Annotated in this window: 99 protein-coding genes and 1 riboswitch (1 of these 100 cut by a window edge); of the genes, 39 read left to right on the forward strand and 60 right to left on the reverse strand. The window is 44.3% G+C overall.

What is annotated here, in order from left to right; all coding sequences use genetic code 11:
- The 4 genes from dsbG to QQL60_RS11810 form a co-directional block, all read right to left on the reverse strand.
- Window positions 1-78 carry the start of a thiol:disulfide interchange protein DsbG gene (dsbG, locus tag QQL60_RS11795; protein WP_284723414.1) on the reverse strand. 699 nt of this gene lie to the left of the window's left edge, so 78 of the gene's 777 nt are visible here — the first part of the coding sequence; its start codon is at window positions 76-78; its stop codon lies beyond the left edge, outside the window.
- Window positions 79-230: 152 nt separating this feature from the next.
- Window positions 231-647 carry a plastocyanin/azurin family copper-binding protein gene (locus QQL60_RS11800; RefSeq protein ID WP_273180945.1) on the reverse strand — a complete coding sequence of 139 codons (417 nt, stop codon included), beginning with the start codon at window positions 645-647 and terminating at the stop codon, window positions 231-233.
- A 118-nt stretch (window positions 648-765) separates the two neighbouring features.
- The gene (locus QQL60_RS15255) at window positions 766-1,767 is read right to left on the reverse strand and encodes a methyl-accepting chemotaxis protein (protein WP_379007041.1); all 1,002 of its coding nucleotides are present in this window, start codon (window positions 1,765-1,767) and stop codon (window positions 766-768) included.
- A 38-nt stretch (window positions 1,768-1,805) separates the two neighbouring features.
- The gene (locus tag QQL60_RS11810; RefSeq protein ID WP_284723415.1) at window positions 1,806-4,130 is read right to left on the reverse strand and encodes a DUF1989 domain-containing protein; all 2,325 of its coding nucleotides are present in this window, start codon (window positions 4,128-4,130) and stop codon (window positions 1,806-1,808) included.
- A 300-nt stretch (window positions 4,131-4,430) separates the two neighbouring features.
- Here QQL60_RS11810 and QQL60_RS11815 point away from each other — a divergent pair, with 300 nt between their 5' ends.
- From QQL60_RS11815 to QQL60_RS11840, 6 genes are all read left to right on the forward strand, one after another.
- The gene (locus QQL60_RS11815; protein ID WP_284723416.1) at window positions 4,431-5,600 is read left to right on the forward strand and encodes a sensor histidine kinase; all 1,170 of its coding nucleotides are present in this window, start codon (window positions 4,431-4,433) and stop codon (window positions 5,598-5,600) included.
- Window positions 5,597-6,277: a response regulator gene (locus QQL60_RS11820; protein ID WP_273180935.1), complete on the forward strand. Its 681-nt coding sequence runs from the start codon at window positions 5,597-5,599 to the stop codon at window positions 6,275-6,277. Before QQL60_RS11815 ends, QQL60_RS11820 begins: the two co-directional genes overlap by 4 nt.
- Before the next feature lie 2 nt (window positions 6,278-6,279).
- Complete coding sequence (locus QQL60_RS11825; RefSeq protein ID WP_273180932.1) at window positions 6,280-7,062, forward strand: PAS domain-containing protein; 783 nt, start codon at window positions 6,280-6,282, stop codon at window positions 7,060-7,062.
- Between the two features lie 167 nt (window positions 7,063-7,229).
- Entirely contained in the window at window positions 7,230-8,600 is a 1,371-nt protein-coding gene (locus QQL60_RS11830; RefSeq protein ID WP_007144064.1) for a trimethylamine monooxygenase, read from the forward strand.
- Between the two features lie 27 nt (window positions 8,601-8,627).
- Window positions 8,628-8,975, forward strand: coding sequence for a cupin domain-containing protein (locus QQL60_RS11835; protein WP_284723417.1), 348 nt, complete (start codon window positions 8,628-8,630; stop codon window positions 8,973-8,975).
- 77 nt (window positions 8,976-9,052) lie between these two features.
- Window positions 9,053-9,505, forward strand: coding sequence for an MOSC domain-containing protein (locus QQL60_RS11840; protein ID WP_139031816.1), 453 nt, complete (start codon window positions 9,053-9,055; stop codon window positions 9,503-9,505).
- A gap of 37 nt (window positions 9,506-9,542) precedes the next feature.
- Here QQL60_RS11840 and QQL60_RS11845 read toward each other — a convergent pair whose 3' ends face one another.
- The 7 genes from QQL60_RS11845 to QQL60_RS11875 all read right to left on the reverse strand — a co-directional run bounded on the left by QQL60_RS11845 (window position 9,543) and on the right by QQL60_RS11875 (window position 14,528).
- Window positions 9,543-10,217 (reverse strand): type 1 glutamine amidotransferase, encoded by a 675-nt coding sequence (locus tag QQL60_RS11845; RefSeq protein WP_007144067.1) that lies wholly within the window; start codon window positions 10,215-10,217, stop codon window positions 9,543-9,545.
- A 196-nt stretch (window positions 10,218-10,413) separates the two neighbouring features.
- On the reverse strand, window positions 10,414-11,592 hold the full coding sequence (locus QQL60_RS11850; protein WP_007144068.1) for an acetylornithine transaminase: 1,179 nt from the start codon (window positions 11,590-11,592) through the stop codon (window positions 10,414-10,416).
- Window positions 11,593-11,595: 3 nt separating this feature from the next.
- On the reverse strand, window positions 11,596-11,835 hold the full coding sequence (locus tag QQL60_RS11855) for a hypothetical protein (RefSeq protein WP_040576107.1): 240 nt from the start codon (window positions 11,833-11,835) through the stop codon (window positions 11,596-11,598).
- Window positions 11,832-12,545 (reverse strand): MOSC domain-containing protein, encoded by a 714-nt coding sequence (locus QQL60_RS11860; protein ID WP_284723418.1) that lies wholly within the window; start codon window positions 12,543-12,545, stop codon window positions 11,832-11,834. The genes QQL60_RS11855 and QQL60_RS11860 overlap by 4 nt, the downstream gene beginning before the upstream one ends.
- Window positions 12,542-13,246, reverse strand: a complete 705-nt coding sequence (locus QQL60_RS11865; protein ID WP_284723419.1) for a glutamine amidotransferase — start codon at window positions 13,244-13,246, stop codon at window positions 12,542-12,544. Before QQL60_RS11865 ends, QQL60_RS11860 begins: the two co-directional genes overlap by 4 nt.
- Before the next feature lie 8 nt (window positions 13,247-13,254).
- Window positions 13,255-13,875, reverse strand: a complete 621-nt coding sequence (locus QQL60_RS11870) for a response regulator (protein ID WP_284723420.1) — start codon at window positions 13,873-13,875, stop codon at window positions 13,255-13,257.
- 5 nt (window positions 13,876-13,880) lie between these two features.
- Window positions 13,881-14,528, reverse strand: coding sequence for a sensor histidine kinase (locus tag QQL60_RS11875; RefSeq protein WP_284723421.1), 648 nt, complete (start codon window positions 14,526-14,528; stop codon window positions 13,881-13,883).
- Between the two features lie 142 nt (window positions 14,529-14,670).
- On the opposite strand from QQL60_RS11875, the gene QQL60_RS11880 reads away from it, so the two are divergent.
- Window positions 14,671-15,558 carry a LysR family transcriptional regulator gene (locus QQL60_RS11880; protein WP_284723422.1) on the forward strand — a complete coding sequence of 296 codons (888 nt, stop codon included), beginning with the start codon at window positions 14,671-14,673 and terminating at the stop codon, window positions 15,556-15,558.
- Between the two features lie 59 nt (window positions 15,559-15,617).
- On the opposite strand, the gene QQL60_RS11885 is transcribed toward QQL60_RS11880, so the two are convergent.
- The 4 genes from QQL60_RS11885 to QQL60_RS11900 form a co-directional block, all read right to left on the reverse strand.
- Entirely contained in the window at window positions 15,618-17,393 is a 1,776-nt protein-coding gene (locus tag QQL60_RS11885) for a methanol/ethanol family PQQ-dependent dehydrogenase (RefSeq protein WP_284723423.1), read from the reverse strand.
- A gap of 181 nt (window positions 17,394-17,574) precedes the next feature.
- Window positions 17,575-18,180, reverse strand: a complete 606-nt coding sequence (locus QQL60_RS11890; RefSeq protein WP_273180900.1) for a LysE family translocator — start codon at window positions 18,178-18,180, stop codon at window positions 17,575-17,577.
- Entirely contained in the window at window positions 18,177-18,692 is a 516-nt protein-coding gene (locus QQL60_RS11895; RefSeq protein ID WP_284723424.1) for a DinB family protein, read from the reverse strand. Before QQL60_RS11895 ends, QQL60_RS11890 begins: the two co-directional genes overlap by 4 nt.
- Window positions 18,693-18,998: 306 nt before the next feature.
- A complete protein-coding gene (locus QQL60_RS11900) occupies window positions 18,999-19,835 on the reverse strand; it encodes a 23S rRNA (adenine(2030)-N(6))-methyltransferase RlmJ (protein WP_284723425.1) in 837 nt (278 codons plus the stop codon).
- A 273-nt stretch (window positions 19,836-20,108) separates the two neighbouring features.
- Window positions 20,109-20,189, forward strand: a riboswitch (cyclic di-GMP riboswitch).
- A gap of 16 nt (window positions 20,190-20,205) precedes the next feature.
- On the opposite strand from QQL60_RS11900, the gene QQL60_RS11905 reads away from it, so the two are divergent.
- Window positions 20,206-20,820 (forward strand): DUF642 domain-containing protein, encoded by a 615-nt coding sequence (locus QQL60_RS11905; protein WP_284723426.1) that lies wholly within the window; start codon window positions 20,206-20,208, stop codon window positions 20,818-20,820.
- 205 nt (window positions 20,821-21,025) lie between these two features.
- Here the strand turns inward: QQL60_RS11905 and QQL60_RS11910 are convergent, their stop codons facing one another.
- Window positions 21,026-22,519 carry a diguanylate cyclase domain-containing protein gene (locus QQL60_RS11910; RefSeq protein ID WP_284723427.1) on the reverse strand — a complete coding sequence of 498 codons (1,494 nt, stop codon included), beginning with the start codon at window positions 22,517-22,519 and terminating at the stop codon, window positions 21,026-21,028.
- Between the two features lie 374 nt (window positions 22,520-22,893).
- Between QQL60_RS11910 and QQL60_RS11915 the strand changes: the two genes are divergently transcribed.
- A complete protein-coding gene (locus tag QQL60_RS11915) occupies window positions 22,894-23,112 on the forward strand; it encodes a hypothetical protein (protein ID WP_284723428.1) in 219 nt (72 codons plus the stop codon).
- Window positions 23,113-23,331: 219 nt separating this feature from the next.
- Here the strand turns inward: QQL60_RS11915 and QQL60_RS11920 are convergent, their stop codons facing one another.
- The 6 genes from QQL60_RS11920 to QQL60_RS11945 form a co-directional block, all read right to left on the reverse strand.
- The gene (locus QQL60_RS11920; protein ID WP_284723429.1) at window positions 23,332-23,925 is read right to left on the reverse strand and encodes a hypothetical protein; all 594 of its coding nucleotides are present in this window, start codon (window positions 23,923-23,925) and stop codon (window positions 23,332-23,334) included.
- A 712-nt stretch (window positions 23,926-24,637) separates the two neighbouring features.
- Window positions 24,638-24,871 (reverse strand): hypothetical protein, encoded by a 234-nt coding sequence (locus QQL60_RS11925; RefSeq protein ID WP_284723430.1) that lies wholly within the window; start codon window positions 24,869-24,871, stop codon window positions 24,638-24,640.
- Window positions 24,872-25,117: 246 nt separating this feature from the next.
- Window positions 25,118-25,552 (reverse strand): hypothetical protein, encoded by a 435-nt coding sequence (locus tag QQL60_RS11930; protein WP_284723431.1) that lies wholly within the window; start codon window positions 25,550-25,552, stop codon window positions 25,118-25,120.
- Between the two features lies 1 nt (window position 25,553).
- On the reverse strand, window positions 25,554-26,450 hold the full coding sequence (locus QQL60_RS11935) for a lipid kinase (RefSeq protein WP_284723432.1): 897 nt from the start codon (window positions 26,448-26,450) through the stop codon (window positions 25,554-25,556).
- Between the two features lie 24 nt (window positions 26,451-26,474).
- On the reverse strand, window positions 26,475-27,260 hold the full coding sequence (locus QQL60_RS11940; protein WP_284723433.1) for a DUF1206 domain-containing protein: 786 nt from the start codon (window positions 27,258-27,260) through the stop codon (window positions 26,475-26,477).
- Window positions 27,261-27,266: 6 nt separating this feature from the next.
- Window positions 27,267-27,968, reverse strand: coding sequence for a phosphatase PAP2 family protein (locus QQL60_RS11945; RefSeq protein WP_284723434.1), 702 nt, complete (start codon window positions 27,966-27,968; stop codon window positions 27,267-27,269).
- A 191-nt stretch (window positions 27,969-28,159) separates the two neighbouring features.
- Between QQL60_RS11945 and QQL60_RS11950 the strand changes: the two genes are divergently transcribed.
- On the forward strand, window positions 28,160-31,228 hold the full coding sequence (locus QQL60_RS11950; RefSeq protein WP_284723435.1) for an autotransporter outer membrane beta-barrel domain-containing protein: 3,069 nt from the start codon (window positions 28,160-28,162) through the stop codon (window positions 31,226-31,228).
- A 144-nt stretch (window positions 31,229-31,372) separates the two neighbouring features.
- On the opposite strand, the gene QQL60_RS11955 is transcribed toward QQL60_RS11950, so the two are convergent.
- Entirely contained in the window at window positions 31,373-32,464 is a 1,092-nt protein-coding gene (locus QQL60_RS11955; RefSeq protein ID WP_284723436.1) for a M23 family metallopeptidase, read from the reverse strand.
- Between the two features lie 178 nt (window positions 32,465-32,642).
- A complete protein-coding gene (locus tag QQL60_RS11960; RefSeq protein ID WP_284723437.1) occupies window positions 32,643-33,365 on the reverse strand; it encodes a hypothetical protein in 723 nt (240 codons plus the stop codon).
- A 231-nt stretch (window positions 33,366-33,596) separates the two neighbouring features.
- Here QQL60_RS11960 and QQL60_RS11965 point away from each other — a divergent pair, with 231 nt between their 5' ends.
- Entirely contained in the window at window positions 33,597-34,229 is a 633-nt protein-coding gene (locus QQL60_RS11965) for an SDR family oxidoreductase (protein ID WP_284723438.1), read from the forward strand.
- A 30-nt stretch (window positions 34,230-34,259) separates the two neighbouring features.
- Here the strand turns inward: QQL60_RS11965 and QQL60_RS11970 are convergent, their stop codons facing one another.
- Window positions 34,260-36,533, reverse strand: a complete 2,274-nt coding sequence (locus QQL60_RS11970) for a bifunctional diguanylate cyclase/phosphodiesterase (RefSeq protein ID WP_284723439.1) — start codon at window positions 36,531-36,533, stop codon at window positions 34,260-34,262.
- A gap of 196 nt (window positions 36,534-36,729) precedes the next feature.
- Here QQL60_RS11970 and QQL60_RS11975 point away from each other — a divergent pair, with 196 nt between their 5' ends.
- Window positions 36,730-37,185 carry a hypothetical protein gene (locus tag QQL60_RS11975; RefSeq protein ID WP_284723440.1) on the forward strand — a complete coding sequence of 152 codons (456 nt, stop codon included), beginning with the start codon at window positions 36,730-36,732 and terminating at the stop codon, window positions 37,183-37,185.
- Between the two features lie 56 nt (window positions 37,186-37,241).
- On the opposite strand, the gene QQL60_RS11980 is transcribed toward QQL60_RS11975, so the two are convergent.
- From QQL60_RS11980 to QQL60_RS11995, 4 genes are all read right to left on the reverse strand, one after another.
- Window positions 37,242-37,676: a DUF2214 family protein gene (locus QQL60_RS11980; RefSeq protein ID WP_284723441.1), complete on the reverse strand. Its 435-nt coding sequence runs from the start codon at window positions 37,674-37,676 to the stop codon at window positions 37,242-37,244.
- Window positions 37,677-38,010: 334 nt separating this feature from the next.
- The gene (locus QQL60_RS11985) at window positions 38,011-38,463 is read right to left on the reverse strand and encodes a GNAT family N-acetyltransferase (protein WP_284723442.1); all 453 of its coding nucleotides are present in this window, start codon (window positions 38,461-38,463) and stop codon (window positions 38,011-38,013) included.
- A 93-nt stretch (window positions 38,464-38,556) separates the two neighbouring features.
- A complete protein-coding gene (locus QQL60_RS11990; protein WP_284723443.1) occupies window positions 38,557-38,994 on the reverse strand; it encodes a DUF6647 family protein in 438 nt (145 codons plus the stop codon).
- A 17-nt stretch (window positions 38,995-39,011) separates the two neighbouring features.
- Window positions 39,012-39,548, reverse strand: coding sequence for a hypothetical protein (locus tag QQL60_RS11995; RefSeq protein ID WP_284723444.1), 537 nt, complete (start codon window positions 39,546-39,548; stop codon window positions 39,012-39,014).
- 354 nt (window positions 39,549-39,902) lie between these two features.
- Between QQL60_RS11995 and QQL60_RS12000 the strand changes: the two genes are divergently transcribed.
- Window positions 39,903-40,559, forward strand: coding sequence for a LysE family translocator (locus tag QQL60_RS12000; RefSeq protein ID WP_284723445.1), 657 nt, complete (start codon window positions 39,903-39,905; stop codon window positions 40,557-40,559).
- Window positions 40,560-40,590: 31 nt separating this feature from the next.
- On the opposite strand, the gene QQL60_RS12005 is transcribed toward QQL60_RS12000, so the two are convergent.
- Window positions 40,591-40,989 (reverse strand): helix-turn-helix domain-containing protein, encoded by a 399-nt coding sequence (locus tag QQL60_RS12005; protein WP_284723446.1) that lies wholly within the window; start codon window positions 40,987-40,989, stop codon window positions 40,591-40,593.
- A gap of 75 nt (window positions 40,990-41,064) precedes the next feature.
- Between QQL60_RS12005 and QQL60_RS12010 the strand changes: the two genes are divergently transcribed.
- Together QQL60_RS12010 and QQL60_RS12015 are read left to right on the forward strand one after the other, a co-directional pair.
- On the forward strand, window positions 41,065-41,673 hold the full coding sequence (locus QQL60_RS12010; RefSeq protein WP_284723447.1) for a class I SAM-dependent methyltransferase: 609 nt from the start codon (window positions 41,065-41,067) through the stop codon (window positions 41,671-41,673).
- 156 nt (window positions 41,674-41,829) lie between these two features.
- On the forward strand, window positions 41,830-42,114 hold the full coding sequence (locus QQL60_RS12015) for a DUF3144 domain-containing protein (RefSeq protein ID WP_284723448.1): 285 nt from the start codon (window positions 41,830-41,832) through the stop codon (window positions 42,112-42,114).
- Window positions 42,115-42,194: 80 nt separating this feature from the next.
- On the opposite strand, the gene QQL60_RS12020 is transcribed toward QQL60_RS12015, so the two are convergent.
- The 5 genes from QQL60_RS12020 to QQL60_RS12040 all read right to left on the reverse strand — a co-directional run bounded on the left by QQL60_RS12020 (window position 42,195) and on the right by QQL60_RS12040 (window position 49,276).
- On the reverse strand, window positions 42,195-42,404 hold the full coding sequence (locus tag QQL60_RS12020) for a cold-shock protein (protein ID WP_284723449.1): 210 nt from the start codon (window positions 42,402-42,404) through the stop codon (window positions 42,195-42,197).
- A 291-nt stretch (window positions 42,405-42,695) separates the two neighbouring features.
- The gene (locus QQL60_RS12025; protein ID WP_284723450.1) at window positions 42,696-43,097 is read right to left on the reverse strand and encodes a hypothetical protein; all 402 of its coding nucleotides are present in this window, start codon (window positions 43,095-43,097) and stop codon (window positions 42,696-42,698) included.
- Window positions 43,098-43,130: 33 nt separating this feature from the next.
- Entirely contained in the window at window positions 43,131-45,590 is a 2,460-nt protein-coding gene (locus QQL60_RS12030) for an AAA family ATPase (RefSeq protein ID WP_284723451.1), read from the reverse strand.
- 441 nt (window positions 45,591-46,031) lie between these two features.
- Window positions 46,032-46,874: an alpha/beta hydrolase gene (locus QQL60_RS12035; protein WP_284723452.1), complete on the reverse strand. Its 843-nt coding sequence runs from the start codon at window positions 46,872-46,874 to the stop codon at window positions 46,032-46,034.
- Window positions 46,875-46,879: 5 nt separating this feature from the next.
- On the reverse strand, window positions 46,880-49,276 hold the full coding sequence (locus QQL60_RS12040; RefSeq protein WP_284723453.1) for a TonB-dependent siderophore receptor: 2,397 nt from the start codon (window positions 49,274-49,276) through the stop codon (window positions 46,880-46,882).
- Window positions 49,277-49,533: 257 nt separating this feature from the next.
- Between QQL60_RS12040 and QQL60_RS12045 the strand changes: the two genes are divergently transcribed.
- From QQL60_RS12045 to QQL60_RS12085, 9 genes are all read left to right on the forward strand, one after another.
- The gene (locus QQL60_RS12045) at window positions 49,534-50,034 is read left to right on the forward strand and encodes a sigma-70 family RNA polymerase sigma factor (RefSeq protein WP_284723454.1); all 501 of its coding nucleotides are present in this window, start codon (window positions 49,534-49,536) and stop codon (window positions 50,032-50,034) included.
- On the forward strand, window positions 50,031-50,996 hold the full coding sequence (locus QQL60_RS12050; RefSeq protein ID WP_284723455.1) for a FecR domain-containing protein: 966 nt from the start codon (window positions 50,031-50,033) through the stop codon (window positions 50,994-50,996). The genes QQL60_RS12045 and QQL60_RS12050 overlap by 4 nt, the downstream gene beginning before the upstream one ends.
- Window positions 50,993-51,943: a FecR domain-containing protein gene (locus QQL60_RS12055; protein ID WP_284723456.1), complete on the forward strand. Its 951-nt coding sequence runs from the start codon at window positions 50,993-50,995 to the stop codon at window positions 51,941-51,943. Before QQL60_RS12050 ends, QQL60_RS12055 begins: the two co-directional genes overlap by 4 nt.
- Before the next feature lie 199 nt (window positions 51,944-52,142).
- On the forward strand, window positions 52,143-55,181 hold the full coding sequence (locus QQL60_RS12060; RefSeq protein WP_284723457.1) for a TonB-dependent receptor: 3,039 nt from the start codon (window positions 52,143-52,145) through the stop codon (window positions 55,179-55,181).
- 82 nt (window positions 55,182-55,263) lie between these two features.
- Entirely contained in the window at window positions 55,264-55,992 is a 729-nt protein-coding gene (locus QQL60_RS12065; protein WP_284723458.1) for a Slam-dependent surface lipoprotein, read from the forward strand.
- A 75-nt stretch (window positions 55,993-56,067) separates the two neighbouring features.
- On the forward strand, window positions 56,068-57,576 hold the full coding sequence (locus QQL60_RS12070) for a surface lipoprotein assembly modifier (protein WP_284723459.1): 1,509 nt from the start codon (window positions 56,068-56,070) through the stop codon (window positions 57,574-57,576).
- A gap of 12 nt (window positions 57,577-57,588) precedes the next feature.
- Window positions 57,589-58,890, forward strand: a complete 1,302-nt coding sequence (locus tag QQL60_RS12075) for a tetratricopeptide repeat protein (protein WP_284723460.1) — start codon at window positions 57,589-57,591, stop codon at window positions 58,888-58,890.
- Window positions 58,891-58,973: 83 nt separating this feature from the next.
- Window positions 58,974-59,582: a biliverdin-producing heme oxygenase gene (locus QQL60_RS12080; RefSeq protein ID WP_284723461.1), complete on the forward strand. Its 609-nt coding sequence runs from the start codon at window positions 58,974-58,976 to the stop codon at window positions 59,580-59,582.
- Window positions 59,583-59,585: 3 nt separating this feature from the next.
- Window positions 59,586-59,984 (forward strand): YbaN family protein, encoded by a 399-nt coding sequence (locus tag QQL60_RS12085; protein WP_284723462.1) that lies wholly within the window; start codon window positions 59,586-59,588, stop codon window positions 59,982-59,984.
- On the opposite strand, the gene QQL60_RS12090 is transcribed toward QQL60_RS12085, so the two are convergent.
- Both QQL60_RS12090 and QQL60_RS12095 read right to left on the reverse strand, forming a co-directional pair.
- Complete coding sequence (locus QQL60_RS12090) at window positions 59,959-60,465, reverse strand: sigma-70 family RNA polymerase sigma factor (protein ID WP_284723463.1); 507 nt, start codon at window positions 60,463-60,465, stop codon at window positions 59,959-59,961. The two genes, QQL60_RS12085 and QQL60_RS12090, sit on opposite strands and share 26 nt — an antisense overlap.
- A 219-nt stretch (window positions 60,466-60,684) precedes the next feature.
- On the reverse strand, window positions 60,685-61,794 hold the full coding sequence (locus QQL60_RS12095; protein WP_284723464.1) for a helix-turn-helix transcriptional regulator: 1,110 nt from the start codon (window positions 61,792-61,794) through the stop codon (window positions 60,685-60,687).
- A 105-nt stretch (window positions 61,795-61,899) separates the two neighbouring features.
- Between QQL60_RS12095 and QQL60_RS12100 the strand changes: the two genes are divergently transcribed.
- From QQL60_RS12100 to QQL60_RS12120, 5 genes are all read left to right on the forward strand, one after another.
- On the forward strand, window positions 61,900-63,957 hold the full coding sequence (locus QQL60_RS12100; protein ID WP_284723465.1) for a TonB-dependent receptor: 2,058 nt from the start codon (window positions 61,900-61,902) through the stop codon (window positions 63,955-63,957).
- A gap of 348 nt (window positions 63,958-64,305) precedes the next feature.
- Window positions 64,306-64,587, forward strand: a complete 282-nt coding sequence (locus tag QQL60_RS12105) for a hypothetical protein (RefSeq protein WP_284723466.1) — start codon at window positions 64,306-64,308, stop codon at window positions 64,585-64,587.
- Window positions 64,588-64,599: 12 nt separating this feature from the next.
- Window positions 64,600-66,234, forward strand: a complete 1,635-nt coding sequence (locus QQL60_RS12110; protein WP_284723467.1) for a PepSY-associated TM helix domain-containing protein — start codon at window positions 64,600-64,602, stop codon at window positions 66,232-66,234.
- Window positions 66,235-66,343: 109 nt separating this feature from the next.
- A complete protein-coding gene (locus tag QQL60_RS12115) occupies window positions 66,344-67,009 on the forward strand; it encodes a pyridoxamine 5'-phosphate oxidase family protein (RefSeq protein WP_284723468.1) in 666 nt (221 codons plus the stop codon).
- Window positions 67,010-67,046: 37 nt separating this feature from the next.
- A complete protein-coding gene (locus QQL60_RS12120; RefSeq protein ID WP_284723469.1) occupies window positions 67,047-67,484 on the forward strand; it encodes a hypothetical protein in 438 nt (145 codons plus the stop codon).
- A gap of 79 nt (window positions 67,485-67,563) precedes the next feature.
- Here QQL60_RS12120 and QQL60_RS12125 read toward each other — a convergent pair whose 3' ends face one another.
- The 6 genes from QQL60_RS12125 to QQL60_RS12150 all read right to left on the reverse strand — a co-directional run bounded on the left by QQL60_RS12125 (window position 67,564) and on the right by QQL60_RS12150 (window position 74,361).
- Window positions 67,564-69,999, reverse strand: coding sequence for a TonB-dependent receptor (locus QQL60_RS12125; protein WP_284723470.1), 2,436 nt, complete (start codon window positions 69,997-69,999; stop codon window positions 67,564-67,566).
- A gap of 106 nt (window positions 70,000-70,105) precedes the next feature.
- Window positions 70,106-71,044 (reverse strand): FecR domain-containing protein, encoded by a 939-nt coding sequence (locus tag QQL60_RS12130; protein WP_284723471.1) that lies wholly within the window; start codon window positions 71,042-71,044, stop codon window positions 70,106-70,108.
- 3 nt (window positions 71,045-71,047) lie between these two features.
- Window positions 71,048-71,539, reverse strand: a complete 492-nt coding sequence (locus tag QQL60_RS12135) for a sigma-70 family RNA polymerase sigma factor (protein WP_284723472.1) — start codon at window positions 71,537-71,539, stop codon at window positions 71,048-71,050.
- Window positions 71,540-71,674: 135 nt separating this feature from the next.
- Entirely contained in the window at window positions 71,675-72,136 is a 462-nt protein-coding gene (locus QQL60_RS12140; RefSeq protein WP_284723473.1) for a tellurite resistance TerB family protein, read from the reverse strand.
- A gap of 46 nt (window positions 72,137-72,182) precedes the next feature.
- A complete protein-coding gene (locus QQL60_RS12145; RefSeq protein ID WP_284723474.1) occupies window positions 72,183-73,310 on the reverse strand; it encodes a GNAT family N-acetyltransferase/peptidase C39 family protein in 1,128 nt (375 codons plus the stop codon).
- Window positions 73,288-74,361 carry a DUF2817 domain-containing protein gene (locus QQL60_RS12150; protein ID WP_284723475.1) on the reverse strand — a complete coding sequence of 358 codons (1,074 nt, stop codon included), beginning with the start codon at window positions 74,359-74,361 and terminating at the stop codon, window positions 73,288-73,290. The genes QQL60_RS12145 and QQL60_RS12150 overlap by 23 nt, the downstream gene beginning before the upstream one ends.
- Window positions 74,362-74,526: 165 nt before the next feature.
- Here QQL60_RS12150 and QQL60_RS12155 point away from each other — a divergent pair, with 165 nt between their 5' ends.
- Window positions 74,527-76,002, forward strand: coding sequence for a RimK family alpha-L-glutamate ligase (locus QQL60_RS12155; RefSeq protein WP_007144126.1), 1,476 nt, complete (start codon window positions 74,527-74,529; stop codon window positions 76,000-76,002).
- Between the two features lie 67 nt (window positions 76,003-76,069).
- Here QQL60_RS12155 and QQL60_RS12160 read toward each other — a convergent pair whose 3' ends face one another.
- Window positions 76,070-78,139, reverse strand: coding sequence for a TonB-dependent receptor (locus QQL60_RS12160; protein ID WP_284723476.1), 2,070 nt, complete (start codon window positions 78,137-78,139; stop codon window positions 76,070-76,072).
- Between the two features lie 163 nt (window positions 78,140-78,302).
- On the opposite strand from QQL60_RS12160, the gene QQL60_RS12165 reads away from it, so the two are divergent.
- On the forward strand, window positions 78,303-79,193 hold the full coding sequence (locus QQL60_RS12165; RefSeq protein WP_284723477.1) for a DnaJ C-terminal domain-containing protein: 891 nt from the start codon (window positions 78,303-78,305) through the stop codon (window positions 79,191-79,193).
- 18 nt (window positions 79,194-79,211) lie between these two features.
- Entirely contained in the window at window positions 79,212-80,591 is a 1,380-nt protein-coding gene (locus tag QQL60_RS12170; RefSeq protein WP_273179385.1) for a DegQ family serine endoprotease, read from the forward strand.
- Window positions 80,592-80,632: 41 nt separating this feature from the next.
- Here QQL60_RS12170 and QQL60_RS12175 read toward each other — a convergent pair whose 3' ends face one another.
- Window positions 80,633-81,220, reverse strand: coding sequence for a hypothetical protein (locus QQL60_RS12175; protein WP_284723478.1), 588 nt, complete (start codon window positions 81,218-81,220; stop codon window positions 80,633-80,635).
- A gap of 213 nt (window positions 81,221-81,433) precedes the next feature.
- On the opposite strand from QQL60_RS12175, the gene gdhA reads away from it, so the two are divergent.
- Window positions 81,434-82,759, forward strand: coding sequence for an NADP-specific glutamate dehydrogenase (gdhA, locus tag QQL60_RS12180; RefSeq protein ID WP_284451449.1), 1,326 nt, complete (start codon window positions 81,434-81,436; stop codon window positions 82,757-82,759).
- Window positions 82,760-82,796: 37 nt separating this feature from the next.
- On the opposite strand, the gene QQL60_RS12185 is transcribed toward gdhA, so the two are convergent.
- The 3 genes from QQL60_RS12185 to QQL60_RS12195 all read right to left on the reverse strand — a co-directional run bounded on the left by QQL60_RS12185 (window position 82,797) and on the right by QQL60_RS12195 (window position 85,275).
- Window positions 82,797-83,717, reverse strand: coding sequence for a DUF808 domain-containing protein (locus QQL60_RS12185; RefSeq protein WP_284723479.1), 921 nt, complete (start codon window positions 83,715-83,717; stop codon window positions 82,797-82,799).
- Between the two features lie 130 nt (window positions 83,718-83,847).
- Window positions 83,848-84,171: a hypothetical protein gene (locus tag QQL60_RS12190; protein ID WP_284723480.1), complete on the reverse strand. Its 324-nt coding sequence runs from the start codon at window positions 84,169-84,171 to the stop codon at window positions 83,848-83,850.
- A gap of 234 nt (window positions 84,172-84,405) precedes the next feature.
- Window positions 84,406-85,275, reverse strand: coding sequence for a LysR family transcriptional regulator (locus QQL60_RS12195; protein ID WP_007144134.1), 870 nt, complete (start codon window positions 85,273-85,275; stop codon window positions 84,406-84,408).
- Window positions 85,276-85,376: 101 nt separating this feature from the next.
- Between QQL60_RS12195 and QQL60_RS12200 the strand changes: the two genes are divergently transcribed.
- Window positions 85,377-86,555 (forward strand): MFS transporter, encoded by a 1,179-nt coding sequence (locus tag QQL60_RS12200; RefSeq protein WP_007144135.1) that lies wholly within the window; start codon window positions 85,377-85,379, stop codon window positions 86,553-86,555.
- A gap of 30 nt (window positions 86,556-86,585) precedes the next feature.
- Here QQL60_RS12200 and QQL60_RS12205 read toward each other — a convergent pair whose 3' ends face one another.
- The 6 genes from QQL60_RS12205 to QQL60_RS12230 form a co-directional block, all read right to left on the reverse strand.
- A complete protein-coding gene (locus QQL60_RS12205; protein WP_284723481.1) occupies window positions 86,586-87,386 on the reverse strand; it encodes a DODA-type extradiol aromatic ring-opening family dioxygenase in 801 nt (266 codons plus the stop codon).
- A complete protein-coding gene (locus QQL60_RS12210; RefSeq protein ID WP_284723482.1) occupies window positions 87,386-87,811 on the reverse strand; it encodes a hypothetical protein in 426 nt (141 codons plus the stop codon). The genes QQL60_RS12205 and QQL60_RS12210 overlap by 1 nt, the downstream gene beginning before the upstream one ends.
- Window positions 87,812-87,823: 12 nt before the next feature.
- The gene (locus QQL60_RS12215) at window positions 87,824-88,186 is read right to left on the reverse strand and encodes a nuclear transport factor 2 family protein (protein ID WP_284723483.1); all 363 of its coding nucleotides are present in this window, start codon (window positions 88,184-88,186) and stop codon (window positions 87,824-87,826) included.
- A gap of 104 nt (window positions 88,187-88,290) precedes the next feature.
- Window positions 88,291-88,629 (reverse strand): zinc ribbon domain-containing protein YjdM, encoded by a 339-nt coding sequence (locus QQL60_RS12220; RefSeq protein ID WP_007144140.1) that lies wholly within the window; start codon window positions 88,627-88,629, stop codon window positions 88,291-88,293.
- Window positions 88,630-88,740: 111 nt separating this feature from the next.
- Window positions 88,741-90,657, reverse strand: a complete 1,917-nt coding sequence (locus tag QQL60_RS12225; protein ID WP_284723484.1) for a TonB-dependent siderophore receptor — start codon at window positions 90,655-90,657, stop codon at window positions 88,741-88,743.
- 5 nt (window positions 90,658-90,662) lie between these two features.
- Entirely contained in the window at window positions 90,663-90,842 is a 180-nt protein-coding gene (locus tag QQL60_RS12230; protein WP_284723485.1) for a hypothetical protein, read from the reverse strand.
- Window positions 90,843-91,197: 355 nt separating this feature from the next.
- Here QQL60_RS12230 and QQL60_RS12235 point away from each other — a divergent pair, with 355 nt between their 5' ends.
- The 4 genes from QQL60_RS12235 (at window position 91,198) to QQL60_RS12250 (ending at window position 95,382) form a co-directional block, all read left to right on the forward strand.
- Window positions 91,198-91,713 carry a sigma-70 family RNA polymerase sigma factor gene (locus tag QQL60_RS12235; protein ID WP_284723486.1) on the forward strand — a complete coding sequence of 172 codons (516 nt, stop codon included), beginning with the start codon at window positions 91,198-91,200 and terminating at the stop codon, window positions 91,711-91,713.
- Window positions 91,714-91,719: 6 nt separating this feature from the next.
- The gene (locus QQL60_RS12240; protein WP_284723487.1) at window positions 91,720-92,712 is read left to right on the forward strand and encodes a FecR family protein; all 993 of its coding nucleotides are present in this window, start codon (window positions 91,720-91,722) and stop codon (window positions 92,710-92,712) included.
- A 72-nt stretch (window positions 92,713-92,784) separates the two neighbouring features.
- Window positions 92,785-93,150, forward strand: coding sequence for an STN domain-containing protein (locus QQL60_RS12245; RefSeq protein WP_284723488.1), 366 nt, complete (start codon window positions 92,785-92,787; stop codon window positions 93,148-93,150).
- A 39-nt stretch (window positions 93,151-93,189) separates the two neighbouring features.
- Window positions 93,190-95,382 (forward strand): TonB-dependent siderophore receptor, encoded by a 2,193-nt coding sequence (locus QQL60_RS12250; protein WP_284723489.1) that lies wholly within the window; start codon window positions 93,190-93,192, stop codon window positions 95,380-95,382.
- Window positions 95,383-95,496: 114 nt separating this feature from the next.
- Here the strand turns inward: QQL60_RS12250 and QQL60_RS12255 are convergent, their stop codons facing one another.
- From QQL60_RS12255 to QQL60_RS12270, 4 genes are all read right to left on the reverse strand, one after another.
- Window positions 95,497-96,141: a hypothetical protein gene (locus tag QQL60_RS12255; protein ID WP_284723490.1), complete on the reverse strand. Its 645-nt coding sequence runs from the start codon at window positions 96,139-96,141 to the stop codon at window positions 95,497-95,499.
- A 57-nt stretch (window positions 96,142-96,198) separates the two neighbouring features.
- The gene (locus QQL60_RS12260; protein ID WP_284451436.1) at window positions 96,199-96,558 is read right to left on the reverse strand and encodes a glutaredoxin family protein; all 360 of its coding nucleotides are present in this window, start codon (window positions 96,556-96,558) and stop codon (window positions 96,199-96,201) included.
- Window positions 96,555-97,550, reverse strand: a complete 996-nt coding sequence (locus tag QQL60_RS12265) for a hypothetical protein (RefSeq protein WP_007144147.1) — start codon at window positions 97,548-97,550, stop codon at window positions 96,555-96,557. Before QQL60_RS12265 ends, QQL60_RS12260 begins: the two co-directional genes overlap by 4 nt.
- A 62-nt stretch (window positions 97,551-97,612) precedes the next feature.
- The gene (locus tag QQL60_RS12270) at window positions 97,613-97,978 is read right to left on the reverse strand and encodes a winged helix-turn-helix transcriptional regulator (protein ID WP_007144148.1); all 366 of its coding nucleotides are present in this window, start codon (window positions 97,976-97,978) and stop codon (window positions 97,613-97,615) included.
- 190 nt (window positions 97,979-98,168) lie between these two features.
- On the opposite strand from QQL60_RS12270, the gene QQL60_RS12275 reads away from it, so the two are divergent.
- Window positions 98,169-98,582, forward strand: a complete 414-nt coding sequence (locus tag QQL60_RS12275; RefSeq protein WP_284723491.1) for an ester cyclase — start codon at window positions 98,169-98,171, stop codon at window positions 98,580-98,582.
- A gap of 71 nt (window positions 98,583-98,653) precedes the next feature.
- Here QQL60_RS12275 and QQL60_RS12280 read toward each other — a convergent pair whose 3' ends face one another.
- Both QQL60_RS12280 and lspA read right to left on the reverse strand, forming a co-directional pair.
- A complete protein-coding gene (locus QQL60_RS12280) occupies window positions 98,654-99,943 on the reverse strand; it encodes an ISL3-like element ISPpu12 family transposase (RefSeq protein WP_284723492.1) in 1,290 nt (429 codons plus the stop codon).
- Window positions 99,944-99,964: 21 nt separating this feature from the next.
- On the reverse strand, window positions 99,965-100,358 hold a 394-nt coding region (lspA, locus tag QQL60_RS12285), incomplete at its 5' end, for a signal peptidase II (protein WP_284723493.1).

Genomic DNA, 100,358 nt, shown 5'->3' on the forward strand with positions numbered 1-100,358 from the left:
GCCATGTTTCGTAAAAAAGTAAATGCCGCCAGTAACCACGACGATTGCCAGTAACAAGCCGATAAGCATTTTTTTCATCAGAGCATCCTAATCCGCTGTTGAGTTTTTATCTGTGTAAGTCAGTTAAAAGGTGAATTAGTTTACTCGGCGCAGAACATTAACGCTCAGAATACAAAAAGGCGCTCCATTGAGCGCCTTTTTCGAGACAGACTTTTTAGAAGGTATGGTGATTATTTAGACTCAGCTTTAATCACTTTATGAGCAATCATGCCAAGTCCACCGTGTAATTTGGTTGATTTCAATGTATCCAGATTACTGGGTTTACCTACGACAACAGCACCGCCCATACCTAAACCGATATGAGGATCACATTGGTAAACATAAATACCTTCTTTAGTAAATTCTCGCGAGGTGTTCTGACCTATTTCAGACTTAAAGTCTTTGGCACCATCTGGCTGGAACATAAAGTGAACATTGTGGATGTCCATATTAGTCCAATAAACTGTGTCACCTGGATCGACATTGACGATCAGTGGATCAAACTTGGTTCCTTCTGCCTGAACAGTCACATCTTTAGCAAACACTAAACTACTGGAAAATAAGGTAGCCAGGGTTAAGACAGTAAGTGATTTTTTTAATGTACTCATTTTTTCTCCTTTTTATTATTAATTCCAAACACTACAGCGACAAACTCATAAGTACGGCATGACAATGTCACTGATGGTTCAAGGAGATCATGTAAAGTTATGTAAAACACTGAGATCGTTAGTGCTCAGTCTGAGCCATTGTCCGAATTTTGTCATTGGCTTCTTCAGTTCGATAAACCAGCTTACGCACCTCATCTGCTACCACTGCAAAGCCTCTACCCGCTTCACCTGCACGGGCTGCCTCAATCGCCGCGTTCAAAGCCAGCAAATTCGTCTGTTGGGTTATTTCGGTGATCACATCAGCGACGGTGAGGATTTCCGTCATACGGGTTTCTGCCCGCTGCATTTCTAAATTATGCAGCTCACGTGCACTGTGCTCATGGCTGATATTACGAATTGCACCAGCTGATTTGACGGCAATACCTTCTTCGTTACGTATGGTGGCAGCACGTTCGCGAAACCAGACATACTCACCAGAGGCCATTTTTAAGCGGTATTCAGCCACATAAGGTGTGCTGCCAGTTTTATCGTTAATATGTTTGGTGAAGGCATCCAAGGTCACATCCATATCTTCCGGATGAATTGCTTTTAACCAACTGTCCCAACCATTTGGAAAGTCTTCCTGACGCTTATGCCCTAGTAATTGGCGGAATTGCTCTGACCAGATAATCACACTCTTTTCATCATCAGGATCACCATTCACCAGGGTTAACATCCAGACGCCCTCTGTCAGTGCCGACTTTGCCAGATTGTTATCATCCAACTCGCTCGACAGACGCCGATTTTCACTCTGCAAATGATCCATTTCTGAATAGACAGAAGACAGTGTCTGGTTCAACGAATCTGTTTGCTGGCGAAGCTCATTCAATTCTCGCTCAAACGCTTCGTGCTGTTGTGCCAAATGTTGTTGATGGGAATGATTCAGTCGTTCGAGTTCCGCCTGATGCTCTTTTTGCAGGGATGACAGATAATCACCAATCCGTTCTATCGGAGCGCGTAAATAACCGTGCATCCAAATTGGCACACGGTTATATGGCGACTCAATCGTTTTATCGACGACTGATAAAATTGACTCAGAGACATACTGTAAACGCCCAGTATTAAATAGCTTCCACCCCATACAAGGTTTCCTTTTTTAAAGGTGATGAATACTGGAAGTTATGAAAGTAATCGCGCTCGCTTAGGATCATAAAACGGCAGTTTTACTACTGTGCCACCTAAACGTTTCTGAATACCGTCAAGCTTACCGACTTCCAGCTTTGTATCTTGTTTTGCAAACTCCGGGGCTACACGAATCATCGCAATTTGTTTACCTAACAAAGGCGAAAGAATGGCACTTGTCACAATGCCTACTGGAAATCGACCTTGATATACCAAATCACCATGAGCTGCAGATTCTCCACCATCAAGAATCAGGCCAACTAATTTGTGTCGACTCTCCGGATTCTCCCGAGCCAGTGCTTCACGGCCAATAAAGTCCTCCTCTTTTGTACTTAAAGGCACACTAAATCCGGTGCCCGCTTCAAAGGGAGTCACATCAGGACCGAACTCATATTCGGCCATGCTCAGACCAGCTTCGACACGCAGCATATCCAACGCATCAAAGCCCATAGGCGCGATATCAAATGCTTGCCCGGCTTGCCAAATTGCATCCCATACCGCTTCAGCTGCATCCGGATGACACCAGACTTCATAACCCAGCTCACCGGTGTAGCCGGTTCTGGACACCATCAATGGCACACCATCCGGCCCACCTAAGCGGCCAATGGTGAAGTGAAACCATTTGAGTTTTTCCACACTGGTCTGGCTTTCTGACGTCCAGATAATCTGGCTGAGTAAGTCACGGCTATTTGGTCCTTGTACCGCCAGATTATGAATCTGCTCCGTGGCATTACGAATACTGACTTTAAAGCCTTTTTCTTCTGCTTTTTCCGCCATCCACACCATGGTGTAACTATCACCACAGAACCAGCGAAAAGCCTGATCAGCCATACGGAAAATGGTGCCATCATCAATCATGCCGCCCGTTTCCAGACAAATGGCTGAGTGAGCAATTTCACCTACCGCCATACGCCGCACATTTTGTGTCAATACATACTGTAAAAAGGCCACCGCATCAGGACCGGTAATATCAATTTTACGAAGCGGAGTTAAATCCAGTACTGCCACTCTTTCACGACAGGCCAGATATTCGGCATTGGCGCCCCAGCCTTCATATTCAGCCGCCACCCAATAGCCGGCATATTCAATAAATTTCTTGGTTAATGCAGATGTACGGTTATAAAAACCGGATGTTTTGGTCATACGAGGGTGCTCCTCAGCTGTAATTCGGTGGGCAATGGAACGAGGAAAATGGTGTTCAGCCCCATAGATGCGGACGTGAATATCTGTTGGGATCCAGCCATTCGCCGGATCAATATCATCAGGACAGGCCGATGACGCACAGATCAAATCTTTATCTGCCCGCATCAATACATAGTCGCCAGGGCGAGACCAGGGCTCATCCATAAACACCGTGCCACAAGGCTCAATGCCGGTATTAAAAAACAAGTTTATTGCAGGCCAGCCTGCACGTGGTTTGATGCCATAAGGCTTAAGCACATTATTGAAGTTTTCAGTACAACTGATATGACCAAAATAACCACTGTCTTCGTAATATTTGGCAGTACAGGCGAACAGGAAACTATCATGACGGCCTACGGTGTCCTGCACGACTTCCACCATTGACATCATATCCGGTCCCAGAAACCGCGAGTGCAAACCAGGCACAGGATTGCTTAACCCCATCACCGTACGTGTTGCGGTGGAATCCAGACCCACTTCGTTGCCCTGCTCCAGCGCCTGTTTATCAAACACGATAAAGTCAGAGCATTGCTTACCTGATACATCGATGATCTGGATCCATTCGCCTTTTTTCACTTCATAAGTGCGGGCAGATGCTCGGGGAATACGTATTTCTGCTTTGACCTCCGCCAGCGGCTCTGGCAGAACTTCATCAATGGGTTCAGCATATTTCACCACCACTTTTAATTCGGTGGGCGGTGTATGCGCTTCAATAGACATGCTGGGTCCTGCAGCGACAATCACCACCGTCAGATCGGCATAGGCTACGAATGAGGTTAACTCATCACCCTGCACACGTAATACCGTCTGATAATCCTTAGCGTGAATCTGCCAGCTCTCGAACTGCTTAGCTAGGGCCTTGGCTGCTGAGCCTTTTTCCTGCAACTGTTGTTGAATATTGTCGCCCGTCACCGGTAGACGGCTATCTAGTAGCTGTGGCGCGGCATGGCCATCCATATCCAGCACAATTAATTCAGCCGCCTGCTCGCCATCAACACTGATGATTTCAAGTACATCACCTACGTGTAAACGCAGCCTGATCGCCTGCTGTCCTTCAACACGGAATTGTTGGCTATCAATTGGCGATTGCAGATTCAAAAATCTGTCTTCTTCCGATTCTTCTTTAATCATTTCTAGCATGATTCACCTTGTTTTCCAGCCAAAAGCTGAAGTGATTTTGTTCATATCTGGTGCAGACCCATGAGATTTTGAACCAGAAAAGTGCACCTCATTTCGCTTCATCTCTGTTACAAAAATAAATTTCTCTGGGTTTAACAATATTTACCTTCAGGAAACATAAATCAATCCTCCTGATGGGTTACCTCATTGGTTATAAACCAGCAAAATTCGAATGAAATGGCACAAAATCTGCTGTTGTAGAACAAACATATGTAATACAGACCACCTCCTGCTGACGTGGATGTTACAAAGGTAGTAAAGATGCTCAATATCAAACTCAAAACTTGGATAGATGGACAATCCTGGTTTGGTGAAACAGTGCGTGCTGTCACTAAAAAAAAGGAATTACCGTCTCTCGACTTCAACGATTTGGCTTTTAAACTGGCTACGGCTGAAAATATCAGCGAAACACTGCCTGCCGTACTTAAATCTTTGCAATGGCTGATAAACGATTTGTTTTCACCTGCACAACAGCCAGAGCTGCTTGTTTTATTCAGCAACCCATCTACCTCAGAAACGTTTATGCACCATGGCCTGGAGCAGGCTCCATCAGCAAAACTGATGCAGTCTCTGCATCATCTATTCACCGTGGGTAAAGCCCCTGATACTGACGAGATGATGAAGGTGGATGGCCTGACGATCGCCCCCAGCCGTTTATTTGATCACGACAACCTAACCGTCTGGTCATTATTTCTATTCCGTGATGCCGCGCCCAGTGCCAAACAACTAAAGTGGAAAACATCCAGTATTGAAAATACCTTATATAAAGGCTTACAAGCCTGGTATCACAATGAAAGCAAATTAAAAAAAGCGCTGGAATCCGAGCGCGCCATGTATGCCGCTGAGCTACATGACTCACTGGCACAAGTCTTGGGTTACTTACGTTTGAAAAGCCTGAAGCTGGATAAACTCTGTCAGCAGGATGAGTTCAGTTCTCTAAAACCCATTACTGAAGATTTAGCTTCCTACACACAGTGTGCTTATCACCAAACCCGTGAACTCATTACATCTTCACGTCTGACCATGCAAAGTGACAATCTGTCACAAGGTGTGATCAATTCTATTAAAGAGTTTGAACATCAATCCGCCATCGTGTTTGAGCTGGATAATCGTCTGCCGTTGAATATGTTGTCACCGCAGCAGTCGATGCAAATGCTGTATATCGTGCGTGAAAGCCTCAGTAATATCGTCCGTCACTCTCATGCCACCCATGCACGTGTGGTGTTGCTGCTCAAGACCAGTTCACTGATACATATTCATATCGAAGATAACGGTACCGGCATTGACCCCGAAGCGGCTCGCAGTGACAGCTTCGGTTTACAAATCATGAAGGAACGTGCTGATCGCATCGGTGCATCATTAGTCATTAACAATCGTCCGGAAGGCGGCACCCGGGTTGATCTCAGCCTGGATCTGGAGGCGAATGAATGAGTGACACCCCTATTACTGTGGTGGTTGTCGATGATCACCCTTTATTTCGTCGTGGCGTAGTCGAATTGCTAAATGATAGTGAGCAGATGACGGTTATTGCTGAGTATGACAATGCAGAGGCCTTACTCGACAATATCGAAAACACCTATCCGGATATCTTATTGCTTGATATGCAAATGCCCGGTAAGTCAGGTCTCGGCGTATTAAAACAGTTACGCGAACATGATAATCAATTAAAAATCATCATTATCACTGCCTGTAACGAACAGGATAAATTGCTCGAAGCCTTACGTTATGGTGCCAATGGTTATCTACAAAAAGACACCCCGCCCGATGAAATTTTGTCGCAGTTGATGTCGGTATTGCATGGCAATGTGGCGATGAACGCTGGGGCAGTCACCTCATTAGCCAGTCATCTTCGTGATAATAAGGAGGATGAAAACAGTCCATCCAATGCCATTCTGGCTCATATGACGGAGCGCGAACGAGAAACCTTGTTTTATATCGCTAAAGGGCTGAATAACAAATTGATCGCGCGTGAACTGGGCATCAGTGACGGCACCGTCAAAGTCTATGTAAAAAGTCTGCTGCGTAAGGTTAATTTACACTCACGACTGGAACTCGCCGCCTGGGCACATCGCAACCTCTCCGCTGAGTTGCTGGATAAGGAAGTGTAACCATGACACTGTTGAAGTGGCCTCGCCGTCATTCACAGGCTCAGGAAGAAGAGTCACAATTACTGCAACTGTTTAATAGTCTGAATGAAGTCGTGTTATTACTCGACAAACAGCATCAGGTGCAATTTGTTAATCAATACTGGGAAGTCATCACCGGGATTCCGGTTGAACAAACGCTGGGCCGCATGTTCTCCGATTTTCTGCATCCGGAAGAAATCCCCAGCTGGTCACAACTATTAAATAAAATCACACCTCGCCAACATGAAAACATCTGGTTTCGTTTGATCAGTGCCAGTGGCGAGCTACGTTGGTGTGAAATGCGTATTCAGTCGGTGAATAAAGATCAACCGTATCCTCTGTCTGCCACCTTATGCGATATCACGCCACAAGTACGTAATGAAGAAGTCCGCCATGCCAGTCATCGCAGCTTACAAAGTCTGGTTGATCGTTTGCCTGCCATGCTTTATCGGTCAAGAAACAATGCCAGTTGGAGTATGGAATACGTCAGTGAAGGCTGCGAGCTCATCACTGGTTACAGCGCAGAGAGCATGTTAAATCAGTCGCAAGTGTCGCTCGGTTCCATTATTCATCCGGATGATGCTACGCGTGTCTGGGATGATGTGCAGCAGGCACTGGAAACTATTTCACCGTTTGATATTCACTACCGTTTAACCAGAGCAGATGGCACTGAAGTCAGTGTTCAGGACAAAGGTCGTGGCCTGTATTCGGGAAGTGGTATGGTGCTTGGCGTTGAAGGGATTCTACTACTGACAGGAAAATCATAAGAAGCTGATTAAACTTACTTTTTTCAGGCTGATCTACCCCCATTTTTACCCTTTTGGGATACCCACTCAAGAGGATTTCTCCCGCTAAAAAAGCGAGCTATTTTGGTTATTAAGCGCTGACGATTTTCGCAGCATGATTGACTAAAAATACTGATGGAGAGAACTTTATGGCAACTCGTATTGCGATACTTGGTGCAGGACCAAGTGGTATGGCACAACTCAGAGCATTCCAATCCGCCCAGGAAAAAGGTGCTGAGATCCCTGAACTCGTTTGTTTTGAAAAACAAGCTGATTGGGGCGGCCAATGGAATTACACCTGGCGCACGGGTTTAGATGAAAATGGCGAGCCTGTTCACAGCAGTATGTACCGCTATCTGTGGTCAAACGGCCCGAAAGAATGTCTTGAATTTGCTGATTACACGTTTGACGAACACTTTGGTAAGCCCATCGCCTCTTACCCACCCCGTGAAGTGTTGTGGGACTACATCAAAGGCCGCGTTGAAAAAGCTGGCGTCAGAAAATATATCCGTTTTAATACCGCAGTTCGTCATGTTGAATTCAACGAAGACAGCCAAACTTTTACCGTCACCGTGCAGGACCATACTACTGACACGATTTATTCTGAAGAGTTTGACTATGTTGTCTGTTGTACCGGTCACTTCTCAACACCATACGTGCCTGAATTTGAAGGCTTTGAAAAATTTGGTGGCCGCATTCTGCATGCGCATGACTTCCGTGACGCATTAGAATTTAAAGACAAAACCGTATTACTGGTCGGCAGCAGTTACTCAGCTGAAGATATCGGCTCACAATGTTATAAATACGGCGCGAAAAAACTGATCAGCTGCTACCGTACCGCACCGATGGGCTATAAATGGCCTGAAAACTGGGATGAAAGACCCAACCTGGTTCGTGTTGATACTGAAAACGCTTATTTTGCCGATGGTTCATCAGAAAAAGTCGATGCAATTATTCTGTGTACCGGTTATATCCATCACTTCCCCTTCCTCAATGACGATCTGCGTCTGGTCACCAATAACCGTTTATGGCCGCTCAACCTTTATAAAGGCGTGGTGTGGGAAGATAATCCAAAATTCTTCTACATTGGCATGCAGGATCAATGGTACAGCTTCAATATGTTTGATGCGCAAGCCTGGTATGCCCGTGATGTAATTATGGGTCGACTGCCATTGCCATCAAAAGAAGAGATGAAAGCCGACAGCATGGCCTGGCGTGAAAAAGAACTGACGCTGGTTACGGCTGAAGAAATGTACACCTACCAGGGTGACTACATTCAGAATCTGATTGATATGACTGACTATCCGTCATTTGATATTCCGGCAACCAACAAAACCTTCCTGGAATGGAAACATCACAAAAAAGAAAACATCATGACCTTCCGTGACCATTCCTACCGTTCACTGATGACTGGCACGATGGCACCGAAACATCACACGCCATGGATAGATGCACTGGATGACTCACTGGAAGCTTATCTCTCAGATAAGAGCGAAATTCCTGTAGCAAAAGAAGCTTAAAACAACATATTCAAACTGGAGAATATCATGACAAGCGTCACCAAGATTATTGATAAAACCGTCGAACCGATTGAATCGGATTTGGATGGCTGGGTAAAACAGGTGGGTAACCCCACTATGAAAACCTGGATTGAGTATAAAAGTGAAGATGGCAGCATTTTATCAGGACGCTGGGAAGCGACTGAAGGCACCTATCATGCCACCTATGCTGGCTGGGAATTTGTGCACATTATGGCGGGTAAAGCCATTGTGACCGCTGAAGGCGGTGAGCCTCTCAGCCTGAGTGCAGGCGAATCAATGATCTTCGAAAAAACCTTTGTCGGTACTTGGGAAATTATTGAACCGATTACCAAACATTTTGTGCTGAAACTCTAGTTGAAGGCATTTAAACGATCTGTTCCTTGGAGTGAATGTCTTTGGCGTTCACTCCTTTTTTTATGCAGGAGCTTACCTTGATTCATACGATTTTTATTGCTGAGAACAGTCTTGGAGAGCAGGTTCAGGTCAAGAAAATTGATCTGATCACAGCTAAAGGTATCGTCGGTGACCGTAACTTTGATCGTGCTCAATGGCCAGGTCAGAACATTACTTTTATTGAAATAGAAGAAATCGAAGCCTTTAACAATAACTACCAGCAACGTATTCAACTCGCTGATACCCGGCGGAATGTTATCACCCAGGGTATTCGCCTCAATGATCTGGTTGGTAAGGAGTTCTTGATAGGTGATGTACGTTTCAAAGGTGTCGAGCTATGTGAGCCTTGTGCGACACTCGGTAAATTACTAAGTAATGAGACTTTAGCCAAAAAAGAGGTCGTGAAAGCCTTTGTGCATAAAAGTGGCTTACGTGCCGATGTGCTTTCAGATGGTGATATCCACGCCGGCATGACGTTTGACGTTATATAAACGGTGTAGCGACCTAAGCCGTCGCTACACCCCTGATTTAATCATTCATCTGATGCAGTAACGCAAAAATCGCTTCACGGCTTTGTTGCAGATAAGGCGTGTCATCAAATAACTCGGCTTCACTCTGTACATATTCCCCATCAGGTAATGACTTTTCAACAGCATAAAACGCATCAACCGTCCCATGCTCAGCTTCTAAGTGAAACTGTAATGCCCAGACGTATTTGCCCAAATGAAAGCCCTGATAGGGGGTAATCAAACTACTGGCAAAAGGAATCGCATTGACTGGCAATTCAAAACACTCACCATGCCAGCTTAATGGCTCAAACGAATCCGGCATCCAGGTAGCGGTATCATCCGTCTTAGTCACCGTATGCCAGCCAATTTCCTGCTGCTCATTCTGGTAAACCTTAGCCCCCATTGCACAGGCAATCAGTTGTCCACCCAAGCAAATGCCCAGTACTTTTTTACCGGCTTCAATCGCGTCTTTAATCAGCTTTTTCTCAGCAGGTAACCACGGATAAGTGTCTTCATCATTCACACTCATCGGGCCCCCCATAATCAATAACCAGTCAAAGGTATCAATCGTCGGTAATGCTTCATTAAAATCAAGACGATAGGTCTGTAACTCAAATTCTTTATCCGCAAACCAACCCTGCATTGAGCCAATCCATTCACCCTCTGCATGCTGCAAAATGGCTACTTTCTGCACTGTAAATACTCCGTAAACTTTTTCTTTCAGAGACGCTGATTCAGTTAATACCTGTCAGCCATCCCATGGATTAATGATCGTATCGATCACGCTAAATAACTGTTATGGCTAGAATAGTTCAAGACAGAACCGAAAGAAACAGTGCATTATGATCTTTGCCGAAATCCGATATGTTTAGCTGATATATTCCCTATCGTTAACGGTTGAGCACCTGTTGCAACATAATATCTTCCATCAGCCCAATTTCATCTTCGCTGATCAGTAATGATGGCATAAATCGTATAACATCCGCCTGCGTCGCATTAATCAATAAACCCGCCTGAAACGCTCGTTTCATCAGCTCTTTGGCTACCGGACGATGAAAACAAATCGCTTGTAATAAGCCCTGACCTCTGACTGACTTGATAAGCCCATACCTGTCATGCTGCTGAAGTGTTTTTAAACTACGACTGAGCTGCTGACTTTTTTCATTCACCGCGTCCATAAAACCGGGACGTATTAACTCAGTTAATACCGCCAGCCCAGCAGCTGTGGCTAAGGGGTTACCATTAAAGGTACCGCCCTGATCACCAAAGTCAAAACAGGCCACCTGATCGGTGACTAAAAGTGCAGAGAGGGGAAAGCCCCCGCCCAGACCTTTACCCAGGGTCATCATATCGGGTTGTATATCTGCATGTTGATGGGCGAATAACTGTCCTGTCCGCCCCATGCCTGTTTGCACCTCATCGACGATCAGTAACAAGTCCTGCTTTTTGGTCACTTCCCGTAGCTGTCTGAGAAAAAGCGGATCAGCAGCGATGACCCCGGCTTCACCCTGCACCGGTTCCAACATCACCGCCACCGTGTTCTTATTAATGGCTGCTAAAACGGCATTGATATCGTTCAATGGCACATGCTTAAAACCCGCTAATTTTGGAGTAAATAACTCGGCCCACTCGGGCTTGCCTGAGGCAGACATGGTCGCCAGAGTTCGACCATGAAACGCACGCTCAAAACAAATAATTTCATAAGCGCCGTTTTTGTATTTGCTCCCCCATTTTCTTGCCAGTTTGATTGCCCCTTCATTTGCTTCCGCACCACTATTGGCAAAAAAGACCTGATCAAAGCCGCTGTGTTTGACTAATAACTGACTCAAGGCAATCATCGGTTCGTTATAAAACGCCGGACTGGGATTTATGAGTTTGCCAGCTTGCTCTGAGATTGCCTCAACAATCGCCGGATGGCTGTGCCCTAAACAATTCACTGCCCAGCCCTGAAGGAAATCCAAATAACGCTTCCCCTGATTATCGGTCAACCAGGAACCCTCTCCGGCCACCATCACAATATCTGGCCGTTCGGCAATGTTCATGACTGCGTCCACGTTCCACTGTGTCATGTGTTATTCCCTCTCTACCGCCGTCATTTCGTATTCTACGGCCAGGGTTTTCAAGCCACTGTGGCTGGTTTCGAGAATGCGGCGAGACTCATAAGCCTGATATATTTCAATAGAAAACCCTTCCGTTTTCGGATAGCGAACCACCAGATCCGCCAGCACATCTTCTGCCCATGTGCTGTCAATATTCATCTGACACCAAAGTTTGTGCTGTTTTTGAATGTTGATATGGTAACGCGACTTCATGATTGTTTATCCGGTGTTGTTAAACGATGCTGCCATGATTCAACCTGCCCGGAATCAATACGCTTTTGAGCCATATCACGCCATGTTTGCGCCAGATAAGGAATATCTACCATGGCTTTTAACGCCGTCAGGTTCAAAGTATCTTCAAACAAATAGCTTAATAATCTGGCAATAGACCAATCGGGGTAAGGCCGTTGCAGTAGCACCAATGAATCGCCGGCCTGAAGGTAACCAGGGGTAATAACACGATAATACCAACCGATCGTTTTCAGGCTTTGTACCTGTTTTGCCATCTCTGGATAGTCATAACGTGCATTGAGTTTCCAACATGGCTGCCGGCCTTGTGACACCTGAATAATGGCTTCACCCAACTGGAAAATATCACCAATACAGACATCCGATTCGATTAAGCCTGTGGTACTGATATTCTCACCAAATCGACCGACACTAAACGCGCCATCGGTATACTTTTTCAGGTGCTTTTGCAGTGTGGAATAATGCTCCGCGGGAAAATGATGCAGCGCTTTCTCCACGCCGCCGTGATGACGCCTGTCAGCTTGTTCATCTCCCAACAAACCTTCCGTTCCCAAATACACACGGTCCTGAATAATGTGTTTGTTCATCGCACTCGGCTCACCATTAAGGCCTAATGGTGCTGATTTGCCTATCAGGACGGCATCCACCGTGACTATCGGTAATAACAATTTCATAATCCAATGCTCTCGAGCCAGTCTGTAAAAAATAAGTGGGCTTGTTGTTCCAGTTGCGGTCCGTAATGTGTGCTCGCCTCCCGTAATGCCATAACAGAGATGCCTGACTTGGAAAGCTCACAGATATGACCCACAAACCAATGCTCTAATGAAGCAGTGAAAACTTCAGGGTGACATTGCACTGCCATCACCTTTTCGCCCCATGAAAATATCTGGTTTTCATACCTGTCAGATGAAGCAAGTAAGGTCGCCCCAGCAGGTAAATCAAAGGTTTCGCCATGCCAATGAAACATCGTGGTCATCGCCGACGAAAGATGCTTAACGGGAGAGTGCTGAGCGAATGAGCTAAGACGTAAGGGATACCAGCCAATTTCAGCTTGCTTGCCAGGGTATATGTTTGCTCCCAGGGCTTTTGCGATCAGCTGTGCGCCTAAACATAGGCCGAGTGTGGGCAGACCCAGCTCAAGACGCTGTTGTACCAACGCCAGCTCTGAGGCAATAAATGGAAACAAGGCTCCATCATTAACGCTGATCGGCCCACCCAATATCAGCAGTAAATCAATCTGTGTATTGTCGAGCTGACTTAAATCGTCTATTGCAACATCAACGTAACGCAATGTTATGTCTCGATCCATAAGCACACTGGCGAGTATCCCAGCATCCTCAAAAGCAAGATGTCTGAGTGCAATCGCAGTTTTCATCTCTGCTCCTAGTCAATAAGTTCATGTTCAATAGCTAACTTCACTAAGTCTGCTGTGCTGTTCAATTCCAACTTCCGTTTCAACTGAGTCTGGTAAGTCGCCACTGTTTTTTTACTGATACTTAATATGTCGGCGATATCACCGACTCCCTTGCCATTGGCCAACAGACATAACACTTCAAATTCACGGGTACTGAGCTTATCTATCGGGCTGTCACCCATGACATTGCTCATCGCCATTTTCTGAGCCACCTCATGACTCAAATAGCTGCGTCCTTGTGCCACCTGTTTAATCGCATGAAATAAATCATCAATCGCCGTCGACTTCAGTACAAAAGATAATGCACCAGCCATTAAAGCCTGCTTGGCATACATCACGGCTGAATGCATGGAATAAATGATGATGCGAGCATCAGTATCACGTGCTTTAATTCGTCTCGCAGTCTCGATGCCGCCTATACCTGGCATGGATAAATCCAATACCACCACATCGGCTTTTTGCTGACAGTAATGCTCATACGCCAACTCACCACTACTTACACAGGCAGACACCTGCCAGTTCATGTCTTTAAGCATCGCTTCCAGTCCGCTTCTGATGGCGGGATGATCATCAGCTATCAAGATGTTCATCTGTGTCAGCTCACTAATGGAAAAAGTGCATTGATATGTGTCCCGGCATGCTGGTTTATTTCAAATTGACCGCCCAGCGCCTGCACCCGATCACGCATACCCGTCAGCCCTAATCCAATACGTTGCCCCGAGGCTGATGACATACCCCGACCATTATCAGAAAGTGCGAACTGAATAAGGTCAGGGGCATAACACACCGTAATGGTGACAGCTGTAGCCTGAGCATGACGAGCCACATTGGTGAGTCCTTCCTGTAGCAGTCGATAAATGCTGTGGGCGTGGTCACGAGGCATGGCATCCACATCGCCTTCGAGCCTGAATGACACCTCTAGCTGACTTGATGCTTGCCACTGTGCCACCAATTCAGTCACTTGTTGTCTGAAGTCGACATCCTCCGGAACGGGTGATTTTATATTTTGTAATAATCCCCTCACCTGCTGATGCGTTTTATCCAGCGTGCAAAGTATCTGCTGAGCGTATTCCTGTGCTGCACCCAGTTGAGATGATCGTAAGATCCGTTCAGAAAATAATTTGATTAAAATTAACTCTTGCCCAAGCTCATCATGCAGCTCTCTCGCCAGAGACTGGTGAAATGAACTCAACTCGTCATTAACAGCCGCCATTGGCTGTTGTTCTAGTCTCGCATTCATCATTTTTACCCTTTTTACACCAAAACTGTCTGAGTGATTTCAGAATAATTCCCTGATGTGTGAGCAATTCTCTCAGAACAAAAGTTGCATGTATAAGTTTAAATATTTATGTTATTGATAATTTTTATGAATCAATTGATACGATATGGAACTCAGACATTTACGCTACTTTAAGGTCGTTGCTGAACTACAGCACTTTCATCAGGCTGCTGAAAAACTGCATATCACCCAACCGGCTTTATCCAATCAAATGAAACAACTGGAAGAGGAACTCAATACCGCCTTATTTCACCGTGTTGGCCGCCATGTCAAACTCTCGGAATCTGGTGCAAAAGTACTGGAAGTTGCCAATAAAATTCTGAATGAAGTCGACTTACTGAAAGAAGCAGTGAGTGATATTGAGTCGGGTCAGACGGGCAGTTTACGTATAGGCGTATTACAATCGATTAATGCTTTGTATTGTCGGGAAATTGTCTTAGAGTTTGACCGGCTGCATCCGGGTATCGCTCTGCACATAGAAGAGCTATCTAATCGGCAAATTGAGCAGCGTTTATTGACTGGCGATATTGATGTTGGCATCGGTTTTATTCTTGATAAAAAATACCATCATGATCTGCTTTTTGAATCTTTATTTTCTGAAGCATGGAAATTGATCATCAATCATGAGTCGGCCAAATATGCTTCAGCCATCATGCAAGGCCAGCCACATCCGCTGAAAGCCGTGTTGTTACCAGAAGGATTTGAAACCCGAAGCGTGGTTGATCAGTTTTTCGAAGATCACCAGATATTTACCAGCAAAATAACAGAAGTAAATACCATTTCCTTTATCCTGGATCTGGTTGAAAACGGCATGGCATTCAGCATTTTACCGGAGGCTTTTTCGCGGCTAAATACCTCTGCTAAACGTCGTGAATACGACTTAAGCCCCGCCCCCAAAGAACGACAAATTGGTCTGTTTACCGTCAAAGATCGACTGCGTAAAAAAAGTGTCGAACATTTCTGCACTTTAATCAGAAATCAATTGAAACAATAAAAAAACCCGGCATGAAAACCATGCCGGGTCGAGGTCATTTACTATGAGAATATAACCGCTTATAAGCTAAACACACTCAACACACCCCCCAGGTTTGTCCAGTTGGATAAAGCTCTATAAGCACCAACGGCACCTAAACCATCGGCATCATTTTCAAGTGATGGAATAGCCATACCAATACCAGCCCAACCACCAACACCAGACAAAATAGAAATATATTGCTTACCATCATGTTTGTAGGTGTTCACATTACCAATAATGCCCGAGGCGGTTTTAAAGCGCCAAAGCTCGCGACCTGATTGAGCATCTACTGCTTTTAAATAGCCTTCAAGCGTGCCATAAAAAACAACATCCGTAGCCGTCGCTAAAGCACCAGACCAGACTGAAAAACGCTCAGGATTAGACCAAACGATTTTACCTTCTCGGGCATCCCAGGCAATAAAGTTACCCATATTGGTGCCACCCGGTGCCGGATACATACTTAGCGTTGCCCCGACATAAGGCTGACCAGCAACGTATTCCACCTCAAATGGCTCATAATCCATACAAATATGGTTTGTCGGCACGTAGAAAAGTCCCGTCCGTGGTGAGTAGGCAGCAGGTTGCATATCTTTTGAACCCTGCGCTGCAGGACAAATACCGCTGGTGGTGACATCCGGCCCATTCTTCGCCGTTGAGTATTTTGCCACCCGATCATGCAAGCCTGTTTTTAAATTGACCCCGTTTGACCAGTTCACTGTCGGGTCATATTTTTCTGCCACTAACAATTCACCATTTGCCCGGTCCATCGTGTAGGCAAACCCATTACGGTCAAAATGCACCAGCGTTTTTCTTTGTTTGCCTTTGACTTTTTGATCCACCAAAATATTTTCATTGATACCGTCATAGTCCCATTCGTCAAACGGTGTCATCTGATAGACCCATTTTGCCATGCCCGTATCAAGATCACGGCCGAAAATTGACATGGTCCATTTGTTATCACCTGGACGTTGAACTGGGTTCCAGGTAGATGGATTCGCCGTCGCGTAGTAGAAGGTATCCAGGTCTGGATCGTAAGAATACCAACCCCAAGTCGTTCCACCACCAATTTTCCACTGATCACCCTGCCAGCTATTTAACGATGAATTTTTTCCTACTGGTTTTAACATTGACGTGGTTTTATCAGGATCAATCAGCATATCTTCATCCGGTCCAGTGCTATAAGCCTTGTATTTCACATTGCCATCCAGGTCATAGGCCTGGACATAACCACGTACCCCAAATTCACCACCGGAAATACCGACAATCACTTTATCTTTAAAAACATGCGCCGCTGCAGTACTGGTGGCACCTTTTCTTGGGTCATCACGCTTATCTGACCACACCACTTTTCCGTCTTCAGCATTCAAAGCGACTAACGTGGTATCAGCCTGATTAAGAAAAATTTTGCCATCAGCATAAGACAAGCCACGATTGACTGTGTCGCAACACATGACGGGTACAGTTTCATCGTAATTTTGCTTGGGCTCATATTTCCATTTAATGGCGCCATCATTATTTAAGTCCAGCGCATAAACAATGTTTGGAAATGGCGTATGTAGGTACATCGTGCCATCAATAACTAAGGCATTACCTTCGTGTCCACGTAAAACACCGGTCGAGAATGACCAGGCCATGCCTAAATCTTTCACATTATCTTTATTAATCTGTGTCAGCTCAGAGTAACGTTGATTATTGTAATGACCCGCAGGCATGACCCAGTTATTAGGGTTTTCCTGCATTTGTTGAAGTTCGTCAGCAGCCACCAATGCTGGCGTGGCTGATAGCAAAGCAATAGAAAGTATTTTCAGCTTCATTTCTTTGTCCTTTTATCGTTGTTTTTGGCATGTTCGACATGCCATACAACTGTATAAAAGACCGTGAGACGGGTCATTTGGACAAAGGCTTGTTTAAGACTCAGAGAAACGCTGATCTGTTCTTATCTACTTTTCATTATCAAAAATGTGAATCATGAGTACATCAACTCAATATACCTAGTTAGTGGCTGAGCGTTAACACATCGATAATTACTGGCACCACAGAAATAGCCAATAACATTCCCATGCTCAGATTAATCAGTCGCATCGCTTTATTCGAATGAATAAAAGAACGTGAAGCATGACCAAGATATAACCATAACGAAAGACAAATCGCTGTGACCACTAAAAACATAACGGCCATCAATACAATATTTCCCCAACCTGAATCCAGCGAGGAGTAGGTCGTCACGGCACCAATGGCAATAATCCAGGCTTTGGGGTTTAACCATTGGAAAATCATTCCCCCCAACACAGACATCGGTTTTTGTTGAATACCGGTGTTGGAAGACGGTTTTTGGGTGGCGATCAACCAGGCCAGATAGAGTAAATAGACAATGCCAACAACTTTTAAAATCAGATGCAACACCGGGTATTGCTTAAACAGCGTGTTCAAGCCCATACCGATGGCCAGCAACATCAATGGAAAGCCAAAACACACCCCCAAATAAAACGGCAGGGTACGTTTAACCCCGTAGTGCAGCACCGAGTTTAGAATCATGATGTTATTCGGACCCGGCGTAATGGTGGAAGCAATTGCAAATAATAAAAACGCCGTTACATTCATACACTGATCTCAGGCATAAATAATAAATCTGTCACCCCGACATAGACACCTGCCTGGTTCAGTGCTGTGGTAATTTGTCCCCGATGATGGGTTTGATGGTTAAAAAAATGAATAATCGCCTGAGTGAAATCGACATTCTTTTCGGCAGCAGCTGCCAGACTCGTATAGACCAAGCGTTCTGGCAAAACTGTCTCCTCGAGTGAAGCTGCCCAATCAAGTATCTCCAGATCTAATTCATCACGCGCTTTTTTTAGCTCCGTGAACTCACTGTAAAGTTCCTGATCCAATGCCTTCAGATCAGCTGAAGGAATCTGACCTTTAAATCGGTCTAGCCACATCCGATCGCACAACAATAGATGGTTTAAGGTGCCATGAATGGATTTGAAAAACAGTCCACAGTCGGCCTTGCGATCCTGATCACTTAATTGACTGGCTGCCAGATAAACAGACTGGTTCATCCATTGGTTATAACGTGCCATTAACTCCGCATAAGTCGCGATATCCAACTTCATCACAAGCTCCTTCATTGAGAGCAAAGAAGAAAATTCTAAATCATTCCATCTTATTTTTTTCAATCAAAATCAGTGGCTAAGGCAAGTTTATGATGTCTTTTTTTGAAGGTTTTAGTAATAAAAGTGAAAATCATCCACCGGCAACTCATTGATTATGCAAGTACTTAACGATAGAACAAAAACGCGATTAAGACTGCATAGCAATAGCATAGTCAGAGTTTGTCTTATAGAAAAATGAGCCAAACACTCAGACTTTTGAAAGCCGATCCTATTTGATCCATAGCAGTTGTCAGCGAAGTAGCTACCTTACTGCGCCACCAACGTATCAGCCCGATAAAATGCACCTGCATTTTCACCCAAGACTTTCACTAGTTTGGGCAGTAATGCCGTCATGGTCTCCATCAATTGCCAGGGTGGATTGATGACATAGATGCCCGATGACGTCATACCACGTGTGGAAGCATCCGCATCCAACCCTAGTTCATAGCGTTGTATATGAGTAATGCCACTATTAATCAACTGTTTATCCAGTCGATTAATACGTGCCCTGTCGACCACCGGATACCAGATTGCATACGTACCCGTAGCAAACTTTTTATGGGCTTTCTCGACAGTATGAAACACCTCGTCGTAATCCGATTTGATCTCATAAGACGGGTCAATCAACACCAGTGCCCGACGTGACTCCGGCGGTAATAAACTCAGCAAACCTTTCAAGCCATCTTCTCGCCGTACACGAGCCTGCTTATATTGGCGCAGATTATTGGTCAGGAATACACTGTCTTCCGAATGCAACTCAAAACACCATGCCTGATCCTGAGCACGTAAATATTGCATCGCCAACATGGGTGAGCCAGGGTAAAACGTCAGGTCATTGCCATCATTCACCGTCTTCACTGCCGTCTGATACGCCGCCAACTCTGGCCAGTCCAGATGAAACACCTTCGTAATACCTTTCTGATATTCCTGATTTTTTCCAGCGTGGCCTGAGCGTAAATGATACAAGCCCGCCCCGGAATGGGTATCAATATAACTAAAGGCTTTTTCTTTTTTCACCATATGCTGAAGCAGTTCGATCAGCACAATATGTTTCAGCACATCAGCAAAATTACCCGCATGGAATGAATGACGATAACTTAACAAAGCAGAATCCTACGCAGGTTAATGAAGTTGTTCTGCAAATTATGCCTGTTGGTGGGGGAGTGCGTTGGAAAATGTTATGAGAGATTAGAAGCACATAAAAAATAGCTACCAACTCATCTTCGTCTGAGAAGAGATTTAGACAGTTTCAATAATAAAAGCCTTTAAATTTACTAATCATGACAATTACTTCAAAACCACTCTCTCCTCTCAATACTGTACTAAAGTACAATTTTTATTTTCTTTCCAACAACATAAACTACAATTGCTTCATTATTTTAATAGAGCCAAACTTGGTGTGAGCCAAGGACGGAAAGCTACAGGTCTTCCCCATGGAAAGATGGCTGGGTTGCATGACTTTATGGAAATAGCAATGAAAAAAGTACTAGCTGGTCTAGCAATTATTTTGGGGGTATCCGCACAAGCACACGCTGCAGGTGTCAATTTAGTATCAAACGGCTCATTCGAAAATCCTGATATTCAATCTGGCTCATGGACCATTCTTTATGATGGTGATTTAACCAACTGGGAAGCTGGTGAAGACGGTGTTGAAGTGCGTGATAACAAAGCAGGCACAGCCTATGATGGTGATCAGTTTGTTGAGCTGGATACGACTCACAACAGCAGCATCACACAAACTTTAGCAACAACGGCTGGCTCATCTTATGAGTTATCATTTGCTTATTCTGGTCGCATCAGCCAATCAGCTGATACAAATGCTATTTCTATATTCTGGAATGGTGTGATGGTTGACACCGTTACTGCTATCGGTGGCGCTCAACATGACTGGGTTGTTTACACGTTCTTAGTCGATGCTGTGGGTAATGATATTTTGACTTTCGCAGCCAATGGTCTTGATGACTCATTTGGTGGTAGCTTAGATGCTGTATCAGTGAGTGCTGTTCCAGTTCCAGCGGCAGCCTTCTTATTTGCTCCAGCATTACTTGGTTTTATGGGGTTACGCCGTAAAACTGCAAAAATAGCGTAATAAAGATTAGTTAACTTTCTAGTCTAGAAAAAACAAGCATTTAAGCCTCCAAAATATTTTTTGGAGGCTTTTTTTGCCTGGTTATTGCTGTTATATCAGTTCACTTATTAAAATATTACTATCGATTATCTGAGATCCCACTAAAACTCGATAGCATTCCAGTGATTGACTTTCATCCTGATGAACGAGCTTATTAACAAGCTACTTAATATTCATTCTTAAACAACCTGACCCGGTTTCGCCCATTTCTCTTAGCATCGTACATAGCAAAGTCAGCACAATTTAATAGCCCATCCTCTTCAGTACTATGCACAGGATAGAGCGCCACACCAATACTGGCTCCGACGCTGACAGTTAAATCCTCAAATGTCATGGGGCTTTGCAGTGTCTCCAAAACTTTCTCAGCAACGTGGATGGCGGCCTGTTCATCGCTGACTTTATGCAGCAATACGACAAACTCATCACCACCAAGTCTGGCGACGGAGTCAGGTTTACGGAGACAGCCACGGATTCGTTCGGCACACTGAATCAATACGGCATCCCCCACATCGTGTCCGTGGGTATCGTTAATCGGTTTGAACTCATCCAAATCGATAAACATTAAGGCTAACGCATATTTATCCCGTTCTGCCATGGTCATCGCTAAATGCAGCCGTTCTCTGAACAAGATTCGATTTGGCAACCCGGTCAGTGCATCGTGATGAGCAAGATGCTGAGCGTGTTCTTCCATGACTTTTCTATCGGTAATATCAAAAAACCAAGCCAAAATCATTTGCTTGCTGTGATATTCAATCTGAAGATAGGAGGCGATAACCCATTTCGTTGATTGCTGGCTATCAGGGAAGTAGAGTTCAACTAATTGGTTATTCACCTGCTGGCCATGTTCAATTAACTTCACCGTATCATCATATTCCAATTTATTCGCGTAATAACGTCGAAGCGTCACGCCTAAAGCTTCCTGATGTTTCTTTTCGATTAAAGAGGCATAACTTTTATTCGCAAATACCACTTCTTGTGTGTCGATATCAATGATCGATGCGGCGGTAGGGCTAAAGTCCAACATCATTCGCAAGCGTGATTCGCTTTCTAATGCTTTGATGCGTAGCTTTGCATTTTCCAGGAAGGTTTCACCTGATTTTTTAGCCGCCAGAAAAACAAATAATACAAACAGCACCAGTATGGCACTCATACCATATGTTATCGGTTCCCCTTGCTGAACAAGTATCAGAATATGTGGAATCATAGTGGGAAGAACTAAAGCCACCACCGATCTTCGGTCAACCGAGAGTGAAGCCATACCACCCGAAGCTATCCCGCCAATGGTAAAAGACAAAAATGCCTGATAGGCAATATTGTCTTGAGGCATCAGGATGACCCCACCTATTCCCCAGACAATGCCCGACATCAAAACACTGAAACGAAAGTACTGTAGCCATCGAGTCTGATTAAGTTCTGCTTTGTTATGATCTCTATGCCAGCACACCAACAAAATACATCGTGAGATCAAAACAATCACCAACACCCCGTACCAGCTCAAGGAGGTCAACAGTGACGTCACCGGGAGTTGAACAATAATCAGTATCAAACCCAGCGCGGCATTGATGGCGATAGAAAAAAAACTCGCCGTAAAAAGCAGTTTAAGTTTCTGTTCTAAAACGCTTTCAACGTAAACTGGTTGGTCAGATTTGCTCTGGCACATCTAACGACCTACACAGCTTTACTAGTACAAACGCATGTTTTACGTTTCACATTCACTCCCCCAGCATTTTATTTGGGTAAGTTTATCTTATACCCGTATGTAAACAGATGCCACAGATTCAATCACACTGTTTATCTCACTCTGAATCAAGGATGCATCTATTGATAGTAAACCCAGTTAATTGTGTTAGGCGTCCTATTTTGCTAGGGTGAAAATGACATCGGCGGTAAAGAAAATTCTTCAACAATAATGTATGTCTACCGCAATACCATTCATTAGTGATTATCACTCTACTCAACTCAGAGTTATCAAATAAGTCGTTTCACTCTTGTAATAGCGAGAAGTCTTCTTTAACTAATTCAAGGAAAAATACAATGACACTACAAAAAATAAACACAGAAAACACAACAAACGTTTCAAGTATTATCGCTGCCTCGCTGAAGCTCTCAGATGAAGAAGAAAAAGAAGCAGAAGAAACGCCTGAGGCGCCAAAGCCCTCAGAGGGAACATATCAACCAGACGATCCTGATGATAAAAAACAGAAAGATGCTGAAAAGGCACCGATTATGCCTCAACCACCTACACCACCGTAGTGGCAAAAGCCATTGTGGTATATGGGTTTAAAACCAAGATATCTAATATGTTAGTGGCAGTGATATAGCATATTCAGGGTCAGCGCCCAATAGCCTACTTCCCCTATTGTGGTACGGTCATTAGGCTATTCTCGATAGGTTATTAACCTGACCCTAAATATCACTGAGCTAGCCTCAGCATGGTTAATACAGTTAATATTCTTGCTGAGTTACATCACACTAGCAGTGCATTTTGTACATCGTCACGCCGACGTTATCAAGCTCGCCAACTGTCATTATTGTGACTTCTAAGCCATAGATACTTGGTTTTTCCATTGAACACTCAAGCGTAGTCTTAAGAAACATTTCTGTCTTAGACGTGACAGGCGATTCATCATTGTTATAAAAAAAGATTTCTTTGTCGTTCTGATTTCTTCCTGTGTGAGCGACACCTTCTTCGAGCAATACCTGATTCAATTCTGCGGTGTCACTTCTTAACTGAGCAAATGAATTTGTGGTGCTTTGGCTGGAGTAGTTAATTGATACGATTTTATTGTTATCAACGCCCACTATTAGCTTTATCTTGTTTTTTTGCTTCTGGTTAGAACGACATGTCCAATAATTAACAGCAAAACGATCCTTAACTCTACATTTAAAGCCATTCTTTGTGAGTTCCTTGAACTCTTCGACTGAGGAGTTAAGCGAAAGACCATTAATTTTAAACGACTCTATGCGCTCAGGAATAAGGCTATCCGAAGCGAGAGCCTGCATGGAGATACTTGCCAGAACAATAAAGAGAAAACGATGTGCGTACTTAAGGTAATTTTTTGGCATGATAGTGTTTGTCCTTAATGATTGAAATTAAAATCCCTAATTATCTAGGTCAGTGTAAAAATGGCTAAAATCAAACATTCTGACCCTATTGATTTTGATGTTCTCATGGATTCTTTTAACTTATTGATGATATCTAGTTCAGAGTTCATATAAATCTAACGCCAGCCGTAACCGGCGCATTTGTAGTGAGCGCAGCGAACGAAAAATGCGTCCGAGTTTACGGCATTGTTATGCATTTCTGCCTCAGAGGGTGAGATTTGGAGCCCCTAGGAGCAAGTAACCAAAAATGACGAGGAAGCTTACGCTGAGCCCGATTTTTCGAAGGTGGTTGCGCTTTTTCAATGCCTCTTTAGACCTAGCCCAAGCTCTTACGTTGACGGCAAGATATAAAATAATGACTCCCGTAAATATAAATAGACTCCGTATAGAACCTGGCCCATTGGTTGCTATCGAATATGCGCCAATTAATATTGATGCGATCGCTATAAGTAAGATAAGCGGCCAAGTCTTTTCTGATAGAAACTCAAGCTTCGTGACCAATTTCTGTAATCTCGGGAATTCCTGAATACGAGGCACAATGCTATTCAAGAGCAATATTGCTACAAAAACTACAAATACGAACGAACCAAGGCCCCAAAGCTCCTCTTCGCTAGGTGAGCAACCTTGGAGAAGTAAGCTGGTGCCTAAGAATAAGCTTGCTGCGTTTTTGTTTCTATTTCTCTTCATCTAGGACATATCTTAATTTTCGTTTCAACTCTCTGACCCAGGAGTATCGGTTTGGTAAAAATGGAATCGACAGAACAGCGATCACTCCAACCAGAAGAAATAAAACAGCGGCAGTTCCTTCCTTTGTAATGAAAAATGCGACGAGACCACCTAGTACACCGATGGCGGCAGCAGCGCCAATAATCCAAAGTATTCCGATAGGTACGACAGGTAATGGCATGTTTATCCTCTATAGCTGATTTCTAATGCATAACAGTGTGTTTTATGAGGCCACTGGCCTCATAATAAATATTAAACAGACGGCCTTATAATTCATTTTTAAAAAGTCTAACACGTTGATTATTAATGAAAGTCATTTTTTATTCAGAGAATTATAAGGCCAACAGTTTGAGCATACAGTGAAAAATAGTGCCAACACATTGGCATCTTCGGGTTCAGTTTTAATATCAAACTATAGCGTTCTACCCTAATCTCCAGCTAAACGCGCTTTTGAGCCTTTCAAGTGTTGATTGAGTGCGTCTAAGCGTTGTTTCATTTCTCCTGATTTTTCAACGAGTGTGGTGGTGTTAACAAGGTTGGCCAGTACTTCATCCTTCTCAAGGCATTTTTCTTCAATTGTCTGTTTAGGATCATCAGAGAAAAGTTGAGTCAGTTTCACACCAATTTCTTCAATCCATTCTCTGTCGGCATCGGGGGTGGAAGGTAAGTCGCCGAGATCTTTGATGACTTGCTGAAAGGAGGTAATGAACGCTTCACGTTCGTCTGCAATATCAAACAACTGGTGCTGAATATTTTCTTTGCTTAATTCTTCACCCATGGCACGGTAAAAATCGACTGTTTGTATGATTAATTTCAGAATTTCCAGAGCATCAGCCTGTGCATCTGTTCGTATTATCGACATATTAAACGTCTCCAGAATCGGTAGGTATGTCCCCGACAATTGCCTCTATGGCTTCAGGGATAATCTCAAATTCGACAGGGGTCGTGGTTTTAAATTCACCATCAGCTTCCAGCTCTTTGGGTTTAGAGGTGTAAATACTGAAGTGTTGAGCAGAGTGGCGCACGATATGACGCTCATTTGCCAATGCCCCATCACGTAAATTAGGCCCCAATAATAACAATTGCCACCATGGCCGTGGCTTGATAAAAAACAAATGAAGCTGACCGTTTACTAAGGTAGAGCGCTGGTCAACAATATTGCCTCCACCGTAATACCGACCATTGCCAACAGCAAGATGAATGGCTCGGCTTGAGTTCTGCCAGTCATCGGTTTTGATATGGACTTTAAAGCTTTTGTTTCGCTTGATGGCTTTAAAGAAGGCACCTAAATATGCCAACACACCAAACCATTTTTTGCTATCTGAGCTGAGTTCTCGTGTAACATCGACGCCCAGCCCGATATGAGCAACATTCACAAAAAAATGATTATTTACTTTGCCCAGACTAATCCGTTCGCGTTTACCATCAACCATCACTTGTGCTGCGGCGATTAAATCTTCTGGCACACCCAGCGATCGCGCCAGATCATTGGCTGTGCCCAGCGGGAATATCGCCATGGTGCGTTGATATTTATGTATCGCTTCCAGCCCAGTGCTGATTGTCCCATCCCCACCGGCGAGGACAATCACGCCATCCTCACGTTCATAATTTTCAATGAGTGTGATTAAGTGATCTTCGCTTTCGGTTTCTTTGACTGAAATCTCAAACCCGCCAGATTTCAGTGTTTCTATGGCTTCTTGCAAAGCGTCTTCACTGCCGTTACGGCTGTGAGGGTTAATCAGTATCAAGGCATGCTGCATAAATTATTCCCTGTATGTGATCGCTTAATGCTCAATACGACGATATACCGCTTCCAGAAAGCTATAAAGACCAAAGGCCATTAAGCCGATAGCCACCGTCATGGTGAGCCAACTGTCAAAGGGTGTTGTCTGTAACCATTCCAACGCGTCACTGATCCCTTTATTCTCACTGGTGCCAGAAATAAAGGCGGAACGCAGAATCACCCAGCCAATAATGCACCAGACGATGCCTCTCGATATCAGCCCGAACTGACAGACTCTCTTTATCCAGCGATATTGAGACTCTGGCATCGCCATATATTGCTCAAAACGAGCCTTATAGCCCTTAAACAAGTGAGCAATACCCACACCCACTAATATCAAGCCAATAATACCAACGACGAAAGCCGTGATGTCTGATCTCAGATAGGCCGAGAGGCTGGAAGATGCCGAATCGCCTGACGAGTCCTCTGTGTTATGAAGCAATAACTTGATGGTCCAGTAACAAAGAATACTGTGAGTAATGGCACTTACGATTAAGGAGCCACGCACAACCAAGCCTTTAAACGAATGACCATGCCCATCGGCATCTTTGATGCCTTGAGTAAAGCGCCAAATAATGTAGCCAAGCAAACCAATAATAAGGATGACTAACAGCGTTTGACCAAAAGGCTGCTCTTTGAGATTGAGAATGGCACCTTTGCTACTCGCCTCTTCTCCTCCCAATCTTAGCGTAGAGAGAAAAGCCAACACGCCGATAGTGACATAGATAAGCCCTCTGGCAGCATAGCCCATCCGTGCCAGAATTTGATATGTCGTTGAGTGACTCAAAGCTGATTACTCATTCGGCACCGTGTCGATTTTTTCATGCACAAACTGACGTGACAGATACCAACACATTAGGGCCCATGCCGAACCAACCGTCCAGCCGGCCACCACATCGGTCGGCCAATGCACACCTAAATAAACTCGGCTGATACCCACCAGCAATGTCAGTAACACGGATGTACAGATGATCAGCAACTTCACCCGCCAACTTGTCTGAAACTGTGCAAGCAAGGCACCGAGTGTGAGGTAAGTGCTAGCTGACAACATAGAGTGCCCACTGGGAAAGCTTGATGTATAAACCAAGGTCGCATGCGTGACCAAATCAGGTCGGGCACGATCAAAACCACTTTTCAGCATAAAGCTGGCAAGTAATGCACCGCCGGTAGCCAGCAACACAACAAGAGCCAGTTTACGTTTATGAATCAGTAATAAAAAAATCATCACCCAGACACTGAGTAAGGTGAGAACGGTGTTTCCACCCAATGCTGTGATGTCCTTACCGACTTGCTCCAGCCAAGGAGGCCCAAGCAGATCTTCAGGATTATCGGGGTTACGCAATGACAGCAGAATCTTTTCATCCATGGCGAGCGTTTCGCCCTCTGTCACCTCATCGGCGACTTCCATAAACAACCACATTGAGCCAGATATCAGCAACAACACGATCCAAAAAGCGATTTCTCGTCGTCCTAACCATGTCAGTATCTTTTGCATACGCGTCCTTATCACTGCGAAAGTTCAGAATGGATACCCTATATGCAAATATCAGCTTCGTCACTAACCTGGATAAAACTTAGACGTTATCGATATTAACAAGGTGATGACAGCGTTTGCGAAAATCGGATAGTCGATCTGCTCTCAAGTGCGTAACGTGAACCGATTTGTTCTCTCACAGGTAATCTGCCATGGATCGACACTATCGGTTTATCAATCAATCAGCTTCCATTAGCTCTATTTGTGTATCTGAAGTTCTTTCATTATCAAACAAAAGGGTCAGCGGCTTACATAAAACCGCGATCACATTGGTCGCAACATTGATGGGGACGACTGCTGTTTTAGGCACGGCCGAGGCCATTGATTTTAACTGGATCGCAGGCACTGGTGACTGGGAAAATGCCAGCAACTGGTCTAATAGCTTCGGTTCAATGGTTCCAGATGAGGATGCGTCTGCGTATGTTGATAATGGCGGTACCGCACAGGTACAGACAACCGACTCAGTAGCGGGTTATGTCTACATAGGCAACGTAAATAGTGGAGCACTGGATATTTTTGGCGGCGGCCAATTGGAGAGCTTTTATGGTAATGAAATAGGCCGCAACGCTGGCAGCGGTGGAGCAGTGACTGTGGATGGAATTGGCTCAAGCTGGCAGCTCGCTGGCCCAAGTGCCAGTTTAGACGTGGGCGCCTCTGGTGAAGGCAGTCTTACTATTACCAATGGCGGTGAAGTGCTCAATGCTGACTCTTATTTGAGCACTTCGATAGGTGACAATGCTGGCAGCAGCGGTACGGTTACAGTGAATGGCACTGGATCGAAATTGACGAACATTAACGCCAGCATAAACGTAGGCAACTCGGGAAACGGCACGCTTAATATTCTTAATGGTGGTTCAGTCAGCAACACATTTGGCTCTGTCGGTCGTCAAGCTGGCGGCATAGGAACAGTAACCGTGAATGGCACTGGATCCAGCTGGAATAATACCAGCGCAATATTATATCTTGGCGAGTCAGGCAGCGGCACAATTAATATCATTAATGAGGGGATGGTCAATGTCGACAGTGGCACGCGGACGGTTTTATTAGGACGATTTAAGGGTGGCAGCGGCATACTGAATATTGGTAATGGTGGTGCGGCAGGTATTCTCAATGCGGCGGCAGTCAATGGTGGAGCAGGCATAGCCACACTCAACTTCAACCATAATGAGAGTAATTATTTTTTTACCAACGATAGTACTTCAGGTGGCGATACCATCAGAATAACTGGAACCACCGATGTCAATTTTGTTGGTAGCGGCACGACGTATATAAGTGGTAATAACACTTACACCGGCAGCACTAATATTAGTAGCGGAAAGCTGGTCGTTTATAACGGAGGAAAACTGGGAAACAACAGTGCGGTGACCGTTGGTACTGGTGCCATGCTTGAAGCATTATCTGATCTGACAATTGGCTCGTTAGCAGGTAATGGTACTGTTGATGTGGATACCGGGTCGGGTGGATTTACACTGACCGTTGGTGGCGATAATACGTCCACTGTTTTTAGCGGCACAATTATTGATTTTAGTTATTTAACTAAAACAGGCACCGGAAAGCTTACCCTGTCTGGCAATAACACATACTCCGGCGCCACCATCATCAATGATGGACTGCTTGTGGTGAATGGATCCATTGCCAACTCCGGTACAACGGTCAATGCAGGTGGTGCGCTGGGCGGTAGTGGCACACTTGGCAGTATTACAATCAATGGCGGCTCCCTCGCTCCTGGCAACTCGATCGGCACAATGAACGTGTCCGGTAGTGTTGATTTCTCTGGTGGCGGTGTTTATGAGGTGGAAGTGGACGCCGCAGGCAATGCCGACTTGATTAATGCCACCGCCATGGCCACCCTCACTAACGGCACGGTGTTAGTGCGACCTGAAAGCGGAAATTATAATCTCAGTACCGATTACACCATTCTCACTGCAGCAGGTGGATTAGGAGGCACAACGTTTGATAGTGTCAGCTCAAATTTTGCCTTTCTGACGCCAGCACTGACTTACGATACCAACAACGTTTTTCTCAACCTGAGCCGTAATTCTTCTGATTATGCATCTGTTGCAAACACACCAAATCAAACGGTTATCGGCACTACAATTGATACTCTCGTTAGTAATGGCAGCAGCGGTGTGAGTAACATTATCAATAACCTCAACACGCTAACAAGCGAAGGTGCCCGACAAGCTTTTGACTCACTTAGCGGTGTGCAGCACACCCACAGTAATCTGATTGCCTTGCAGTCAATGAATCAGTTCCAAGGAGTGTTACTCAGCCGCTTACACAACGCCCCACCCGCTCTGACCAGTAATGGTCAAATACAGTTAGCCTACAATAACACCGGTGTAATGACCGATGCAGGAACTACGCTATTCGGAGACTCAAAGCAGAATCACGGCTGGTGGTTACGTGGCACGGGTAATTATGCTGATATTGATGACACCAGCAATGCCAGTGGTGCACATTACACATCAGCGGGTACCGCGGCAGGACGTGATATCTATGTAGAAGAAACCATAACGATTGGACTGGCTCTTGGCTATAACCGCACCGATGCCAGTGTCTTCCAGGGAAGCCTTGATGTAGACAGTTATCAGGCCGCTGTATATGGTCGATGGTTATTAAACGATAATTATTACGCCAGCGGTATCGCCGGTCTTGGCTATCATGATATTGAAAGTAAACGACGTATTAGCGTTGGTACATCGACTATGACCGCTCAAGCAGCTTACCAGGCCTGGGCCAGCAACCTCGCCATTGAAGCAGGTCGAATGATTAACATCACCGACAATACTCGTCTCACCCCGCTCACCGGACTGGAATATGCCTATGTCAGTCGAAACAGTTTTGATGAGAAAAATGCCGATGCAGCCAATCTCAACGTCAGTCGTGAGCAACAACAATCATTACGCTCTGTAATGGGTGCCCGTATAAGTCATCATTTAACAACCCAATACGGCTACTATCTAGAACCCATGGCACAACTCATGTGGCTGCATGAGTTTATGGATAAGGAATCACAGATGCGAGCTGACTTTGCCGGTACTTCACTGGCACACTTTCAAGTGGATGGTCCCGCGCTTGACCGTAACCGAGCCAGATTGGGACTCGGCTTGAATATGCAAATGAATGAACTGACATCAATCCAACTGGGTTATCAAGGGGAATGGGCCAGCTCAGACCAACGCCATGATCTATCAGCTACGCTGAGAATGCAGTGGTGACAAACCTATCTAGTCAGTACTGAACCTTTAGGGAACGCTGGTTCTTTCTGACGAACTATTAAGAAATTTATACAACGTAAAAGAGCAAACGTTATCCTTTTCCCACTATCACTCCAATTAGCAGACTGAAAATCATGTTCAGCCTCAGTAATCAGTGGGTAATCTCGGCTCTGGTTTCAGAAATGGGGCAGGATCAACAGGCCCGCCAGCGTAAATCCCAAAATGAAGATGAGGCGGCGTGGTTCTGGCGTTACCGGTGTTACCCACATAACCAATCACATCACCTTTCTTAACCTTATCACCCGACTCAACCGCGAATGAGTCCAGATGAGCGTAGTAATAACGGGCACTACCCAAACCAAACATCCCGCCTGATAACCAGATATGTTTACCTCCCAACCCACCCGTGTCAGTTCGGGCAACCCCATCAATGACAGCCGTAATCGGTGTGCCCTTTTTGGCAAAGATATCAACGCCGTGATGTTTCCTGGCACCACCATCACGCGGATCACCAAAGATGCTGCCAATATCACGCTGCTTTGCCCCATCTACCGGGAAAAGTAATGAACCGCCAGTAGCCATGGCTAAGGAATAGTCGACTTTGGCGAATAACTCGGGTTGCAGCACAATGCGATAATCCCCTGCTATTGAAATAACACGACTCTTGGTGTCGCCATTAGCATCAAGATCGGTGACAGTAGTCCATTCTTCGTCCTTTTTTTTGCGTCGTTCCAGGCTGGCATATAAAAGACTGTTAGCCGTATCCAGTCGTGCGAGTTGCCACACTAGCTTTTCGCCTCGCTCTAGCGTCACCTGATAGATATGCGCTTCAACTTTATCTTCTTCAAAAGTGTCATTGGTGTGATATTGGTTTCCTGCTTGTATTGGCTTATCACTGGCACGATCAACAGCATGTATCCAGCGTTGGCCTAGTGGGCTATCTAATAATCCTGCCACCCGTAAACGCCAAATGAATAAATCTCGGGGCGACCAACCGAACAGTTCGAATGCGATGTAATTAATCGTATTTTCACCACTTTCAATGGCATTTTGTCGTAAGTCGTCACGAACAGTTAGCAGAACAAGCAACACTATTAACAGAGCAAAAAGTAACCAGCCACGTAGAAGCCGTTTGGATGACCTGTTTACAGGCTGTTCATCAGCAACCTGATTTATCTGACTCTGATCTGACTTAAACGATTGCTCGTTGTCAGATGCTTCGCTCGGATCATTCATACCGATATTTCACCTAATGTCTTGTGAACGCACTGTTAAGACAACTGTAAGGTGAAATGCTCGGAGATGTATTGATGAAGGTTAAAGTGCCGAATTAAACCACTGACTCAAAAATCTTGACCCATTGCTTATTTCAACATCGATAACAAATACCGTTCAAATCAACCCGAGGAAAAGATCACTGGTATTGATTGACCACCGCCGTCATATCTCTGAAACCTTTGGGTGGTTGATAGTCTCTGAGCGTCTTGGTTTTTGTTTCTGACCACCTTGCACCATTACTATCGACATAATAAATCGTATCGCCCTCACGTTTTATCGCGTAATGACGGTAGGCATCAGACAAGTTAGGGTTCGTAAAAACAAAGCCATTGATGATGTTTAACGGTACATCCTTATCGACACCGTGTTGATAACTGGCATAGCCGGTATTAACCTTCCACCAATAGAAATCATAGCGACTCGCCTGATTTTTGTACTGCATTGCTCGTATTTCCAGCGTATTCCCTTTTTTGGTTTCTTCAGCCCAATAACCATCCAGCTCAGCGGCTTTGATTTCTGGTGCAGGAATAAATCTATAGCGATTATTATTGAGACTTAGCACTGGCTCGTCCCAGTCAATAGTGGCGGTCATTTTTTTATTAAATGTGCTGCTGTTTTTGCTCGGCAACAATGTGAATTCATTACCGTTAAGCTCGACCTGATATCGATCATCCGCCTTCAAATCACCCGTTGTAGAAAAAGTCGCCATATCGCCATCAATCGCCAATACCCCTCTACCTGATGTTTCCACCCAAAACCCATTCAGGTCTCTCTCTTTCTGCGATTCGGCAAACGCATTATGACTCACAGCTATCAATGTCATACATGCCAGTACCAGCACTGTCAGTCTTTCTCTCATACCTACTCCTGATGATGTTAAATCTAGTATTGTTTTATTAATCACTCTCGCTTAACCCCAACATGTTTATTTTCTGTTTTAATCTAAGGCGCCTTCAGCTTGGCTGATGCCGAGATTGTTAAGTGATCATGACCTTTTCTATATTATTTCTACCGGATTCATACGCCAGGGTCACTGGTATTTCTTCCATAATAAATAGACACTGATCACCTGTTCAGACTAGGAGAAAGTATGCAAACGGTTGTTATCTTCGGTGCCGCCAGTGGTTTAGGCGCTGCCATGGTGGAGTATTTTCATGATCAGGATTTTCAAGTAATAGCTGTAGCCAGAGACCCGGCTAAAAATCCACGATTAGCTGAACTGAAATTACAGTCGCTAAGTTGTGATGCCACGATTCAATCGCAGGTAGAACAAACGGTTTCCAACCTGCCAAAAGAGGCTTGGGTGGTCTCAACGATGGGCAGTTACCGAGCCGATGTACCGGTGGATTATATCGGTCATCGCTACTTGATTAATGCATTGGAAACCCACGGTATTAAACGCTTTCTATTGGTGACATCACTGGGTTGTGGCGACTCATGGCAGTATTTGTCCGAACGTTCTAAACAAGGCTTTGGGGCAGCCGCAAGAGAGAAATCACTGGCGGAGTCCTGGCTACAAACCAGTACGCTTGATTACACCATTCTGCGTCCTGGCGGTCTGAAAGACGGTGATATCACTCACACCGGCCAGCTCTCACAACATCAAGAAGTCCATGGTTTAATTCACCGAAAAGAAGTGGCGAGACTGGCCCATGAGCTACTCGATACTAAACAGAGTTTGGGCCAGATCTATCAATGTATCGATCCGAAGCTAAGCTGGTAAATCAAACAGTACTCATTCGTCTAAACAACCTTACCACTGTGGTTTCCAACCCGCTATCCATTCGGGTACCAGCTCTGCTGGCATCGGTTTGGCAATACCAAAGCCCTGGGCTAACTCACAGCCCAGCTCTAATAACGCTTTTCCATGTTCGGCAGACTCAACACCTTCTGCTATTACACCGCGCTGGAAGGCATTTGCCAGGCCGATAACGCCTTTCACAATAGCCAGATCATCTTCGTCAATCAGCATGTCACGTACAAAGCTTTGATCTATTTTGATGATTTCCGCTGGTAAATGCTTGAGGTATGTCAGTGATGAATAGCCTGTCCCAAAATCATCAATTGCGAATTTCACACCAAGCTGGGCGCAGGCATTCATTGTATTTGATACATTCTGGATGTCTTCTAAGGCACTGGTTTCTAAAATTTCCAGTTCAATTTTATGCGGGTCTACTTCAGGATAAGCTTTCAGCAGAGAGGCTAATCTATCAGCAAAATTAGTCTGCTCAATCTGTAGAGCTGAAATATTAATACTGATCATATCTGGCATAGTGGCCTGCTCAGCTTGCCACTGGCTGATTTGTTTCAGGACTGCATGGATAACCCATTCACCCAAATTAACACTGATAGGATTGTTTTCTATGTAGGGTAAAAACGCACCTGGTGGCAACAAGCCTTCCTCAGGTGACTGCCAGCGAAGTAGAGCCTCTAAACCAATCACCGAGCCCGTTCTCATATTGACGATGGGTTGGAAGTGCATGACAAATTCATCGTTTTTCAGTGCTAACTCAATATCCAGCAACTGTTTTCTATGTAAGCGGATGGCATCATCCTGATTCACATCAAATAGGTGATAGCGATTTTTACCCAACTGCTTAGCTGTATACATAGCATGATCAGCATGACGCATGAGAATGTCGGCATCCACACTGTCTTCTGGAAATAACGTCACCCCGATACTGGCAGACACTGAAAAGGTTTTATCATCAATAGAAATAGGCTCAAAGGATGCCGTTAACAGACGCTCAATCACCGATTCACATTCTGCAAACACATTCAGCTCGGTGAGTACGGCGATAAATTCATCCCCACCAATCCTAGCAAGGGTATCGCCCTCTCGTAACGCCGCTTTCATACGATTAGAAATAGTGACCAGAAGTTTATCGCCGACTTCATGACCATAAGTGTCATTGACCTGCTTGAAGCCATCTAAATCAATAAAGGCCACCGCCAATAATTGTTGATGACGTTGGCAATGTGCCATGGATTGCTTGAGACGATCAGCCAGTAAGATACGGTTGGGCAGTGAGGTTAATGGGTCATAACTTGCCAGTCGCTCAAGTGCTATCTGTTGTGCACGAATATGTGTGATGTCTGAAAACAAGGCCACATAGTTAACGGCGTTACCATCTGCATCACGGATTTCACTGATCGTCAGCATTTCTATAAATGGCTGTCCATTTTTGTGTCTGTTTGAGACCTCACCAGACCAATAGCCTTCCGTCTTAATTGAATGCCACATCTCTTCATAGAACGTTGGAGAATGTTTACCTGACTGAAGGAGTTTAGGGCTCTTACCGATAACATCTTCTCTGCTGTAGCCCGTGATTCTAGTGAAAGCGTCATTGACTTCGATAATCTTATTATCAGTATCAGTGACTAAAATCCCTTCATAAGCATGGGTAAATACCGTATTGGCCAGCTTGAGTTTTTCATCTGCTTCTTTACGGGTGGTTATGTCAGCGTGTGTACCGACAAGGCGTATAGGTTTCCCATGTTCATCACGAGTAATCACCAGTCCACTATCACGAATCCACTTGTAATGCCCATTTTTACAGCGTATGCGGTGCTCGTTGATATAACAATCTGTTTTACCATCAAGGTGACGCTGTAAATCTTCCATCACCAACGCCAGATCATCCGGATGAACACGACTCGACCATTCATCAAGGCTGTTACTGAATTCCCCATCGGCATAGCCAAGCATTGTTTGCAGCTGCTTGGAGTACCACACCTTGCTTGAAGGCACATCCCAGTCCCAAACGCCATCACCAGAAGCATTCAGCGCATAGCGTAAGCGCTCTTCAGCCTCATTCATATTTCTCAACTGACGATAAACTAGCCAGAAAAGAATGAGACCCGTAGCGATAATAAAGAACCAGCCCTTTATAGTTTGTAGCTCAACAAGTGTTTGTTTATCACTGAAAAAATATGAAAGAGCCTGGTCGGAAGTGATTATCCATATGCCACCAATAATCACGTAAATGATGGATATTCTTAATGCTGACATCCACACAGTATTCATAAAAAACAACCACTCAATTCTTATGGAGAGCCGATAGCTTATAGATATATATATCGATGTAACAGGACAGATAACAGAATCGGAATAATTGATAACGCAATGCTAAATCAATGTTTTAAAACGCAAGAGTGACAGGCTCTGTTATTATCAAAATCAACTATTAACTCAGTAAAAAAACTTGATGTTGAGAGCCTATATGACTAACTACACCATCCAACGCTGGCTGCCTCTTCTGTTCTTGGTGAGTCTCATTTTGCAGACTTCGCTTCTGATGGCAAAAACGGGAACGGGGCTGGAAATAGATAATCCACAGCAAGTGTATGTGGTGTATACCGTTGAACCGGATGGTGTGGATCAGGGCGAGTTTGAGGCCATTATTGATAATCAATTATCTCAGGCCAATATTCAGCAAAACCCACGTGATGATGCTCAGTTATTTTTGCGTGTCGAAGAGCATGCGGGGGAATATCTGCTTTACCTGGATTTCAATCGCACAATGCAATACAGCGTTGATGGAAAAAGCTACAACAAAGATGGGTTTGTCTGGGGCCGTTATGTGAAAGATATCGCGGATATCGACGAACTGAATGAAGATGTTGAATTCCTTATTAATGAGTTTATTGAAGAATATAGCAAGGCCAATAAACTCTGACGAACCACCTTAATCGATAACCTGGAAAGTATGATTGGATAGCTTCAAGTGAGTTCTTACGTGAGTCCATAGCCTTGAGCCATTAAGACGGCGAGTAACGGTATAAGCACCAGAAACAACAGCTCAACACGAATAAACATCACTACAGCTTTAGGAACAGCAATGACTGATGCTGATGATTTTCTGTTTTTCAGGAAAAATGCCGTTGGATAGATGGAAAGTAATCCAATCAGCAGAAACAGACCGACTTTTATGTGAAAAACAGGATTTGAAGAATAAAACCCAGACGGCTTACCGACCAGAAACCAAAGTGACAAACCGGCTGTAAGAACCACCAAAACCGAAAGCCCGTAGATTAAATCAATAGCTAAGATCTTTTTAAGATCAGCATTCGATATTTCTGGTTTAACTAACACATGCTCAACAACCAAGCTGGAAAACAAAACAAATACACCCAGCAGGTGCAGATACTTCACCAACACATATTCCATAAATTCATCCTTGTCTGTTTTACATGCTGATTTATTGAAAAAATAAACCGCTTTAGCCCAGTACAGTAAGCATTATTAAATAACATTTAATTAGATCAGAGTAAAAAATCCGTTTGTACCGCTTTCTGATATCGAAATATGCCTGAAGCAACAGCATTTCAGACATTGTGAACCAGATTTTCTTTACATTGGCTCAGGGCCGAAACAGCTTTTATCTGACTTTATCAATAACCTGGAAATTATGATTGCTTAGTACCTGGCAAGTTAATATCCCAGCCCATAAGCTCGCCTAGAGCAAACATCCACTACAGAGCTATCAAACGATATGTGTTCACTAACTTTTTGTACCAAGCGTCATTGGTTGAAAGCTAATACCATCTTTGACCCCGACAGGGCCTGATTTAGTGAAGCCAAATTTTAAATAGACGGGCACAGCATAAAGCGAAGAACGCAAAGCATAAGACTGTGATTCAGGCTGCATAGACTTTGCTTGTTGCCATAATTGCTTGGCAATCCCTTTTCCATGCAACTCTTCACTAACAAACAGGTGATAAAGATGCGATGCAGCCTTGATAGCAATATAGCCTTTTATCTCATCTGCTTCTTCATACACAAGATTTAAATAGTCTGGACTCTGGAGACGCGATTCAAATGAACCAGGCTGAATCGAGGATAAAAACCACTCCGGAAGTGGTCTATTCGGGTCCTCAAGATAGTAGTGTGAAAGTGAGCCAACGAGTTCAGCCAAATCATGTGCATCTTGTTTTGTTGCTATGCGTATACTCATTTTTTAGGCTCAGTACTAAGATCTCAAAGGTCTGACAGTTTATGCCAAAATGATAGGCAGCCAGACCACGTGTTATACAGATATTACTAAGCCCTATTTTACTGTTTCCCCCTCTTCAGCACATAGACTCGGTAATACGGCCACAGCCATATCGATCTGGAATGTGTCCTTTTGGTGTTCTTTCAGGAAAAATTGTTGAACACGGTAGGCCTCATGTTCAATGGCTATTCGGGTTTGGCAATCCATATCCTCAGGTTTTATTTCACCATTTTTATCTTGTAGAAAATGCACCATTTCATGCAGCAAAAAACCTCGGGCACCATCGTCGGTTTTCAGATCCATACGGTTGTCATAGAAAATCGTTTCGGTTTGACTATCGTAATAAGCCACGGCAGTACAGTAATCTGAATCACACAGTTTTATGGCGAGCGTTTCATGACTGACGGCTTCTATTTTTGGCAGATAGCCAGGATCATCGTACCCAGTCAGAGTGAGTGCCCACACAAGCAGGCTTTGAAGTAGTACGTCCATATCATCTCCCTCCCTGATTAAATAAGTTCAAACAATGTCTTCATCGCCTGCTCATGATCAATATTCTGTTGTCGTAGGTTGCTATAGTTTGCGATCAGCTCACCAAACACATATTTCCCATTCACGGCCGGCAAGTAATGGGCAAAATCTACCAGCAACTCGTCCTGATCTGCTTCTATGCCTTTATCTGCCAACTGCCGTGTCACTTGCACTAAGCGATTGCTAACAACCCGTTTATCCTCATGAACGTGGGGCAATATTTTGTCCAGCAAAGATTGGTAATAAAACACATCACGACCGGGATCATGCTCAGACTTTTGTTGATATAAGGACAGTAACCAGACTTCGGGTGGCGTAGGATCAGCTACCGACAGCATTTCTTTTGGTTTTTCTTCAGGCATGCCAGACTGCAAATTAGCAGGTACAGGAGCTACGGCAGTGAAGTCGCCGTCATCCTGACTAAAATCGTCTTGCGAAAACTCATCATCATTGCAAGCAGCAAGTGTCAAAACTGACATACAAACAATAACGATCTTTGTGCATTTTTTTCTCATAATTGGCCCTCCTTGGCTCAGATTTCGCCGGGTGGTGTGAAATTTGTGTAGATGAAAAAAGGAAGTCACCAGCCCCGATGCTGAAATACCCTGAAGTGGCGCTATTTACTGGGTCAAAGCCACTCCAAACAGGACTATTTCATAATAAAATTAATGCCTTATTCATTGGCCCAGCTAAGGACAAAAGACCTGTTATCCGCTCAATTTATCTAAACATCACTCACCTTATTATCAAAATAAAAACTCTGTAACGGTGGCATGATCAAAAACCGATAAGATAAACAGGCATAATTCATTTGTGTTTTTAAAAGTAAATTTGTACCTTTCTAAACATCAACTAGAAAGATAATTTGCATGGATTTTGGTTTAGTTAGTATTTTTTTCGCGGTGGCAGTTGCTCATTTTCTTGCTTTATTAAGCCCCGGCCCGGACTTTGTCTTAGTGGTGAAAAGTGCCATGAAGGGTCATCGTAAAAATGCCATCGGCGTGGCATTAGGCATTGCCACAGCCAATGCGGTTTATATTGGTTTATGTCTTGTTGGTGTTGGCGCCATCCTGGCTGCGTCGGTTTCATTGATGATGGCATTAAAAATTATCGGTGGCTTATTTCTGCTTTATTTAGCCTTTCATGTCCTCAAAGCCCCTAAGTCAGATTATCGGGAGCTGACTATCTCATCGGCTAACAACACTGAATTAGTAAAAATCAGCTTTATCAAACAATGCATCACCGGTTTTATGTCCGGCATACTGAACCCAAAAAACTTACTGTTTTATTTAAGCTTATTCACCGTGGCGCTGACACCAGAGGTTAGTCTTGAGTTTAAAATCCTGCTGGGCGTCTGGATGACACTGATCGTGTTTTGCTGGGATGTGGCCATCATTTATCTATTATCCAAACAAACGGTGAGAAATAAATTCACCCGACTCTCGTTTTATATTGATAAAGCCACAGGCGTTATCTTGGGAACCATTGGATTTAACATCGTGAAGTCTGTTCTTATCAGGCAGTAAGTAATCACTTATTTACAGCGAGCATTACAAATTAAGCTTTTGGCCTACCCCATCTTTTAGTAGCAATGTTGAGCAAACGACGGAAGGTCCTACACTCCAAGTGATTTGCTGCTTTACATGCTGCAGCATGTCGTAAGCCATCTCTCATCGCCGTCATCTGTTTGATTTTTTCGTCCAATTCAGTTGCCCTTGTTAACAACAACTCTCTATCAATATCCACGGTATCAGGTAGCAGCATGGAACGAATTTCATCCAGAGATAATCCGGCATTCCGACCTAATGTGATTAATGCTAATCGCTCTAAAATATCTGATGAAAACGTTCTGGTTAAACCTTTTCGTCCAGTGGATTGAATCAGCCCCTTTTCTTCGTAATAGCGTATGGTCGAAGTGGGCAGATTGGACTGTTTAGCTACATCACCTATTTTCATCTTTTCGCTCTTGACTTCAAGTTGACTTGAAGTAATACCATCTCTTTCATACCCAGAGCAATAGATGGAGAAAGCATGATGTGGGATGAACGATACGATACCGATGATTATGTTTATGGCATTAACCCCAATGACTTTTTAAAAGACAATGTGCAAGCCATTCCCAAAGGGCACGTACTTAGTCTCGCTGAAGGTGAAGGTCGAAATGCCGTTTTCATGGCGAAACAAGGTTATACCGTTACCGCCGTAGACGCCTCAGCCGTCGGCCTGAAGAAAGCCAAACGGTTGGCAGAAAAAAACGATGTAAAGATTGAATGTATTCATGCTGACTTAGCTGACTTTGATCTCGGAAAATCTCAATGGGATGGCATCATTTCAATATTCTGCCCGCTGCCACCAGCCGTCAGAAAATCGCTTTATAAAAACGTCATACGTGGACTAAAACCAAACGATGTATTTTTACTGGAAGCCTATACGCCTGAACAACTTCACTATGGTACTGGCGGTGGCTCATCTGTTGAATTGATGCAGACCAAACAAACGCTCATCAATGAATTACCTGGCTTAACTTTTCAGCATTTATCAGAAATCGAGAGAGATGTCACGGAAGGTGTTTACCATACTGGACTCGCCTCAGTTGTTCAGGCTATTGCAGTAAAAAATGCCTTATTGGAACCCAACTGAGCAGGAGTAACTCTGATACACCTATCAAGGCTGTGGTTTTCTCGTGCTCCCTATCTGCTATGATGACCAGCGTTCAAATAGCTCAGATATAACAATAAAAACACCCTAGCTGCTGATAATACATTTCAAATTAATAAAACCAATGAGAGAAAAAGAATGAGTGAAAATTCAAGCAAAACATTTCAAGAACGTGTCGATGAGTTCGTTGCTATTGCGAATCAACAAGCAGCGGAAAGTTCGGTAGAAGATGTGAATACAGCAGTGCTATTTTCAGCGGCCCGCTTCAATGCCTTCAGCGTCGCCCGTTCTGTTGAAAACGCAGAAAATCTGCAAGCCGAAAAACAAGCCGCCATTGAATACTTCACGCAACGTTATGCCGAAATGCTTAACCAAAATCTCGAAGAGTACATCGCCCGGTTTGATAGCTATACACAGAAGTAATTGATCACAAACGCCATATAAACTTCAACAAAAAGGGCAAATCCTTACTGACTTGCCCTTTTTTATGACCGAGAACGAGCTTATACGGCTACGATGTTCTCAGCTTGTGGTCCTTTTGCGCCCTGAGTCACAGTGAACTCAACTTTCTGGCCTTCTGCTAAGGTTTTGAAACCTGAGCTAGTAATAGCACTGAAATGGGCAAATACGTCTGCTCCAGACTCTTGTTCGATAAAACCGAAACCTTTCGCTTCGTTAAACCACTTTACTGTTCCATTAACTGTGTTTGACATAATAATTACCTGAATTTTAAATATAAAAATGCCTCTAGAGGCGTGAATAGCGTGAAAACGAGCTGGAATCTAGAAACTTCAGGACGGGGAATTACGAATAAAACAACGAGATGGAGAGTATAAATAAAAGTCTTACTTTCGAGCTGGGTACACAGTATAGGGTTTCATTGGGAATGTACAGATATTAATTCACTGATGTTATTACGTTATTTCTCCTCATTGCTATTATTCACCAGCAAAGAGGATGTTGTTGAACATAAAATCAAACTTGTTGACACTATTGATTCATTTTTACTCTGACCTTAAATATCGCAACAAAAACTTAATTAATAAACCCACCAAAAGAAAGACGTGGAGAACAACGAATCCAAAGAAAAAGAATGATGCTAAAACAAGTACCCAAATTACCGGATTAATAACCAGTGATAGCCAAGAAAATAAGGCTACATTGAGCCAACCATTAAAGAAACGACTTCCTTTGATATGCCACCGATAACTAGCGAAATAGGCAAAAACAGCAGGAGGTACAGCGACCGAAATTAGTAGAATTGGCTCACTAGAAAAATACCAACCTATTGGAGAATTGGGCGCTCTGGGGACAAAGGCAGCATCAGTAAGTAATAGTGAAACAACACCTGCAAGCCCGAACATTAATGAAGTGATAATTAAAATTCGCTTCTGGAGATTCTTCATTTTGTACCTAACATCGCGTTAAAGGTTATAACGTCAAAGGTCACCGGCAGACGGTAGGACGTCCGGTGCACCGCTTTGTTGGGCATTTTCTTCACCAATACTTTGAAGTAGTGCCGAATATTGATCGGGGTCCTTCTCTTGGATTTTTCGCAAAATGAATGCTGCTGTGGTCTTCATCTCTGGAACATCAATTGGTAAAACGCTTCGCTCAAATACACCCGCCAAATGAGAAAACTCGTTGTTAATTCGATCCGTAAGTGATGCGGCCAATGCATCTTCTCCGAAAAATCGCGCCAATTTGTCATCTTTCTCTACAGCATTGGGGTATTTGTAGTACAAGAATGCTTCAAGGAACTTACGGGCGTTGTTCCCAAAATTGTAGTAGCAGTCATGGTTTTCATTACACTCAATTTGCGCGTGGGCACATTTGTAAATTTGATGGAACAAGAAATTGAATTCTGTGACGTAGTTCTTCAGATACCGAGGCATCAATGTAATGTCACTGACTTGTTCCGTTCGGTTAATGATGAAATATTGAGATTTGTTTTTGGCCAAAGCACCCGGAAGCCTCTTCAGGTACTTCAAAAAGTCCAGGTTATGGGTCGAAACAAACAACTGCTTAAAACGGTCGCGTTCTTTTAGCTCTCCTCCATCTTCATATTTCTCAGGCGAGACAATCTTTGCATTGATCAGGCTGTAAACAAAAAAGATATGGTTTGCATCCAAGCTGGAAATGGGGTCATCAATCCAGATGATCGGCTGATTGCCTTTAGTCTCAATATCCTCAAGTTTTGCCATGAAGTAACAGAAAGCAATCAGGCTGCATTCGCCCTCGCTAAGATGGAAAGCTTTTTTGTCGTTTCGTGTTACCTCAAACCTGTATCCGGACGACGCGTCACCCGGGGTTTCTTCAATGGCTTTGAGTGAGAGAGACTGGTGGCCGAAAAAATTGTTCAGATAATCGTTTACCCGGTCAGCTCCCTTGCTTTCATCTTTTAGCTGGGCCTTCAGTTCATTGATCTTTTCTCGTTTTGCATCAACTTTTTCTTTTGCGGTATTTTTATCTTCCTCCGCTTTGCCCATAGCTTCATTCAGTGCCTCAATGGCCGTACACTCATCTCCATATTTAATGTCGTTTATGAATGTATAGACTTCATGGAGGCGGAGAGCCGCACGAGCTTCAGATTGGTCAGCGCTTAGTGAAGCTGTAAACTGGTTGGATTCGTTTCTGAGCTGCTCATACGAATCCCTGCTCGCATTCAGATCTTCTTCAACAGACTCAGGTGTTTTAAACTCAAGAGGCGCAAAAATGTCATCTCTTCGTTTTTCGACCTGTTCTTTTATGGAGTCCAGGCTCTGACTGTAAGACGTTGATAAGGTCGACAACTGTTCTGCCAATGAATCCAAGTCGGCTGTAAAGTTAGAGTAGAAATCCGAGTTTTTGATTTTCAGTAGATTAGGAACCCGTGCTCGCTCACGTTCAATCGATCCAAGCAGGGATTCCAATGCTTGACGAAGCTCTTCAGACTCCTGATTAAAATGCTTGTCCAGTTTCTCCCACAAATCTTCAGGGAGGTCGCTGCCACAAAATGCGCACTTATCTCTTTTCTTTTGATGGTGGCCCCGACCAGTTCTCACCCACGAAGCCAAAGCCGCATCGTTTAGCAATTCCTGAATTGGATCAGATGCCTGGATCTTTTTTTCAAGGAGCTCTTTAGCCTTTAAAGTGATCGCAGTGTATTGAAGGTTAAATGATGATGATTCTGAGATCTCCGTTTTGGGTTCTTCTCTAAGGAGGTCGTGAAACTTGCCCACCTGCTCATCAGTAGGCGGAGAATAGGTGTCTTTGGTAATAGTCGAGATGTCTTTTTTTATTTTGGTAACATTGTAGATGGCATCACCAAACGCTTTATTGTGTTTAATTCCAGTGCCTGCCTTATTAGCTTTATCACTTAGCTTTTTCTCCAATTCTGAAGACTTGTCGCCATGGGCCTTTTGGGCTCTTTTGAATTTTTCATCAGCCCCGAGGAGTTCTCCTATCAGTCCAGACTTGTCCTCTTCGCCACCAAGTTCGGCTTCATGCTTCTCAATTTCTTCCTCAAGCTTTGTGTTGTCTTCACCCAAGATGGCGAATGAATTGATGGTCTGCTCGTCGTCAACAATGAAGCGCAGGTTGTCCCGGACAAAGTCCTCATTGAAAACCCGAACGACCTGACCATGACGGGTTAGTGAGTTTTGTGAGGCAGTGCTGCCGCCATCAAAAGACAATTGAAATTCAGGTGAACTATATTTGTCTGAGATTAAGCTGGTTTCGAGAGCTCTAAAAATCCGAGATAGCGTTGTTTTGCCAGAATAGTTACGGCCATAAAAAATGTTGATCTTTTTAAACTCAGCGATGTTGTTGCCGCCATCTCGTACAGATGTCGCCCATCGAAAGTCCTGAAAAACTGCCATGTTTTTGATCGAATCAATCTTCTTAATTTCGCCGCTCATGCCTGCTCCTGTTTATGATGCCCAACAGTCTGTTTTATGAGGCCAATGGCTTCATAATAAATATTAAAGAAGTCGCTTTATAATTCAGATTTATTATTAAATCTCTGATTTTAAAAGATATCGCGATTAATTTTCTTGAGAAATAGAGCCAAACACGTGAAACAGATTGGGAAAATAGAGCCACGTTTTTATTGTCTGTGGAATGAAGGTATTTTAGGAGTGAGGCATCTACCATCAAAGGAACTCCATTTATCATTTCATTAAATCCATTTGTACAACTAGCCGTTATTACTGAAAAGCGTATGACGCAAAAATATCAGCTGACTCGAATAGTACAACGGTCACTTTTCCTTGTCGATTAGAGACTTAATATAAATAAGCCCCGATGATAAAAACCAGTCGGGGCTTGAGACGTGTCATTAGATATCACAAACGAAATGTTTAGCGAAGCCTTGGATTAAACGCTTGCCGTAACACTCGGTGAGCAATGGTGACGGGTAAGGACATATGATCTTCCCCTTCTTGCAGGTAATAGGCACTTCGGAAACCATAGGCTGACAGGGCTTTCATTCGATCTGCCAGCAGCTCAATATCCTGCCGTTCCTGCACATCATCGCCCTCTGCCACTAGCAGATACAGACTCTTGTCGACCAGTGATACATCACCCCCTTTCACTTGTTTCATAAACGTTTGCTCATGCGGCATGAGATAACGATGTGCCCACCACAGGCTGGGGCTGGAGACGATGTAATGTTGGAACAGGGTTGGCTGGGTGTACAGCGCATAAAGGGCAAACATGCCACCGAAAGAATGACCATAGAGTGATTGCCGTTCTTGGTTAATGTCATAACGACGAGCGATTTCAGGCTGTAAGATGTTTTTTAAGAAGTCGATAAATTCGTCCTGCCCACCTTGTGGTGGGTCATTCACCTCTTTGAGTACAGGGGGTGAAAAATCATAAGAACGTCGATAAAAATCAAACGGCTTATCGGTGGGATAAGCCACCGCCACAATCAGTGTGTCGGCATAATCTGATTCCATTCGTTTGGCATCATGAAACGCAGCAAACACGGAGTTACCATCCAGAATATAAAGCACTGGCATAGGCTCATAGGGAGTTTGGTTTTCAGGCAAGCTCACCATAATCTGATAATCCTGCCCTACTTTGTTTTTCAGGGTGAATTGCTCAGTGGCTGGTAAAGAAACGGGTTGAGCCACTACCTGCAAAGGCAGGTAGCAGCACATGACGATGAAAAATTTAAGTATCTGTCTTAATCTCACCATCAGACTTACCAGTTGTAGTTAAAGCTGGCGATGACTTTACGACCAATACCGCGGTAGCAATAGCCATACTCACAGGTGTCGTATTCGTTATTGAACAAATTCGTGGCATTGATAGCGACGGTTGCCCCGCGAACCCACTGCGTCAGGTCATAGGAGGTGCGTGCATCAACGATGGTGTAAGCGCCATTTTTCTGCGTATTATCACTGGTACTATATGACTCACCAACCCAACGTACACCACCACCGACTTTCCAATCCGTCGTCATAGGGTAGTTTGTCCATAATGAGGCCATGTGTCTGGGTATACCAACAAACTGTTTACCTTCATCGCCATCATTACTTTTTGTCACTTTGGCACTCTGATAGGTATAACTGGCAACAAGTTGTAGCCCTGACTCCCATTGAGTATTCGCTTCTAATTCAAGACCTCTAACCTGTTTCTCACCTTTTTGAATCTGGTTATTGATGTCATTCGGGTCTTGCGTCAACACATTTTGCTGTGTCAGATCAAAGATGCTGGCAGTAAAAAAGCTATCCAAGCCGACTGGCTTATATTTAAGCCCAACGTCCCATTGCTCACCTTCTGTTGGCTTGTACTGCTGGCCATTTACGTTACTACTAAAAGTAGCAATATATGAGGTCGCATAGCTGATATATGGACTAATACCATTATCAAAGGCGTAGAGTAAACCGGCACTGCCTGTTGTTTGTTGATCATCCAGGCTTGTTCGCGTTTGGGCTAAATAATCATGCGTTTCTTTTTCAACCTTGTCATGACGCAAACCAAGCGATAGACGCCAGTTATTAAGCGCGATTTGATCTTGCACGTACAGCCCGACTTGCTCACCTTCATTTTTATCGTTTGAGATCAATGTCGATGGACGAGAGATAGACTGACGGTAGTCAGGGTTTAACATGTCGATGGTCGGGGCATCGCCATAGGCGTATCTGACACGACTATTTACTTGATAGTAGTCGAGCCCAGTTAATAATTTATGACTCAACATGGCCGTAGAGAATTGGCTTTTGAGCGACGTATCCATCACCAGATTATGCATATCCTCATAGACACCATAAGCGGTTCTATCGAGCGTATGACCGTCTGCGTTTAAGGTGCCATCTGCATACTGGTTTGTTGTATCCACATAGCTATAGCGAGCATTCTGACGTAAGGTAAATGTGTCATTAATACGGTGCTCAAATTCATAACCCACAGATGTTTGCGTCTGTAGTAACTTATCGAAATCCACATCACCACCCCAAAAATCGGTGACATGTTCACCATCAATGGCGAAAGGTCGCGGTGAACCTGCTGTTTCATAGCGTTGACGTTGTGCCAACAAGGTCAGGCTGGTGTCATCATTAGGACGCCAGGTTAATGAAGGGGCAAAATACAGGTTGTCATCTATCACCCCGACAATGTCTGAACGACTTTTACGCGCCAGCCCGACAACGCGATAGGTCCATTCATCGGTGTCACCCACTTTACCGGCAAAATCAAACTGCCCTTGGTAGTGATCATCGGTCCCTGCTTGTACTTCTACTTCATGAATAGCTTCGGCTGTTGGGCGTTTGCTGACACGGTTGACCAAACCACCTGGGCTGATTTGCCCGAATAAAACAGAGTCCGGCCCTTTAACGACATCAATTCGCTCCAAACCATATGGCTCTGTGCGTAAATAAGACAGCCAGCCAGAATTCGACTGACGTAAACCATCCCGGTAATCGGCATCAGTGGTGACATCAAACCCGCGAATTGTGATCTGATCAAAGCGTGGGTCATAACCCGAGTTACCGATTCTTACCCCTGCGACATAGGCCACGGCATCTTCAACGGTTTGCACTTTACGGTCTTTAATTTGATCCGCTGTGACCACGGTGACGGAACGAGGCGTTTCAATCAGTGGTGTGTCCGTTTTGGTGGCTGAAGCAGTACGTGTCGCTAAATAGCCATCCACTGGACTGGTGGCCGTTTCACTCACGCCATCAGCATCGATATTGACCACCGGCAAATCCACGCCAGCTTCTGAACCATCTGTGACTTGTTTTACGGTGTAGCTGGTGGCGGATGTTTTTATGGCAACTAAACCATGAGATGACAACAAACGTTGCAAGCCTGTCTGTACATCGACACTCGCTACCAGGCCGTTGCTACGTTTGTTCGCCGTGATTTGTGAATTCACGGACAGATCAATATTCGCAGCTAGAGCAAAGCGGTTTAATACTTGATCAAGTGGCCCAGCAGCAATATTAAATGCCTGAGTGGAAGCTTGTAATGTTTCGGCATGAGCTTGGTCTGAGACGGTGATAACCGCTGAGCCAATGGCTACCGCCATCATTACGCTTAAGGGTAAAACTTTAAAAACGTATCGACTCTGGCTAGATGTTTTCAGGTAGGACATATCAACCTCTTAGTGAATAAATTGTCTTTACCTGTACTTCGATTGAACAAACAAAAACCCGTAAAGAAATTTTCATTTTTTGGAAAATAATTTTTAACACTATGAAAACACATTGGTTTTAAGAAAAGTAAACCTGCCTAGTAACGGATAAATAACAATGTCACAGGAAGATTTTCAGATATGTAAAAAAACTTGATCAGCAGGTCTTTAAACGATAATGTATCTCATTATCAAATGTAAGTCATTGTTTTCTACTCATGTCTCAACACAATATTGAAACCTTATATCGGGAGCACCATAGCTGGTTACATCGCTGGCTGCGTGGCCGTTTGGGATGTGAACATAGTGCGGCAGATATCGCTCACGACACCTATATTAAGGTGATGCTGTCTAATACGATTCCGACAGATGATCAGCCGCGGCGCTATCTCACTCGTATTGCCAAAAGTCTGGTCATTGATCTGTTTCGGCGGCGACAAATTGAGGCGGCTTATCTGGAAACTGTTCGCCACCTTCCAGAACAAGAGATACCTAGTGAAGAAACTCAGCATATTGTGGTGGAAACTTTGCTGGAAATTGACCAAATGCTGCAAACCCTGCCGAATCATGTACGCCAGGCGTTTTTAATGAGAAAGCTGGATGGTATGAGTTATCGGGAGATTGCCGCCGTCATGAATGTTTCAGTTTCCTCAGTAGAAAAGTACGTGGCCAAAGCATTAACCGCGTGTTTTCTGAATAGTATGAAAGTGCCATCATGAGTGCATCACCGTACCCAAGCTCAGACATTATCGAAACGGCGGCATCATGGATGGCCAGATTGTGGGCAGAGGATGCCAGTCCTGAAGATAAACAGGCTTGCGAGCATTGGCGTAAGCAAAGTCCAGAGCATGAACAAGCCTGGCAAGTCTTAATCTCCATGTCTGAGCGCTTTGAACGCTTACCCAAACATGCTGCCAACAGTGCTTTGCTGACATCGAAACAGAATAGTCGTCGCCAGTTTTTACAGTGGGTGGGGATATTTATTGGCTCAGCCAGTGTGGGCTTTAGTATCCACAAAACCGATGTCTGGCAACAAGCCATGTCTGACTACAGCACTGGTATTGGTGAAACACGAGAAGTGCACTTAGCAGATGGCAGTCATCTGCAACTGAATACCGATACGGCTATTGATGTTGTGTTTAATGGCAAACAACGCCTGATTCATCTCAATCAGGGTGAAGTGTTTATTTCTACGGGTCATGCCGCCGAGTTTGTTAATCAGCCATTTATTCTGATGACGGCACAAGGTCAGATAGAAGCACTGGGCACCCAATTTAATGTTAGACAAGACGCCAATGTCACCGAAGTAACCGTAATTCAGGACCGTGTGTTAATCCATCACGCTCAGCAGCAACTCACTTTAAACGCAGGTGAAAGAATGCGTTTTAATGAGCATCAACTTGCAGAGAAAGTGACAGCGGATCCGACCATCACCAGTTGGAGACAACATAAACTGGTCGCCGAACAAATGCCGGTGTCACAATTCATTAATGAGCTATCACGTTATCGCTCAGGCATTTTACGCTGTGATGACGCGGTCGCCGATCTGAAGGTTAGCGGGGTTTTTCCACTCAATGACACGGATAAAGCCTTGCAACAAATGGCACAGGCCCTCCCCGTCTCGATTCATTCACGCACACGCTATTGGGTCACAATTGTGCCGAGAGAAACAAGTCTATGACACAGCCTCTCACTAAAACCGACCCGATCAATCAAGCTTGTATTTGGGCGGCACGACTGTGGGCAGATGATGCATCTGAGCAGGATAAGCATAACTTTCAGCAGTGGCTTGAAGCTGACCCTATTCATGAAAAAGCATGGCAACAAGTGTTAAACCTGCAACAGCAATTTAACGCGGTGCCCGACAGACATGTCGGCAGCAAAGTTTTACAACATCGTAGCGGTATCAGTCGTCGCCAACTGCTAACAGTGGCTGGTGTTGGCATCGGTGTCGGAGCAATCAGCATGGATCGCTGGTTGCCTTCACAGGTGAATGGCACTTCTTATGTCACGGCCAAAGGCGAGATTCGTCATTGGCAATTAAGCGATGGCACCACATTAGCACTCAATACGGACAGCAAGGTTGATGTTCAATTTGACGCTGTCTCTCGTAAAATCATTTTACTTCATGGTGAAATCTCGATTGATACCGGTAAAGATGCCCGGCCTCTGTCAATTGTTAGTCGCGATGGTGTTATAGAGCCACTGGGAACACGTTTCAATGTGCAGCAATCTGAGTTAGAAACACAGTTAACGGTCTTTGAAGGTCGGGTGAGAATCACACCAACAGAAACACCTGACTTACATACCATAGTTCCTGCTGGTGAAGGTGTTAACTTTTCAGCAGTCCAAATCGCTCAGCCGTTCCAGGCGGATCCTATCTCGAGCTTATGGCAGGAAGGTAAACTCGCGGTAGCAGATATGCCGTTAAATGAGTTTGTCCAACAGCTAGCCAGATACCGCACAGGTATTGTTCGCGTTAGCCCCGAACTCAATCGTTTAACGATTACCGGTATTTTTTCTGTACAAGATAGTGATCGCGTGCTGGAAAAGCTCACTGAAATTTTGCCTGTCAGAGTCAGCTACTTCACTCCTTACTGGGTCAGTATCAAACCACTGACGTCCTAATTTTTCTGTGGTTAACGACTTTCTTAGCTAATCACACCCGTTAAATTTCCCCAATAAAAACAAATGGATAATCACTTCACATGGATCAGCTCGCCTAACAATCAGTTAATGCGAATAATTATTATTACGGGTTTTCACTCCACATTCGGTATTACAAGTACAAACCATATTTACTGACTAATACTGAAGGAACTGAAACATGCCGTTACGTCGTTTCTTGCGACTACCCACTTTATTCATAACGCTTAATATGTGTGCTGCCACAGGTTTGTTCGCCGGTGTCAGCCAATGCGTTTATGCACAAGACAGCAACACGGATGTTCAGTCTTTTTCTTTATCTGCAGGCAGCCTGGATCAGGTTTTACGTCAATTTGGTCTCAATGCCGGTATTGCCTTGTATGTTGACTCCTCTCTGGTCAATCACCAGCACAGCAATGGATTGGTGGGTGACTATAGCGCTCAACAAGGCCTGCAAACCTTGCTGGCTGGCACTGGACTCACTGCCGTTAAACAACCTGACGGCAGCTTCCGTATCGAACCTGTACCCACACTGACCTTATCTGAAGATGAAAGCAGCGTGGATTTAGGCAAAATCGACATTGTGGGTGACACACTACTTTTTACTCAAGACACCATTGGTTACAACGATGTGTTTGATAAAAATATCTCCAGCACCTATGTCGGCAAAGAGGAGTTAGAGCGATTCAAAGGTTCATCACCCGCCGATATGCTCAGTGGCATGCTCAATGTTTATAGCGCCGATGCCCGAAACAGTGGCGGGATTGATCCGAATATCCGAGGCATTCAAGGCCCTGGCCGTGTGCCACTCACAATCGATGGTACCGAGCAGGCCATTACTATCTGGCGTGGTTACAACGGTGCCAATAACCGGAGTTATATCGACCCCAACCTCATCGGCAATATCAAAGCGATCAAAGGCCCCAACCTGGAACGTAATGTCCATAGCGGCATTGGTGGTGCCATCGTAGCAAATACGCTCACGGTGGATGACATTCTAAAACCAGGTGAAGCATTTGGCGGTGAGCTCAAACTCGAAGGTAGCAATAATGCCGTGGATGCAAATGTGCCCCGTTTATCCAGCGGTCAGTCCTACACAGATATTCCCGGTTTTGATGCTCAAGGTGATATCTACGATCCAACGCTTTATGTCGAACCTCATTCTGGTGGGCAAAACTACTTCGCTGACTATGCCTATCGTCTGGCCGTTGGTACGCGTCAGGAAAAATTTGATCTGATGGGGGCTTACGCTTATCGCAAAAAAGGTAACCATTTTGCCGGTAAACATCAGGATGGTTTCTACTCCCGCGGCTCAGATAATCTTCAAGACAATATGATTCCGGACTTGGCAAATATCTATAAGCCAGGAGATGAATTACCCAACACCTCCAGTGAAATGGAATCCTGGTTAGCCAAAGCCAAACTCAAATTCAGTGATGTTGAGAGCCTGTCATTCGGATATCGGGATACCTCTACTACCTATGGTGAAATATTCCCGTCACGTATTTCATGGGAAAGAGCCGTCGATGAAGGCGTACCACAATGGCCATTAAGTGAGGTCAAAGCTAAAGCGTACAACGTCGAATACGAACTTAACCCTGAAACCAATCGCTGGGTCGACTTTTACGCGAGTGTATGGAGAACGGATACCGTCAGTGATACCTATACTGGTGGCGGTTACCCCAATGAGCCTTATGACCGAAATGCTTCTGGTGATACTCGCTTGCGGAATACGGCAATCAGAAATGCCAAAGAAGATCGTAAAGGCGTCACCTTAAGCAATACCTTTGCTTTGATGGATAACCTCGATCTGACCGTGGGCGGCCGTTATCAGCATGAAAAATTACGTTCTGATGATCGTTATGATCCGACGGGTGGATTTCGAATGTATCCGAAAGCTGGACGTCGGCAGGAAAAAGAAATGAACTTCAACTTTGCCTGGAAACCGACACACTTTATTAGTGTGGATGCCGGTATGCGTTATTCCTCTTTCTGGACATTTGATGATTTTCGTAAAAGCCAATTGGATGCAGGTAACACCAGCCTCAATAGTTATGCGCCTACGATAGGAAGAACCATCCACGTTGAATATGACAAGGTTCTTACCCGAGCTGATGTCGAATCAGACATACAGTTCCAGGAGGATAATCGTGCTTTCTTAGAGATGTTTGGTCAGGACGTAGACGCAAACATTCAAGCAATTCTAGATACCGTCGGCACGACGCAAACAGCATCCTCTGAGAGCGTCTGGAAAGTCGGTAAAGATGGCAAATATTATAGAAATAATCATCCCTGTTTAACGATAGAAGCCAATGTCACGGCTTGTCATAGCGGGGCGGAGGTCATTGGCAATGTACAAACTATTAAAAAGGTGAAACACCTTAAAGGGGATGGTTGGGCTCCGGTACTGTCGGTTGCGATGGATCTGAATGACGATAGTCGCATTTATGCTCGCCACAGCCAAGCTTATCGTTTCCCCAGTTTATTTGAAAATACCATTAGTTTTTCAGCCTCACTACCTAACCCGGATTACGAGTTAAAACCAGAACATATATATAACTACGAAATCGGCTATGTACATAACTTGGCAGGCCTAGTCGATGCGGATTATGTCGACCTCAAACTCAGTTATTTTTATAACCGCACCGAAAACGTTATCGAGCGTGATCCTAATATGAACTTCAGCAATCTGGAAAAACAAACGTTGGAAGGGATTGAGTTTCAGGGGCGCTATGACAATGGCGGCTTTTTCACCAACCTGAACCTGGCTTATAACTTCGAAAATGAAGTCTGTGATGAATCATCTGCTGTTGTATTAGATTACCGCTCCACCAGTGATTGTGTTGAAGATGGCTTTGTCGGCGGATACCTGGTGAGCATGGCTATGCCGGAATACACCGCTAACTGGACGTTAGGTAGGCGATTTTTCAATCGTAAATTAGAGCTGGGAAGCCGTGTCACCTATTACTACAAACATCAGGACAAGTTTGAAAGTAATTATCGTGATCCTTCAGACATCACTTTCTTCGCTAATACGCCACTGTCATGGGACACCATCCTATTATTTGATGCCTATGCCAGCTACCAACTAAACGATGACATCAGTGTAGAGCTGACCGGCACTAATCTCAGCAATGAGTATTACCTCGATCCCATGAGCCGTTCTGCCATTCCAGCTCCAGGACGCACATTCAAACTCAGCCTCACGGCTAAATTTTAATCATGAGACAAGGAGGTGGTTTCTCAAAAAAAAAGCAGTGTTACCGAATAACTAACTATTTTTTAAATACGAGGACAATATGATGAAAACATTACAAAAACTATCCATTCTTGCTTTAGCGCTTGGTTTCACAGGCATGGCACATGCCACTGAATCGGATCAAAGTTATTCAGGAACGATCACCGTTGGTGGCACCACCAGTACATCACCTGATCATCCTGGTACGGTTGGTGCGCCTGGTGTGGGCGTAAATGCCTTCTATGGTGGCACGATGATTAGTTTCTCTAGCCTGAAATCATTGGGTAGCGTCGACGCTAATAATATTTATGCCATTACTACCGCGATGATGCCCCCATCTCATGCTGCACTGGGGAATTTTGATTTTGCTCAGGTATCAGGACAGGAAGTCTATTTTGGTGAATGGTCACAAAATGGCACCACAAATGATCCAACTCGCGTGGTTTATTACTCTGGTGATGACACAGGCACCACTATGCCAACTACTGGTACAGCGGCCTATACCGTTAAAGGTATCAACAACTACAACGGCTCTAACTTACTGACCGGTACGCTGAATGCTAACTTCGGCACAGGCAACTTATCCGGCTCAATGAGCAGAACCGGTCTAAGCATTGCTATCAATGCCTCAATTAATAGTGCTGATGCTAGCTTCTCAGGTGCCGCTTTAGCTAATAGCTCCACTCTGGGTACCACTGAAGGCCACTTCTATGGCGCTGATGCTGCCGCTTTAGCAGGGATTGCTAAATTTGCTAACCGTGATTATGACACTGCTTTTGGTGGTGCGAAGTAATCATTGTTAGTTCAAGGATGAAACATGGCCAGATGCTTTCGGGCATCTGGCTTTTTCCTTTTCATGAGTTTCAACATGATGTTTGATGTATACCGATCTCACCACTATCCCACTTCAGAATGGATAGCGTTTTTGTGCCTTATGGTTTTATGCATAAGCAGCTCGAACAGTTGGGCAGATGATAAAGACACGTCTCTCCGCTTAAACCAAGGAATCGAGTTACGCGCTGATCAACAAGAGCAGGAAATCCTGAAAGATGAGGACTATTTGCGAGGTGAACGGCCCAGTTTAATCATTGATGGTCAGTCATACATCGTTCAGCACAACAGTAATGATGTCGGCCGTGCCTTGTATGTGTCATTGCAGAAAAAACAGTGGTCGTCGGTGAAGTTTTTTCTGCAAGAATATGAAGAATTTGCTGATGCAGATCCTATGCTGCTGGCCTATGCACGGGGTGCTATTGCACGAATGGAAGGTAATCTGGAACAGGCAGAAACAGAATACCGCCAGCTTATCGACTTAAAACCCGACTTTTTGCCCGGTCAGTTAGAACTCGCACGCGTGCTGTTTGAAAATAGGAAAGATGCAGAGTCAGATCAGGTGTTTGGAAGCATTCAACAGACATTAAATCCTGCCGATGCACGTCAGCAAGGCGTTAGCACCACGGTAGATAGTTTTTTACAGGCTTTAGATAAACGCCAGTCATGGCAAGGTTCCTTTTCCATTGGCCCAACCTGGGTCGATAACTTGAATCAATCCTCTGAAAGCTACAGTTGCTTACTCTATTTTGGCAATGTCTGCTTTTACGAACGTGAAACACCCGAAGCCGTGAAAGCACATGGCCTGGATTACGAAGCCACACTGAATAAACGATTTGCTTTATCAGGCCATCATGGTGTGTTTTTCCGTTCATTATTATTTGGTCAACGTTATAAAGATAATTCTGACTTCAATGAAAGCCAAATCACCTCACAGCTAGGCTATAGCTATCACGCTCAACGTAATCAGTTTTCATTCGCCCCTTCTTTTGATTTCTCACGTTATGGTCAGCGCTCCATGTATGTTGCCTGGGGTTTGCATAGTGAGTGGTTACATTATGTGTCTGATCGTGTGCTGTTTAAACTCGAAGCCGACTACAAAGATCAGCAGTATCGACAAGAAGACTATGCTGCTTATAACGGTGATATCTGGTCAGCTTACGCCACCGCCTGGTATGTATTTCCTCATCACTGGACAGTCTTTGGTGGTGTGGACTGGACGCAAAAACAGGCTGAAGTGGAACCCTATGCCTATCAGCAAATAGGCATCAGAGCCGGTCTGTCCAAAGAATTTAACGAGAATATCAATGCCGTGCTTTTTGCCTCTGTGCGTCAACGCAAACATGATGAATTTAATGCCTTACTTGGCGAGCAGCGTGAAGATATTGAGCAAAACTACACGCTTATTGTGCGTTTCCCCGGACTGAGTTTTTATGGGCTGGAACCTAATCTCACCCTGAAACATCGAAAAGTGCATAGCAATGTGAACTGGCTTTATTCCTATGAACGTAATGCTGTGAGCCTCCGACTTGAGAAACAATTTTAATCGGGAAGATTTATGTCACGCATCCTTTTTTATCTGTTTTTATCGTTTTATTCTCTATATGCCAGCGCTGCCGATAATAGCTGGCAAACTCTACAAACACAGGCAACTGACGCATTTAAAGCAGAAGATTATCAAACAGCTGAAACAACCATAAAACAAGCGATTGCCATTACAGAAAAAGCTGATAATGGGGCGGCCTATAAAGCCAGCAGTCTTAATTTATTAGCCTTTATTCAGGAGGCACAAGGTCAACATGAACAGGCAATGACAAGCTTATCAACCGCGGTGAGCTTGGCAAAACAAGCCCTAGCCTCACCAGATGAGCAAATAGCCACCTTATTATTTAATCGGGGCGTATTACTGCAAAAAAATAATCACTTAAATAAGGCTGATAGCGTACTGGATGAATCCATAGAACAGTTCCAGCTCAGTCACAGTGATGGTGGTGGTAAATTATGGCAGGCTATTTTATTAAGAGCGCAGATCTTAATATCACTTGGAAAGCAGCCACAGGCATTAAACCTGATTTCAGACACATTATCCGACGCAACGGATAAAGCAGATACCCCGTTACCGTTATCAATAGAAAGCGATTTAGTCTTATTAGCGGCTGATATCCAGCTAAATAAGGATCAGTGTTATCAAGCGATCAACTCGCTTGAGCACCTGAAAAAGAAGCTTAGTCATGACACAACATCAGCAGCCGAGAATTTGCCAGCATTGCTGAATTTACTATCCAGAGCTTATGAGAAATCAGGCCAAGCAGATAAAGCAGCCGCCACCCGAGAACAATTTGTTCAATTACAAAATCAGAGCACACCTTCCATGACAATGGTGATGCAGCTGAATGAGTTGGGGCTATACCAACAACAGCGAGATAACCTAAAACAAGCTGAACAGTATTACCAACAAGCCTTATCGCAACTATCCGCTTTGGGCAAACAACAGAGCATCGAACAAGCCACTATCTTAGGTAATCTGGGTAGCATACAACTGGCCCAACATAATGCTAAAGCGGCTGAAGCCTCTTTAAAACAAAGCTTAGAACTGTACCAACACATTCGGGAACATCCCTTGCAAACCGCACGTATAGCGGGCTATCTAGGTACGCTGTACTACAACAAGCGAGATTTTGCTAAAGCCGAAACCGCTTTCTTAACGGCAGTAGAAAACTTACAAAAAACGACTCCTGAAAACGATGGCAGTTTATTGCTGGCGCTACAAAATTTACAGTCACTTTATATCGCCTGGGGTAAATCTGAAAAAGCGGCAGCCTACAATCTAACCATCCAGGACCTTAAACAAAGACTTTAATAAAAATCAGCGGATACATTACGGAAATTGGCAACTGCTTCGGTATATCAAATAACACAGACTTTTATTTACAGGATAAACCGATGACAGACCAACTCACTCTTTCAAACGCCTTACGCAGCGAAACACATGACTTACATGAAGTACTGGATAAGCGTGTGATGCAATTAAACCCGTTTGCAGACAGCGAACATTATCGGGGCTTTCTGCGTATGCAATTACGTCTTCATACTGCAGCAGAACCGCTGTATCACAACAGCAATCTCTTAAACTTACTGCCTGACCTCAGCGGTCGCAGCCGTCTTAATGCTGTTTTAGCAGACTGTGAAGATGTTGAATTAAATAAAACGCTGCTGAGCGAAGATCAGCGTATCGCAAGCTATATCAAGATTTCAGATGAATATGAGGGGCTTGGTTGGTTATATGCGTTGGAGGGCTCAACACTGGGCGCGGCGATGTTGCTCAAACATGTCAAAAACCAACTGAACTTATCTGAAACCTTTGGTGCCAGCCACATGGCAGCACACTCGGACGGACGCGCCACTCACTGGAAACAGTTTAAAGCGATGCTAGACCAACTGGAGTTAACTCCGGCACAACGTGAAAAAGCAATAACAGGGGCAACACAGGCTTTTATTTTTGTCACTGATGCCGTTAACGATGTAATGATAGATGATGCTATAGCGAGTTAAACCATGGTTATAACGTTATTGTGGCGCTTTTTCGCACTGATTTTTCTCGGTATTGCCTTCGCAGGCGTGATATTACCGGGCTTACCCACTACCGAGTTTCTATTGATGGCACTCTGGTGTTCGGCAAAAGGCTGGCCACAATTACACCACTGGTTATTACATCATCCGCGGTTTGGTCACATGATTCAGCAATGGCAGCAACATCGAGCAATACCCCGACGCGCTAAAGTGATAGCTCTAGTGTCGATGACGATAAGCTGCTGTTTACTGTTTTTAAGTGGACTGCCACTGTGGGTGAAATGCCTAAGCTCAAGCATGATGGTGGCCGTGTTGTACTGGTTAATTACCCGGCCAGAGCCATCAAATGATACAGAAGTTAGTCAGATAAAATTGAAGCAGTAAGACACGCCTGTAAGCCTTTGGCGATATATTTTTCAACCGAGGAGACAGACACATTGAGTCGCTCGGCAATGGCTTTGTAGCTCATACCATCCAACTGTCTCATCAATAAGGCTTGGCGCACATTGGCAGGCAGACGATGTAATAAGCTATCAATTTCGGTCAAGGCTTCTATCATCAACGCCTGAGTTTCAACCGAATGGGCTGTGTCCTCGGGTTGTTGTTTCAGATAGTCCAGATAGGCTTCTTCCACACGCCGACGGCGAAACACATCAATAACCAGCCCTTTAGCAATATGTGTGAGATATTTACGTGCATCTTTTTGCTCAGGTAGTCGACCACTTGTGAGTATCCGTAGATAGGTATCCTGAATCAGATCAGCCGTGGTCTCTGGACACCCCATTCGCCGCTGAATAAATACCGATAACCAACCACGGTGCTCCAGATACAGATTCTCGATTGTGTCTGTGTGGGTGGCACGCATGATGTTCTCCTTAAATAGCTATATTTACAAATCTTAACGAGAATCATTATCATCTATAAACTGAAAAATTGCAAATGCCACTTTTAGATAATAGCTAATTGATTTTTATTGGATTTATTCCATCCTAGTCACACCTTTATTGCTAATCAGAATAGCTTAAGTATGGATAAGTTCTGTTATTCGTTTTTTAACTGAGATCACACCATGTTTGCCGAATCATCAGGGCAAAATGGTGGCAACCAGTTCTGAAGGGGTAAGTTTGAAACGCTTTTTAAAGGCGGTAATAAAATTTGACGGGTGTCCATAGCCTGCAATAAAGGCGGCTTCACCAATCGATTTTTTTTCGACCAATAATGCTTTTTTTGCCATATCCAGACGTCGTTGACGACAGTAGTTATTCACCGTCACCCCATAGGTCGTTTTAAATTTACGTTGTAAGGTACTCACACTCAGCCCTATCGCTGAAGACATTTCTGCAATGGTCATGGATTGCATCATCATGTCATCAATTTGATGTCTTAGTTGGTTTTCCTGTGATGCAGTTGCATAGGATTGATCTGTATTTTGTGGTCTTTCTGCTCGATGAAGTAAGGTTAATACCTTCAAGTTTTCAGCGATCAGTTGAAAGATGATCGCCTCTTTCAGTAACTCATCCTGAAGAGATGTGTGTTGGGCTTTAAATAAATAATCACTGGCCAGCTTTGCAACAACATCAGAAGCTTGCCAGTGGTAAAAAGCAGCATGGTCATGAAATAGCTGTTGAATATGATGCCTTTCGTCTGGTGTAGTCGCTCTTACCTCAAGCCATTGTCGTTCGATAAATATATTCAGTTTATTCACATGCATACCGCGTTCAAAACGGCGACTAAGCACTTCAGGTTGGTTAATAATAAAAGCGGAACATTCCACACTGCCCTCACCAAGACAACCTAGCTGATAGCGTTGTGAGCCAAGCGAAAATGACACTTTTCCGTCAAATAAGATAGTCATGCTGATCGCCGGAGGCAGTTCTGCAAAGCTGGTTCTATCCGACATTTCTATTAAGTTACCGGCATGCACAGACAGACCATGTCGATCAAAATGATGATGAAAGAGGCCTTTTAGAATGACTTCATCCTGAGCCGTGTCTTGTGAAAAACTGACGTAACGTACATTCATTCGATTCAGCTCAGACAGATAAACCATATTATCCAGTGTTGCCGTCACCTGATTGCCTTGTTTGTTTGACGAAGAGTCATTCTGTTCGACATCGGTAAAACCTGAGTCTTCACCTGATACCCCTATTTCATCTGACTGATGATTTTTCATAACACTATGACGTTTACTCATAACTCTTTTAAGGAACTTAGCTGTTAGTTCCATTATATAATGATAATGATTTTCATTTACAAAAATAAGAAAGAAATCGTTCAACGCTTATTGTTAAGGGGATTTATGAAAAAACATATTTTAACAGCCATGATCTACGCTTGCCTCAGTACACATGTCCTAGCTGAGGACAACACATCAGATCCGATCGAGAAAGCAAATAATCGTGTGCAGCTCAATAATATTGTGGTTAAAGGTGAAAAAGAAACAAAAACCCTGAAGGACACCTCCTCCTCCGTCGCTGTTATCCATGAAGAGGAACTCAATAGTACTCAATATCAGTCGTTTCAGGATGTCATCGCAACCGTACCAAACGTCGTCGTTGAAACTGGAGCCGTGCCAAATGTTCGTGGCATCACGGGTAATGGTGCTGCCGGAGGCTTTCTCTCAGTCACTGGTGGAGCCAATGCCAGATTCACCACACTGATTGATGGGGTAGCACAACCCTTTGTCGCCGATCTTACGGGTAGCTCAGGATTATGGGATTTGGAACAAGTTGAAGTTTATAGAGGACCACAATCGACAAATAATGGCCGTAACAGTATCGCCGGTGCGATGTATATCAAAACGAAAGATCCCTCTTTCGATTGGGATGGAGCAGTACGCTTAGGCTATCGTAATAAAGATAAGTACTTTGATAAGGCGGTGATGCTTTCAGGTCCAATTATCGAAAATACACTAGCCTTCCGGTTTGCTGGGCAGGCTGTTGATGGAGAAACAACAACCAGTAATGAACCATTTAGCACCAATCCAACCAACCTAGATTTAAATGAACTGGATACTCAACAAGGTCGGTATAAGCTACTTTGGACACCAACTGATGACTTTAAGGCCTTGTTTACGTATTCAAAATATAAAGAAGAAGGCGATGCGGGCAGACGTTACTTCAGAAATGATGGTGTGGGTGGCTACAATAAAATTGACTCTTTAATTCGCGATATGGACACCGAAAACGAAACAATTAGCCTCGACATGTCATATCAACTCAACGACAGCATGTCAGTCGATATGCTCGTATCTAAAATGAATTACCAACTTAGTTTTGATAGCTATGACCCTCTCCCTTCCTCAAAGCAATCTGCCAACTTTAGTGAAGATAACAAAGACGTCGATCTCAAACTCAATTTTGGCCAGGATAGTGACGCTTTCAATGGCTTAATAGGACTCTCATATTTTAAGCGTGATCAATCCATTAAAAGTCTTGGTGGCAGCGTTTATTCTGGAGATGATGACAGCAATGCCAAAGCACTCTACTCCGAACTCAATTTTGGTTTGGCAGAGAAATGGATCTTAACCACTGGGCTTCGCTATCAAAAAGAAGAGCAGGATCGTCATTTCGATTATACCTCTCGTAACATCTCTGCAGACTTGAAGGAAGATAATAAAATTTTGTTACCTTCTGTCGCGCTTAAGTATGCATTTTCAGACACCTCAACTGTCGGTATAAGTTATAGAAAGGGATATAACTCAGGCGGTGGTGCATTAGATATTACTGCCGGTGATTATTATTACTACGATGAGGAACGTGTGGATACATACGAAATCTTTAGTCGTAATGAATTTGATGATGGCCGATATACACTGAATGCCAACCTATTCTTTAATGAATATGATGGTTATCAGGGTGTTTCCAGCCGTCGTATCATTAATATCGATACTGCCGAAACCTATGGCGCCGAGTTAGAGGGTGTTGCATGGGTAACTGATGATATTGAAGTGACAGCCTCATTAGGACTATTACACACTGAAGTTATTGATGGTGGTGATGACTACACATCTGCGACGGGCAATCAACTGAGCACGGCACCGAAAAAAACAGCCAACCTCGGGGCAACCTACTTCCTGACCGATAATTTTAATTTCGGAGGCAATATTCAATATATCGGTGGCTATTATGGTGATATTGATAACTCGGACGATCAAAAAGTGGGCGGTTACTCCGTGATCAACCTTCGAGCAAACTATGAAATAGGTCAATTATCACTTTCTGCTTACGTCAACAATGTAACAGACAAATATGCTGAGCGTGTTGTTTACCCTATTACCGCACAATATACACAAGGCTTTAAGGATGTGATTGACCCTCGTACAGTGGGTATAGCCGCCACATATTCGTTCTTTTAAGTCTTAAATCACAGCAAAAACCAAGCAGCCGTTATCGAAGGCTGCTTGGTTTTTTTCGAGAGCCTATAGTATGTCCATTTATTCCTATGTCGCATTACTACTATCGTTTGCCGGATGTGTGTGTGTTTATTTAGCATCGCGTCATCAACTTTGGTTAAAAAGCACCATAACCTGGCCCGCGCCAAGGCTACGTCATAGCGGATTGATACTGCTCATTATAAGTCTGATGTTAGTCATCAGCTCAATGCAGGCGGTAGCGGGCGTGTTCATGCTCATGGTCTGGGTGATGCTACTGCTTGTGTTATTTCCATATGTAGGTGCCTGGAAATCACTTAGGAGAACACGCTAATGGCTGACTCTTCATTTCGAACAGACTGGCTCAGTAAATCCCTAGCCGGCATCCTTTTAGGCTTTTTGGCAGCGATGGCCATCTGCGGTTTATTTTTCCTGCTGCCACTGCCCATCGGGCCAAGTGCCGAAGCCCAACTGATGATGTGGTTAGTGGGACCTGTCTGGCTTACATTACTGAGTACCTGCTTTTTATTTCGCTCTGGCACTCGCGCCTGGTTTTGGCTGGGACTGACTAATGTCGTGCTGTATGCACTGTATTTTTTATTTAAATCATTCTGAGATAAATCCCACATGAAAGTAAAAGCAGACATTATTCGTACCTATAAATCGCTGCATACGTGGGTCGGTATTATCAGTGGTATGGCATTGTTCATCGCCTTTTATGCAGGCGCATTGACCATTTTTAAAGAACCCATCAGCCATTGGGCAACGCCTCCCCTTCAGCATTCAGAGTCAATTAGTTTATCTGCCGTTCCTTCTGTGCTTGGCCGAGTTATAAAATCCCACCCGGAAGCCGCTCAGCGCATACAATTAAACCTAAACCCTGAAACACATCACACACAGCAAATCATGTGGACAGTCGAAGGTGAAAAAGGCGGGGATCATGATGTTTCCTCACTGCGTTATTTCAGTGCACAGTTGGATGAACACCAAGACTTAGTCACGACAGAAGTTTATCCAGCCACTGTTGCTCAATTTATTGACACCCTCCACCGGGTTGTAGGTCTACCTGTAGACAGTGATCCAAACCGCTGGATTATGGGTATTTTTGCCATTTTTTATACCCTGGCTCTGGTATCAGGTTTAATTATTCTATTACCCATTTTGGTGAAAGAACTCTTTGCTTTCCGTCTAGGCAGAAAACCAAAGCGGGTCTGGCTTGATGCCCATAATGTGGTGGGTGTGACCAGCCTGCCCTTTCACTTGATTATGGCGATAACGGCCTTTGGGTTTGCTTATCATGATCTTATTTACGACGTACAGGACAAACTCATTCACGAGGGCCAGTTGCGTCAGGCATTATTTTCCAGTGCACCCAAGCCGAATCCTGAACAAAGTACGGATCCCGCTACCATGTTATCGCCAGAAGAATTACTGGCAACCGCCAGAGAAATCGCCCCATCATTTGTCCCCTATCAACTGGAATATTCAGGCATCACCACGCCGCGGGCCAGTGTGATGATTTGGGGTAATGATGCTGATGCTATCGCTCCCAGAGCACCGGGCGGATTTATCGCAATCAATCCATACAGTGGTGAGGTGCAATCTACCGATTATTTACCCGGTCAACAACCGGGAGAAATGATTGCTGTCAGTAGTTTTTTTGCCTTGCACTTTGCCACCTTTGGCGGCTCGCCAATACGTTGGGCTTATTTCATTCTAGGCTTAGCTGGTGCATGGCTGTTCTATACAGGCAATTTATTGTGGGTAGAAAACCGACGTCGTCACAGCAAGCCTGATGGCAGGCTGTTTAATCAGCGTAAAGATGTCAAAGTCATGGCCTCGCTCACGGTTGGAATTTGTCTTGGCAGTGTCTGTGGCATCTCGTTGATGCTGGCCAGCAGTAAATGGTTGGCATTAGAAGCACAGGCCACATACCTCCATTTCCAATGGGTATATTACTTGACGTTTTTTGCCACTATTGCATGGAGCTTTATTCGTGGAGCCGCAAGAAGTTTGGTTGAATTGCTCTACGCTGCTGCCACTCTTACTGTCGCCATTCCGGTTACCAGCTTACTTAGCATCATTATTCCAGCAACAGGGCTGTGGATGCATACCGACTTGAATACATTGATGGTCGATATAGTGGCTTTCATCATGGCTGTTGGCTTTGGATTATTAGGACGAGCGACATATAAACGTGTTTATCACAGTCAAATCATTGACAGCGTCTGGTCTTACCGACCTGCACCTCGCTCTTTATAAAATAGGCATAGAGCAGAGGTTTTAATGTTGTATTTGCCCATATCGTCACCAGATGTTTATATACAATGGAGGCTTATTAAAAACAAATAGAAACACAGAGAGAAAATGTATGAGCAGACTCTATAATGATAAACACCGCGCCCTTCAAGATAGTTTTAATAGCCGTGAACTGGCTGATCGGGTGGAGGAAGTCGCCCTTGTCACAGAGATAGATGACAATGCTAAAGCCTTCCTTGAAAGTCGCGATATGTTCTTCCTGACCACGGTTGATGAGCGTGGTCGGCCAACCGTGTCTTATAAAGGTGGCGAAGCTGGCTGCTTTATCAAAGTGCTGGATGAAAAAACGATTGCCTTCCCCAGTTATGACGGCAATGGCATGTATTACTCGATGGGGAATATTCAAGGCAACCCTGAAGTGGGTTTATTATTTATTGATTTTGAGAAACCACATCGAATTCGTGTGCAAGGTAAGGCCATCGCCTCAAGTGACGATCCACTTATGGGAGAGTGGAAAGAAGCTGAAATGATCGTTCGGGTGACCGTATCTGAACTGTGGCAAAACTGCCCGCGTTATGTTCACCGCTATCAGAAAGTCAAAGACTCCCGTTATATTCCTAAACAAGAATGCAAAACACCAGTCGCCGCCTGGAAACGCGTTGATATGATGCAAGATGTGTTACGTGAGCATGAATTAAATCAAGTCGCCGATGAAGGTGGCACCATGCCGATTGAAGAATGGATGGGTTATATTCAGTCTGGGGATGAAAGAGCATAACGTCTCAGCAACTTGATGCTGAAAGCAAAGTCCAAAGATGCATAGCCGTGATCATATTACACACTATGAAGATCACCATTCAGGTAAGTTGAGCAGGAAAGGTTTTAAATTAATGAAAAAAGTGGCCTTGTTGATTGCGTTTCTGTTGCTCATCATCGGAGCCTTAAGCCTGATGCCATCCAATGCGACCATCACCTACAATGGCGAGCAAGTTACTGGCCCCTTAAAACATCTCATCGAAGCCGGTGGCATCATTTTTGTGCCCATACTCTTACTTTGTATGGGTATATTATTGGCTTTTATGTTCACAGGCATTGGGCTTATCGTACTGGGTTTCCTGGTTTTTTTCTGTCTCGCCTCTTTTTCTATGGTCTTCCCTTTTCTTCTGCCATTACTCATCCCTTTGTTCATTGTCTGGCTTGTCTTCGCACTCACACGCAAAGATAAAACCAGTGACGCCGTTAATTCAAAATAGAAAACAACGTTATCTGTCTAATTAATAAATAGGTCTATCAATGACATAGCCATCAAATTGATGGCTATGTCATCTCTTTCTAGAAGTCCAGCGAATAACCAATGGTTAATGTTCGGCCACGGCCTTTAAAGTTACGGGTATCTGAGCCATAACTGGTTTGGGATGAGTAGCTGAAATAATCCTTATTGAGCAGGTTTGTTACTCCAGCATGGATCTTACCGGTAGAGAGTTTATACGCCATAGTGGCATCAATCAGGCCATAGGCTTTGAACTGTTCTTCATCATCCCCGGCTTCTTCATCGAAGTTACGATCAAAGTTATAACTGGCTTGCACAAATGAGGAAAGTTTTGGGGTCCATTCAGCCTGCCAGCTGGCGATTAATCGATTGGGTGGAATATTTTGGCCATTCAGATCAGTATCAACTTTACCGTCATCATCACTGTCATAACGTCCCCGGATATAGGAATACGCCAGGTTTAGCTTGTGACCATCGTTTACTTTCCAGCCTAAGTTGGCTTCGGCACCGTTAATTTCTTGTTTTTCACGGTTAACCATATATTGGGTATTGTCTGCATTCGCCGACAATCTGGAACCTAAGTCCGAATCAGATTCATAATAACTGACTTCGAAATCGATCGCGTCCCAGTTTAGCCGAATGCCTACTTCTCTGTTCGTGGTTATGATTGGCTCAAGATCAAGCAATCCATCCACACTGGTACCGGCAACACTCACTTCACGTAAAACCCGCCCCACATCTGGCATACCAAAACCTTCTGAGTAATTAGCAAACACACTCAGCCATGACAATGGACTGATAACCACACCACCATTGAACAGCGTCTCACTAAAATCGGGATTGCCGCCTTTCACATCAACAGCACCTTTACCGTATACCGTTGTAAAATCATCCACGTCCAATTCTGAATGTTCGTAACGAACACCAGCATGAAGCACTACCGCCTCAATTGGCTGAAGTTGTAACTGTAGGAAAGGCGCGTAGTTTTTATATACCACTTCAGGTACATAACTACGGTTTGTCATAGCTAAGTTCTGAGAAGAACTGTCTTCAAGCAAATCAAAACCTGTTGTGACTTTTAACTTATCATCCAGCAAACCATCTTTCACTAAGGTGAATTTAGCCCCTTTTTTCACTGATTCAATTTGGGTTTGATCAATACTATCAGGCGCCAATGTTGGCTCATAAAAACTGCTGGATGTCAGTGCGCCAAATAATGCTTCAAACTCTTGTCTGTATGCCTGGGCGGTAAATTCCATCCCAGCTAAATCATAATTTTGGTATTTCAGACTGGTGGTTAACACCCGATTGTATGGCGCCTCACCGACAGGGGTTCCTCTAACTGATGTAGTCGGTTCCCCTTTTTCAATATCACCATCAACGCTGACATAATCATTGCCACCTTTGACCTGATAACGGTTGAGGGAAGCTTCTATGTGCTGATCATCGTCTATCCAGTAACCCAACTTGGTGAACAAGTCATAACTTTTCGAGTTCATAATGTCACCCTGCACATTATCTACCCCGATTTCGGTGCCATCAGCATCCAGAAACACACCTTGTCTTTCATAGCTCAAACCCAAGGTATATTCAAAGTCATTTTTACTACCGCTCAGGTTGTAATCACTGCGATACCCCGAGGTTTCATCACCAAACTCACCGGTTGGTGTCGTTATTTGCACATTCATGCTTTGTTTGAGTGTATCCTGGCTCGGACGACGGGTAATAAAGTTGATAATGCCGCCGGTCGCGCCTAAACCATGAATAGCGCTGGCACCATGAATCACCTCAACACGTTCGACCATCGACATATCAATAGTATGACCATCACGCTGGCCATCTCGCAGTGGATTACTTTGTGGCACACCATCAATCAGAAATAATGGTGAACGTCCACGGAATGTTTCGCCTCCACTGGTGAGCTTCTGACGACTTGGCGAGAATGAAGGCAACAAGTTACTCAGAATCTGAGAGGTGTCACTACTCATCTCCATTTGCTGTTCAATCTGCTCACGATTAATCACTGTGACCACTTGTGGCGAATCTTTTAGCTGGGTGTCAGAACGTGTTGAGGTTATCAACATATCGTCTAATTCAACACTTTGTTTTTGTTTGGGTGTGACGGCAACAGGTGCTGATTTTTTGCTAATGGAATAACTGCCATTGGCTAATAAGGTCGCCTGTAAACCAGTATCAGCTAAGAGCTGAGTGATTAACGTGGATGGTGCGGCCGTACCTTGAAATCGGTCGGCCTGAATACCGGCGACCACATCTGGGCTAAAAGAGACAGTAATTCCACTTTGCACAGCAAACTGATTGAGCGCTGATTCAAGTGAGCCGGCCTGAATATTAAAGCTTTGTTGTTGAGTCACACTATCTGCATGACTGATGTTGATAATAAGATCGGTGCTCACCAAAGCCGTGGTTAGCATTCCAGCCATGACGAGTTGTCGACTTAATGGCGATAAACTTAAGGGTAAGAAAGAGGCGTGTTTCATTCTTGGTCCTGTTAATTAATTTAGATAATACGGTTAGCGATAACGCTCTTATCTAACAGGCCGAACGAGAACCCCGAATCGTTAACCCCCTTAAACAAAAAAATAGTCAGGCAGGTTCAACTTGTGCCCAATAGCGGGTGAAATAATGGACTTTAACAGGTAGGGTACTACTGAGATTTTCTAATACGGATGACGTATTGTTGATATTAAATGCCCCGGAAATACGCAGAGAAGCCACAGCAGCATCACAGCGTAGCGCCCCTTTATGATAGCGAGCCAGTTCATTGATAAACTGATCCAATCGCCAGTTACTGACAATCAACATACCCTGTGTCCAGGCATCCATATTCACTGGCATTAAATTTAACGGGCTATGTTTTAATACATCAAAACGCATGCAATGTCCTGCCTGAACTTTGACCGCTTTATTGGCTTTTTCGGACTTCACTTCCACAGCATGTTTACTGACACCGACCCAGGTCTCTCGATCATGACTTCGAACCTGAAACCGGGTGCCCAGCGCCTTCACTGATCCTTGTGCCGTTTTTACAATAAAATCTTGCGATGGCACGCCTTTGCCAGTCTCAATAATGACTTCACCACGGTATAAGGTTAACTCCCTGACATTGTCACTGAAGTTAACGTCTAAGGCGGTACTTGTATTCAGATACACTTTGCTGCCGTCAGCCAGCTCTATGGTTTTACGCTCGCCTGTACCCGTGCGGTGTTGTGCAACCAGACTCGACAGTGCTCTCTGTTGATAAGCCACGCCTCCAGCACTTCCCACGGTTAATACCACGACCAGTGTTTTGATTAACTGGCGGCGCGAGTGACGCGCTTTTTCCAAGGTCTCATGTCTGATTTCCGTAGGCACTAATTGCAGTTGTTTCTGTAAACGTTCCACCCTTTTCCAGGCATCATAATGACGGTTATCGGCATCTAGCCATGCCTGATGTGCTTGATATATGACATCTCCGGGCTGTGCATTGCGAAGATCCACAAACCAACTGGCCGCCTGAGTCAAAATATCTTCATTCAGCTTCATCGTTTAATCTTCAATCAGTAACAGGCACTGTGTCATGGCACGAATAAAGTGCTTACGAACGGTCGTTACCGACACATTTAGTTGCCTGCCAATTTCAGCAAAGGAAAGCCCATCCAACTGGGCCAGCAGAAATATTTGTCGCCCGCGCTCGCTCATCGCATCCAGCATTTTTTCGATCTGTAATAAGGTGTCGATAATGAGATGATGCTGTTCGGCAGAAATACTGTGTTGTTCTGGCTGAACTTGCAGCGCATCGAGATAGGCCTGCTCAACTGTGCGGCGGCGGAAAAAGTCGACCAGTAAACCACGTGCAATACTGCTTAAATATGCTTTGGGTGAGTTGAATTCATGCTCACGCCCCTTTATCAATACCTTGATGAAAGTCTCCTGCGTGAGATCTTGAGCTTGCTCAACATTATTTAATCGAGAACGGATCCAACTCTGAAGCCAATGATGATGCTCTGAATAAAGTGATTCCAGTGTTTGCACAGCCATTATTAATAGAACTACTTCACAAGTGATAATGAGATACATTATCGTTTTGGAAATTATTTAGCAATAGTGGTGTTATCTGTGCGTTTGATTTTTAAGGATTATTTTTAATAAAAAAATAGCTGTAGCCTTTCAGTTCTAACTCGGCTCGCCAACCACTTTAAGTTTAGTAGCAATAAAGTCTTTATGAGAGACATAAAGCAAACTGGCGAGCTTACGAATCACATGCTCTTCTATGTCTTGTAATTCGTGATCGGCCCAGGCAATTTGCCAGAGCATTTCAATCAATTCAATTTTCTCTTGCTCGTTGTACTGCTGATTGATATCGGCGGTGAAGCGGTAAAAGTCGGTGGCTTCGCTGTGTGCTCTTTCAGCATCAGCAATTAGTTTCTCCGCATCGCTGTCTTCAACATCAAACTGACTGGCAAGGATCTGCCGTAACATGGCCTTTTCTGTTTCATGTTGCTCATTATCCACCGCAATGATTTCAATCATTAACGCGACGGCTGCCAACACTTTAGACTGCTGCTGATTCGCTAGATAAGCATCAGTGTTATCACCTAAGGTGGATGAAAATATCTGTTTTAGTTTTTCGATCATAGTTATCTCCTGCAAGCAAAACCGACTGCCCGCAGGTGAATAAAGTTCATTTTTTATTAGCCGGACTGACGATGACGGCAGCTTGATAGCGTGGTTTGCCGTAGCCAATCATGCGGTTAAACTCTTTGTGTGTGACGGGAATGTAACCACTGTCGGTGACACTTTTATTATCATCCCAGTCCACATCCGGATCATGAAAATACACAAAGGTATCGGAGACAGACACCACCAAAATCCAGTGAGGTGATTTACTCTGATTGAGACGATAAGAACTAATCAGAACCAACGCTAATGAACCTTTGGAGAGGTACTCTCTTAGCAAAGCAGAATCCACTGGTGCTTTCACTTGTTTGATATCAGATCGCGCTATTTTTTCAATAAAGTCCTGATGCACACATTCAATAACGGACTTCTTTTCTTCGCTACGCACACCATTGATAAAAGGAATATCGTCTGAGTTACAAACCAAGGTAGTTTTCAAACCGCGCTCATTAGCAGCTAGTGCCAAACCTTGTGGACTGCAGCCACCATGACCTGAGGTCATAAAAATAGTGGTGGCCTCGCGCCATAATTGCAATTCAAGCTGACGAGTGAGGGCTAACTCCTCATCCATACTCTTCATCGCCATCATCAGGCAAGCCGGTCCACAGGTAAAATCGGTCGATTGAGAGTAATGTGAAACTTCAGGATGGGTGACTTCTGGTACATGATGCAGCACTTTCATCATGCGGATAGCATCTGCATGATCCTCATAGAAGTCGCTGACAATATCAAACGGCTGATAACCCAACTTCTCATATAGCTTGATAGCGCCAAAATTATCAGGACGAACTTCTAGACGCAGAAAACTTCGACCGTCATCCAGTGCCTGCGTCTCGGCTTCCTGCATTAATTTGGCAGCAATACCAGCTTTACGATAATGAGCATCAACAGCTAATGAGTAAACACGGCCAAGCGATGTGCCTTGTGAGTAAAGTAACAACACATAGGCCACCAACTGCTCATTGCTTGTGGCCACCAGCAACAAATTATGGCCTTTTTTGATCATCCATTTGAAGCTGCGCCTTGAAATACGATCTGTTTCAAAGCACGCTTCTTCTAACTTGCTGAGCGCGTTAACGTCATCAAGCGTCGCCTCGCGGAGTAAAAACTCAGCGGGCGTTATGGTTGGCATGTTCAGTGAGTCCATCTAGTGCCATTTCGATAACCTGGCGGCCACGGAAAAGAACCAGTTCCTGCCATTGTTTTTGATCAGGGCAGAAGAAATCCTGCATAGCATGTTTTACATCCATGGTGACATCATCAGACCAGTCAATTTTGCCTTTTTGTTGTAGTTTTTGATCATCAGATAACACCTGCAACATCTGCTGAGTACCAAATGTGCCGAACTCCAGCGTTAAGAAGCACACGTTATCACCTTGTTGATGCCAAAAGTAATCATGTAAACCTAATTTGGTACCTGAACTCGATGTACCGAGTGACGGTTCGGTGACCGTTGCACCAAATAACTCGACCGCATATTGATGCCCCTGACTGTCGACAGGGTGATCGCAGATAAGCTCACCAAAACCGTAGGGGCCAAGACCACTATGAATATCAATCACAATCACTTGTTTACGTTTAGTAGGCTTAATTTGTGCTGCCAGCTGCTCAATAAGTTGACGTGACCATGTGGGTTCTTTGCCACCGAAGTAAGGGGCTGATGGTTGCTCGTATTGACCTTCAGATAGTAAATCAAATTTTTCTCTATCTTGGGCCACGGTGGCGATATCCGTTTTACCCTGCTCAAGCTCTTTCCAGATTTCAGCACCTTTCGATGCTGGCAGCTCACTGTCAAAATCAACAAAGTTACGATTGAGATCAATACCTTGATCATCACCACGGCTGGCCCAGGCAAACCCCCAAGGGTTAATGGCATGAACAAGTATCACACACACATCGGGAGGAAGACGACGATAACGCGTGACAAAATCGGCTTGAATCGCAGAACCAGCACCACCTTCCACACCATGCAACCCAGACACTAACACGATGATATTTTCTGCTTTTGGATTGCCCGCCCAAGCGATGTCACAAAATAGCTTTTCGTTTTTAGGGCCTTTGAGTGGATGAGGATGATGCGTTAACCTTTCAATAATCGAGCTGGTTTCAACATTATTGATGAATTTATCTCTTGCGCTGGAATAGCGCTGCGAAAATACGCTTAAAACTGCATCTGCATACATTTTAACGGGCCTCCTGTGCAAAATTTTCGCGAAGGATATGTGAGTTTTGCCATTTTGACCAGCAAATAAAAAGGGATGCAAAATTTTTTATCACATCCCCTGTCTATTCACTTTATGATTCGCTTTTAAAAAGCACCACTATGCGACCAACAGTAAGGACAAGCCATGACTAAGCACTTGATAATAGTTGAAAATATTGACGACTGGAGTCCTTACTTCCCCAGCGAGCAAGTAATTGATGTCGATACCTATCTACAATCCCTGTCGCAAAATACACACTCACCTGCGCAAATCCTTAATTTATGCCGAAGTCTGGATTATCTCAGCCGCGGCTATTATTGCTCGATGGTGGCTGAAGCACGCGGTCATCGTGTATTACCCGGTCTACGGACGATTAACGACCTGTCCCGTAAAAGTCTTTACGCCTATGATCTGTCGGACTTATCCACACAATTGGATAAGCAGCTCAGTACCACCTCAGCCGAAAGTTTTGTATTAAAAATCTGTTTTGGACAAACGCCCGTCACCTCATTACAAAAACTAGCCCGACAAATATTTGAACAATTCCCTTGCCCGATTCTGGAAGTCGAGTTTAGTTTTAACGCACACTGGATTATCAGCCAGATCAAAGCCGGTGCGATTAATAAACTGACTGAAACAGAGCAAGACTTCTTTGCTGAAGCGCTGGATAGCTTTAGTCATCGCTTATGGCGAAAACCAGCCAAACGCCGTCAATTTCGTTACGACATGGCCATTTTACATAACCCTAAAGAAACGATGCCACCGAGCGATATGGCCGCATTGAAGAAGTTCATTAGCAGCGGTCGCCGTATTGGTATTGATGTGGAACTGATCACGCCGAAAGATTACATCCGTCTCGCTGAATATGATGCCTTGTTTATTCGTGAAACCACGGCCACACATAATCACACCTATAAGTTTGCCCGTCGCGCAGAAAGTGAAGGCTTGGTGGTCATTGATGATCCAACCTCGATCATTCGCTGTACCAATAAAATTTATTTAAAAGAACTGCTATCCGCCAACAATCTACCTATGCCGGATTCACACCTGCTATATCGCAATGATACGGCTGGTCTGGACAAACTGTGTGAGACAGCGACCTTCCCATTGGTAATGAAAATCCCTGACGGCGCTTTTTCAAAAGGTGTGATTAAGGTGAACAACGCGGATGAACTTCGCGAGCAAGCGCCCGCCTTCTTTCAGCAGTCGGCTATTATTCTGTTACAGGAATTTATGTATACCGATTATGATTGGCGTATCGGTATGTTTAATAACAAACCTATCTACGCCTGCCAGTACTTTATGAGTAAAGGACATTGGCAAATCTACAATCACAACACCAAGAAAGGCACATCCAGTGGTAAATCTTCCGCTATCCCTATGAGCGAAGTTCCTGAAAAAGTACTGAAAATTGCGACAAAAGCCGCGAAGTTGATAGGAAATGGTCTGTATGGCCTCGATATCAAACAAAGTGGTAATCGTATTGTGATTATTGAAATCAATGACAACCCCAGTATCGATAGTGGTGTTGAAGATAATTATCTCGGTATGGCGTTATACGATGACATTATGCGAGAGTTTTTAAGGCGGCTGGAAGAACGCCGGGCTGCCAGCCATTAACCTGCTGTTACAAACAAAAAAGGCGCTGAAATTCAGCGCCTTTTTTGTTTAACAAGCCGTTTCTAGCTTAGAAGCTATAACTTGCCCCGACATGAAGGTAACGTTTTTCACCAACGAAGTAGCGATAGCCATCAGGGTTTACACCAGGAATTGGTCTGAAGTCAGCACGTTCGGCATATTCAGTATTAAATAAGTTTTGAACTCTTCCATATAGTTTTAGGTTTTCAGTTAATTGATGCGAGGCATGAAGATTAAACACATCATGTCCATCATACTTAGCAGTATTCCCATCATTAATGTAATACTCACCCATATGTTCCCACTCTAACTCAGCACGACTTTTTGGCGTGAAATTCCAACCCAGTCTGACATTTGCCATCTGTTTAGGTGCTGTTACCAGATAGTTGCCGCTCTCAATGGTACTGTAGTCATCTGAGCTTGCTCTGTTGAAATCATATTCATGTTTAGCAAAGGTTAGATTAGCCGCCACATCGAACTGACTGTTAAAGGGATAGAACATACCGAGTTCGAGACCCGTATGTTTAGTCTTGCCATCATTGACGTTGATATCGTTGCTATCCGTAAAGAAATAATCTTTCTTTCTCATATGATAGGCAGTGATTTCATACTGGAACCCTTCCCCAACTTTTCTGACACCGACTTCGATACTGTCGATTTGTTCAGAGTCTGCTCGATCACCATTATTGTTCTGAATTCGATATAGATCGGTTGTCTGAGGAGCACGGTTACCTCGAGCATAGTTAATAAATGCAGAAGTATCATCCGTTAACTCTTGTACTAACCCTAATTTAGGACTCAGATTATTAAACGAGTCATCGCGTGATTCAGGGCGATAATATCGACTTGTTATCACACCAGATGTTGTATTGTTAGTGTAGTCGTATTTGGTGTATTCATAACGTACACCTGCTATTAGGCGTGTTTTATCTAAGATTTGCCATTCAGTATGGGCGTATGGCGCAATAACTGTTGCATCAACGTCATAATCATAATGCACGCCTGGTATGAAGCCTCTGACCGTGGTTGAATTATTTTGGACTTCTTTTAATTGCCCTTCTGTGTACTCAAAATCAGTACCCAAAATGATTTTATGACCACCATCCAGCTCTTTTGTATAGGAGCTTAACAAGCCAACACTACTGTGTTTATTGCTCTCAACTGGCTTACCCGGAGAGAGGAAATGCATCAAGAAATTCATCTCAGTATGTCGAACATAAGGTGTCAGCGTGAATGAAGATGTATCACTTAATTCATGAATCCACTCAGTAGATAAACGATACGACTTGGCGTCACGATAAGCTTCAGGATTGGGATTTTGACGAGACAAGCTTTCATCTTCATAGACCTTATATCCCGTAATATAACCAGCAGTTTCTTGATTCAGGTTGGTGTAGCTGAATAAGGTCTTGAAACTATCAACATCACCCAGATAATCATGTCTGAAACTGACTTTCTGCTGGTCATAACCTGAGTCACTGACATAACCTCCATCTGTAGTGCCATTCACGCTCAAACGGTAACCATGTCTACCAACGGTGTCACTTATCGTGGCTTTAGTTTGATATAAGTCATGTGGACCGATTGAGAAATCAATCTGACGTTCTAAGTCCAAAGAAGGCGCACGACTCAATACGTTTACCAGGCCATGAACCGCATTAGAACCATATAACGCACTACCCGGTCCGCGAACGACTTCAATACCTCCCGCCTGCTCATAGTTGACTTCAAATAAGCCATTCACATTGGCAAAACCAGCAGCACGAAGTGGGATACCATCTTCAAGAAATAGGAATGAACCTGCGCCTGCACCACCGGTCAGTACAGGTGAACGGATTGAAGTCAAATGCTCTTGACCATTACCGTGCTGAATATTGACACCACTAACGCGATTAAGAATTTCACTGATATGATCTGGTCGCACAAGATCGATTTCTTCTTCTGATACTTTGCCAGTATTCCCGGCTTGCTCAAGTAATGGTGTCTCAGAACGCGTACCTGTCACCACCATGCCACCAAGCGAAACTTCTTTATCACCCATTTCTTCGGCAAAGGCGGGTTGCCACATTGTAGTCGCTGCAGCAGCCACCATTAATGTGAGTTGTTTTTTTGAAAACATAATCCAAATTCTCTCTTGTAAATGATCATTAATCCCGTGATTGGGGAAAATTTTCCCATACAGAAGGTTTTAATACATCAGAAAAATCCCTAAACCCATTGAAAATAGACATTCAAATCCCCAATTACATGATCAAGATCAATTTCAGGTACATAATCCATTTATGGAATACAAAGACTATTACAAAATTTTGGGTGTCGCCCGTGATGCTTCTCAGGACGAGATAAAGAAGGCCTATCGGAAGCTGGCCAGAAAATATCACCCCGATGTCAGTAAAGAAGCGAACGCTGAAGACAAATTTAAAGAAGTAGGTGAAGCCTACGAAGTCTTACGTGACGAACAAAAACGTGCTCAGTACGATCAATTCGGCAGTAATTACCGTCACGGCCAATCATTTAATCCGCCCCCAGGCTGGGATGATCATGCCGGTTTTGGTGGTGGCAACTTTAGCAGCTTCTTTGAAAACATGTTTGGCGGCATGGGAGGAATGGGCGGCGGCATGGGAGATAACTTCTTTGCCCGTGGTGAAGATGTGAATGCCAAAATTACTATTTCTCTGGAAGATGCATTTAACGGTGCCACCAAAACAATTCGTCGTCCTGCCGGCGCCAGTCAGTCAGGCACGATTAATGTAAAAATCCCGGCAGGCATTGCCTCCGGTAAGAAAATACGCCTTTCAGGCCAGGGTAAATCGGGCGGTGGCGGCAAGTCCGGTGACTTGTATCTTGAAGTAAACATTGCACCACATCGTCATTTCCGTCTGGAAGACAAAGATGTGTATCTGGATTTACCTATTGCGCCATGGGAAGCGGCTTTAGGTGCCAAAGTTACCGTACCCACCTTAGCAGGAAAAATTAATCTGACCATTCCGGCTGGTGCTCGTAGTGGTCAAAAAATGCGGCTGAAAGGACGTGGATTACCGGGCAAAGAACCTGGCGACGAATTTGTGGTCTTGCAGATAATGGTGCCGCCTGCTGACAGTGATAAAGCGAAAAAGCTTTACCAGCAGATGGCAGAAGAAATGGCTTTTAACCCGCGAGAGTCGCTGGAATAATTTTTATCGGGAGGCGTTGTGAAGTTCAGCTTTAAATCATCCATTGTTTGGTTAGCCGCATTTGTTTTAATTGCCCAGGTCGCATCTGCAGCACTTCCACTTAACTGGTTTTCTGATAAAGGCGAGATGCCCTCTTTGGCGCCAATGCTTGATCGCACCAAACCAGCTGTGGTCAATATTGCCACGAAAAGTGAAGTCAGAGTTCAAGACAACCCTTTTATGAATGACCCTTTTTTCAGGCACTTTTTTAATGTGCCTGATCAACCCAGAGTCAGACAACGCCAAAGTTTAGGTTCTGGGGTCATTATTGATGCCAAAGAAGGCCTGGTCATCACCAATAATCATGTGATTCGTGGTGCTGATGAAGTCACAGTGTCATTAAATGATGGACGGACCTTCCAAGCTGAGATCGTTGGTAGTGATCCTGCCACCGATGTAGCACTTATCAAAATTCCTGCTGAAAACTTATCTGCCTTGCCACTGGCCGACTCAGACTCGCTTCGTGTGGGTGACTTTGTTGTGGCGATCGGCAACCCTTTTGGTCTGGGGCAAACGGTGACCTCTGGTATCGTCAGTGCACTAGGCAGAAGTGGCCTCGGCATTGAAGGTTATGAAAACTTTATTCAAACTGATGCTTCAATTAATCCCGGTAACTCAGGTGGTGCCTTAGTTAACTTGCGTGGCGAGCTGGTGGGTATTAATACCGCTATTTTCTCACCGGGCGGTGCCTCATCTGGCAATATCGGTATCGGCTTTGCCATTCCCAGTAATCTAGTCAAACAGATCACTGATCAACTGTTAGAGCACGGTGAAGTTCAGCGTGCCTATTTGGGTGTGCAGATGCAGGATATTACACCTGAGCTGGCTCAAGCCTTTAATATCCAATCTCAACAAGGTGCCGTTGTCAGTCATGTTATACCTGACTCAGCTGCTGCTGATGCTGGCTTAAAAGTGGGTGATGTGATCACCGCCGTTGATGGTACGCCACTAATGAACGCTGACAGTCTGAGAAATACCATTGGCTTGATGGTTGTCGGTCAAACAGTCAAGCTCGATATTATTCGAAATGGTAAAGCAAAAACCATTAAGGCAACGGTCAAACAGACACGTAAAACCGCTGCTGATGGGCTAGTACATCCGAAACTATCTGGTGCGACCTTTGGTGATATTGAGCAAGACTCACCTTATTACGGGCAAGTAGAAGGTGTGGTGGTTTATTCAGTAAAACGTGGTAGCCCAGCCTGGCAAGCCGGTTTGAGACCTGATGACATTATCACTTCAGTGAATCGCCAGCCGGTATCATCACTGGAACAGTTCAAACCGATGGTCAGCGACGCTAAGGAATTATTATTTAATATCATCCGTGGCCGACGTGCGATGTTCTTATTACTGAAGTAAGCCAAATCCATTAAGGAGCCTGAACACTTCAGGCTCCTTTTTTAATCTCTGGTCAAATTAAGCTTTTGGGTGAAAACATAGACACCATTCGTAAATAATGACCACTCTACATGTATTTCATCATCACTCGGTGCATCGATTGAAATCATATATTCCAGATAACGCACACCCGCGTCAGGACCATTAGACGCATACTCTCGCTGATTGGCTTCAATATGACGCCCGTTCACACTTAGGGCATATAAACTTTCCGTATTAATCAGCCCCAGAGTATCTGAACGACTGATTCGTTCAGCAGGAAACTCTTTTTCTAAGCGGGCTTTGAACAAAACAATGCTGCTTTCCTCTACATCCGCTTCAACATTCATGTTTTTATGAAGTTTTTCAGGGTTAGCATCTGAGCCTTTACAGGAAATTTCCTCGCCAGTCCCTTTCCATTTCCCTTTAAGTTTTTTCAAGAACTGCAGCTCTTCAGCGTTCTTATCCACACGCAGACTCTTGTCATTATTACGATACTCATCCTCCAGTGACTCAGATGTCGGTGAAGCTTGATAACACTCATAGGCGGCCGCTACTGGCGAATGTAAACACCAGCCCAAAATCAACATCAGAAGACAATATTTTTTCATTGCTGAACTTCCATTTATCACGTTATGAACTAGGATCAAATGCTTTTCAGTGGGGGTTGTCAAACTAAACTGACACATTGATGGCGTTTAAAGTGAATTTGCTAAAGTAGAAAACTCATCCGTATATTGGGTGTCATTAGCAGAAGACTCACTGACTATTAAATAAATAGTCACTCTTCACCAACCAATAAACAGGATCTTAAGTCTAGAACAATGGAATCTATCTATCAGCAAATCATCAGCCGTAATCCGGGAGAACCAGAGTTTCACCAAGCCTTATATGAAGTGCTTGAAACCTTAACCCCGGTATTAGAACGTCATCCTGAATATCACGAACAAAAAATTATCGAACGCTTATGTGAACCTGAGCGACAAATTATTTTCCGTGTTCCCTGGGAAGATGATGATGGTCAAATCCACATCAATCGCGGCTTTCGTGTGGGCTTCAACAGTTCGCTTGGCCCATACAAAGGTGGCTTACGTTTTCACCCAAGCGTCACGCTGGGCACCATCAAGTTTCTCGCTTTTGAACAAACCTTCAAGAATGCACTGACGGGTCTGCCTATTGGCAGTGGTAAAGGCGGTTCTGACTTTGATCCAAAAGGTAAATCGGATCGTGAAGTTATGCGCTTCTGCCAAAGCTTTATGACTAGCCTTTATCGTCATATTGGCGAATCAACTGATGTGCCCGCCGGTGATATTGGTGTGGGTGCCAGAGAAATTGGCTATCTATTTGGTCAATATAAACGTATTACTCAACGTTACGAAGCAGGTGTTATTACCGGTAAAAGTCCAGGTTGGGGCGGCACGCTCATTCGTAAAAAATCGACAGGATACGGCGCCGTATTCTTTTGTGAAGATATGCTCAGAGCAGTTCATGGAGAAGAACTAAAAGATAAAATTGCTCTGGTGTCGGGCTCGGGTAATGTGGCCACTTATGCGATGGAAAAGCTCCGCGCTTCAGGTGCAAAAGTCATTGCTTGTTCTGATTCGGGCGGTGTCATCATCGATCAAAACGGCATCGATGTGGATGCCATTATTCGTATTAAAGAAGTCGAAAGACAACGAATCTACACCTATCTCGATAGTCATCCAGATGCTGAGTACATCGAAAACGGGAATATCTGGGACATTCCCTGTGATATCGCCATGCCCTGTGCCACCCAGAATGAACTGGAAGCCGAAGATGCTCAAAAGCTGGTCGATAATGGTTGTTTAGCCGTATGTGAAGGCGCCAATATGCCCAGCACCCCGGAAGCCATTAAGATTTTGCAGAAAAATAATGTCGCGTTTGCTCCCGGTAAAGCAGCCAATGCCGGCGGTGTCGCATCATCAGCTTTAGAAATGCAGTTGAATGCTACGCACAGTAGTAGCTATGAATATAGTGAAGATCGTTTGCATGAAATCATGAACCATATTCATAAAACCTGCTGTCAGACGGCTGAAGAGTTTGGTGAGCCACATAACTATGTGCTGGGCGCAAATATTGCCGGTTTCAGACGTGTGGCGAATGCAATGTTGGCGTTTGGTCTTATATAGAAAAATGGGCCAGTCCAAATTAGGCTGGCCCATTTGTTTAAAACAATTTCTTAATGCCTGTCACAATGGATAACACAATCACTCCAGCAATTAGGCCGACACCACCGTTAAATAACACGGGCATCATAAGCTTCATCACTGCGCCCATCGATGTATTCAATACCTCTAATAGGTGGTGTAAAAAAGGTAACCCATGCACCAAAATACCACCACCGACTAAGAACATGGCGATCATTCCTACTACTGATAGAAACTTCATCAACTTCGGTGCAAGAAATAGAATGACCTGACCCAGCTTGCGCTGGAAACCATCAAACTTGCTACCGCCCTGACCATACTTAATTAAGGCCAGACCAGCATCATCGAATTTGACTATGCCAGCTACCAGGCCATATACGCCTGAGGTCATCACAATGGCTATCAAAGACACGACAACAGCTTGCGTTAGAAAAGTCTCCCCCTGCACAACACCAAGAGCAATCACAATAATCTCAGCAGACAGAATAAAGTCTGTTCTGATCGCCCCTTTTATTTTTTTGCGTTCATAGGCTTTGATGTCGACGTTTTCATCTGTGGTAGCTGCGGCCAGTTTTTTCTTATGCTCGTTATCACTTTCTTCATGTGGTAACCATTTATGGGCCAGCTTTTCCATACCTTCATAACAAAGAAACAAACCACCGAGCATTAATAAGATGGTTACACCAATGGGGAAAACGGCACTAATAACTAAAGCCAATGGCACTAAAATTAACTTATTTAAATAGGAGCCTTTGGCGACGGCCCACACCACGGGCAACTCGCGTTTGGGGTCTACCCCAGTTACTTGTTGTGCATTGAGAGCGAGATCATCACCTAACACACCAGCTGTCTTCTTGGCAGCGACTTTTGTCATCAATGAGACATCATCAAGTAACGATGCTATGTCATCCACCAGCGCTAATAAACCGACACTTGCCATCTTGTCTATCCCAATAAAATTTTGTTGCAATAGCCTATGTGTTTAGCGGACAGCTGTCTATGAGCTGCTAAATTGCGAGCAAAAAAAGCCACGACTTTCATCATGGCTTTCATGTTATGAACAGGGGTTATTAGGCTTCGACTTTACGTCTCACTAAAGCAAACAGGCCTAATGCTGGAGCCAATAACCACACGGCCGCAGGAGCCGGTACTGAAGATAGGCTTGGGGCTGGAGCGTCAAAAAGCTGAATGATCAGGTTCGAAGGCATCGTACCTTGATTCAATCGACCACCGAAATTTTCAATAATTGATGCAAGCCTTGTTGAGTCATTGGCAAAACTTGCAGAATTTGTAAGTGATAAATCAAAACGTTGCGTCGGAATTTCTACCGACGCAGCTTGAGCTGTACCGATATTCATCAACAAAAATGTTGTCGCTAAAAGTATTTTCCTCATTATTTTAGTTCCTTCTTCTTGCAGCCCAGCCCTCTTATTTTTGGTAAGAACTGTGGCTTCCGTAATCTCTGGCTCACACCAGACTTGGTGTATTTCAAAATCACTTTGGCCTTGTTTTCGAGGAGAAACCTCAGATAAATTTCTGCAAACATTAAAGTCGGTTTAATCAAATAAATGCTGAGTCAGCGTGCACAGAGCTGACTTTTTGCAAAACAAAAAACAGACCTAGGCTAGCTATAAAAGTTCATGAATAAGTGACATAAACGCTTGCGCAGCTGGACTCGGCCCTTTAGACCAGATCATGTATAAAGCGCGTTTTGGTGCCTCTTTTATCGGTATCGCTTTTATACCAGAAAAGTTTGCTGCAACAGGCTCCGGTACAATGCCATAAGCAAGGCCGCGAGCTACTAACTGTTCGATCAAACTGACGTGATCAACCACAAACTTTACATTTGAAGACAGTCCCGCGCTGAGAAATGCCTCATCGGTCTGACGTCGGGCACTGCTATCTTTAGGGTAATTCACCATCGGCTCTGAGGCCAATTGATGAAGAGATAATTCTTTATGCTGACAAAGGGAGTGACTCATTGGCAAAACGGTAACAAGCGCTTCTTCGGCTATACGAATATATTCGTAACCTGATAGAACTTCATCCAGCCAAAGCCCGATAAAGGCGACATCCAAGCGATGATTCAACACATCGGCAATTAGTCGTTCACTGCCTGCGGTTTTTAAGCCAACCTCGACATTAGGATAACGCTGATGGAACTGGGCTAATGAGGAAACGATATCCACCGCTGTCATCGCTGAAATCATGCCAACATTCAAACGACCTGAGACAAGCCCGGAAGTCGCAGTTACGTCCACATAGATTTTCTGTACAGCGTCTAAAGTCCGTTTTGCCTGCTCGACAAACGCCTGCCCAGCTAGAGTTAAAGAGACTTTTCTTGATGTTCGCTCAAATAAGACAACGCCCAGTTCTTCTTCCAGTTTTGCAATCTGATGGCTTAACGCTGACTGAACCGTATGACACCGCTGTGCCGCCAGAGTAAAGCTGGACTCTTCAGCGATAGCGACAACATATTCAATTTGCCTGAGATTCATTTATCTATCTCTTTTTAAGATGACTCTTATGATAACAATACATTTGAATCATCAATATGAACACCGCATAGTATGCCTAACTGACTTAGTAAATGATCTTTATGACAAAGCAACAAACCGTATTAACTCAAGGTCTGGTTTTACTCATGGCAACGGCTACCGGCATTGCCGTAGCAAGTAATTACTACGCCCAACCACTACTAGATACAATCGCTTCTGAGTTTGGGTTAAGCCACTCATCAGCCGGCAATATCGTAACTACGGCACAGCTCAGTTATGGCATTGGCTTACTATTTCTGGTGCCTTTGGCGGACAGGTTAGAGCGCCGCAAGCTCATCATCGTGATGAGTCTATTTGCCACTATCGGCTTGCTTATCAGTGGCTTTTCAACCAATCTGCCATGGTTATTACTTGGTACTGCGATAACCGGTCTCAGCTCCGTTGTTGCTCAAGTTTTACTTCCATTGGGAGCAACGCTGGCCTCTGACCAACAGCGTGGCAAAGTGATTGGCACCATTATGGGTGGATTATTATTAGGCATACTGCTAGCTCGGGTCGTTTCCGGCGGTTTGTCCAGTATGGGTAGCTGGCGTTATATCTATTGGTTTGCATCTGTAGCTATGTTCATCACAACATTAGCTTTAGCTCGCTTTCTACCGTCTTATCACAATAACAATGATATGAGCTATCGGCAGATATTGGTGTCTGTGTTTGGTTTATTTGTGAAAGAACCTATACTCCGTTATCGCTCAATTCTCGGCATGTTGTCATTCGCACTTTTTAGTATGTTCTGGACGCCTCTTGCCTTCTTATTAGCCAAGCCACCTTATGAATATAGCGATGCCACCATCGGTTTATTTGGGCTTGTCGGCGTAGCAGGAGTATTTGCTGCCACATGGGCCGGAAAGTTAGCAGATGCTGGTAAAGGTGATCTGGGTACACGGCTGGGTTTACTGAGTTTATTAGTGAGTTGGGTAATTCTTTTCAATGCACCAATCTCACTTGTTGCTCTTTTAATCGGCGTATTACTTCTGGATTTAGCAGTACAGCTAGTCCACGTGAGTAATCAAAATAAGATTTATGCTCTACATCCAGACATTCGCAACAGACTTACCTCTGCATATATGACTTGTTATTTTATTGGTGGTGCATTTGGTTCCTGGTTTTCTGTGATGCTGTATCAACATTATGAATGGACGGGTGTAGTGATGGGTGCAACGGGGATCGCACTGATTGCCTGCATTCTGGATTTCACGGTGCGAAAGCATACTCCGAAGTAAGCACTTACCATGAATTTAATACTTGGTTGTTTAGATATTAGATGACCATAAATACAGACTCGCTTGTTTAGCCAGTATCGAGAGCGAGTAAACGGAATCACAGGCTCTGCGAGCCGCACCATAACAAACGTGCAACGGTAATAGATGTTCTTCTCTCGGGTGACAATAGCGAGCATAGGGCGCTTCATCCCAGAGTTGAAACCGCATTCTTCTCTCTTCTTCAGTCATATTCTGACTGGAGCATGTTTCCATCAGCCAATCTTCAAAAGATTGATTCATTTGTTGATGCACTAGATCCTCTTTTGTGAAAAATGCGCGCATATTATGGAATGAAAAACCGGAGCCAATAATTAATACATCTTCATCTGCACAATCAGCAATAATCTCACCGATCCTTATATGTAGATCTGGCTCCAACCCTTTCACTAAAGAGACTTGAATACAAGGAATATCTGCTTCGGGATACATAATCATCAAAGGCACAAACACCCCGTGATCGAGTCCCCTTTCATTCTCTAACTCAGCATCGATATGCGCTTTTTGTAGTGTACATACTATTTTTTCTGCTAACTCAGGTAGGCCATTACAAGGATATTTGAAGTTATAAGACTCTTCAGGAAAACCATAATAATCGTAAAGTAAATCCGACTTTTTTTGATGAGTTACCCTGACATGGCGGGCTTCCCAATGTGCACTCACCACAATAATCGCTTTTGGCTTTTTGAGCCGTTCAGTAATTTGAGTGAGGCTCTCCACCAACTGATGATGCGTTGGATCACCTAATAAAGGTAAAGGACCACCGCCGTGTGAAATAAAAACAATATCCGCCATCACTCAACCTCAATAAACCATTTTGGCTTGATTCTGCCAAAGTCTGTTCTGATGGGTGATTTCAAACGTTGAGCTGAATCAATCACAATAGCATCGTTGCCTTGGCGCATAAAAATGGCCCAATGCCAGAAGGCATTTCCCACTTTTTCATGCCATTTCAATGCAATTAATGCTTTTTCAGGTAATTTATCCCATGAATCAAAATCTGTTTGTTTCTCGCTGACAGAGATATTTAATGCTGATAATAACTGTCTGATATGAGCAGTCTCTGACCATAATCTTTTATCCTCAGCATAAATGCCGAGCGAATTTGCAAGTTGCTTAGCCTCGGCATAACTTATCTGAGCAAGATTAGCGCAGGCGGCGATACCACAGCCCGTAGTCTCTTCCTGCACTATTGCCCAGTAGTTTGACTGTGAATTCATGTCGTTGTCTTATCAGTCTTCATCAGGGAGATAATGAGCATAAGATCGGCACACCTTACCTGACGGACCAAAGTGTAGAACCTCAGCTGAAATACCACTGATACCATCGTAAATAAGTGTCAGACTGCCTGCGCCACATAAAATATGCTGAAGCTTAAAATGTAATGACGGATATTTTTCCAGGCCTTTCGCCCAGTAATCACCTATCACTTTTTTTCCCTTAAGCTTACCCGAGGGTTCCCCCATTAATTTCACAATCAATGGTGACGTCATTTCAAAATCATCATCATAATGCGATAAAATTTGCGTCAGATCGTGACTATTCCATGCCGCAATCCACTCATGTGCAAATTGCTCAGCAGCGTTTTTATCCATCAGCTATTCCTAAAACAAAAGTTACTGACCTATGAAGTAGCTTGGACAAAAATGATAGAAGAAAAATTGCCCTGTCAGAATAAACAGGGCAATAAATGTATGAATTAGGCTTTTTTAACAAACTCAGATTTGAGTTTCATCGCGCCGATACCATCAATTTTACAATCGATATCGTGATCACCACCTACCAGACGGATATTTTTCACTTTGGTACCCACCTTCACCACCGCAGAAGATCCTTTTACTTTCAGATCTTTAATGACCGTGACGGTATCGCCATCCTGCAGAACATTACCGTTTGAATCACGAATGACACCTTCATCAGCAGAAGCACTACTCTCAGCTTCCTGCCACTCATGGGCACACTCAGGGCAGACAAACATGGCTTGATCCTGATAGGTGTATTCAGAACCACAGGCAGGACAATTAGGCAGATCGCTCATAAAATTTCCAGATAAACAAAAGGGTTATTCTAACCGATATCAGACCAAAAACCTGATTTATCTGCATAAAAAAGGCCCCTTTCGGAGCCTTTTATTTCTAAAAAATGATGATTAGAAGTGGTAACGAACGTTTGCTGTTACGTTTCTACGTTCGCCAAAGCCGCAGTCGAAGCCTTCTGCACGGCACCATGCAATATACTCGTTATCTGATAGGTTCTTAGCATCAAGTGATAAGTCCCAATTTTTATAACTATAACCAATCATTGCGTCATATAACGTCACTGATGGTACTTCTGGTGCACCACCTGAGCCTACATTCGTACCGATATAACGAACACCAGCACCAACGCGCCAATTAGTGTCAAAGTAATATTTATTCCACCATGAGGCTACCTTTTCAGCAACAAAAGCTAGGCGTTCGCCTGTTTCAGCATCATCAGCATTCATATCTGTATAAGAAAACTGGGTCTCATATTTATTCCAGCGTTTATTAACTTGTAACTCCCAGCCATCAATCGTTGCTCCAGTTTGAGAAACACCTCCAGGAGTGCTACCTTGCTTGATACGCTTATTCTGAGTGATATCAAAATAAGCGGCAGTGATAGCTAGGGTTTTATCTTCAGATAGATATTTAAAACCATATTCTCTTTGTACACCTGTTGTTGGATCAAGTGTATTAGCTGCTGCGGTACCGTCAGTCCCCAAATTCATAGTGAATGCTTCAGCATAACTGGCATAAGGCGAAAAGCCATTGTCGAACCGATACATGATTCCAGCTCTGCCAGTTGTCTCTTTTTCATCACTTTTTGTATTTGGCCCAGATACTGCCAATAAAGTATTTTTTGCCCAATCACGTCTTAAAGCAGCTGAGAGCACAACTGGACCAATTTCCATGTGATCAGCAATATAAAAACCTGTTTGTCTGATCTGATTATCAGGTCTGTCAGATGGATTTGCCAAAGCTGCAGTGTTTAAATTGCCATAGACTGGATTATATAAATTAATAGATGTTCCGCCATTAGAAGCACTTATATAGTTATCCTCTTCCCAAAGAGCATCTTGGTGATCGATACCAATTAATACATTATGCTTTGTGACACCTATGTCAAAGAGACCTTCCAGTCGTGTATCAATGTTAAAAATACGAGTCTCTTTGTCTGCCATGTAAATACTTCTCGTAATATCCCCTGTTGGACTTACCGTTGCACCAACTCTGGCCCAATGCTCTCTTGTAGCTGTTTTTGACTCAGTATAACGAGCAACTGACGAGAATTTCCATGCATCGTTCAAATTATGATCCAGCATCAATGTAATTTCTGTCTTGTCGCGATCATATCTATCCCAACCAGGCTCACCGACAAAAGTATCCGAAGAAACTCTACCCAAGACTCCGGAATCCAAAGTAACCGACTGAGGCAAAAACTGTGCAGAGACTTGACCTGAGTTTTGTTGACGATTAAATAAAACTGTAAAGCTTGTGTCATCCGAAGGGCGCCAGGTAAATGATGGCGATATAAAAAATCCATCATCATCTACATGATCGACCTGTGTCTCACTATCTCGCTGCAAACCCACTACTCGGTATAGAAGTTTGCCATCTTCTGTTGCTGGCCCAGTTACATCAAAAGCTAATTGCTTACGATTAAACGAACCATATTGTGCCCATATTTCGCCCTGTTGCTCATCTTTAGGCAACTTAGATACTGAGTTCACTATGCCACCTAATTCACCCTGTCCATACAAAACAGAGGAGGGGCCTTTTAAAACTTCTATGCTCTCTAATGAATACGGATTTGTTCTCACACTATTATACGAACCATAAAGCTGGCGTAATCCATCTAGGTAAAGTGATGGTGAAATCCCTCTGATATTTGCTACATCGACTCGAGTATCAAGACCATAGGCACCAGAATAAACACCTGATGTATACAACAATGCATCTTGTATTGTTTTAGCCCCGGTATCCTGAATAAAACTCTGGTCGATGACTGCAATCGAATAGGGACTATCTTCGATTGGCACACTCATCTTGCCTACCTTGGGCTCTTTTCCAGTGGGATATAGCTGTTTTCCGCTACGCCACCTGACGTCACTTCCACGCGAGGCAGCTCAACACTATCTTCAGATTGAACAGGTAAACTGGCCAAGATCAGGCTGCTTAACAATAGAAAAGAGGAGCCAGGCCGAAGAGCCGTGCTATTGACTTGTTTCATATTAATTTTCCGTAAACTAAATAACAATGATTATTATTTATATTAATTTACGGAATTTAACGTTTTCTGTCAAAGTGAAATATGACTATTACAAAGTTGAGCTCAGTTTTGTTAAGTGATGATTGCTCACCTCCGATCTATTTAGGACCTCTCAAGCTGAGGCTGTCCCTTCTATTTTTCAGCCTTGCCTGCAAACACCTTGTCCTGTCCTATTCAGCCAACTGAGGTCTTTGCTCAAGGACGGTAGCACTGACTACCATAATTTATGGTGTATTTTACCTGCAAATAAAAATAGTTCTCATTATAATGTAGACTGTCTGTAAATTTATGATCTGAGTCACAGGTGAAAGACACTATGAATCATCCAAGCTCTGCCATTGACTATTTATATGTAGATAATCTCAGCTGGCTGAGACAATTGATATATCGGCGCATGGGCTGTAACGAATTGGCTGCTGATTTAGCACAAGACACCTTTCTACGGCTATTACGCAAGCCCCAAGAGTTCGATAGTCAGGAAGGTATTCGCGCTTGGCTGAGTCGGGTTGCTCAGGGTTTATGTGTGGATCATTGGCGCCACCAGGAAGTGGAAAGAACCTGGTTGGAAACCCTTGCCGCGCAGCCCGAAGATCATGCTTTATCTGCCGAACAACAGGCCATTCTCGTTGAGACGATATATGAACTTGATTCCATGCTGAGCAGGCTGCCAGAAAAAATTATGCAGACCTTTCTGTTATCGCAGTTGCACGGCAAAACCTACCGCGAAATTTCTTCTGAAATGGGCATCTCAGAACGAACCGTAAAAAATTATATGGCAAAGGCAATGTCACTTTGCTTACGTGTTCAACTTGAATTAGAAACCAGCCAATAAACTGAAATGAGCCAGTTCAACGTTGAAAACGAATTACCAGACTTCGACATACTGGAACAAGCTGCCAGTTGGTTTGCACATCTGGAATCAGCAGAAGCCACTGAAGAGGATCACCAGCGTTTAAAAGCATGGCTGTCAGAAAGCCCTGCCCATCAACGTGCCTGGCATTATGTTGAAAAAATTAGTCAACGCTTTTCCATTATTCATCAAGAGAATCAAGTAAATAACACTTCTAACACGCTCTCAAAATTACAGCAGCATACACTTGGAAGACGTGCCCTGCTTCGCAGCCTGTTATTTGCCGCTGTAGTGGGTGGCACCGGCTTAGTCAGCTGGCAATATCCACCGCTGTCTTCTATGGCTCGGGCAATGCGTGCCGATTTCCGTACTGGCATTGGCGAGCAAAAAGACATTGTTTTAGCCGATGGTAGTCATATTTGGCTCAATACTGATACTGCCATCAATATCGACTATAACCAGCAGCAACGACATATCGAACTTGTTCAAGGCGAAATCCTGATAGAAACAGCCCCGGATCGTCAGCAGCGTTCTTTTTGGGTTAGTAGCCAACAAGGTCAAATGCAGGCGCTTGGCACACGTTTCAATGTCTATCAACAAGCAACAGAAACCCAATTAACGGTTTATGAAGGCCGCGTTGCAGTAAAGACTAAAACACAGCAGCACATTCTGGCTGCAGGCAAACAAGCTACCTTCGCTGATACCGGTGAACTTCGGCTATCAAACGCGAACATTCAGCAAAGTGCCTGGATTACAGGGGTGATTGTTGCTGATCAAATGACGCTGGCTGAACTCGTCGACCAGCTCGGTCGATACCATCGTGGTCATATTGGGGTTTCCCCGGATGTCGCCACTTTAGCCGTTGTTGGCAGCTTTCCTACCCAGGATCAGGCACGTGTTTTATCGATGCTGACAGCCTCTTTACCCATAAAAGTTCGCTCACTCTCACCATGGTGGGTCAGTATAGTGCCTGCAAATTAATTATTAAAAAATTTGCCCTTTTTTCAGACTCATTCGTTTCCTCTGTTAATAACAACCTTAAAGAGGAACACTATGCCTGCTAAACAACGTTTCATATCATCAAGCCTCAAGGCTTTACCGCTACTGATCATGCTCGCATCTGCTTCTGTTATGCCTTCAACAGCTATAGCTGATGATGTAGCCGAACAACAAACAACCCCAGCAAAATTAATTCATTTTAATATCCCGGCAGATAATTTAAGTAAGAGCCTGAACCTTTTTTCAGCTCAGTCAGGTATTTTCCTGAGTAGTGATGGTGCTCTCACAAAAAGCAAAATAAGTGCGCCGGTTAATGGTCAATATACGGCTGAACAAGCCTTGCAAGCGCTTCTTGCGGGTACACAGTTATCTTATCGTTTTATGGATGCTAACACTGTGACGCTGCTTGAACAGCAATAACAAGAACAGGCTGTACATGATTTAGCCCCGCTTGTTGTTATGGGAACGGACCTTAATCGTTATGAATTCGATATCGCCGGCTCTGCGACTGGCTTTGATACGGACGTGAATGAGTTGCCTCGTTCAGTACAGGTGTTACCAGAGCAGCTTATTCTGGATCAAAACGCCACTCATCTGGATGATGTGTTACAAAATGTGGCAGGCATTACTCGTGCTCATGGTTTCGGTGGCGTTGAGATTCAGGTCAATATTCGTGGATTTACCAATAACCGTCTATTTGTTGATGGAAACCCGGTGAGTAACCGCCATAACGTCGATGTAGCCACCATTGACCGTGTGGAAGCCATTCTCGGGCCTGCCTCTGTTTTGCATGGTCAGGTCAGTCCCGGTGGTTTAATTAATATCATTACTAAAAAGCCACAAACCATTAAAAGCAACAGCCTTCAAGCTGATTTTGATGAACATGGCCGCCGTAAACTGACCTTGGACAGCACAGGACCACTGAATGATGTTCTCCAATATCGCTTGATTGTGGCAGGTGAAGACTCAGAAAGTTTCCGTGAAACACAAACTGTAACCGGTGATCATCGTGCTGATATCAGAGGCCTGACTATCGCACCTTCATTTAGTTATACCCCGGATGCAAACAATACCTTTACCTTGAGTTTATTACACGTTGATCAAACATTACCGATTGACCGTGGCACGGTTGCCGTCGCCGATGCCAGTGGTGAATTGCACATTGCGAATCTTCCAGAAGAGCGACGACTGGGAAGTCAGTTTGATGAGCGTGACAGCACAGAAAAACAAATTCAGTTTGATTTTGACCATGAGTTTGATAATGGCTGGAAAAACCAATTAAAGCTGGGTTATTACCAGAAAAAGTTTGATGATTACCAGGCACGACCATTACGTGGACTGAATGATAGCTGGACTTTAGGTACTGGGCCAGTTGATATAAGTAATCTATCTGCAATTAGAACTTCCGCTAATGGCGCGGCTGTACAAGCAAACGGCCTGCTGATTCGTACGGCTGATTCCAATCTGAATGTCACAGAAGATGACTTCTTTATTTCTAATAGTCTGACTGGTGATTATCGTTTTGGCGATATTGATAATACACTTTATATCGGTGCAAACCTGCACAAACGCAATATCCGTCATACGGATGGGTTTGCCATGCAAAATATATCCGGCAGTCTGTATGCACCCTATCTTGATGTGATTGATATCTATAGCTCAAATAACCCAGCCTATACTAAGCAATCACAGACTAGCGTCAGTAAAAATGATGCGGAATATACCGAGTACGGACTGTCTATTCAAAACCTGGCTTATTTGACTGACCGCCTGAATCTACTAGCAGGGCTTCGTTATGATCGGTTTGAAATTGAACGTAATGACAAAATTTATTACCAACAAGGCGCCAACCTACTCTTCACTAAACTCGATGATCCTTTAGCAGTAAATATCAAAGGCGATAATCATAATGTGAGTGGTCAAGTGGGCTTGTTGTACCATCTCACCGATGCCTTTTCTGTATATGGTTCCTGGTCTGAGTCATTTACCCCTAACTACCCTGATGTCACCGCAGGTCAGATCAGTGGCGAAAATAGCATGGCACCGGAAGAAGCCACGCAATATGAAGTGGGTATTAAATCGAGCTTTTTGGATGACAAAGTGCGAGTTACGGCTTCGCTGTATCAATTAACACGTGAAAACGTAATGACATTCGAGAACCTGCAAGCCAGACTCAACGGGGAAGAAGAAACCAAAGGCGTCGAATTAACCACGACCATGCAATTTATACCTGGTCTGAATATTCTCGCCTCTTATACTCATATGGATAGTGAAATTATCAACGATAATGATGATAAAAAAACGTTAGAGGGTAATAGCCCATACGGTATTCCTCAAAACAAAGCCCGAGTTTGGGGCTCTTATGAGTTTCAACAAGGCATATTAAAAAGTTTCGGTTTAGGCTTAGGTGCAGAATACGTCGGAGCTCGTTATGGTGATGATGAAAACAGCTTTAAAATACCGAGCTATACCATCGTCGATACTGCAGCCTGGTATTACATTCCGATGGGGAAAGACAAACAGTTACGCTTACAGGCAGGCATCAAGAACCTCACCGATAAAACCTATTATCCAGCAAACTTAGGCAGCCCATATCGTATCAATGTTGGTGCACCCAGAACCGCCTACATCTCAGCACGACTGGAATTTTAAAAAGTCTTGGGTGAAAACGAGATAAGCTGAGCAAAACGGCAGGCAGGCTCCCTCCGAAAAAAGGAAGCGTGCCTGCCGTTTTTTATGGTTTCAAACAGCCGTCAGTTCTATTCGCTATGCCATGGCATCCGTCAACTTGTTATAAAAACTCATATTTTTCTGATACTGCTCAAAAGAGATCATACTGTGATTATATTGATACTCCACACTCTCAATAATCTCTGAAACCGCCGCACCATAATCATAGTCGGGGCTGGCATAAGGGTTAACCCAATTAGGGTCACCTGGTTCACGCCCAATATTTGCTAACCCTACGGCAAAGATCATGTGAGTTGGAATGTCCATAATTGATAGCCCATCAGAGGCTTCTTCCCAAGCGGCTTTAAATGAAGCGGGTGCATTGTCCGGAGGGAAAGTAAGCATATTACCCTCACCAATTGTGGTTAGGCCGTCATTATTTAAATCTCGTGTATGGCCGGGAGCAGTCAATAGATTAGCCGCCCCTTCATCAGATAACACCGAAATGTTAATAGGCTCAGCCAAGCTATGAGCCTGCCTGACTATATCCAGTTCATCAGCAGATAAACTTCTCAATGCCGCTTTCGGATCATTAGTCTGCTGCACTTTTTGCAGAATACTCTGGAAGGTTTCTACGGCATCATCCGACATTTTTCGTTGATGCATTAGGGCAACCGACTTATCTGATAAGGTGGCAATATTTGCCGTTACATCTCGTGATGATTGGCTTGAAATGGTCATTTTATGTCCTCGTCCTGGAGTTCAATGACAAATTTGCAATCTCAGTGCCAACCCTCTTCAGTTTATGTCGGCAGACTTGGCAGGGATGGCGTCCAGATACTTTAAAACAAGATCGGGGTTATAGCTGCGGATTACATGCTTATTCACTACTAATAGTGGTACGCCTCTCCCACCTAGCGCTTCAAAATTACGTTTGGCTTGTGCCGACTTTTCAATATCCAGATCATCATAAGCAATATTTCTTCGTGCCATAAATGCACGCATTTTTGCACAGTAACCACACCATTCTGTGGAATACATCGTCACATAAGTGGCGGGTAAATAAGAGTAATCTTTAGGCGGATAAAGGACATCTTTTATCGTAGGCCACTGCTGGAAGAGTAGAAAAACAGCTACAAACAGCAGAAACTTTTTCATTGAATCACTGGCACTTTAGCCTGCCAGCTCGCAGGTAAACGTATCACTAGCTGGTAACGGACTTTGTGCCAAAAACCTGATAAAAGTAATAAAGAAAAACCAATAAAAACACCAACATAAGCAAAACTATCTCCAGCCAGACCATAGGTATCTAATAGTTTCGTTAATGCCACCAGCACATAGACCAACGCAGACACCATAAATGCCCGGCGATCGATCACCAATGACACCAATGTCAGCAGAATATATAAGCCCATAATCAATGCCAGAGTAGCAGTGCTGTGTTGACCATCAAAAATACCCAAAGTAGAGAATATCGGATGCACAATCAATGGGGCGGCCGTCAGATGTAACCAAAAGGCGACATCGGATTTCCCGGTCACGCGTTTTAAATCTGCCGAGTCCCATTTCATAGCCACCATAAATACCACCAGGCCACCGCCGAACATTAACCAGCTTAAATAATTCTTCAATATCGGGAAAAGAGAAACCAATAGCGAGACGATAAAGACAACTGCGGATGCTGTGCCAGCAGCGACCGTTATCGGCACTTTAAACCGCTTCCAATGACACCATGCTGCAATAGCGGCAATCGAGCCCGCCAGCATAAAACCATTCTCTGAGGGTAATCCCAGTGCTAAAACAACGGCAGCAAATATACTGCCGACAAAGCTCACTAACAAAAAGATGCCGGGCAGCGCCATTTTTCGTTTTAATACAAAAAACTCAGCCAATCCCCAAGACAACACCGCCACCACCACCGCAGCTAATGGCGCACTAATGCCTTGTAAGACCCAGCCCGTCGACAGCAATAATAAAGCACAGGCCATCAATACAAAGATATCGTTAAAACTCGACACTAGTTTGAAATCTTCTTCATCTGCAAAGTGGGTATTACGCCGTTGCAGTGCATCTACGCGGAATTGTTCAACAGCTGAAGCAGTAAATATTCCTTTCTCTACCGCTTGTTCCAGATCATTATCGGTGTACATTGTTTTCCTTCATTGTCGCGCTGGGTTCTGCTCTAAAGCTGAAAATAGACTACTCAAATCGATTACTGAGTGGCTTGTTCATCATAGGCTTGCTGGGCTTCGATAACATGCTCGATATTGCCTTCCGACCAATTTCTTATGCCCTCCAGCAATTCAATCAACGTTTTTCCAAGTGAGGTTAATGAATATTCCACTTTCGGAGGCACTGTCGGATATACCTGACGACTCACCAAACCATCTCGCTCAAGTCCACGTAATGTCTGGGTCAGCATTTTCTGAGAAATACCGTCCAGTTCGCGCCGTAACTCACCAAAGCGTTTTGTTTCTTCAGCAAGTGCACCAACAGTGAGCACTGTCCACTTATCAGCAATACGATCGAGTACTAAACGGGTCGGGCAGTGTTGATTATAAACATTCCATTCAATCATAAATCATTGTTTCTCTTAATTAGTTACTTTTTTGTATGTATATAACTATAAAGTGCCTTCTTGCGGAAAGATACTGTCAAACATAATATTTGTCCTGTCAATGAAATGCAACTAAGAGGACATCATTATGCAACGCTATTTCTTACACATTCTCATACTAACAACCTTACTTTTTAATGGAGCAAGTGCCATGGCTGACACAGCAACTAAAGCAAACTTAACCTTACTGAGCAATTTTGCTGGCGAGGTTTTTGTTAATAAAGATCTATCAAACCTTAATAAATACATGAAAAAAGATTATATTCAGCATAATGCAGCGGTATCACAGGGCAGTGAAGGATTTAAAACGTTTTTCAGTAACTGGTTCACAGCTATTCCGGACTTTAACTACGAGTTAAAAAACATCATTGCAAATGATGAGTATGTTTGGGTATACGGCACATATTCTGGAACACATGATAATGAATGGTTAGGTATTCCAGCGACACATGCCAAGTATAAGTTTGATGCGATTGATATTTTCAGAGTCGAAGATGGTCAATTAGCAGAGCATTGGGATGTTATGGACTTACATACCTTATTTACTCAGTTACAAGTTAAGTAGTCTTATAAAAAAGGGGTATACGGATTTAATGGTTGATGGGGCACCTTCACCCCATCAATCTGATACCACCCTCAGATGGTTGATAGATCGACTCCGTAGTTGAGTCCCTCTGCGAAGTCCGGCAGTCCGTAACCGATGGTTTTCTTGTAGAAAGGAGAGACCTTCGCAGTCGGTGCCTTCTTCTTGTGCTTCGTGGTGTAGAGCATTCGTGCCCGCATCACCTCGAAGGAGTAACCGCGCCCTTCACGGTTCTTGTCCTTGGCCAGTCGGTTGATGGACTCCGTGTAAGCGTTGGTGACGGGCATGTCCGTCTCGAAGTAGGTCATGGTCTCTTCGCGCCAGTTTCCCACTGCCCTGACCAGATCGCTCCAGACTTCCTTTTGGCCCTTCGGGATGGTGGCTATCCACTCGTCCAGGGCGGCTTCTGCCTGGAGCCGTGTGGTGGCGTCCCAGATGCCGTAGAAGCGCTCCTTGTGCTCGTAGGCGGCCAGCAGTTGCGGGAACGCGCCTGTCCAGGTCTCCATGATGAGGCGCTCCCGGTCTGAGACTTCGTGAGCGCGTTTCAGCAGGATTTTCCGGTCTCCCTTGAGAGTCCGGCTCTGGGACGGTTTCAGCTCCTTTCTGAGGCCCTTGCGCACTCTCTCTAGGGCATCGTTGGCCATGCGCACCACATGGAACTTATCGACCACGATACGGGCCTGGGGCAGCACAGCCTTGACCGCTGCCCGGTAGGGGTTCCACATGTCCATGCTGACGATCTCGACCTTCTGCCGGTCTTTCAGCTTCATCAGGTAGTTGGTCACCACGTCTTGGCGGCGGGTGGCCAGCAGGTCGAGCAGGGTTCGCTCCTCAATGTTGGTCAGAATGCAGCGGTAGCGCTTGTTCAGGTATAGCTCGTCAATGCCCAGGATGCGGGGCGTCTCGAAGCGGTGCCAGCGCCCCAGGAACTCGGCGCGGGCGTTGAAGATGTCGCGCACCGTCTTCTCGTCCAGGCCGGTCTGTGCCGCCACAAAGGTGTAGGGGTGGTTGAAGGATTCCTTCTCCACGTACTCATGCAGCCGCAGTGTCATACGGAATCCGTCCACCATCTCCGGTAGCTGGGGCCTGAATGTTGTCTTGCAGGCCCGGCAGGTGTATCGGCGGCGGACCACCCAGAGAGTGACCCGCTTGCCGTGGATGGGCAGATCACGATAGGGAACGTCACGCTTGCCGAACCGTACGAACTCACCCTGCACGCCGCATTCCTCGCAGGCGATGGGATCGGGCACGTCCACCTGGAAGTGCATTTCGTCGTCGGTTGATTTGCAGCCCAGTACTTGGTATTGCGGCAGGTGAAGGATGTTGTCGGGAAGTTCGGTCATGGTGTTGTATAGGCGTAGGTGTCAGTCAGATCCATCCGACTCGGCATTGGTGTTTGCTTTTTTACCCAACAAGCTGCTGGAAACGAAAAGTAAGGCACCGAGGACAATTGCAATATCAGCCAGGTTGAAGGCCGGCCAATGCCAGTCTCGCCAATAGAAATCAAAGGAATCCACAACATAGCCGCGAAAGACCCGGTCAATCAGGTTGCCCATGGCGCCACCGAGGATAAGACTGTAAGCGATGGCTTCTCCTTTATGACGATTTTCAAGGATCAGCTTGATCAGAAAAATCGAGACCACTACCGCGATTCCGATAAAAAAGTAGCGCTGCCAGCCTCCACCATTCGCAAAAAGACTGAATGCGGCACCGGTGTTCCATAGGTGCACCCAGTTAAAGAACGGGGTCACCGAAACA

This window comes from Methylophaga thalassica (assembly GCF_030159795.1).
Lineage (GTDB): Bacteria > Pseudomonadota > Gammaproteobacteria > Nitrosococcales > Methylophagaceae > Methylophaga > Methylophaga thalassica.

Excerpts from the sequence above, each read along its gene's own strand:
- QQL60_RS11800 (WP_273180945.1), bottom strand. The coding sequence starts at position 647 with ATGAGTACATTAAAAAAATCACTTACTGTCTTAACCCTGGCTACCTTA.
- QQL60_RS15255 (WP_379007041.1), bottom strand. The coding sequence starts at position 1,767 with ATGGGGTGGAAGCTATTTAATACTGGGCGTTTACAGTATGTCTCTGAG.
- QQL60_RS11810 (WP_284723415.1), bottom strand. The coding sequence starts at position 4,130 with ATGCTAGAAATGATTAAAGAAGAATCGGAAGAAGACAGATTTTTGAAT.
- QQL60_RS11815 (WP_284723416.1), top strand. The coding sequence starts at position 4,431 with ATGCTCAATATCAAACTCAAAACTTGGATAGATGGACAATCCTGGTTT.
- QQL60_RS11820 (WP_273180935.1), top strand. The coding sequence starts at position 5,597 with ATGAGTGACACCCCTATTACTGTGGTGGTTGTCGATGATCACCCTTTA.
- QQL60_RS11825 (WP_273180932.1), top strand. The coding sequence starts at position 6,280 with ATGACACTGTTGAAGTGGCCTCGCCGTCATTCACAGGCTCAGGAAGAA.
- QQL60_RS11830 (WP_007144064.1), top strand. The coding sequence starts at position 7,230 with ATGGCAACTCGTATTGCGATACTTGGTGCAGGACCAAGTGGTATGGCA.
- QQL60_RS11835 (WP_284723417.1), top strand. The coding sequence starts at position 8,628 with ATGACAAGCGTCACCAAGATTATTGATAAAACCGTCGAACCGATTGAA.
- QQL60_RS11850 (WP_007144068.1), bottom strand. The coding sequence starts at position 11,592 with ATGACACAGTGGAACGTGGACGCAGTCATGAACATTGCCGAACGGCCA.
- QQL60_RS11855 (WP_040576107.1), bottom strand. The coding sequence starts at position 11,835 with ATGAAGTCGCGTTACCATATCAACATTCAAAAACAGCACAAACTTTGG.
- QQL60_RS11860 (WP_284723418.1), bottom strand. The coding sequence starts at position 12,545 with ATGAAATTGTTATTACCGATAGTCACGGTGGATGCCGTCCTGATAGGC.
- QQL60_RS11865 (WP_284723419.1), bottom strand. The coding sequence starts at position 13,246 with ATGAAAACTGCGATTGCACTCAGACATCTTGCTTTTGAGGATGCTGGG.
- QQL60_RS11870 (WP_284723420.1), bottom strand. The coding sequence starts at position 13,875 with ATGAACATCTTGATAGCTGATGATCATCCCGCCATCAGAAGCGGACTG.
- QQL60_RS11875 (WP_284723421.1), bottom strand. The coding sequence starts at position 14,528 with ATGATGAATGCGAGACTAGAACAACAGCCAATGGCGGCTGTTAATGAC.
- QQL60_RS11880 (WP_284723422.1), top strand. The coding sequence starts at position 14,671 with ATGGAACTCAGACATTTACGCTACTTTAAGGTCGTTGCTGAACTACAG.
- QQL60_RS11885 (WP_284723423.1), bottom strand. The coding sequence starts at position 17,393 with ATGAAGCTGAAAATACTTTCTATTGCTTTGCTATCAGCCACGCCAGCA.
- QQL60_RS11890 (WP_273180900.1), bottom strand. The coding sequence starts at position 18,180 with ATGAATGTAACGGCGTTTTTATTATTTGCAATTGCTTCCACCATTACG.
- QQL60_RS11895 (WP_284723424.1), bottom strand. The coding sequence starts at position 18,692 with ATGAAGTTGGATATCGCGACTTATGCGGAGTTAATGGCACGTTATAAC.
- QQL60_RS11905 (WP_284723426.1), top strand. The coding sequence starts at position 20,206 with ATGAAAAAAGTACTAGCTGGTCTAGCAATTATTTTGGGGGTATCCGCA.
- QQL60_RS11910 (WP_284723427.1), bottom strand. The coding sequence starts at position 22,519 with ATGTGCCAGAGCAAATCTGACCAACCAGTTTACGTTGAAAGCGTTTTA.
- QQL60_RS11915 (WP_284723428.1), top strand. The coding sequence starts at position 22,894 with ATGACACTACAAAAAATAAACACAGAAAACACAACAAACGTTTCAAGT.
- QQL60_RS11920 (WP_284723429.1), bottom strand. The coding sequence starts at position 23,925 with ATGCCAAAAAATTACCTTAAGTACGCACATCGTTTTCTCTTTATTGTT.
- QQL60_RS11925 (WP_284723430.1), bottom strand. The coding sequence starts at position 24,871 with ATGCCATTACCTGTCGTACCTATCGGAATACTTTGGATTATTGGCGCT.
- QQL60_RS11930 (WP_284723431.1), bottom strand. The coding sequence starts at position 25,552 with ATGTCGATAATACGAACAGATGCACAGGCTGATGCTCTGGAAATTCTG.
- QQL60_RS11935 (WP_284723432.1), bottom strand. The coding sequence starts at position 26,450 with ATGCAGCATGCCTTGATACTGATTAACCCTCACAGCCGTAACGGCAGT.
- QQL60_RS11945 (WP_284723434.1), bottom strand. The coding sequence starts at position 27,968 with ATGCAAAAGATACTGACATGGTTAGGACGACGAGAAATCGCTTTTTGG.
- QQL60_RS11950 (WP_284723435.1), top strand. The coding sequence starts at position 28,160 with ATGGATCGACACTATCGGTTTATCAATCAATCAGCTTCCATTAGCTCT.
- QQL60_RS11955 (WP_284723436.1), bottom strand. The coding sequence starts at position 32,464 with ATGAATGATCCGAGCGAAGCATCTGACAACGAGCAATCGTTTAAGTCA.
- QQL60_RS11960 (WP_284723437.1), bottom strand. The coding sequence starts at position 33,365 with ATGAGAGAAAGACTGACAGTGCTGGTACTGGCATGTATGACATTGATA.
- QQL60_RS11965 (WP_284723438.1), top strand. The coding sequence starts at position 33,597 with ATGCAAACGGTTGTTATCTTCGGTGCCGCCAGTGGTTTAGGCGCTGCC.
- QQL60_RS11970 (WP_284723439.1), bottom strand. The coding sequence starts at position 36,533 with ATGAATACTGTGTGGATGTCAGCATTAAGAATATCCATCATTTACGTG.
- QQL60_RS11975 (WP_284723440.1), top strand. The coding sequence starts at position 36,730 with ATGACTAACTACACCATCCAACGCTGGCTGCCTCTTCTGTTCTTGGTG.
- QQL60_RS11980 (WP_284723441.1), bottom strand. The coding sequence starts at position 37,676 with ATGGAATATGTGTTGGTGAAGTATCTGCACCTGCTGGGTGTATTTGTT.
- QQL60_RS11985 (WP_284723442.1), bottom strand. The coding sequence starts at position 38,463 with ATGAGTATACGCATAGCAACAAAACAAGATGCACATGATTTGGCTGAA.
- QQL60_RS11990 (WP_284723443.1), bottom strand. The coding sequence starts at position 38,994 with ATGGACGTACTACTTCAAAGCCTGCTTGTGTGGGCACTCACTCTGACT.
- QQL60_RS11995 (WP_284723444.1), bottom strand. The coding sequence starts at position 39,548 with ATGAGAAAAAAATGCACAAAGATCGTTATTGTTTGTATGTCAGTTTTG.
- QQL60_RS12000 (WP_284723445.1), top strand. The coding sequence starts at position 39,903 with ATGGATTTTGGTTTAGTTAGTATTTTTTTCGCGGTGGCAGTTGCTCAT.
- QQL60_RS12005 (WP_284723446.1), bottom strand. The coding sequence starts at position 40,989 with ATGAAAATAGGTGATGTAGCTAAACAGTCCAATCTGCCCACTTCGACC.
- QQL60_RS12010 (WP_284723447.1), top strand. The coding sequence starts at position 41,065 with ATGATGTGGGATGAACGATACGATACCGATGATTATGTTTATGGCATT.
- QQL60_RS12015 (WP_284723448.1), top strand. The coding sequence starts at position 41,830 with ATGAGTGAAAATTCAAGCAAAACATTTCAAGAACGTGTCGATGAGTTC.
- QQL60_RS12020 (WP_284723449.1), bottom strand. The coding sequence starts at position 42,404 with ATGTCAAACACAGTTAATGGAACAGTAAAGTGGTTTAACGAAGCGAAA.
- QQL60_RS12025 (WP_284723450.1), bottom strand. The coding sequence starts at position 43,097 with ATGAAGAATCTCCAGAAGCGAATTTTAATTATCACTTCATTAATGTTC.
- QQL60_RS12030 (WP_284723451.1), bottom strand. The coding sequence starts at position 45,590 with ATGAGCGGCGAAATTAAGAAGATTGATTCGATCAAAAACATGGCAGTT.
- QQL60_RS12035 (WP_284723452.1), bottom strand. The coding sequence starts at position 46,874 with ATGGTGAGATTAAGACAGATACTTAAATTTTTCATCGTCATGTGCTGC.
- QQL60_RS12040 (WP_284723453.1), bottom strand. The coding sequence starts at position 49,276 with ATGTCCTACCTGAAAACATCTAGCCAGAGTCGATACGTTTTTAAAGTT.
- QQL60_RS12045 (WP_284723454.1), top strand. The coding sequence starts at position 49,534 with ATGTCTCAACACAATATTGAAACCTTATATCGGGAGCACCATAGCTGG.
- QQL60_RS12050 (WP_284723455.1), top strand. The coding sequence starts at position 50,031 with ATGAGTGCATCACCGTACCCAAGCTCAGACATTATCGAAACGGCGGCA.
- QQL60_RS12055 (WP_284723456.1), top strand. The coding sequence starts at position 50,993 with ATGACACAGCCTCTCACTAAAACCGACCCGATCAATCAAGCTTGTATT.
- QQL60_RS12060 (WP_284723457.1), top strand. The coding sequence starts at position 52,143 with ATGCCGTTACGTCGTTTCTTGCGACTACCCACTTTATTCATAACGCTT.
- QQL60_RS12065 (WP_284723458.1), top strand. The coding sequence starts at position 55,264 with ATGAAAACATTACAAAAACTATCCATTCTTGCTTTAGCGCTTGGTTTC.
- QQL60_RS12070 (WP_284723459.1), top strand. The coding sequence starts at position 56,068 with ATGATGTTTGATGTATACCGATCTCACCACTATCCCACTTCAGAATGG.
- QQL60_RS12075 (WP_284723460.1), top strand. The coding sequence starts at position 57,589 with ATGTCACGCATCCTTTTTTATCTGTTTTTATCGTTTTATTCTCTATAT.
- QQL60_RS12080 (WP_284723461.1), top strand. The coding sequence starts at position 58,974 with ATGACAGACCAACTCACTCTTTCAAACGCCTTACGCAGCGAAACACAT.
- QQL60_RS12085 (WP_284723462.1), top strand. The coding sequence starts at position 59,586 with ATGGTTATAACGTTATTGTGGCGCTTTTTCGCACTGATTTTTCTCGGT.
- QQL60_RS12090 (WP_284723463.1), bottom strand. The coding sequence starts at position 60,465 with ATGCGTGCCACCCACACAGACACAATCGAGAATCTGTATCTGGAGCAC.
- QQL60_RS12095 (WP_284723464.1), bottom strand. The coding sequence starts at position 61,794 with ATGAGTAAACGTCATAGTGTTATGAAAAATCATCAGTCAGATGAAATA.
- QQL60_RS12100 (WP_284723465.1), top strand. The coding sequence starts at position 61,900 with ATGAAAAAACATATTTTAACAGCCATGATCTACGCTTGCCTCAGTACA.
- QQL60_RS12105 (WP_284723466.1), top strand. The coding sequence starts at position 64,306 with ATGGCTGACTCTTCATTTCGAACAGACTGGCTCAGTAAATCCCTAGCC.
- QQL60_RS12110 (WP_284723467.1), top strand. The coding sequence starts at position 64,600 with ATGAAAGTAAAAGCAGACATTATTCGTACCTATAAATCGCTGCATACG.
- QQL60_RS12115 (WP_284723468.1), top strand. The coding sequence starts at position 66,344 with ATGAGCAGACTCTATAATGATAAACACCGCGCCCTTCAAGATAGTTTT.
- QQL60_RS12120 (WP_284723469.1), top strand. The coding sequence starts at position 67,047 with ATGCATAGCCGTGATCATATTACACACTATGAAGATCACCATTCAGGT.
- QQL60_RS12125 (WP_284723470.1), bottom strand. The coding sequence starts at position 69,999 with ATGAAACACGCCTCTTTCTTACCCTTAAGTTTATCGCCATTAAGTCGA.
- QQL60_RS12130 (WP_284723471.1), bottom strand. The coding sequence starts at position 71,044 with ATGAAGCTGAATGAAGATATTTTGACTCAGGCGGCCAGTTGGTTTGTG.
- QQL60_RS12135 (WP_284723472.1), bottom strand. The coding sequence starts at position 71,539 with ATGGCTGTGCAAACACTGGAATCACTTTATTCAGAGCATCATCATTGG.
- QQL60_RS12140 (WP_284723473.1), bottom strand. The coding sequence starts at position 72,136 with ATGATCGAAAAACTAAAACAGATATTTTCATCCACCTTAGGTGATAAC.
- QQL60_RS12145 (WP_284723474.1), bottom strand. The coding sequence starts at position 73,310 with ATGCCAACCATAACGCCCGCTGAGTTTTTACTCCGCGAGGCGACGCTT.
- QQL60_RS12150 (WP_284723475.1), bottom strand. The coding sequence starts at position 74,361 with ATGTATGCAGATGCAGTTTTAAGCGTATTTTCGCAGCGCTATTCCAGC.
- QQL60_RS12155 (WP_007144126.1), top strand. The coding sequence starts at position 74,527 with ATGACTAAGCACTTGATAATAGTTGAAAATATTGACGACTGGAGTCCT.
- QQL60_RS12160 (WP_284723476.1), bottom strand. The coding sequence starts at position 78,139 with ATGTTTTCAAAAAAACAACTCACATTAATGGTGGCTGCTGCAGCGACT.
- QQL60_RS12165 (WP_284723477.1), top strand. The coding sequence starts at position 78,303 with ATGGAATACAAAGACTATTACAAAATTTTGGGTGTCGCCCGTGATGCT.
- QQL60_RS12175 (WP_284723478.1), bottom strand. The coding sequence starts at position 81,220 with ATGAAAAAATATTGTCTTCTGATGTTGATTTTGGGCTGGTGTTTACAT.
- gdhA (WP_284451449.1), top strand. The coding sequence starts at position 81,434 with ATGGAATCTATCTATCAGCAAATCATCAGCCGTAATCCGGGAGAACCA.
- QQL60_RS12185 (WP_284723479.1), bottom strand. The coding sequence starts at position 83,717 with ATGGCAAGTGTCGGTTTATTAGCGCTGGTGGATGACATAGCATCGTTA.
- QQL60_RS12190 (WP_284723480.1), bottom strand. The coding sequence starts at position 84,171 with ATGAGGAAAATACTTTTAGCGACAACATTTTTGTTGATGAATATCGGT.
- QQL60_RS12195 (WP_007144134.1), bottom strand. The coding sequence starts at position 85,275 with ATGAATCTCAGGCAAATTGAATATGTTGTCGCTATCGCTGAAGAGTCC.
- QQL60_RS12200 (WP_007144135.1), top strand. The coding sequence starts at position 85,377 with ATGACAAAGCAACAAACCGTATTAACTCAAGGTCTGGTTTTACTCATG.
- QQL60_RS12205 (WP_284723481.1), bottom strand. The coding sequence starts at position 87,386 with ATGGCGGATATTGTTTTTATTTCACACGGCGGTGGTCCTTTACCTTTA.
- QQL60_RS12210 (WP_284723482.1), bottom strand. The coding sequence starts at position 87,811 with ATGAATTCACAGTCAAACTACTGGGCAATAGTGCAGGAAGAGACTACG.
- QQL60_RS12215 (WP_284723483.1), bottom strand. The coding sequence starts at position 88,186 with ATGGATAAAAACGCTGCTGAGCAATTTGCACATGAGTGGATTGCGGCA.
- QQL60_RS12220 (WP_007144140.1), bottom strand. The coding sequence starts at position 88,629 with ATGAGCGATCTGCCTAATTGTCCTGCCTGTGGTTCTGAATACACCTAT.
- QQL60_RS12225 (WP_284723484.1), bottom strand. The coding sequence starts at position 90,657 with ATGAGTGTGCCAATCGAAGATAGTCCCTATTCGATTGCAGTCATCGAC.
- QQL60_RS12230 (WP_284723485.1), bottom strand. The coding sequence starts at position 90,842 with ATGAAACAAGTCAATAGCACGGCTCTTCGGCCTGGCTCCTCTTTTCTA.
- QQL60_RS12235 (WP_284723486.1), top strand. The coding sequence starts at position 91,198 with ATGAATCATCCAAGCTCTGCCATTGACTATTTATATGTAGATAATCTC.
- QQL60_RS12240 (WP_284723487.1), top strand. The coding sequence starts at position 91,720 with ATGAGCCAGTTCAACGTTGAAAACGAATTACCAGACTTCGACATACTG.
- QQL60_RS12245 (WP_284723488.1), top strand. The coding sequence starts at position 92,785 with ATGCCTGCTAAACAACGTTTCATATCATCAAGCCTCAAGGCTTTACCG.
- QQL60_RS12250 (WP_284723489.1), top strand. The coding sequence starts at position 93,190 with ATGGGAACGGACCTTAATCGTTATGAATTCGATATCGCCGGCTCTGCG.
- QQL60_RS12255 (WP_284723490.1), bottom strand. The coding sequence starts at position 96,141 with ATGACCATTTCAAGCCAATCATCACGAGATGTAACGGCAAATATTGCC.
- QQL60_RS12260 (WP_284451436.1), bottom strand. The coding sequence starts at position 96,558 with ATGAAAAAGTTTCTGCTGTTTGTAGCTGTTTTTCTACTCTTCCAGCAG.
- QQL60_RS12265 (WP_007144147.1), bottom strand. The coding sequence starts at position 97,550 with ATGTACACCGATAATGATCTGGAACAAGCGGTAGAGAAAGGAATATTT.
- QQL60_RS12270 (WP_007144148.1), bottom strand. The coding sequence starts at position 97,978 with ATGATTGAATGGAATGTTTATAATCAACACTGCCCGACCCGTTTAGTA.
- QQL60_RS12275 (WP_284723491.1), top strand. The coding sequence starts at position 98,169 with ATGGCTGACACAGCAACTAAAGCAAACTTAACCTTACTGAGCAATTTT.
- QQL60_RS12280 (WP_284723492.1), bottom strand. The coding sequence starts at position 99,943 with ATGACCGAACTTCCCGACAACATCCTTCACCTGCCGCAATACCAAGTA.